The 111023-nt window shown below is 72.3% G+C and carries 114 protein-coding genes and 2 pseudogenes (2 of these 116 running past the window's edge); 59 read left to right on the top strand and 57 right to left on the bottom strand.

What is annotated here, in order from left to right; all coding sequences use genetic code 11:
- On the bottom strand, positions 1-256 hold the start of the coding sequence (locus OG392_RS22590; protein ID WP_329282218.1) for a Clp protease N-terminal domain-containing protein. Its footprint begins 488 nt before the window's first position; 256 of the gene's 744 nt are visible here — the first part of the coding sequence; the start codon lies at positions 254-256; its stop codon lies off the left edge, out of view.
- Between the two features lie 385 nt (positions 257-641).
- On the opposite strand from OG392_RS22590, the gene OG392_RS22595 reads away from it, so the two are divergent.
- Both OG392_RS22595 and OG392_RS22600 read left to right on the top strand, forming a co-directional pair.
- Positions 642-1331 (top strand): RNA polymerase sigma factor, encoded by a 690-nt coding sequence (locus tag OG392_RS22595; protein ID WP_329282220.1) that lies wholly within the window; start codon positions 642-644, stop codon positions 1329-1331.
- Positions 1331-2458, top strand: a complete 1128-nt coding sequence (locus OG392_RS22600; protein ID WP_329282221.1) for a hypothetical protein — start codon at positions 1331-1333, stop codon at positions 2456-2458. The genes OG392_RS22595 and OG392_RS22600 overlap by 1 nt, the downstream gene beginning before the upstream one ends.
- A gap of 179 nt (positions 2459-2637) precedes the next feature.
- Here OG392_RS22600 and OG392_RS22605 read toward each other — a convergent pair whose 3' ends face one another.
- Positions 2638-3537 carry a L,D-transpeptidase family protein gene (locus tag OG392_RS22605; RefSeq protein ID WP_329282224.1) on the bottom strand — a complete coding sequence of 300 codons (900 nt, stop codon included), beginning with the start codon at positions 3535-3537 and terminating at the stop codon, positions 2638-2640.
- Between the two features lie 124 nt (positions 3538-3661).
- Between OG392_RS22605 and OG392_RS22610 the strand changes: the two genes are divergently transcribed.
- The 3 genes from OG392_RS22610 to OG392_RS22620 are packed head-to-tail and all read left to right on the top strand — an operon-like array spanning position 3662 to position 6826.
- A complete protein-coding gene (locus OG392_RS22610; RefSeq protein WP_329282226.1) occupies positions 3662-5242 on the top strand; it encodes an acyl-CoA mutase large subunit family protein in 1581 nt (526 codons plus the stop codon).
- A 59-nt stretch (positions 5243-5301) separates the two neighbouring features.
- Positions 5302-5967 (top strand): leucine efflux protein LeuE, encoded by a 666-nt coding sequence (gene leuE / locus OG392_RS22615; protein WP_329282228.1) that lies wholly within the window; start codon positions 5302-5304, stop codon positions 5965-5967.
- 37 nt (positions 5968-6004) lie between these two features.
- Complete coding sequence (locus OG392_RS22620; RefSeq protein ID WP_329282231.1) at positions 6005-6826, top strand: MerR family transcriptional regulator; 822 nt, start codon at positions 6005-6007, stop codon at positions 6824-6826.
- 148 nt (positions 6827-6974) lie between these two features.
- Here the strand turns inward: OG392_RS22620 and OG392_RS22625 are convergent, their stop codons facing one another.
- Both OG392_RS22625 and OG392_RS22630 read right to left on the bottom strand, forming a co-directional pair.
- On the bottom strand, positions 6975-8297 hold the full coding sequence (locus tag OG392_RS22625) for a polysialyltransferase family glycosyltransferase (protein ID WP_329282233.1): 1323 nt from the start codon (positions 8295-8297) through the stop codon (positions 6975-6977).
- A complete protein-coding gene (locus OG392_RS22630; protein ID WP_329282235.1) occupies positions 8294-9322 on the bottom strand; it encodes a glycosyltransferase family 2 protein in 1029 nt (342 codons plus the stop codon). Before OG392_RS22630 ends, OG392_RS22625 begins: the two co-directional genes overlap by 4 nt.
- 219 nt (positions 9323-9541) lie before the next feature.
- Between OG392_RS22630 and OG392_RS22635 the strand changes: the two genes are divergently transcribed.
- The 12 genes from OG392_RS22635 (at position 9542) to OG392_RS22690 (ending at position 22988) form a co-directional block, all read left to right on the top strand.
- Complete coding sequence (locus tag OG392_RS22635; protein ID WP_329282237.1) at positions 9542-10831, top strand: DUF6716 putative glycosyltransferase; 1290 nt, start codon at positions 9542-9544, stop codon at positions 10829-10831.
- On the top strand, positions 10831-12015 hold the full coding sequence (locus tag OG392_RS22640; RefSeq protein WP_329282239.1) for an acylneuraminate cytidylyltransferase: 1185 nt from the start codon (positions 10831-10833) through the stop codon (positions 12013-12015). The genes OG392_RS22635 and OG392_RS22640 overlap by 1 nt, the downstream gene beginning before the upstream one ends.
- 11 nt (positions 12016-12026) lie before the next feature.
- Positions 12027-12920 carry an N-acetylneuraminate synthase family protein gene (locus OG392_RS22645; protein WP_030318398.1) on the top strand — a complete coding sequence of 298 codons (894 nt, stop codon included), beginning with the start codon at positions 12027-12029 and terminating at the stop codon, positions 12918-12920.
- Positions 12917-14137, top strand: coding sequence for a hypothetical protein (locus OG392_RS22650; RefSeq protein WP_329282241.1), 1221 nt, complete (start codon positions 12917-12919; stop codon positions 14135-14137). The genes OG392_RS22645 and OG392_RS22650 overlap by 4 nt, the downstream gene beginning before the upstream one ends.
- 116 nt (positions 14138-14253) lie before the next feature.
- Positions 14254-15474: an amidohydrolase gene (locus OG392_RS22655; protein WP_329282244.1), complete on the top strand. Its 1221-nt coding sequence runs from the start codon at positions 14254-14256 to the stop codon at positions 15472-15474.
- 304 nt (positions 15475-15778) lie between these two features.
- A complete protein-coding gene (locus OG392_RS22660) occupies positions 15779-16837 on the top strand; it encodes a BMP family lipoprotein (protein WP_329282246.1) in 1059 nt (352 codons plus the stop codon).
- Positions 16838-16943: 106 nt separating this feature from the next.
- A complete protein-coding gene (locus OG392_RS22665) occupies positions 16944-18656 on the top strand; it encodes an ABC transporter ATP-binding protein (RefSeq protein ID WP_329282248.1) in 1713 nt (570 codons plus the stop codon).
- Positions 18653-19771: an ABC transporter permease gene (locus OG392_RS22670; RefSeq protein ID WP_329282250.1), complete on the top strand. Its 1119-nt coding sequence runs from the start codon at positions 18653-18655 to the stop codon at positions 19769-19771. The genes OG392_RS22665 and OG392_RS22670 overlap by 4 nt, the downstream gene beginning before the upstream one ends.
- Positions 19768-21030, top strand: coding sequence for an ABC transporter permease (locus OG392_RS22675; RefSeq protein ID WP_329282252.1), 1263 nt, complete (start codon positions 19768-19770; stop codon positions 21028-21030). Before OG392_RS22670 ends, OG392_RS22675 begins: the two co-directional genes overlap by 4 nt.
- A complete protein-coding gene (locus OG392_RS22680) occupies positions 21027-21431 on the top strand; it encodes a cytidine deaminase (protein WP_329282254.1) in 405 nt (134 codons plus the stop codon). The genes OG392_RS22675 and OG392_RS22680 overlap by 4 nt, the downstream gene beginning before the upstream one ends.
- A gap of 80 nt (positions 21432-21511) precedes the next feature.
- Complete coding sequence (locus tag OG392_RS22685) at positions 21512-22789, top strand: thymidine phosphorylase (RefSeq protein ID WP_329282256.1); 1278 nt, start codon at positions 21512-21514, stop codon at positions 22787-22789.
- Between the two features lie 40 nt (positions 22790-22829).
- Positions 22830-22988, top strand: a complete 159-nt coding sequence (locus OG392_RS22690; RefSeq protein ID WP_329282258.1) for a hypothetical protein — start codon at positions 22830-22832, stop codon at positions 22986-22988.
- Here the strand turns inward: OG392_RS22690 and OG392_RS22695 are convergent.
- Positions 22981-23628, bottom strand: a complete 648-nt coding sequence (locus OG392_RS22695; protein WP_329282260.1) for an HAD family hydrolase — start codon at positions 23626-23628, stop codon at positions 22981-22983. The genes OG392_RS22690 and OG392_RS22695 overlap by 8 nt on opposite strands.
- A 65-nt stretch (positions 23629-23693) precedes the next feature.
- On the opposite strand from OG392_RS22695, the gene OG392_RS22700 reads away from it, so the two are divergent.
- Entirely contained in the window at positions 23694-23972 is a 279-nt protein-coding gene (locus OG392_RS22700) for an STAS domain-containing protein (RefSeq protein ID WP_329282261.1), read from the top strand.
- 9 nt (positions 23973-23981) lie between these two features.
- Here OG392_RS22700 and OG392_RS22705 read toward each other — a convergent pair whose 3' ends face one another.
- The 3 genes from OG392_RS22705 to OG392_RS22715 form a co-directional block, all read right to left on the bottom strand.
- Positions 23982-24956 (bottom strand): sigma-70 family RNA polymerase sigma factor, encoded by a 975-nt coding sequence (locus tag OG392_RS22705; RefSeq protein WP_329282263.1) that lies wholly within the window; start codon positions 24954-24956, stop codon positions 23982-23984.
- A gap of 84 nt (positions 24957-25040) precedes the next feature.
- Positions 25041-25748: a L,D-transpeptidase family protein gene (locus OG392_RS22710; protein ID WP_329282266.1), complete on the bottom strand. Its 708-nt coding sequence runs from the start codon at positions 25746-25748 to the stop codon at positions 25041-25043.
- 77 nt (positions 25749-25825) lie between these two features.
- Complete coding sequence (locus OG392_RS22715; RefSeq protein WP_329282268.1) at positions 25826-27109, bottom strand: MFS transporter; 1284 nt, start codon at positions 27107-27109, stop codon at positions 25826-25828.
- Positions 27110-27171: 62 nt separating this feature from the next.
- Here OG392_RS22715 and OG392_RS22720 point away from each other — a divergent pair, with 62 nt between their 5' ends.
- Positions 27172-28167, top strand: a complete 996-nt coding sequence (locus OG392_RS22720; RefSeq protein WP_329282270.1) for a LysR family transcriptional regulator — start codon at positions 27172-27174, stop codon at positions 28165-28167.
- Here OG392_RS22720 and OG392_RS22725 read toward each other — a convergent pair.
- The 3 genes from OG392_RS22725 to OG392_RS22735 form a co-directional block, all read right to left on the bottom strand.
- Positions 28156-28932, bottom strand: a complete 777-nt coding sequence (locus tag OG392_RS22725) for an alpha/beta hydrolase (RefSeq protein WP_329282272.1) — start codon at positions 28930-28932, stop codon at positions 28156-28158. The two genes, OG392_RS22720 and OG392_RS22725, sit on opposite strands and share 12 nt — an antisense overlap.
- A gap of 91 nt (positions 28933-29023) precedes the next feature.
- Positions 29024-30064, bottom strand: coding sequence for a S66 family peptidase (locus OG392_RS22730; RefSeq protein WP_329282274.1), 1041 nt, complete (start codon positions 30062-30064; stop codon positions 29024-29026).
- 4 nt (positions 30065-30068) lie between these two features.
- A complete protein-coding gene (locus OG392_RS22735; protein WP_329282276.1) occupies positions 30069-30842 on the bottom strand; it encodes a GNAT family N-acetyltransferase in 774 nt (257 codons plus the stop codon).
- Between the two features lie 105 nt (positions 30843-30947).
- Between OG392_RS22735 and OG392_RS22740 the strand changes: the two genes are divergently transcribed.
- Both OG392_RS22740 and OG392_RS22745 read left to right on the top strand, forming a co-directional pair.
- Positions 30948-32102 carry an adenosine deaminase gene (locus tag OG392_RS22740; RefSeq protein WP_329282278.1) on the top strand — a complete coding sequence of 385 codons (1155 nt, stop codon included), beginning with the start codon at positions 30948-30950 and terminating at the stop codon, positions 32100-32102.
- A 173-nt stretch (positions 32103-32275) separates the two neighbouring features.
- Positions 32276-32647 carry a hypothetical protein gene (locus tag OG392_RS22745; RefSeq protein ID WP_329282280.1) on the top strand — a complete coding sequence of 124 codons (372 nt, stop codon included), beginning with the start codon at positions 32276-32278 and terminating at the stop codon, positions 32645-32647.
- An 85-nt stretch (positions 32648-32732) separates the two neighbouring features.
- Here the strand turns inward: OG392_RS22745 and OG392_RS22750 are convergent, their stop codons facing one another.
- The 5 genes from OG392_RS22750 to afsQ1 form a co-directional block, all read right to left on the bottom strand.
- Positions 32733-32933 carry a PspC domain-containing protein gene (locus OG392_RS22750; protein ID WP_329282283.1) on the bottom strand — a complete coding sequence of 67 codons (201 nt, stop codon included), beginning with the start codon at positions 32931-32933 and terminating at the stop codon, positions 32733-32735.
- 90 nt (positions 32934-33023) lie between these two features.
- Positions 33024-33605 (bottom strand): VanZ family protein, encoded by a 582-nt coding sequence (locus OG392_RS22755; protein WP_329282284.1) that lies wholly within the window; start codon positions 33603-33605, stop codon positions 33024-33026.
- 113 nt (positions 33606-33718) lie between these two features.
- The gene (locus OG392_RS22760) at positions 33719-34327 is read right to left on the bottom strand and encodes a hypothetical protein (protein ID WP_329282286.1); all 609 of its coding nucleotides are present in this window, start codon (positions 34325-34327) and stop codon (positions 33719-33721) included.
- A complete protein-coding gene (locus OG392_RS22765; protein ID WP_329282289.1) occupies positions 34324-35853 on the bottom strand; it encodes a HAMP domain-containing sensor histidine kinase in 1530 nt (509 codons plus the stop codon). The genes OG392_RS22760 and OG392_RS22765 overlap by 4 nt, the downstream gene beginning before the upstream one ends.
- Positions 35850-36527 carry a two-component system response regulator AfsQ1 gene (afsQ1, locus tag OG392_RS22770; protein ID WP_017239746.1) on the bottom strand — a complete coding sequence of 226 codons (678 nt, stop codon included), beginning with the start codon at positions 36525-36527 and terminating at the stop codon, positions 35850-35852. The genes OG392_RS22765 and afsQ1 overlap by 4 nt, the downstream gene beginning before the upstream one ends.
- 171 nt (positions 36528-36698) lie before the next feature.
- On the opposite strand from afsQ1, the gene OG392_RS22775 reads away from it, so the two are divergent.
- The gene (locus OG392_RS22775) at positions 36699-37418 is read left to right on the top strand and encodes a SigE family RNA polymerase sigma factor (RefSeq protein WP_329282291.1); all 720 of its coding nucleotides are present in this window, start codon (positions 36699-36701) and stop codon (positions 37416-37418) included.
- 144 nt (positions 37419-37562) lie between these two features.
- Here OG392_RS22775 and OG392_RS22780 read toward each other — a convergent pair whose 3' ends face one another.
- Entirely contained in the window at positions 37563-38258 is a 696-nt protein-coding gene (locus OG392_RS22780) for a uridine kinase family protein (protein ID WP_329282293.1), read from the bottom strand.
- A gap of 61 nt (positions 38259-38319) precedes the next feature.
- On the opposite strand from OG392_RS22780, the gene OG392_RS22785 reads away from it, so the two are divergent.
- On the top strand, positions 38320-38718 hold the full coding sequence (locus OG392_RS22785) for a hypothetical protein (RefSeq protein WP_329282295.1): 399 nt from the start codon (positions 38320-38322) through the stop codon (positions 38716-38718).
- Here OG392_RS22785 and OG392_RS22790 read toward each other — a convergent pair.
- On the bottom strand, positions 38651-40183 hold the full coding sequence (locus OG392_RS22790) for an MDR family MFS transporter (protein WP_329282297.1): 1533 nt from the start codon (positions 40181-40183) through the stop codon (positions 38651-38653). The genes OG392_RS22785 and OG392_RS22790 overlap by 68 nt on opposite strands.
- A gap of 3 nt (positions 40184-40186) precedes the next feature.
- Positions 40187-40777, bottom strand: coding sequence for an NADPH-dependent FMN reductase (locus OG392_RS22795; RefSeq protein ID WP_329282299.1), 591 nt, complete (start codon positions 40775-40777; stop codon positions 40187-40189).
- 114 nt (positions 40778-40891) lie between these two features.
- Between OG392_RS22795 and OG392_RS22800 the strand changes: the two genes are divergently transcribed.
- The gene (locus OG392_RS22800; RefSeq protein WP_329282301.1) at positions 40892-41635 is read left to right on the top strand and encodes a TetR/AcrR family transcriptional regulator; all 744 of its coding nucleotides are present in this window, start codon (positions 40892-40894) and stop codon (positions 41633-41635) included.
- A 42-nt stretch (positions 41636-41677) separates the two neighbouring features.
- Here the strand turns inward: OG392_RS22800 and OG392_RS22805 are convergent, their stop codons facing one another.
- The 3 genes from OG392_RS22805 to deoC are packed head-to-tail and all read right to left on the bottom strand — an operon-like array spanning position 41678 to position 44965.
- Complete coding sequence (locus tag OG392_RS22805) at positions 41678-42571, bottom strand: aldehyde dehydrogenase family protein (protein ID WP_329282303.1); 894 nt, start codon at positions 42569-42571, stop codon at positions 41678-41680.
- On the bottom strand, positions 42564-44000 hold the full coding sequence (locus OG392_RS22810; protein ID WP_329282305.1) for an aldehyde dehydrogenase family protein: 1437 nt from the start codon (positions 43998-44000) through the stop codon (positions 42564-42566). The genes OG392_RS22805 and OG392_RS22810 overlap by 8 nt, the downstream gene beginning before the upstream one ends.
- A gap of 5 nt (positions 44001-44005) precedes the next feature.
- A complete protein-coding gene (gene deoC, locus OG392_RS22815) occupies positions 44006-44965 on the bottom strand; it encodes a deoxyribose-phosphate aldolase (protein WP_189832824.1) in 960 nt (319 codons plus the stop codon).
- Positions 44966-45239: 274 nt separating this feature from the next.
- Between deoC and OG392_RS22820 the strand changes: the two genes are divergently transcribed.
- The 5 genes and pseudogenes from OG392_RS22820 to OG392_RS22840 form a co-directional block, all read left to right on the top strand.
- Entirely contained in the window at positions 45240-46625 is a 1386-nt protein-coding gene (locus OG392_RS22820) for a hypothetical protein (protein WP_329282308.1), read from the top strand.
- A 226-nt stretch (positions 46626-46851) separates the two neighbouring features.
- Positions 46852-47496: a class F sortase gene (locus tag OG392_RS22825; RefSeq protein ID WP_329282310.1), complete on the top strand. Its 645-nt coding sequence runs from the start codon at positions 46852-46854 to the stop codon at positions 47494-47496.
- A 34-nt stretch (positions 47497-47530) separates the two neighbouring features.
- On the top strand, positions 47531-48277 hold the full coding sequence (locus OG392_RS22830; RefSeq protein WP_329282312.1) for a PH domain-containing protein: 747 nt from the start codon (positions 47531-47533) through the stop codon (positions 48275-48277).
- Positions 48278-48578: 301 nt separating this feature from the next.
- Positions 48579-48791: a hypothetical protein gene (locus OG392_RS22835; protein ID WP_329282314.1), complete on the top strand. Its 213-nt coding sequence runs from the start codon at positions 48579-48581 to the stop codon at positions 48789-48791.
- A gap of 51 nt (positions 48792-48842) precedes the next feature.
- Positions 48843-49163, top strand: a pseudogene (locus tag OG392_RS22840) (ATP-binding cassette domain-containing protein); the annotation flags it as partial.
- Positions 49164-49352: 189 nt separating this feature from the next.
- On the opposite strand, the gene OG392_RS22845 reads toward OG392_RS22840, so the two are convergent.
- The 3 genes from OG392_RS22845 to OG392_RS22855 form a co-directional block, all read right to left on the bottom strand.
- Positions 49353-51008 carry a phospho-sugar mutase gene (locus OG392_RS22845; protein ID WP_329282316.1) on the bottom strand — a complete coding sequence of 552 codons (1656 nt, stop codon included), beginning with the start codon at positions 51006-51008 and terminating at the stop codon, positions 49353-49355.
- A gap of 283 nt (positions 51009-51291) precedes the next feature.
- Positions 51292-52095 carry a purine-nucleoside phosphorylase gene (locus tag OG392_RS22850; protein WP_030323930.1) on the bottom strand — a complete coding sequence of 268 codons (804 nt, stop codon included), beginning with the start codon at positions 52093-52095 and terminating at the stop codon, positions 51292-51294.
- A 209-nt stretch (positions 52096-52304) separates the two neighbouring features.
- Positions 52305-52742, bottom strand: a complete 438-nt coding sequence (locus OG392_RS22855) for a gamma-glutamylcyclotransferase (protein ID WP_329282320.1) — start codon at positions 52740-52742, stop codon at positions 52305-52307.
- Positions 52743-52968: 226 nt separating this feature from the next.
- Between OG392_RS22855 and OG392_RS22860 the strand changes: the two genes are divergently transcribed.
- Together OG392_RS22860 and OG392_RS22865 are read left to right on the top strand one after the other, a co-directional pair.
- Positions 52969-54408, top strand: coding sequence for an NAD(P)H-quinone dehydrogenase (locus OG392_RS22860; protein ID WP_329282322.1), 1440 nt, complete (start codon positions 52969-52971; stop codon positions 54406-54408).
- 249 nt (positions 54409-54657) lie between these two features.
- Positions 54658-55584, top strand: coding sequence for a DeoR/GlpR family DNA-binding transcription regulator (locus OG392_RS22865; RefSeq protein WP_383591490.1), 927 nt, complete (start codon positions 54658-54660; stop codon positions 55582-55584).
- A 69-nt stretch (positions 55585-55653) separates the two neighbouring features.
- Here OG392_RS22865 and OG392_RS22870 read toward each other — a convergent pair whose 3' ends face one another.
- The gene (locus tag OG392_RS22870; protein WP_329282327.1) at positions 55654-56199 is read right to left on the bottom strand and encodes a TetR/AcrR family transcriptional regulator; all 546 of its coding nucleotides are present in this window, start codon (positions 56197-56199) and stop codon (positions 55654-55656) included.
- A gap of 101 nt (positions 56200-56300) precedes the next feature.
- Entirely contained in the window at positions 56301-58055 is a 1755-nt protein-coding gene (locus OG392_RS22875) for an acetyl/propionyl/methylcrotonyl-CoA carboxylase subunit alpha (RefSeq protein WP_329282329.1), read from the bottom strand.
- A gap of 373 nt (positions 58056-58428) precedes the next feature.
- On the opposite strand from OG392_RS22875, the gene OG392_RS22880 reads away from it, so the two are divergent.
- A complete protein-coding gene (locus tag OG392_RS22880; RefSeq protein WP_329282331.1) occupies positions 58429-58866 on the top strand; it encodes a hypothetical protein in 438 nt (145 codons plus the stop codon).
- Positions 58867-58958: 92 nt separating this feature from the next.
- Here the strand turns inward: OG392_RS22880 and OG392_RS22885 are convergent, their stop codons facing one another.
- The 3 genes from OG392_RS22885 to OG392_RS22895 all read right to left on the bottom strand — a co-directional run bounded on the left by OG392_RS22885 (position 58959) and on the right by OG392_RS22895 (position 60491).
- Complete coding sequence (locus OG392_RS22885) at positions 58959-59564, bottom strand: nucleoside triphosphate pyrophosphatase (RefSeq protein ID WP_329282333.1); 606 nt, start codon at positions 59562-59564, stop codon at positions 58959-58961.
- A 25-nt stretch (positions 59565-59589) separates the two neighbouring features.
- Positions 59590-59718 (bottom strand): morphogenic membrane protein MmpB, encoded by a 129-nt coding sequence (mmpB, locus tag OG392_RS22890; RefSeq protein WP_268257194.1) that lies wholly within the window; start codon positions 59716-59718, stop codon positions 59590-59592.
- A 104-nt stretch (positions 59719-59822) separates the two neighbouring features.
- Entirely contained in the window at positions 59823-60491 is a 669-nt protein-coding gene (locus tag OG392_RS22895; RefSeq protein ID WP_443054839.1) for a TetR/AcrR family transcriptional regulator, read from the bottom strand.
- A gap of 37 nt (positions 60492-60528) precedes the next feature.
- Here OG392_RS22895 and OG392_RS22900 point away from each other — a divergent pair, with 37 nt between their 5' ends.
- Positions 60529-61947: an MFS transporter gene (locus OG392_RS22900; protein ID WP_443054840.1), complete on the top strand. Its 1419-nt coding sequence runs from the start codon at positions 60529-60531 to the stop codon at positions 61945-61947.
- A gap of 87 nt (positions 61948-62034) precedes the next feature.
- Here the strand turns inward: OG392_RS22900 and OG392_RS22905 are convergent, their stop codons facing one another.
- Positions 62035-62247, bottom strand: a complete 213-nt coding sequence (locus tag OG392_RS22905; RefSeq protein ID WP_329282336.1) for an acyl-CoA carboxylase subunit epsilon — start codon at positions 62245-62247, stop codon at positions 62035-62037.
- Between the two features lie 32 nt (positions 62248-62279).
- Positions 62280-63878: an acyl-CoA carboxylase subunit beta gene (locus tag OG392_RS22910; protein WP_329282338.1), complete on the bottom strand. Its 1599-nt coding sequence runs from the start codon at positions 63876-63878 to the stop codon at positions 62280-62282.
- A 134-nt stretch (positions 63879-64012) separates the two neighbouring features.
- On the opposite strand from OG392_RS22910, the gene OG392_RS22915 reads away from it, so the two are divergent.
- The 4 genes from OG392_RS22915 (at position 64013) to OG392_RS22930 (ending at position 68301) form a co-directional block, all read left to right on the top strand.
- The gene (locus OG392_RS22915) at positions 64013-64864 is read left to right on the top strand and encodes a biotin--[acetyl-CoA-carboxylase] ligase (protein WP_329282340.1); all 852 of its coding nucleotides are present in this window, start codon (positions 64013-64015) and stop codon (positions 64862-64864) included.
- Positions 64865-65080: 216 nt separating this feature from the next.
- A complete protein-coding gene (locus tag OG392_RS22920; protein WP_329282342.1) occupies positions 65081-66223 on the top strand; it encodes an adenylate/guanylate cyclase domain-containing protein in 1143 nt (380 codons plus the stop codon).
- A gap of 60 nt (positions 66224-66283) precedes the next feature.
- Positions 66284-67078 carry an enoyl-CoA hydratase/isomerase family protein gene (locus OG392_RS22925; protein WP_329282344.1) on the top strand — a complete coding sequence of 265 codons (795 nt, stop codon included), beginning with the start codon at positions 66284-66286 and terminating at the stop codon, positions 67076-67078.
- Between the two features lie 80 nt (positions 67079-67158).
- The gene (locus tag OG392_RS22930; RefSeq protein ID WP_329282345.1) at positions 67159-68301 is read left to right on the top strand and encodes a GGDEF domain-containing protein; all 1143 of its coding nucleotides are present in this window, start codon (positions 67159-67161) and stop codon (positions 68299-68301) included.
- A gap of 890 nt (positions 68302-69191) precedes the next feature.
- On the opposite strand, the gene OG392_RS22935 is transcribed toward OG392_RS22930, so the two are convergent.
- The gene (locus OG392_RS22935) at positions 69192-70280 is read right to left on the bottom strand and encodes a hypothetical protein (protein WP_329282347.1); all 1089 of its coding nucleotides are present in this window, start codon (positions 70278-70280) and stop codon (positions 69192-69194) included.
- A gap of 392 nt (positions 70281-70672) precedes the next feature.
- On the opposite strand from OG392_RS22935, the gene OG392_RS22940 reads away from it, so the two are divergent.
- Positions 70673-70972 carry a DUF6342 family protein gene (locus OG392_RS22940; RefSeq protein WP_327162597.1) on the top strand — a complete coding sequence of 100 codons (300 nt, stop codon included), beginning with the start codon at positions 70673-70675 and terminating at the stop codon, positions 70970-70972.
- 24 nt (positions 70973-70996) lie between these two features.
- Here OG392_RS22940 and OG392_RS22945 read toward each other — a convergent pair whose 3' ends face one another.
- Both OG392_RS22945 and OG392_RS22950 read right to left on the bottom strand, forming a co-directional pair.
- Positions 70997-71203 (bottom strand): hypothetical protein, encoded by a 207-nt coding sequence (locus OG392_RS22945; protein ID WP_329282352.1) that lies wholly within the window; start codon positions 71201-71203, stop codon positions 70997-70999.
- Positions 71204-71223: 20 nt separating this feature from the next.
- Positions 71224-71463 (bottom strand): hypothetical protein, encoded by a 240-nt coding sequence (locus OG392_RS22950; protein ID WP_329282354.1) that lies wholly within the window; start codon positions 71461-71463, stop codon positions 71224-71226.
- Positions 71464-71573: 110 nt separating this feature from the next.
- Between OG392_RS22950 and OG392_RS22955 the strand changes: the two genes are divergently transcribed.
- Together OG392_RS22955 and OG392_RS22960 are read left to right on the top strand one after the other, a co-directional pair.
- The gene (locus OG392_RS22955; RefSeq protein ID WP_329282357.1) at positions 71574-72395 is read left to right on the top strand and encodes a helix-turn-helix domain-containing protein; all 822 of its coding nucleotides are present in this window, start codon (positions 71574-71576) and stop codon (positions 72393-72395) included.
- Entirely contained in the window at positions 72388-72582 is a 195-nt protein-coding gene (locus OG392_RS22960) for a DUF397 domain-containing protein (protein ID WP_329282359.1), read from the top strand. The genes OG392_RS22955 and OG392_RS22960 overlap by 8 nt, the downstream gene beginning before the upstream one ends.
- Before the next feature lies 1 nt (position 72583).
- Here OG392_RS22960 and OG392_RS22965 read toward each other — a convergent pair whose 3' ends face one another.
- Both OG392_RS22965 and OG392_RS22970 read right to left on the bottom strand, forming a co-directional pair.
- Positions 72584-73609 carry a hypothetical protein gene (locus OG392_RS22965; protein ID WP_329282362.1) on the bottom strand — a complete coding sequence of 342 codons (1026 nt, stop codon included), beginning with the start codon at positions 73607-73609 and terminating at the stop codon, positions 72584-72586.
- Between the two features lie 84 nt (positions 73610-73693).
- Complete coding sequence (locus OG392_RS22970) at positions 73694-74161, bottom strand: MarR family winged helix-turn-helix transcriptional regulator (RefSeq protein ID WP_329282365.1); 468 nt, start codon at positions 74159-74161, stop codon at positions 73694-73696.
- A gap of 67 nt (positions 74162-74228) precedes the next feature.
- On the opposite strand from OG392_RS22970, the gene OG392_RS22975 reads away from it, so the two are divergent.
- The 4 genes from OG392_RS22975 to hutH all read left to right on the top strand — a co-directional run bounded on the left by OG392_RS22975 (position 74229) and on the right by hutH (position 77351).
- Complete coding sequence (locus OG392_RS22975; RefSeq protein ID WP_329282369.1) at positions 74229-74864, top strand: TIGR03086 family metal-binding protein; 636 nt, start codon at positions 74229-74231, stop codon at positions 74862-74864.
- Positions 74865-74914: 50 nt separating this feature from the next.
- On the top strand, positions 74915-75262 hold the full coding sequence (locus OG392_RS22980) for a hypothetical protein (protein WP_329282371.1): 348 nt from the start codon (positions 74915-74917) through the stop codon (positions 75260-75262).
- A 60-nt stretch (positions 75263-75322) separates the two neighbouring features.
- On the top strand, positions 75323-75604 hold the full coding sequence (locus OG392_RS22985) for a hypothetical protein (RefSeq protein ID WP_329282373.1): 282 nt from the start codon (positions 75323-75325) through the stop codon (positions 75602-75604).
- 205 nt (positions 75605-75809) lie between these two features.
- A complete protein-coding gene (gene hutH, locus OG392_RS22990) occupies positions 75810-77351 on the top strand; it encodes a histidine ammonia-lyase (protein ID WP_329287405.1) in 1542 nt (513 codons plus the stop codon).
- Between the two features lie 69 nt (positions 77352-77420).
- Here hutH and OG392_RS22995 read toward each other — a convergent pair whose 3' ends face one another.
- Entirely contained in the window at positions 77421-77690 is a 270-nt protein-coding gene (locus tag OG392_RS22995) for a hypothetical protein (RefSeq protein ID WP_329282375.1), read from the bottom strand.
- A gap of 111 nt (positions 77691-77801) precedes the next feature.
- On the opposite strand from OG392_RS22995, the gene OG392_RS23000 reads away from it, so the two are divergent.
- Together OG392_RS23000 and OG392_RS23005 are read left to right on the top strand one after the other, a co-directional pair.
- A complete protein-coding gene (locus OG392_RS23000; RefSeq protein ID WP_329282378.1) occupies positions 77802-78143 on the top strand; it encodes a hypothetical protein in 342 nt (113 codons plus the stop codon).
- A gap of 217 nt (positions 78144-78360) precedes the next feature.
- Positions 78361-79632, top strand: a complete 1272-nt coding sequence (locus tag OG392_RS23005; protein ID WP_329282380.1) for a L,D-transpeptidase — start codon at positions 78361-78363, stop codon at positions 79630-79632.
- Positions 79633-79696: 64 nt separating this feature from the next.
- Here OG392_RS23005 and OG392_RS23010 read toward each other — a convergent pair whose 3' ends face one another.
- Positions 79697-80557 (bottom strand): helix-turn-helix domain-containing protein, encoded by an 861-nt coding sequence (locus tag OG392_RS23010; RefSeq protein WP_329282382.1) that lies wholly within the window; start codon positions 80555-80557, stop codon positions 79697-79699.
- A 128-nt stretch (positions 80558-80685) separates the two neighbouring features.
- Between OG392_RS23010 and OG392_RS23015 the strand changes: the two genes are divergently transcribed.
- Together OG392_RS23015 and OG392_RS23020 are read left to right on the top strand one after the other, a co-directional pair.
- Positions 80686-81738: an NAD(P)-dependent alcohol dehydrogenase gene (locus OG392_RS23015; protein WP_329282384.1), complete on the top strand. Its 1053-nt coding sequence runs from the start codon at positions 80686-80688 to the stop codon at positions 81736-81738.
- Positions 81739-81826: 88 nt separating this feature from the next.
- Positions 81827-82186, top strand: coding sequence for a DUF1330 domain-containing protein (locus OG392_RS23020; RefSeq protein WP_329282386.1), 360 nt, complete (start codon positions 81827-81829; stop codon positions 82184-82186).
- On the opposite strand, the gene abc-f is transcribed toward OG392_RS23020, so the two are convergent.
- The 3 genes from abc-f to OG392_RS23035 all read right to left on the bottom strand — a co-directional run bounded on the left by abc-f (position 82169) and on the right by OG392_RS23035 (position 85997).
- A complete protein-coding gene (gene abc-f, locus OG392_RS23025) occupies positions 82169-83806 on the bottom strand; it encodes a ribosomal protection-like ABC-F family protein (RefSeq protein WP_329282388.1) in 1638 nt (545 codons plus the stop codon). The two genes, OG392_RS23020 and abc-f, sit on opposite strands and share 18 nt — an antisense overlap.
- Before the next feature lie 287 nt (positions 83807-84093).
- A complete protein-coding gene (gene msrA / locus OG392_RS23030; protein ID WP_329282390.1) occupies positions 84094-84756 on the bottom strand; it encodes a peptide-methionine (S)-S-oxide reductase MsrA in 663 nt (220 codons plus the stop codon).
- Between the two features lie 134 nt (positions 84757-84890).
- Complete coding sequence (locus OG392_RS23035; RefSeq protein WP_329282392.1) at positions 84891-85997, bottom strand: hypothetical protein; 1107 nt, start codon at positions 85995-85997, stop codon at positions 84891-84893.
- Positions 85998-86069: 72 nt separating this feature from the next.
- Between OG392_RS23035 and OG392_RS23040 the strand changes: the two genes are divergently transcribed.
- Entirely contained in the window at positions 86070-87227 is a 1158-nt protein-coding gene (locus OG392_RS23040) for a cystathionine gamma-synthase (protein WP_329282394.1), read from the top strand.
- Positions 87228-87317: 90 nt separating this feature from the next.
- Here the strand turns inward: OG392_RS23040 and OG392_RS23045 are convergent, their stop codons facing one another.
- The 4 genes from OG392_RS23045 to OG392_RS23060 are packed head-to-tail and all read right to left on the bottom strand — an operon-like array spanning position 87318 to position 88938.
- Positions 87318-87509: a DUF1059 domain-containing protein gene (locus tag OG392_RS23045; RefSeq protein ID WP_329282396.1), complete on the bottom strand. Its 192-nt coding sequence runs from the start codon at positions 87507-87509 to the stop codon at positions 87318-87320.
- A 55-nt stretch (positions 87510-87564) separates the two neighbouring features.
- Positions 87565-87816: a hypothetical protein gene (locus OG392_RS23050; protein WP_329282398.1), complete on the bottom strand. Its 252-nt coding sequence runs from the start codon at positions 87814-87816 to the stop codon at positions 87565-87567.
- Positions 87813-88295, bottom strand: a complete 483-nt coding sequence (locus tag OG392_RS23055) for a sigma factor-like helix-turn-helix DNA-binding protein (protein WP_329282401.1) — start codon at positions 88293-88295, stop codon at positions 87813-87815. Before OG392_RS23055 ends, OG392_RS23050 begins: the two co-directional genes overlap by 4 nt.
- Before the next feature lie 31 nt (positions 88296-88326).
- Entirely contained in the window at positions 88327-88938 is a 612-nt protein-coding gene (locus OG392_RS23060; protein WP_329282404.1) for a MarR family winged helix-turn-helix transcriptional regulator, read from the bottom strand.
- 146 nt (positions 88939-89084) lie between these two features.
- On the opposite strand from OG392_RS23060, the gene ilvA reads away from it, so the two are divergent.
- From ilvA to OG392_RS23075, 3 genes are all read left to right on the top strand, one after another.
- Entirely contained in the window at positions 89085-90314 is a 1230-nt protein-coding gene (gene ilvA, locus OG392_RS23065) for a threonine ammonia-lyase (RefSeq protein WP_329282406.1), read from the top strand.
- A gap of 125 nt (positions 90315-90439) precedes the next feature.
- Positions 90440-91483, top strand: coding sequence for an ATP-binding cassette domain-containing protein (locus OG392_RS23070; RefSeq protein ID WP_329282408.1), 1044 nt, complete (start codon positions 90440-90442; stop codon positions 91481-91483).
- 5 nt (positions 91484-91488) lie between these two features.
- Positions 91489-92286 (top strand): ABC transporter permease, encoded by a 798-nt coding sequence (locus tag OG392_RS23075; RefSeq protein ID WP_266973726.1) that lies wholly within the window; start codon positions 91489-91491, stop codon positions 92284-92286.
- Positions 92287-92367: 81 nt separating this feature from the next.
- Here OG392_RS23075 and greA read toward each other — a convergent pair whose 3' ends face one another.
- Positions 92368-92865, bottom strand: coding sequence for a transcription elongation factor GreA (gene greA, locus OG392_RS23080; protein ID WP_329282410.1), 498 nt, complete (start codon positions 92863-92865; stop codon positions 92368-92370).
- Between the two features lie 190 nt (positions 92866-93055).
- A complete protein-coding gene (locus OG392_RS23085) occupies positions 93056-93457 on the bottom strand; it encodes a DUF4307 domain-containing protein (RefSeq protein ID WP_329282412.1) in 402 nt (133 codons plus the stop codon).
- 98 nt (positions 93458-93555) lie between these two features.
- Here OG392_RS23085 and mca point away from each other — a divergent pair, with 98 nt between their 5' ends.
- Both mca and OG392_RS23095 read left to right on the top strand, forming a co-directional pair.
- A complete protein-coding gene (gene mca, locus OG392_RS23090) occupies positions 93556-94437 on the top strand; it encodes a mycothiol conjugate amidase Mca (RefSeq protein WP_329282413.1) in 882 nt (293 codons plus the stop codon).
- A complete protein-coding gene (locus OG392_RS23095; RefSeq protein WP_329282415.1) occupies positions 94430-94675 on the top strand; it encodes a hypothetical protein in 246 nt (81 codons plus the stop codon). Before mca ends, OG392_RS23095 begins: the two co-directional genes overlap by 8 nt.
- Before the next feature lie 64 nt (positions 94676-94739).
- Here the strand turns inward: OG392_RS23095 and OG392_RS23100 are convergent, their stop codons facing one another.
- Entirely contained in the window at positions 94740-98063 is a 3324-nt protein-coding gene (locus tag OG392_RS23100; protein ID WP_329282417.1) for a tetratricopeptide repeat protein, read from the bottom strand.
- A gap of 109 nt (positions 98064-98172) precedes the next feature.
- Between OG392_RS23100 and OG392_RS23105 the strand changes: the two genes are divergently transcribed.
- Complete coding sequence (locus OG392_RS23105; protein ID WP_329282419.1) at positions 98173-98454, top strand: hypothetical protein; 282 nt, start codon at positions 98173-98175, stop codon at positions 98452-98454.
- A gap of 83 nt (positions 98455-98537) precedes the next feature.
- Positions 98538-100559, top strand: coding sequence for a thioredoxin domain-containing protein (locus tag OG392_RS23110; RefSeq protein WP_329282421.1), 2022 nt, complete (start codon positions 98538-98540; stop codon positions 100557-100559).
- A gap of 74 nt (positions 100560-100633) precedes the next feature.
- On the opposite strand, the gene OG392_RS23115 is transcribed toward OG392_RS23110, so the two are convergent.
- The 3 genes from OG392_RS23115 to OG392_RS23125 all read right to left on the bottom strand — a co-directional run bounded on the left by OG392_RS23115 (position 100634) and on the right by OG392_RS23125 (position 103003).
- Positions 100634-101041, bottom strand: a complete 408-nt coding sequence (locus OG392_RS23115; RefSeq protein ID WP_329282424.1) for a rodlin — start codon at positions 101039-101041, stop codon at positions 100634-100636.
- A 94-nt stretch (positions 101042-101135) separates the two neighbouring features.
- Entirely contained in the window at positions 101136-102176 is a 1041-nt protein-coding gene (locus OG392_RS23120; protein WP_329282426.1) for an LCP family protein, read from the bottom strand.
- Positions 102177-102592: 416 nt separating this feature from the next.
- A complete protein-coding gene (locus OG392_RS23125; protein WP_329282428.1) occupies positions 102593-103003 on the bottom strand; it encodes a rodlin in 411 nt (136 codons plus the stop codon).
- Positions 103004-103221: 218 nt separating this feature from the next.
- On the opposite strand from OG392_RS23125, the gene OG392_RS23130 reads away from it, so the two are divergent.
- Both OG392_RS23130 and OG392_RS23135 read left to right on the top strand, forming a co-directional pair.
- Positions 103222-103635 carry a rodlin gene (locus tag OG392_RS23130; RefSeq protein ID WP_329282430.1) on the top strand — a complete coding sequence of 138 codons (414 nt, stop codon included), beginning with the start codon at positions 103222-103224 and terminating at the stop codon, positions 103633-103635.
- A 171-nt stretch (positions 103636-103806) separates the two neighbouring features.
- A complete protein-coding gene (locus tag OG392_RS23135) occupies positions 103807-104040 on the top strand; it encodes a chaplin (protein WP_329282432.1) in 234 nt (77 codons plus the stop codon).
- 70 nt (positions 104041-104110) lie between these two features.
- Here the strand turns inward: OG392_RS23135 and OG392_RS23140 are convergent, their stop codons facing one another.
- Positions 104111-105367 (bottom strand): FAD-dependent oxidoreductase, encoded by a 1257-nt coding sequence (locus OG392_RS23140; protein ID WP_329287409.1) that lies wholly within the window; start codon positions 105365-105367, stop codon positions 104111-104113.
- Positions 105368-105390: 23 nt separating this feature from the next.
- Positions 105391-106737, bottom strand: coding sequence for a carboxylate--amine ligase (locus OG392_RS23145; RefSeq protein WP_329282434.1), 1347 nt, complete (start codon positions 106735-106737; stop codon positions 105391-105393).
- A gap of 158 nt (positions 106738-106895) precedes the next feature.
- Here OG392_RS23145 and OG392_RS23150 point away from each other — a divergent pair.
- Positions 106896-108026: pseudogene (locus OG392_RS23150) on the top strand (glycoside hydrolase family 26 protein); the annotation flags it as partial.
- 583 nt (positions 108027-108609) lie between these two features.
- On the opposite strand, the gene OG392_RS23155 reads toward OG392_RS23150, so the two are convergent.
- The 3 genes in view from OG392_RS23155 to OG392_RS23165 are tightly spaced (at most 13 nt apart) and all read right to left on the bottom strand, a layout consistent with a single transcriptional unit that may run on beyond the window.
- A complete protein-coding gene (locus OG392_RS23155) occupies positions 108610-109770 on the bottom strand; it encodes a GNAT family N-acetyltransferase (protein WP_329282436.1) in 1161 nt (386 codons plus the stop codon).
- Entirely contained in the window at positions 109767-110456 is a 690-nt protein-coding gene (locus tag OG392_RS23160; protein ID WP_329282438.1) for a lipopolysaccharide biosynthesis protein, read from the bottom strand. Before OG392_RS23160 ends, OG392_RS23155 begins: the two co-directional genes overlap by 4 nt.
- Positions 110457-110469: 13 nt before the next feature.
- A protein-coding gene (locus OG392_RS23165) for a glycosyltransferase (RefSeq protein ID WP_329282440.1) crosses the window boundary here: on the bottom strand, positions 110470-111023 show its 3' end. 580 nt of this gene lie beyond the right edge of the window; 554 of the gene's 1134 nt are visible here — the last part of the coding sequence; its start codon lies beyond the right edge, outside the window; its stop codon occupies positions 110470-110472.

A 111023-nucleotide genomic window follows, 5' to 3' on the forward strand; every position in this document is an offset into this window, starting at 1 on the left:
GGTCCTTGGGGACGAATCGCTTCTGGGCCGCCTGGCGGGTGACGCCCATGCTGCGGCCGATATCGGTCCAGGAGGCGCCGGAGCGCCGGGCCTGGTCCACGAAGTGGCCGATGAGGTGGTCGGCGACCTCGCCGAGGTGGTCCGCCGCGATGACCGCGTCGGAGAGCTGGTCCAGCGCGTCGGGGTGGACCTTCTTGATCGCTTCGATGAGTTCGTCGAGGCGGACAGGGACATTCATGCCGACTGGATGCGTCATGAGGCAACCCTAGGTTGACAGTTGAGGACTGTCAACCTTCGGTTGACACTCGGGTGAAGGGTGAGCGGCCCGAGGGGTCCGAGGGGAGAAAAAGGGAGACGGCCGGGGTCGCCACCCCCCACAGGAGAGACCCCGGCCGTCGTCCACGGAGCCGCAGCACGGCTCCGTACTCCATTCAGCGCCGGGAGTGCGCTTTGTGTCACACCGCGGCCGCGGCGGAGGCGTGCCGCGCACCACCGCCCGAAGGTTGCAAGTTGTACAAAGAGCCCGGACCGCGTGGACGTGGCGCCGCGACACGACGTAGCGTGCAGATGCGCGAGACGGCGCGGCGGCGGTGACCAGCCGCGATGAGGCGACGACGCGACCGACGAACAGGGTTTGGGGAGTGCTGGGGGACGACGCGGAGCTGACGGCCGCGGTGCTCGCTGCGCAGGACGGGGACGAGGACGCGTTCCGTACTGTGTATCGCGCCGTGCATCCACGGTTGCTCGGCTACATACGCACACTGGTCGGCGACACCGAGGCGGAGGACGTCGCCTCGGAGGCCTGGCTCCAGATAGCCCGCGACCTCGACCGCTTCGACGGCGACGCGGACCGCTTCCGCGGCTGGGCCGCCCGGATCGCCCGCAACCGGGCCCTCGACCACGTCCGCATGCGCGGCAGGCGCCCCGCGGTCGGCGCCGACGAGACCGAACTCACCGACAAGCCCGCCGCGTCCGACACCGCGGGCGAGGCCCTGGAGGCACTGGCCACCGGCCACACCATGCAGCTGATCGCCCAGCTCCCGCAGGACCAGGCCGAGGCGGTCGTCCTGCGCGTCGTCGTCGGCCTCGACGCCAAGACCGCCGCCGACACCCTGGGGAAACGCCCCGGAGCCGTCCGTACCGCGGCCCATCGCGGCCTCAAGAAGCTGGCCGAACTCCTCGGCGTCGACGGCGAGCCGGCCGGCCCCGACGGCGCCGGTGAGGCCGTCGTACCGCTGGACGGTGTCCCTCCGCAACGCGGGCGCGTGCCGGGGTCCGTGGCCCCGGGCGGTGTGACGCAATCGCGTCCGCGTACGCAGAAGGACATGTGATGGCCGACGAGCGGTACCAGTGGCTCGACCAGGAGGCCGCGGAGCGGCTGCTCCGCGGCGAGCCGGTCGAAGCCGTCGACGACCACGCGCGCTCCCGGGCCGAGCGCCTGGCCGGAGCCCTCGACGCGGCCCGCCTCCCGGCCGTCCCTCCGGCCGCACGCACCGAACTCCCGGGCGAGGCCGCCGCACTCGCGGCCTTCCGCGCGGCGCACGCGGAGCGCGCCGCCGCCCGAGCGGCCGCCCCCGTCGCCGCGGCCACCGTGAACCGCGCCGAACACGCCGAACTCGGCCGGGTGCGGCTCGCCCCCGTGCCCGCCCGGCGGCCCCGCTGGGGACGCTCCCTGCGGTACGGACTCGCCGCCGCGGTCGCCGCCGTCACCGTGGGAGGGGTCGCCGTCGCCGCGGGAACGGGTGTGCTGCCCATGGTGGGTCCCGCGCCCGCCAGCTCCGTCACGGCGGGGGAGAACGCCGACCCCCTCGTCTCGGAGGACCCCGGCATACGCCAGGACCCCGAGGCACCCTCGACGGAGCCGGGCGGCGGCGGTGACGGCACACCCGGCGCGTCCCCCTCGGCCACCACCCCGCCGTCCACCGGATCCCCCGACGGGAACGGCACGGACACCCAGGGCCCGGGCAGCCCGAGGCCGGACAGGGGCACACCGGGCACCGGCACGGGAACGGGCACCGCCCCGACCGGACCGGGCAAGGAGACCGGCGGCACCGGCACGAACGACGGCACGGGCGGCGACCCGAGCATGGCGAAGTCCCGCGAACGGGTCCTCAAGGCCTGCCGGGCGTTCCGCTCGGGGCAGCTCGACGCCACCGGCCGCAAGGGGCTCACGAGCATCCTGCGCGACGGCGAGACCCTGCGCCGCTACTGCGACCGGATCCTGGGCGGCGGCACTGCCGCGCCCGAGGACGGCGGCAGCGACGGCGGCAGCGACAAGGACGCCACGAAGGACGGGTCCGACGACGACCCCAAGGGCGACGGGAGCGACGGCCGGAACGGCGACAGCGGCCGGGACCGCCGCGACACGGCCCGTTCCCCGGCCCCCGGCAGCGCCGGACTCACCGCCGTACTGCCCCTCGGAATCGGCGTCGGAGCACGCGTCCCGCTCCCGGTGTAACACTTCCGGACCCGCCGGCGCAGTACTGAGTGTGCCGACTGGTCATCGGCCGCGCAGTGAGCCGGGGTTCCCCCCGTACCTACGGCTCCGCGCACATGGCGCGGGTGGGACACGTTCCCCCGGTCCCACCCGCGCCCTCTCCCTTCCCCTCCCGGCTCACCGGTGGACGGGGCCCCCGGTCACCAGTGGACGACGACCTTGTCGCCGACCTTCACCTGGTCGAAGAGGGTCGTGAGCTTGGCCCGGTCCCGGACGTTGACGCAGCCGTGCGAGGCGCCGTTGTAGCCGCGCGCCGCGAAGTCCGCCGAGTAGTGCACCGCCTGGCCGCGGCTGAAGTACATCGAGAGCGGCATGGGCGTGTGGTAGAGCCGCGACCAGTCCTGCCGGACCTTGCGCTCCACGGTGAAGATGCCCTCGCGGGTCGGGGTGTTCTCCGAGCCGAAGCGGACGTCCATCGACGAGACGACCTTGCCGTCGATCATCCAGGCGAGCGTCCGGCTCTCCTTGCTGACGCACAGCACCCGGCCGGTCATGCACCGCGCGTCGGGAGTGTCCAGCTGGTTGGTCGTCGACGGCTTCAGCTCGTCAGCGGTCGGCTTCCGGCTCGCGTCGAGCAGCCGCTGCCAGGTCGTGCCGTCGACCGAACCCGTCCGGGGCAGCCCCTCCTTCTTCTGGAAGGCCTTGACCGAGCCGGCCGTCATCGTCCCGTAGAAACCGGTGGGCGCGCGGTCGAAGTGCTTGAGCTGCCGCAGCCGCGCCTGGAGCTCACGGACCTGCTCGTTCTCGTCGCCGTCGTCCAGCAGGACCTTCGCCGCCCCGGAAGGAGAACCGGAGGGAGTCCCGGAAGGGGTCCCGGAGGGCGACTCCGTGGGCGCCGCGGTGGTGGCCGACGGGGACGGGGGCTTGCCGTCCTCCGTAGGGGCGTCGGTCGGGGCGCTCGCGGTCGGCCGGGAGGCCGAGGGCGTCGGGCTCCCGGAGCCGCCTCCGGAGCCGGCGGCCTGGGCCGTACAGCCGGCGGCGAGAGTCACCGAGGCCGCTGCCAGAACCACTCTGCGTATGACGGAAGAAGACCGCTTCATTGTTGCCCCCCGGGACGATTCGTATGTACCTAGGGATGCTTCCCGCGCGCGCGTGGTTGCGCGCGCTCAGGTCACGATCCGCGCATGCTGGGGGAGGGGCCCATCTCTTCGGGAGGCACAGTCAATGGCGCGCGAGTCGGAGTCGGGACAGCCCATCGAGCCGGTCTACGGACCGGAGTCGCTGGCGGGCTGGGATCCGGCGGAGAAACTGGGCGAGCCGGGCGCGTACCCCTTCACCCGCGGGGTGTACCCGTCGATGTACACCGGCCGGCCGTGGACGATGCGCCAGTACGCGGGCTTCGGCACCGCGGTCGAGTCCAACGCCCGGTACAAGCAGCTGATCGCCAACGGCACCATGGGCCTCTCCGTCGCCTTCGACCTGCCGACGCAGATGGGCCACGACTCGGACGCGCCGATCGCCTCGGGCGAGGTCGGCAAGGTCGGGGTGGCGATCGACTCGGTCGAGGACATGCGGATCCTGTTCGACGGCATCCCGCTGGACAAGGTCTCCACCTCGATGACGATCAACGCCCCCGCCGCCCTGCTGCTCCTCATGTACCAGCTGGTCGGCGAGGAGCAGGGGGTCCCGGCGGACCGGCTGACCGGCACGATCCAGAACGACGTGCTGAAGGAGTACATCGCCCGCGGCACGTACATCTTCCCGCCCAAGCCCTCCCTCCGGCTGATCGCGGACATCTTCCAGTACTGCCGGGCCGAGATCCCGAAGTGGAACACGATCTCGATCTCCGGCTATCACATGGCGGAGGCGGGCGCCTCGCCCGCGCAGGAGATCGCGTTCACCCTGGCCGACGGCATCGAGTACGTACGGACCGCCGTCGCCGCCGGGATGGACGTGGACGACTTCGCCCCCCGGCTCTCCTTCTTCTTCGTGGCCCGCACGACGATCCTGGAGGAGGTCGCGAAGTTCCGGGCGGCCCGCAGGATCTGGGCCCGGGTCATGAAGGACGAGTTCGGCGCGGAGAACCCCAAGTCGCTGATGCTCCGCTTCCACACCCAGACCGCGGGGGTGCAGCTGACCGCCCAGCAGCCCGAGGTCAATCTCGTCCGCGTCGCCGTCCAGGGCCTCGCCGCCGTGCTCGGCGGGACGCAGTCGCTGCACACCAACTCCTTCGACGAGGCCATCGCCCTGCCGACGGACAAGTCCGCCCGCCTGGCCCTGCGCACCCAGCAGGTCCTCGCGTACGAGACGGACGTGACCGCGACCGTGGACCCCTTCGCGGGCTCGTACGTCGTGGAGAGCATGACCGACGACGTCGAGGCCGCCGCGCTGGAGCTGATGGGCCGGGTCGAGGACATGGGCGGCGCGGTCAGCGCCATCGAGCGGGGCTTCCAGAAGGGCGAGATCGAGCGCTCGGCGTACCGGATCGCGCAGGAGACCGACAGCGGCGAACGGGTCGTCGTCGGCGTCAACCGCTTCACGGCCGACATCGAGGAGCCGTACGAGCCACTGCGCGTCGACCCGGCGATCGAGGCCCAGCAGGCCGAACGCCTCGCCGCCCTGCGGGCAGGCCGCGACCAGGAGGCGGTGGACGAGGCCCTCGCGGACCTGAGGAGGGCGGCCGCGGGGACGGAGAACGTCCTCCCGCCGATGAAGGAGGCCCTCAGGGCCCGCGCCACCGTCGGCGAGGTCTGCCACGCACTGCGGGAGGTCTGGGGCACCTACGTCCCGACCGACGCCTTCTGATCTTCCGCGATACGAAACACGCAGGCGGAGTGTCGTACTGACATGCGACACTCCGCTTCATGCTGGGTGTCACCGATCTTCCGACCTATCTCGTGGGTCTCGTCCTCATCATCCTCCTGCCGGGGCCGAACTCGCTGTACGTGCTGTCCGTCGCCGCCCGCAAGGGCACGCGGACCGGCTACCGGGCCGCCGCCGGAGTCTTCACCGGCGACGCCGTCCTCATGACGCTGGCCGCCCTCGGCGCCGCGTCCCTCCTCCAGACCACCCCCCTGCTCTTCATGATCGTGAAGTACGCGGGCGCGGGCTATCTGGCCTGGATGGCGTACGGGATGCTGCGCTCGGCCCGGGAGATGTGGCGCTCGCGCGGCGAGGTGGAGCGGACGGCGGACGACGGGACCGAGGAGGCCACGGCCGGGCCGGGGGAGAACCCGTACCGCAGGGCGCTCGTCATCAGCCTCTTCAACCCGAAGGCGATCCTCTTCCTCATCTCCTTCTTCGTGCAGTTCGTGGACCCGGCGTACGCCTACCCGGCCCTCTCCTTCCTGGTGCTCGGCACGCTCCTGGAGATCGGCAGCTTCCTCTATCTGACGATGCTGATATTCGGCGGCACCCGGCTGGCCGCCGCGTTCCGCCGCCGCCGTCGGCTCTCGGCGGGAGCCACCTCCGCCGCCGGCGCCCTCTTCCTCGGCTTCGCCGCGAAGCTCTCCCTCAGCAGTGCCGCTTGACCCTCACACCGTGTGAGGCCGTTCCGTAGGGGTCGTCATGTTCACCATCGGAGACTTCGCCCGGCACGGGCGGGTGTCGGTCCGGATGCTGCGCCACTACGACGCCATCGGACTGCTGCGCCCGGCCCGGGTCGACCCGCACACGGGCTACCGCTTCTACACGGCGGACCAGCTCGCCCTGCTCAACCGCGTCATTGCGCTCAAGGACCTCGGCTTCACCCTGGAACAGGTCGGCGCGATCCTCGACGAGAAGATCGACGCGGACGAACTGCGGGGCATGCTGCGTCTGCGCCAGGCCGAGCTCGAAGCGGCCCTGGCGGAGGCACGGGCACGGCTCGCCCAGGTCGGCGCGCGGCTCCAGGCCATCGAGAGCGAGGGACGCATGTCCACCCAGGACGTCGTCGTCAAGAAGATCCCCGCCGTTCGGATCGCGGAACTGAGCGCGGTCGCCGCGAGCTTCGCCCCGCAGCACATCAGCCCGGTCATCGGGCCCCTGTACGACGAGCTGTGCGGTCGCCTGGAGGCCGCCGGGATCACCGGGTTCGGCCCCGGGATCGCGTACTACGAGGACGCCGGCAAGGGCGACGGCTCGGTGCTCGTGCACGCCGGGATGACCGTCCCGGAGGGGACGGCCGTGGAGGGCGCCGAGGTGCACGTCCTCCCCGGCATCGAGGAGGCGGCGACCGTCGTCCACCGGGGCTCGATGGACACCGTCCTGCCGACCGCGCAGACCCTGGCCCGCTGGATCGAGGCCAACGGCTACCAGACGCGGCACTACGCGCGGGAGCTGTACCTGGAATGCCCCGAGGACCCCTCCCGGTGGGTGACGGAGCTCCAGGAGGAGATCGTCCGCGCCTGACGCGCGCCCCCGGTTCGGCCCGCGGGCCCGGGTCCCCCGCACGGGGCCCGGGCCCGCGGCTCGTGGCGCGCCCGCCGCGCGGTGCCGCGGGTCGCGGAGGCGCCGCGGGCAGCGGAGGCGCCGCCGGTCGCGGAGGCGCCTCCGGCCGCTACCTCTTCAGCGCCTTGCGCAGCCGCAGTGCGCGCCGCGCCAGGCGGCGGACCCTCGGGTGCCGGGGGAGCGGGATGCCGCCGGGCAGGTCGAGGACGGTGAGGCGGCGCCGGGTGAAGTGGTGCCGGGTGCGCTCGGCGAACGGCCCGGACAGGTGCCGGACGGCCGGCTCCCGCAGCTCCGGCCGGATCTTCGGCTGCATCGCGAAGCCGACCGCCGCGACCAGGTCGTTCAGCTGGTCCGTGCCGATCGCGCCGCCGTCCTCCGCACCGGCCTCCAGCGGCGGTACGACCACGTCCACCACGGTGAGCGGGATGCGGTTGCTGTTCTGGAACGGGGTGAGCCGTTCGAGCAGGCCGCGCGTACCGACCCGGGCGACCGGCAGTCCGTAGAAGGTCCGCGCGGTGAGCAGCGCCGTGGAGAAGCAGCCGACGACGAGGGCGGGCCGCAGCTCGCGGTAGAGCACTTCGGCGAGCACCGGCCGGTCCTCGACGGTCAGCTCGGCGCCGAGCGCCCTCGCCTCCTGGACCAGCGCCTTCGACCAGGTGTCGGGGGCCGTCGGGTGCGGCTTGAAGACGAGCCGCCGGTGGCCCCGGGCGACCGCGCCCCGGACCATGCGCAGGTGCAGTTCCTCCTCCTCGGCGGCGGTGAGCAGGTCGAGCGCCGCGAGGTACTGGCCGAGGAGCAGCACGGGCCCGTCCTCGGAGGCGGCCGTGGCGGCGGGCCCGGCCAGCTCGTCGACGCACTTGGTGAACGCCTCCGTCGGTACGGCCTCCGGCACCGCCCCGAACTCGGCGAGCAGCAGCGGCGCGAGACCGGGCACGAGGTCCAGGTGGAGCAGCCGGCCGACGCGTCCGCCGATCAGCGGGTCGATCTTGTTGCGGGTCGGCCCGTAGCTCATCAGACCGTCCGCGTACACGGTGACGGGTGCGTCGGGCAGCAGCTGGGCGATGGCGAGCGCGGGCGTGACCTGGAGGGATTCCAGGGCGAGTTCGACGTGGTCGTCGCCGAGGTCCCAGATCCTGCGCAGATGGCGCTGGAGGAGCGGCAGGTCGCTCGGCCGGGGGGTCCAGCCGCCCGGGTGGAGCGGGGAGATCGTCTCGTTCCACGACAGGACGGAGTCGAAGCGGCCGCGGAGCCCCTCGAAGCCCTCGGCCAGGTCCAGCGGCGGGGTCGTCTCCGGCACGGCCGCGTTGTTGGTGACGAGCAGGATGCGGCGGTCGGCGGGGCCGAAGGCGCCGCTGTCCAGGGCGGCGGCGATCGTCACCGCGCCGTAGAGGGTCGAGGCGCAGAAGATCTGGGTGGTCCGGCGGGTGCTCACGCGGCCACCTCCGCGGCGGCCGGACCGGCACCGGCGCCCGGGCCCGTGCCCGGTGCCGGCGGCGGTGCCGGGCGGCGCCGCCGCAGTCTCCGCAGCATCGTCGCGCGGTCCCCGCCCATCGCCGTGAGGGCCTCGTCGAGGACGTCCTGCGGCATGCGCCGCAGCGCGCCCGCGCTCATCGCCTTCAACTGGCGGGCGACGTCGGGCTCGAAACGTTCGATGGAGCCGATGTGATGGGAAATCACCGCGCAATAGGTGCGCACGGCTTTCGGGAGAAGGAGGTCGGCATTCGCGTCCTTGGCCGTTTCCTCGATCACCTGGTCGAATGCGCGGATGAAATCCAATTGCCGTACGTCGCCGATCTGGGTGAGTGAGGTCGCCACGCCGCGCCGGTAGAAGACGCCGAGTTCGCCGATCGCGGCGAACGATTCCGCCTCGCGGTGCAGCCGCCAGATCCACGGCCGGTCCTCGGCGGTCCGCAGCCCGTGGGTGAAGTGCAGCAGACCGCGGTCGAGGAGTCGGCGGTGGTAGATCCCCGCCCAGGCGTACGGGTAGTCGACCGAGGTCGTCCGGTGCGCGGGCAGGATCGCCTCCCGCGGGTTGAGCACCTCGCCGCGCCGGGCGACGGGAGCCCGTCGGATGCCGCGGTTCCGGCCGGTGACGGAGACGTGGTCGGTGCGCACGAAGTCGCAGCCGAGCTCCTCCGCGGCGGTGACCAGGCGGGCGTAGTGGCCGGGGGCGAGCCAGTCGTCCCCGTCCAGGAAGGTGAGGTACTCGCCGCGGGCGGCGTCGAGGCCGGTGTTCCGGGCGGTGGCGAGGCCTCCGTTGTGCTCGTGCCTGATCAGGACGGCACCCGGGATGTCGCGCGCGGCCCGCTCGAGGATCTCCGGGGTCCCGTCCGACGAGCAGTCGTCGACGAGCAGGAACTCGAAGTCCTTCCGGGCGTTGGCCCGCAGGCTCGTGAGGGTGTCGGGGGCGTATGTCTGCACGTTGAAGAACGGCACGACGACGGAGAGCTTGACCACGCGGTTGACGCTAGGCGCCGTCCCGGCATTCCCACCGACCGTTGGGCATCCCTTCGGTGAACACGAAGCGGCGGGCCGATTAACCGCCTTTCCCGACAGGGAAATCCGGCCCCGATACGTCCGGTTCCCGACCCGCTTCAACAGGAGGAGAGGCTCTGTTCACCGTTTGTTGTGTCTCAGTTGGGCCGAAAAGCGGAATGCCCTTCTAGCGTCCTCGGCGTGCCAGCAAGTACCAGAGAAGCGGTACGGGTCGCCGTACTCGCCGACTCCGACACCCGGTGGAAATGGGGCGCCCTCACGGCGCGCCGCATCACCACGGCGACCGCCGAACCCACCGGATTCGTCCTGCGCGGACGGGCGACCCCCACCGAACGCCAGCTCGCCGAGACCGGGGTGTCCACCGCCACCCCGCGCGAGGTGACGGGTGCGGAGTTCCTGCGCGCGGTACGGGAGGCGGAGGCGCGCGGCGAGGGGTTCGACGTCGTCGTCCTCGCGCTCGTCGGCGGCACCGTACGGGCCGTCCTGCAGGGTCTCGCCGACCTGGGTCTCGAACGGCGTCCCGTGGTCGTCACCGGCTATGTCGGCGTCGTCTACGAGAAGCTGACCGACGGTCTGCTGCTGCGCCACGGAGCCGATGTCGTCCTCGCCAACTCCCTGCACGACGCGGAGCGTTTCCGTGCCGTGTACGAGGGAGTGGGCGCCGGGGCCGGCTCGGTCGTCGAGGCGGCCCTGCCCTTCCTGGGCGGCGCCCCGTACGCCCCGGAGGCCGGCCGCGACACCCTCGTCTTCGCCGCCCAGCCGTCCGTGCCGGTCACCCGGACCGAACGCGCCTACGTACTGAGGCGCCTGATCGAGCACGCCCGGCTCCACCCGGGCCGCGAGGTGCTCCTCAAGCTCCGCTCCAAGCCGGGCGAGCACACCACGCACCTGGAGGAGTTCCCGTTCCAGAAGCTGGTCCGCGAGCTCGACCCGCCGGCCAACTTCTCGCTGGTCTACGGGCACATGGGCGAGGTCCTCGACCGTACCGACCTGCTCGTGACCGTCTCCTCGACGGCCGCCCTCGAAGCGCTGCACCGCCGCATCCCCACCGCGATCCTCACCGACCTCGGGGTCCGCGAGGTGCTGGGCAACCACCACTTCGTCGGCTCCGGTCTGCTCGCCTCCTTCGACCGGCTCGACAAGGGGCTCGCCCCGGCACCCGACGAGACCTGGCTCGCCCGGCAGGGCGTCGCCTCCGACGGCTCGTACGACGCGGCCTTCGACGCGGCCCGCGACCGGGTCACCGAGCTCCTGGCGCTCCCCGCGCTCCCCCCGATCACCCCCTACTACACGACGGAGACGGCGCCCGGGTACCTGCCCGGGATCCTCGCCCGCCACCGCCTGGACGTCACCGCCCCGGAGCCCCGCGAGAGCGGCCTCCGCCGGGTCGTCCGGGAGGCCGCGCGGGGCGCGTACCGCCACGGCGTGCAACGCGTCGCCCCCGTCATCCGCCGTCTGGGAGAACTCTGATGACCACCACCGTGCTCGCCGTGATCCCCGCGAGGGGCGGTTCGAAGGGCGTGCCCGCCAAGAACCTCGCCCCGGTGGCCGGAGTACCCCTGGTCGCCCGCGCCGTCCGGGCCTGCCTCGGCGCCCGGACCGTCACCCACGTCGTGGTCTCCACCGACGACGCCGGCATCGCGGCCGCCGCCCGGACCGCGGGGGCCGAGGCCGTGCGGCGCCCCGCCGAGATCGCCGGCGACACCGCCACCAGCGAGGCCGCGGTCCTGCACGCCATGGACGCCTTCGAGGCCACCCACGGCCGCCCGGCCGACGTGGTCCTCCTCGTCCAGTGCACCAGCCCCTTCCTCAGCTCCGCCGAGGTCGCCGAGACCGTCGAGCGCATCACCTCCGGTGCCGCCGACACGGCCTTCACGGCCGCCCCGTCGCACGGCTTCCTCTGGCGCGAGACGGTCGAGGACGGTGCCACCGGCGTCAACCACGACAAGGCGCACCGCCCCCGCCGCCAGGACCGCGAGCCCGAGTACCTGGAGACCGGCGCCGTCTACGCGATGGACGGGGCCGGCTTCCGCACCCACCGGCACCGCTTCTTCGGCCGTACGGCGCTCGTCGTCACCGACCCCGCCCGGGTCCTGGAGATCGACGACCCGCACGACCTGGCCCGCGCCCGTGTCCTCGCGCCGCTCCTCGACACCCCGGCCACCCCCGGCTTCGCGGACGTCGACGCCGTCGTCCTCGACTTCGACGGCACGCAGACCGACGACCGGGTCCACCTGGACGCGGAGGGACGCGAGTTCGTCTCCGCGCACCGCGGCGACGGCCTCGGCATCGCCGCCCTGCGCCGCGCGGGACTGCCCGTCCTCATCCTCTCCACCGAGCAGAACGCCGTCGTCGCCGCCCGCGCCCGCAAGCTCAAGATCCCCGTCCTGCACGGCATCGACCGCAAGGACCGGGCCCTCAAGGAGTGGTGCGAGGCGGAGGGCATCGACCCGCAGCGCGTGCTCTACGCCGGAAACGACGTCAACGACCTTCCGTGCTTCCACCTCGTCGGCTGGCCCGTCGCGGTGAGCAGCGCACACGACTCCGTACGGGCCGCGGCCCGCGCGGTCACCGTCACCCCGGGTGGCTCGGGGGCGATCCGCGAGATCGCCGCCTGGCTCCTCGGACCCGAGCTCGACACCCCCAACTCCTAAGGACCGGCACCATGAACACCCGTATCCGCACCCTCGGCGACAAGACCGCAGGCCCGGGCCACTCCGTCTACATCACCGGCGAGATCGGCATCAACCACAACGGTGACCTCGACAACGCGTTCGCGCTGATCGACGTGGCCGCCGAGGCCGGCTGCGACGCCGTCAAGTTCCAGAAGCGCACCCCCGAGATCTGCACCCCGCGCGACCAGTGGGACATCGAGCGGGACACCCCCTGGGGCCGGATGACGTACATCGACTACCGTCACCGCGTCGAGTTCGACGAGACCCAGTACCGCGCCATCGACGAGCACTGCAAGAAGCGCGGCATCGACTGGTTCGCCTCCCCGTGGGACACCGAGGCCGTCGCCTTCCTCGAGAAGTTCGACGTCCCGGCCCACAAGGTCGCCTCGGCCTCCCTCACCGACGACGAGCTGCTCCGCTCGCTGCGCGCCACCGGCCGTACGGTCATCCTCTCCACCGGCATGTCGACGCCGGCGCAGATCCGTCACGCCGTCGAGGTCCTCGGCAGCGCGAACATCCTGCTCTGCCACGCCACCTCGACCTACCCGGCCAAGGCCGAGGAGCTCAACCTGCGCGTCATCCAGACGCTGCAGGAGGAGTACCCGAACGTCCCGATCGGCTACTCCGGCCACGAGACCGGCCTCCAGACCACGCTGGCCGCCGTCGCCCTCGGCGCCACCTTCGTCGAGCGCCACATCACCCTCGACCGCGCCATGTGGGGCTCCGACCAGGCCGCCTCCGTCGAGCCCCAGGGCCTGCAGCGCCTGGTCCGCGACATCCGCACCATCGAGGCCGCCCTCGGCGACGGCGTCAAGAAGGTCTACGAGTCGGAGCTCGGCCCGATGAAGAAGCTCCGCCGGGTCCAGGGGCTCGTCGCCGCATGACCGGGCAGCTGGCGTTCGTCGAGAGCCCGGTCCAGCTCCTCAACGTCCTGGAATGGGCGCACACCCAGGCTCCCGCCACGGGCGCGCCCTCCGCGGCAGCCGCCGGCCCGCACGGTCCGGCGGACGCCGTGCCCGCCGGCGCGGTCACCGCGGCGCCCGACGCCCCGGACGCCGGCGCGTCCGTGCGGGCGCCCCGCTCGACGGACGCCACCCAGGGTGCGGCACGGCCCGCACCCGCCCTGACGGTCGTCGTCCTCTCGCCGACCGACCCCATGTCGCGGGGCCAGCTGCGCCGGATGGCCCAGCTGGCCCGCGACGAGGGCCTCACCGTCCACTGGCAGGAGGCCCGCGGCGGCCGGGGCGCGCTCGTCCGCACCCTGCGGGAGCTCGCCCGGCCGCTGCGCTCGGCGGAGCGGGTGATCATCGGCGATCCGTTCTCCCGGTACGTCCAGCTCCTTCTCACCCTCTTCGCCCCCCGGCATCTGACCGTGGTCGACGACGGCACCGCCACCATGGAGTACGCCGCCCAGATCGGCCGTGGCGAGCGCCTGGTGCGCTGGCACCGGAGGAGCAGCGGTCTCGACCCGCGCGAGCTGGTGCTCGCCCCGGTGACCCTGCTCGCCAAGAAGCGCCTCGCCCCGGCCTCCGGCCGCACGGTGGAGATCTTCACCTCGCTGCCCGTCGAGGCCCCCGAGGGCATCACGGTCACCGAGAACTCCTACGCCTGGACCCGGTCGCGCTTCGGCCCGCCGCTGCTCACCCGCGGCGCGGACCTGGTGGGGACCTCGTTGGTGGAGACGGGGGTGGTCGACGCCGACCACTACGACCGGGTGGTGGCGGAACTCGCCCGTACCCACGGTGCCACCCGCTACTTCGCGCACCGCAGGGAGAGCGCCGAGAAGCTGCACCGGATCGCGGTCGAGACGGGCCTGCAGGTGGTCCGCCCGGAGCTTCCCCTGGAGCTGATCGCCCGCCGCGGCCCGATCGGGCGCACGGTCGTCAGCTTCCCCTCGACGGTCGTGCACACCCTGCCGCTGGCCCTCGCCGGCACCGGGGTGAAGGTCGCGGTCTGCGAGATCTCGCCCGAGTGGCTGCGGGCCACCGCCTCGCCGCGGGCCCAGGGCTTCCTGTCCGGGGTGACGGGCACGGCGGCCCACGAGGTAGACCGGCTGACCTCGCGGGCGGCGACCCCGACCGATCGGCTCGAATTCGGCTGAGCGTACCCATATGGAACGGGCTTCATGCCTGTCGAACCGAGATTCTTTCCCCTAACGGGCTGAACTTTTCGTGATCAACGGGCAGTTGACCTCTCCGGAGGCCTACCCTTCAAAGGGTGAACCAGTTGAAGTCCCGTGAGCCAGGCTCCGTCACCCTGCCCGGAACGCTGTCCGAACCCCTGCGCGTCGAACTGATCGCCTTCCGCAGGGACTTGCACATGCACCCCGAGCTCGGGAACCAGGAGTTCCGTACGACCGCCGCGCTCAAGGCCCGCCTGGAGGCGGCCGGCCTCGCGCCGAAGGTCCTGCCGGGCGGCACCGGGCTCATCTGTGACGTCGGCACCCCGGACCCCGCGCGGCCGATGCTCGCGATCCGGGCCGATCTCGACGCGCTGCCCATCCCCGACGTCAAGACGGTCGCCTACCACTCCACCGTGGCCAACCGCGCGCACGCCTGCGGACACGACGTCCACACCACCACCGTCCTCGGCGCCGGGCTCGTCCTCGCCGAGCTGGACCGGCAGGGCCTCCTCCCCGCCGCCGTGCGGCTGCTCTTCCAGCCCGCCGAGGAGGTCCTCCCCGGCGGCGCGGCCGATGCCATCGAGGCCGGCGTCCTGGACGGCGTCGGCCGGATCATCGCCGTCCACTGCGACCCCAGGGTGGACGCCGGGAAGATCGGGCTCCGCACCGGCGCCATCACCTCCGCCTGCGACCGGCTGGAGATCACGCTCGACGGCCCCGGCGGCCACACCGCCCGCCCGCACCTGACCACCGACCTGGTCACCGCGGCCGCCCGGGTCGCCGTCGACGTCCCCGCCGTCCTGTCCCGCCGCGTCGACGCCCGCTCGGGGCTCTCGGTCACCTGGGGCCGTATCGAGTCCGGCCACGCCTGCAACGTCATCCCGCAGCACGCCGAGCTCTCCGGCACCGTCCGCTGCCTCGACCTGCCCACCTGGCGGGAGGCGCCCGACCTGGTGCACGCGGCCGTCGACGAGATCGCGACCCTGCACCGGGCCAAGTCGACCGTGACCTATGTGCGCGGTGTCCCCCCGGTCGTCAACGACCCGGCCGTCACCGAGCTGATCCAGGCCGCGATGACCGCCCGCCGCGGGCCGTACGCGATCGAGGACACCGAGCAGAGCCTCGGCGGCGAGGACTTCTCCTGGTACCTGGAGCATGTGCCCGGCGCCATGGCCCGCCTCGGTGTCCGCACCCCCGGTGACACCCGGGTCCGTGACCTCCACGCCGGCGACTTCGACGTGGACGAGCGCTGCATCGAGGCCGCGGTGGAGCTGTTCACGGCGGCGGCACTGCTCGACGCGGCGCCAAAGCACTGATTTCAGGCCAAACGGCATCCTCGATTCCGGCCGGACGGACCCTTCATCCGTCCGGTCGAGCGATGTCCCCCCTTCGGTCCAACAGCCCGGCGTGGCGCCCCGGAACCCTCGTTCCGGCGCCCGGACCCGCAGATATAACCGGCGGTACCGGGCCGAACGCCCCCGGTCGCCTCGACTGGCCGGTTCGCGACGATCCGATAACGACTCATGAACGGGTCTTTAACTGACATCTACGCGCGTTACGATCGCCGCGAAACCAGCGCCGGAAGAGGCGCTTTCGGTCAGTCTTGAAGGGACCCTCCTCTTGCGCCGGATCACCAGGATCACGACCGTGGGCATCGCCTCCGCGGCGCTCGCCCTCTCCGCCACCGCGTGTGGCAAGTCTTCGACGGACTCCGGCTCCAGCCCGAGCTCGGACTCGAAGGCGACGAAGGCCGCCATCGCGTACGACATCGGTGGCCGCGGCGACCAGTCGTTCAACGACGCCGCCTACGCCGGCCTCAAGAAGGCCGAGGACGAGCTCGGCGTCAAGGGTGCCGAGGCCGAGCCCTCCGAGGGCGAGGGCGACGCCGACAAGGTGCAGCGCCTGACCGCTCTCGCCCGCGCCGGGAACAACCCGGTCATCGGCGTCGGCTTCGCCTACGCCCCGGCCATCGAGAAGGTCGCCAAGGCCTACCCGAAGACCACCTTCGGCCTCATCGACGACACGTCGAAGACCGGCCCGAACATCGCCAACCTCGTCTTCAACGAGGAGCAGGGCTCCTACCTGGCCGGCGTCGCCGCCGCCAAGGCGTCCAAGAGCGGCACGGTCGGCTTCATCGGCGGTGTCGAGGTTCCGCTGATCAAGAAGTTCGAGGCGGGCTTCGCGCAGGGCGTCAAGGACACCAACCCCAACGCCAAGGTGCTCGTCCAGTACCTGACCCAGCCGCCGAACTTCGACGGCTTCTCGAAGCCCGACCTCGGCAAGGCCGCCGCGGAGGGCCAGCTCGACAAGGGCGCCGACGTGATCTACGCCGCCGCCGGTCTGGCCGGCTCCGGTGCGATCGAGGCCGCCCACGCCGCCGGCAAGTGGGCGATCGGTGTCGACTCCGACCAGTACAACCAGCCGGGTCTGGCCTCGTACAAGGACAGCATCCTGACCTCGGTCACCAAGGACGTCTCGGACTCCGTCTTCAACGTGATCAAGTCGGTCAAGGACGGCAAGCCGCAGTCCGGTGAGGTCCGCTACGGTCTCGCCACGGACGGCGTCGCCCTCGCCGACTCCAACCCGAAGTACAAGGAGATGAAGGACCTCATCGCCGCGGTGGACAAGGCGAAGAAGGACATCATCGACGGCAAGATCACGGTCAAGACCGCTCCGTAAGGACGTACTGGTCAACGACCCAAGGCCCGGCAGCGGTGGCAGCCCCATCGTTGCCGGGCCCCATTCCCGTACGGGTTTTCATTTTTCGGCAGCGCTACGCGTGTAGATGTCTCCCTGGCACGATAACTTCACCCCGCCCTGCCCTCCCGCTCCCACTCCTTCCGGCCAAGGAGAGTGCGTCATCAACGCGTCCAGCCCCCCTGCCGTAGAACTGCACGGCATCACCAAGCGATTTCCCGGCGTCGTCGCCAACAAGGACATCGCGATCACAGTCCGCAAGGGCACTGTGCACGCCCTCATCGGCGAGAACGGTGCCGGCAAGTCGACCCTCATGAAGATCCTCTACGGCATGCAGAAGCCGGACGAGGGCACCATCGCGGTCGACGGCCAGCAGGTCACCTTCTCCAGCCCCGGTGACGCCATCGCGCGCGGCATCGGCATGGTGCACCAGCACTTCATGCTCGCCGACAACCTCACCGTCCTGGAGAACGTCGTCCTGGGCGGCGAGAAGCTCTACGGCATCGGCGCCAAGGCGCGGAAGAAGATCCAGGAGATCTCCGACGCGTACGGCCTCGGGGTCCGCCCCGACGCCCTCGTCGAGGACCTCGGCGTCGCCGACCGCCAGCGCGTGGAGATCCTCAAGGTCCTCTACCGCGGAGCCAAGATCCTCATCCTCGACGAGCCGACCGCGGTGCTCGTCCCGCAGGAGGTCGACGCACTCTTCGACAACCTGCGCGAGCTCAAGTCCGAGGGCCTGACCGTCATCTTCATCTCGCACAAGCTGGGCGAGGTCCTGAAGGTCGCCGACGACATCACCGTCATCCGCCGGGGCACCACCGTCGGCACCGCCGACCCGAAGACCGCCACCACCAAGCAGCTCGCCGAGCTGATGGTCGGCAGCGAGCTGCCCTCGCCGGAGACCCGCGAGTCGACGGTCACCACCGTCCCGATGCTCCAGGTCCGGAACCTGACGCTGACCGAGGCCGGCGCCGTCGCCGCAACCCCGCTGACCAGCGCCGCACCGCCGGACCCGGCCAGGACCGTCGTCGTGCTCGAAGAGACGGCCGAGGGCCGCAAGCTCCTCGACGACATCTCGCTCACGATCCACAAGGGCGAGATCCTCGGCATCGCGGGTGTCGAGGGCAACGGCCAGACCGAACTCATCGAGACCCTCATGGGCATGGCGACCCCCGACTCGGGCGTCATCACCCTCGACGGCGCGGACATCTCCAAGGTCTCGGTGCGCAAGCGCCGCGAGGGCGGCATCGGCTACATCCCCGAGGACCGCCACCGCCACGGACTGCTCCTGGAGGCGCCCCTCTGGGAGAACCGCATCCTCGGCCACGTCTCCGAGGCGCCCAACTCCAAGCGCGGCATCCTCGACCCGAAGGCCGCCCGCAAGGACACCGAGCGGATCGTGCGCGAGTACGACGTGCGCACCCCCGGCATCGACGTCACCGCGGCCTCCCTGTCCGGCGGCAATCAGCAGAAGCTGATCGTCGGCCGCGAGATGAGCCACGCGCCCAAGTTCCTGATCGCCGCCCACCCCACCCGCGGTGTGGACGTCGGCGCGCAGGCGCAGATCTGGGACGCGATCCGGGACGCCCGCCGCGAGGGTCTCGCGGTGCTGCTGATCTCCGCCGACCTGGACGAGCTGATCGGCCTCTCCGACACCCTCCGGGTCATGTACCGCGGCAAGCTCGTCGCGGACGCCGACCCCGCCACCATCACGCCCGAGCAGCTGGGCTCCGCCATGACCGGCGCGGCCAGCGGCCAGCTCGAAGGCGCAGAGCAGCCCGAAGACGGTGACGCCCGATGATGAAGTTCGACAAGGACAAGTTGATCCTGGGCGCGGCGGGACCGGTGCTCGCCCTGGTCAGCTCGTTCCTGCTCACTGTCCTGGTGCTGCTCGCGACGGGTCTCGACCCGATCGAGCCGATCACGCTGATGATCGACAACGCCGGGTTCGCCGACATCCAGGTCCTGATCGTCAACCAGACGGGGATCTACTACCTGGCGGCCCTCGCCGTGGCCGTCGGTTTCCGGATGAACCTGTTCAACATCGGTGTCGACGGCCAGTACCGGCTCGCCGCGATGGTCTCGGCCCTCGTCGGCGCCTCGATCGAGCTGCCCGGCCCGCTGCACATCCTGGTGATCGTGCTCGTCGCGATGTTCACCGGTGCCTTCTGGGCCGGCATCGCCGGCATCCTCAAGACGACCCGCGGTGTCTCCGAGGTCGTCTCGACGATCATGCTGAACGCCATCGCGACCTCGCTGGTGGCCTGGCTGATCCTGCCGAAGAACTTCGGCGTCCAGCCGGAGGGCTCGAACAACCTCACCACCGGTGAGATCTCCGAGTCCGGCTGGTTCCCCGGCATCGACATGGGCGAGGGCAACGGAGTCATCTACGGCTTCACGTTCGTCGCGCTCGCGCTCGGCGTCGTCTACTGGTTCGTCCTCAACCGCACCCGGTTCGGCTTCGACCTGCGCGCCACCGGTGCCAGCGAGTCCGCCGCCCAGGCCAGCGGCGTCGACGCCAAGAAGATGATCCTCACCTCGATGCTGCTCTCGGGCGCGCTGGCCGGCCTCGCGGGCATGCCGACGCTGCTCGGCGAGTCCCACACGTACAGCCTCGACTTCCCCGTCGGCGTCGGCTTCACCGCCATCACCATCGCGCTGCTCGGCCGGAACCACCCGGTCGGCATCTTCTTCGCGGCCCTGCTCTTCGCGTTCCTCGACAAGGCCTCCTCGTCGCTGGACACCGAGGGCTACCCGAAGGAGATCACCAAGATCATGCAGGGCATCATCGTGATCGCGGTCGTCGTCTCGTACGAGCTCGTCCGCCGTTACGGCCTCCGCCGCCAGCAGCAGAAGGTCGGCGAGGAACTCGCCGCCGGCGGCGCCATCAAGACCGACAAGGAGGTCTCGGCATGAGCACCGGCACTGTCACCAAGCCGAGCGCCGCGCCCAAGGGCGGCGGACGCCGCAAGCTCACCCTGCCGTGGATCATGCTGATCGTCGCGGCCGGTCTCCTGCTCTTCTCCTTCGTCCGGGCGGTCTCCGGGGCCAACGACCTCACCTCGGTGGGTCAGGTCTCGGGTGCGCTCAAGCTCGCCGTGCCGATCGGCCTCGCCGGTCTCGGCGGTCTGTGGGCCGAGCGCGCGGGCGTCGTCAACATCGGTCTCGAAGGCATGATGGTGCTCGGCACCTGGTTCGGCGCCTGGGCCGGATACCAGTGGGGCCCGTGGACGGGTGTCCTCGTCGGTCTCCTCGGCGGTGCGCTGGGCGGTCTGCTGCACGCGGTCATCACCATCACGTTCAACGTGAACCACATCGTCTCCGGTGTGGCGGTCAACATCCTCGCGGTCGGCTTCACCCAGTACCTGTCGAACTTCACGTTCGCCGAGGCCGAGGGCGGCTCCTCCAAGCAGTCCCCGCGCATCGACCAGATCTACGAGATCACGGTGCCGGGTCTCTCGGACTGGCTGACGGATCTCCAGGGCAAGCACTGGTTCTTCATCTCCGACCTGGCCGGCATCCTCGGCGGTCTCGTGACGAACCTGTCGCTCCTGACGATCGTCGCCCTGCTGCTGGTCCCGGCCACCTGGTGGCTGCTCTGGCGCACCGCCTTCGGCCTGCGCCTGCGCTCCTGCGGTGAGAACCCGGTCGCCGCCGAGTCCCTCGGTGTGAACGTCTACAAGTACAAGTACATCGCCGTCGTCGTCTCCGGCGCCCTCGCGGGCCTCGGCGGCGCGTTCCTCGCGATCGTCTCCACCGGCATCTACCAGGAGGGCCAGACCGGCGGCCGCGGCTACATCGGTCTCGCCGCGATGATCTTCGGCAACTGGATGCCCGGCGGCATGGCGCTCGGTGCGGGCCTCTTCGGCTTCACCGACAGCCTCAAGCTCCGCGGCGGCGCCGAGAACGTCCACGCGCTGCTGCTGCTGGTCGCCGTGCTCCTGCTGATCGCCGCCCTGTGGCAGCTGTACAAGAAGAAGTACGTGGTCGGCGTGATCTCCGCGGCCTTCTCCGGCGGCTTCTTCCTCTGGTACGCGCTGACCGACGAGGTCCCGAGCCAGTTCGTCGACGCGGCCCCGTACATCACCACCCTGCTCGTGCTCGCCCTGTCGGCGCAGCGCCTGCGCATGCCGAAGGCGGACGGCCTGCCGTACCGCAAGGGCCAGGGCAAGTGACGACCGCCCTCCCCGAGGCCGACTGGGAGGCGCTGCGGGTCACGGCGCGCGAGGCCATGGCCCGCGCGTACGCCCCGTACTCGGGCTTCCCGGTCGGTGCGGCGGCCCGCGTCGAGGACGGGCGGACGGTCTCCGGCTGCAACGTGGAGAACGCCTCGTACGGCCTCAGCCTGTGCGCCGAGTGCGGGCTCGTCTCGGAGCTCCAGGCGACCGGCGGCGGGCGCCTCACGCACTTCGTGTGCGTGGACGGCCGGGGCGAGTGCCTGGTGCCGTGCGGCCGCTGCCGGCAGCTGCTGTACGAGTTCGGTGGGCCCGAGCTCGTCCTGGAGACACCCGCCGGGTTCCTGACGCTCGCCGAGATGCTGCCGCAGGCGTTCGGCCCGGACCACCTCGCGAAGTGAACCTCGGAGCGGCCCTTCCGGCACGATGGGAAGGGCCGCTCCTCCTTTCCCCCTCTATGCGCGTAGAAAGAGGCACCACCATGGACGTCATCTCCGTCATCCGCACGAAGCGGGACAAGGGCGAGCTGAGCCCGGAGCAGATCGACTGGGTCATCGACGCCTACACCCGCGGTGCGGTCGCCGACGAGCAGATGTCCGCCCTGGCCATGGCCATCCTGCTGAACGGCATGAACCGCGCGGAGATCGCCCGCTGGACGGCGGCCATGATCGCCTCCGGCGAGCGCATGAACTTCGACTCGCTCTCCCGCCCCACCGCCGACAAGCACTCCACCGGCGGCGTCGGCGACAAGATCACCCTCCCGCTCGCCCCGCTCGTCGCCGCCTGCGGCGCGGCCGTACCGCAGCTCTCCGGCCGCGGCCTCGGCCACACCGGTGGCACGCTCGACAAGCTGGAGTCCATCCCGGGCTGGCGCGCGCTGCTCTCCAACGAGGAGATGCTGCACGTCCTCGACACCACCGGCGCGGTCATCTGCGCGGCGGGCGACGGTCTGGCGCCGGCGGACAAGAAGCTGTACGCGCTCCGCGACGTCACGGGCACCGTGGAGGCCATCCCGCTGATCGCCTCCTCGATCATGTCGAAGAAGATCGCCGAGGGCACCGGCTCCCTGGTCCTCGACGTCAAGGTCGGCACCGGCGCCTTCATGAAGAACATCGAGGACGCCCGTGAGCTGGCCTCCACGATGGTCGGTCTCGGCACCGACAGCGGGGTGAAGACGGTCGCGCTGCTCACCGACATGTCCACGCCGCTCGGCCTCACCGCGGGCAACGCCCTGGAGGTCCGCGAGTCGGTCGAGGTCCTCGCCGGCGGCGGCCCGGCGGACGTCGTCGAGCTGACGATCGCACTGGCCCGCGAGATGCTCGAAGCGGCCGGCATCAAGGACGCGGACCCGGCGAAGGCGCTGGCCGACGGCTCGGCGATGGACCACTGGCGCCGGATGATCGCGGCCCAGGGCGGCGACCCGGACGCGGCCCTGCCGGTGGCCCGCGAGCAGCACGTCGTCACGGCCCCGTCCTCCGGCGTCCTGACCCGTCTCGACGCCTACGACATCGGCATCGCCGCCTGGCGTCTGGGCGCGGGCCGCGCCCGCAAGGAGGACCCGGTGCAGGCCGGCGCCGGCGTCGAGCTGCACGCGAAGCCGGGCGACACGGTGACGGCTGGCCAGCCCCTCGTCACCCTCCACACGGACACCCCGGAGAAGTTCGACTACGCGCTGCAGTCGCTGGGCTCGGCCTGGGACATCGCGGCCGCGGGCACGGAGTTCACCCCGAACCCGATCGTCCTGGACCGCATCGCGTAGTGGCCTGATCGACGCTGGCATGTGCCAGTGACACCTTCGGGTGAACGGGACCGGCGGACCTCCGCCGGTCCCGTCCGTCTGGGGGGAGCCGAAGGGAGACGTCTACCGCGTCCTCCGCGCCGTGCCGTTCGGCGAGGACATCCACCTCCCCGCCCCCTTCGGCCTCGCCCTCGACACCGCCGAGTTCCCCGTCAGCTGAGCAGCCCCGTCAGCTCCCGCATGTGCTCGAAGACCACCGTGCCCGGGCCCGTCAGCCGGGCCGCCGGGGTCAGGCCGCCGGTGTAGCCGAAGGCGCGCATCCCGGCCGCCCGGGCCGCCCGCACGCCGTACGGGCTGTCCTCGACCACCGCGCAGCGCTCCGGCGGGACGCCCATCGCGGCCGCCGCGTGCAGGAAGAGGTCCGGGGCCGGCTTGCCCCGGGCGACGTCGCGGGCGCTGAACATCCGGCCCTCGAAACGGTCCAGGAGGCCGGTGCGGCCGAGGTTCTTCCGGATGGAGGCGTGGCTGCCGTTGGAGGCGAGACAGTACGGCACGGCCAGCGCGTCCAGAAGATCCGTGACGCCTTCCACGGCCGTCAGTTCCGCGTCCAGGGCGTCCTCGTACCGCTGCGTGAAGGGCGCCTGCCAGCCGGGCCGCAGCGGGCGGCCCCGGCGCTCCTCCACGATCGTGGTGAGCATGTCGTGCGGGGAGCCGACGAAGTACTCGATCATCTCCGCCTCGGTGAACTCCGCCCCGAGGCTCGCGAACACCTCGCGGTCCACGCGGCAGTAGATCCGCTCGCTGTCCACCAGGACACCGTCGCAGTCGAAGATCACCAGTTCGGCGGGCTCAGGATTCATGGTCCCGACCCTAAGGCCGAAGCGATCACCGATGAGTTCCGGTCCGGGAGCCGGTCTCAAGCCGTGTGGACACCAGTCGACCGCTCGTCGTGACCCTGCCCGCCCGCCCCACGAGGGACGAGGTGGTGCGTCTCTGTGCCGAGCTCGGGGCCGCGCCGCCCGGGGACGTGGTCTGCGAGGTCGGCGCGCTCGCGCCCGCCGACCTCGCCGCCGTCGACGCCCTCGCCCGGCTGAAACTCGCCGCCGGACGCAGCGGTCACCGGATCCGGTTCCACGGAGCGGGGCCCGACCTGCGGGCCCTGCTCCTGCTCACCGGTCTCGACGGGACCCTGGGTCCCGTCTGACGACAGGCCCTAGGCCTCCAGCCGGGCCGGCAGGTCGAAGAGCGGGAACCAGCGCTCGGTGTCCAGGAAGAAGTCCATGCCGGCGACCTTGCCGTCGCGGAGCTCCAGGACGATCAGCGCCCACGGGCTGAAACCGCCCGTCGACGGGTCCGGGTGGTACTGCGCGAAGGCCGGGGAGCCGTTCGCCACGGTCGGCACCAGCTTCGAGCCGGCGCACACCTCGCCGACGCCCAGCATCCAGCCGACGATGTCGTCGTGCCCCTGGAGCCAGAGGTCGTACGGCGGCATGGACATGGTCGCGTCCTCGTGGAGGAGCGCGGTCAGCGCCTTCATGTCGTAGCCCTCGAACGCGGCGACATAGCGCTCCAGGAGCGCCTTCTGCTCCTCGTCGAGGGGGTTCGCGGTGTCGGAGGCGGCCGGCGCCTGCTCGGCCAGCGTCGCGCGGGCCCGCTGGAGGGCGCTGTTGACCGAGGCGACGGAGGTGTCGAGGAGCTCGGCGACCTCGCTCGCCTTCCAGGCCAGCACCTCGCGCAGGATGAGCACCGCCCGCTGCTTGGGCGGCAGATGCTGGAGCGCGGCCACGAACGCGAGCCGTACGGTCTCCCGGGAGACGGCCGTCTCCGCCGGGTCGGCGACCGAGGGCAGCACCCGCCCGTCGGGAACGGGCTCCAGCCAGGTGATCTCCGGCTGCTTGACGAGCTGCGCCTGCGCGACCGGCGTCGGAGAGGTCAGGTCCATGGGGCGCGCCCTCCGGTTGCCCGCGTTCAGCGCGTCCAGGCAGACGTTGGTGGCGATCCGGTAGAGCCAGGACCGCAGGGAGGAGCGTCCCTCGAAGGAGTCGATGGCCTTCCAGGCCCGCACCATGGTGTCCTGCACCGCGTCCTCCGCCTCGAAGGAGGATCCGAGCATCCGGTAGCAGTAACCGGTCAGCTCCCTGCGGTACTTGTCGAGTTCGTCGGTCGTCGCGGTCGCGGCGTCACTCATCGGGTCCACACCCCACTCACCCCTCACCGGCACCCGTTCGGTGCCGGTGAGAGGGAAGCTACCGCAGCGGACTGACAGCCGGGGTCAGGTTCCCGGCTTGCGCCCGTAGATGAAGACGTCGTCGCCGTTCCGGAGCAGGCTCCAGTACACCTTGGCGTCTCTCGACGTCATGTTGACGCAGCCGCCGGAGCCCGGCGGGTTCCACATGGACTTGGTCGTCGAGTGGAAGGCCTGCCCGCCGTCGAAGAACTGCGAGTACGGCATGGAGACGTGGTAGAGCGTCGACCAGTGGTTGATGTTCCGCCAGTAGATCTTCTTCGACCCGGTCCGGGTCTCGGTGCCGTCCTTGCCCGTACGGACCGGCACGGGGCCGTACTTGAGGCGGGCGCCGTCCTGGATCCAGGTCAGCTGGCGGGTCAGGTCGACGCAGGCGATCCGGCCCCGGTTGGTCGGACACGAGCCCGCGCGGTTGGGATTGGTGCCCGCCGCCCTCTGCTGGAGCATCGTGTTCATCGTGCGCCAGGTGACCGTCCCGGCGTACCCCACGGTCGGGGTGATGCCGTGCTTCGCCTGGAAGGACTGGATCGCCTTGCAGTCGGCGAGCGACTGGCGTCCGTCGACCGGACGGCCGAGGAACTTCTCCACCTGCTTCTGGTACGGGCCCGTCGTCACGTTGCAGGACGCCGCCTGCGCCGGAGCGGCGCCGAGCGCGATCGTCATCGGCAGCACCAGCGAGGTGAGGCCTGCCGCGATGCCGGCTCTTCCGGCTATCCGGCCCGTGATTCTCTTCATGATCGTCAACTCCCCCTAGAGTCCTATCTGTCAGGACGTCCGGGGGAGCGACTCAGTTGCAGCGGATCCGGCCGTAATCAGCAGGACGCCGCGAGCTGTCCCTGCCGGGCCTCCACGCGCGCGCTGTGGCTGCCGTACAGGGTCACCGAGACGACACCGAGGACCGCGACGAGGCCGATCAGGACGGTGCCGGCCCATCCGCCCGCGTGGAACGCGATCGCGCCGAGCGTGCCGCCCGCGCTGCTGCCCAGGTAGTAGGCGGACTGGTAGAGCGCGGAGGCCTGCGCGCGGCCCGTGGTGGCCGTACGGCTGACCGAGGAGGAGGCGACCGCATGGCCCGCGAAGAAGCCGGCGGTGATCAGGACGAGGCCCGCGAGGACCGCCGGCAGCGCGTCGGAGAGCGAGAGCAGCAGGCCCGCGGCGGTGGTGGAGACCGCCAGGTAGAGGGCCCCGCGCCGGCCGAGCCGGCCGACGAGCCGGCCCGCGGCGGCGGAGGAGACCGTACCGACCAGGTAGATCAGGAAGATCGACCCGATCACGCCCTGCGGCAGTGAGAACGGGGCCTCGACCAGCCGGTAGCCGATCACGGTGTACACCGCGCCGAACACCGTCATGAACAGGGCGCCGATCACGTAGAGACGCATCAGCAGCGGGTCGGCGAGGTGCGTCCGTACGGTCCGGGCGAGCGCCTTCGGGTTGAGCGTGCCGGGCGTGAAGTGCCGTGCCTTCGGCAGCAGCGCCCGGAAGGCCAGCGCGCACAGCAGCGACGTCAGGCCGACGGCGGCCAGACCCGCCCGCCAGCCCCACATCTGGGCCACCCAGCCGGTCACCAGGCGGCCGCTCATGCCGCCGATCGAGTTGCCCGCCACGAACAGGCCGATCGCGGCGATCAGCGCCCTGGGGCGGACCTCCTCGGCGAGGAAGGCCATCGCGGAGGCCGGAAGACCCGCGAGCGCGGCGCCCTGGATCGCGCGGAGGGCGATCAGGGACTCCAGGTTCGGGGCGAGCGGCACGAGGAGCGCGATGCCGACCGCGACCGACAGCGAGGCGATCATCATCGTGCGCCGGCCGAAGCGCTCCGAGAGGGCGCTGAGCGGGAGCACGCACAGGGCGAGGGCCGCGGTCGCGGCCGAGACCGTCCAGGAGGCGGCGGAAGCGCTGGCGCCGAACTCGGCCGAGATGGCCGGGAGGAGGGCCTGTGTGGAGTAGAGGAGCGCGAAGGCGGCGAGGCCGGCGGCGAAGAGCGCGAGGCTCATCCGGCGGTGACCGGGGGCGCCGGGGGCGAGGCGGGTGTCGGCAGGGGCGGGGCGGGTGTCGGCGGACGCGTGGGTGGCGGCCGCCGCGGTACTGGCGGAAGGCATGTCTCGAACGTAGGACGCCCCGTTTCATGCGTCCAATGCATGGAACTGCTGTAATCGTTCCCATGGTGCATGAGTACAGGTCACAGCTTCGCCTGTCACCGAACAGTAACGAAGAAGACATGGGACTGCTGCTCGCGCCGCGGCTCGCGTATTTCGCCGCGGTCGCCCGGCACGAGCATGTGACCAGGGCCGCTGCCGAGATGGGCGTCCCGCAGTCCACGCTCTCCCGGGCGATGGTCCGGCTCGAACAGGACCTCGGCGTGAGCCTCTTCGCCCGCCGCGGCCGGACGGTCTCCCTCACCCCCGCGGGGCGCCGCTTCCTGACCGCGGCCGAGCGGGCCCTCGCCGAGGTGGAGCGGGCGGCCGACACCGTACGGGCCGACGCCGACCCCACCGCGGGCCGCGTCGCCTTCGGCTTCCTCCACACCATGGGCTCCGAGACCGTCCCCGGTCTCATCCGCGCCTTCCGCGTCGACCACCCGGGGATCCGTTTCACCCTCGTCCAGAACTACGGCGAGGCCATGATCGAACGGCTCCGGGCCGGCGACCTCGACCTCTGTCTGACCTCGCCCGTGCCGGACGCGCCGGACCTGGTCGCGCGGCGCCTCGACGAGCAGCGGCTCCGGCTCGTCGTCCCCGACGACCACCGGCTCGCGGGCCGTAAGCGGGTCCGCCTCGCCGAGGCCGCCGACGAGACCTTCGTGACCCTGGAACCGGGGTACGGGCTCCGCCGCATCACCGACGACCTCTGTGCCGAGGCCGGCTTCAAGCCCCGGATCGCCTTCGAGGGAGAGGAGGCCGAGACCCTGCGCGGCCTGGTCGCCGCGGGCCTCGGCGTCGCCCTGCTGCCGCCGCCCGCGGTGCCGCGCCCCGGAGTCGTCGAACTCACCGTCACGGCGCCGCGCGCGGCCCGCGAGATCGGCGTCGCCTGGCTGGACGGCCACCCGGACACGGCCCCGGTGGCCGCCTTCAAGAAGTTCCTGCTCGGCAGGCGCGGCCATCTGCTCCCGAAGGAGCCCGCCGCGCCGCTGTTCCCGGAGGACCTCTCACCTCCGTAGTGAGCCCCCGAACCCCGCCGCGAGCGGCATCCGCAGGCCCAGCGGCGGGGGAGCGGCCATCGCGTCGGTCACCGGCCGGGCGACCGGCCGCGCGAAGAGCGCGCCGAGGACGAAGTCGGCGGCGAGCGCCCGCACCTCGTCCGCGTACTGCCGCAGCGCGTGACCGTCCGAGTGCACCTCGAACCGGCAGGTGTCGCGGTTCGCCTTCTTCGCCCGCTCCGCGTACCGGAACGACAACTCCGGGTCCGTACGCGCGTCGTTCGTGCCGTGCACGAGCAGGACCCGGCGCCCGACCAGCTGCCGTACGGCCTCCGGCTCCGCCGCCACGTCGTCCTCCGGCAGCCACGGGGCGAGCGCGAGGACCGCGCCGACCGCTCCGTGTCCGGCGGCCCGCAGCGCGGCCCGCCCGCCGAGGCCGTGGCCGACGAGACAGACCGGGACGTCGCCGTAGCGCCGTACGGCCTCCGCGACGGCCCAGGAGGCGTCCGCCGCGAGGTTCGCGTCGGAGCCGTTCCAGCCGCGCCCCCGGTAGCGCACCACATGGGCGACGAGCCCTTCGGACCGGCCCGCCCGGACCAGCGCGCGTCCGAGCGGCAGCATCGCCGCGTGCGTCAGCGTGGAGGCCCGCCTCCCCGACGTCGGCTCGCCGTCCGGGAGGAGCAGCACCACGCCGCCCACCGCCGCCGGGGTGCGGGAACCTCCAACAGGCCGACCGAGCCGGGGTCTCCGGGCGTCGGGCGGCCCCACGAGTGCGAAGTGCGCCATGACAGAACAGTCTCAGAAGGAGAGGTGTACGCCAGTGGTACGCGCGGTCTCTGTTACGTATCGCCCGGCGGGGCGTTCGTCCGGCCGGATGTCAGTACGTGACGGTGATCCGCCGCGCGGGGCCGTCGACGCGGATCGGGCCACCGCACGGGAGCACCAGCTGTGGGTCGGTGTGCCCGAAGCCGACGTCGAAGACCGCCATGGTCTCGGGCGCGTACTCGCCCAACGCCCTCAGCACCGCCTCGCGTTGGGCCTTCCGGTACGCGGCTCGGGCCGGCGCGTCGAGGGGCTGCTCGAAGCTCCAGCTCTTGGCCCGGGCCATCAGCACGGCCGGGAACCGCCGCAGCAGCCCGCGCTCTCCCATGTTCCGCAGGATCCGGTACACCTCGTCGGCGCCCGGCATCTCCTCGGAGGTCTCCAGGAAGAGCACCTGCCCGGCGTACTCCTCGACCGGCCGGATCTCCCGGTCGGCCATCAGCATCCAGGCCAGGATCTCCAGGCAGCCGCCCCAGCCGGTCCCGGTGACGACCCGGTCGGCGTTGTGCCAGAACCAGCCCTCGTCCGGCTCCATCACCGGTTCGCGCGCGAAGGTCTCCGGTGTCTCCCACCGTCCGTTGACGTCGCCGACGTCCGCCGACGGCGTCAGCTCGTACGGGCCGGAGCCGAACAGCGCGGCCCGCAGGGAGTCCGCCGTCCGCGGGTGGAGCGCCCCGGGTCTGCCGAGCTCCACCATCACCGAGCCGCCGTGGTAGCTCACGATGCCGAGGTTGCGCAGGAAGAGCAGCAGATTGGTGTTGTCGCTGTACCCGAAGAACGGCTTCGGGTGGGCGCGGATCAACTCCCGGTCCAGGTAAGGAAGCACGGTGATCTGGTCCTCGCCGCCGATGGTCGCGATGACGGCCCTGATCTCCGGGTCGGCGAACGCGGCGTTCAGATCGGCGGCGCGCTCCCGGGGCGTCGAGCCCCAGGCGCGCGTGGTCGGGTACTCGACCGGGACCAGGCCGAACTCCCGCCGCAGCCGGTCGAGACCCAGCTCGTAGGGCATCGGGAGGAGGCCCGGCAGGCCGCTCGACGGGGAGACGATCGCGACCTTGTCGCCGGGCCGCGGCTTGGGCGGGTGCACGGGTGGCATGCCGCTACCCCCTCTCGAAGCAGTGGAGGGTGTCGACGACGGCGAAGCCCTTCCGCCCGTACCAGCGGTGCGGCCAGTTCTCCGCGTCCGCGCTCAGGAAGCGGAGGTCGCAGCCCGCCTCGGTCGCCAGGCGCAGTGCCGTGTCGAGGACCCGTCCGGCGTGGCCCTGCCCGAGGTGCGCCTCGGCGGTGACCAGGTCCTCGATCCGGGCGATCCCGGCCGCCGGGTCGAGATACAGGTCGGCCCAGGACGCCACCTCGCCGTCCTCGGTGTACGCGGCGAGGAACCGTACGTCGTCGGCTGCCCCGAGGCGGGCGAGCCGCCGTTCCACCAGGTGGTGGACCTCCTCGTCGGACACCCCCGGCGCGAACCGGTGCCAGGCCTCCGTGGCAGGCGCGCGCAGCTCCTCCAGATCCACTTGCCGGGCCCCGCCGTGCGCCGGGACCGGACCGGTGTGCCGCATGAGGTACGTGGCCTTGTGGGTGTAACCGACCCCCTCCAGCGGCCCCCGGCAGGCGGCCGCGACCTCGTCGTCGACGACGAACACGAGCCGGTGCCGGAGGTGACCGAGCAGCTCCTCGGCCCGCGCGGGCAGCGCTCCGGGGTCGGTCGAGCCGTCGACCAGCACGTGGTTGTTGCCCCGGGAGTGCGTGTACCGGTCGTCGAGCGCGGCGAAGCCGCCGGGGAATTCGACGACCCGGTCCGCCTGACGTCGGTGGAAGCCGGACAGGGAGTCGCGTATGCGCCGTAGTTCGGCGTCTGGGGTGGCGGAAGTCATGGGCCCACGCTAGGTGTTCACGATTCCGGACCGCACCCGAAAATCCCCGGGACGGACGCGGCGCCACAGGGCGCGCTCTACGCGCGTAGGGGCTAGCATGCGGAAATGACGAGCCAGACTCCCAGCGTCCCCACCGCGGACCAGATCCGTCGTGCCCCGAAGGTGCTGCTCCACGACCACCTCGACGGCGGACTGCGTCCCGGCACGATCATCGAACTCGCCCGGGAGCAGGGCTACCAGCAGCTCCCCGAGACGGAGCCCGACAAGCTCGGCATCTGGTTCCGCGAAGCCGCCGACTCCGGGTCCCTGGAGCGGTACCTGGAGACCTTCGCGCACACCTGCGCCGTCATGCAGACCCGTGACGCCCTCTTCCGGGTCGCCGCCGAGTGCGCCGTCGACCTCGCCGAGGACGGCGTGGTGTACGCCGAGGTGCGCTACGCCCCCGAGCAGCACCTGGAGGCCGGCCTCACCCTGGAGCAGGTCGTCGAGGCCGTCAACGAGGGCTTCCGCGAGGGCGAGCGGCAGGCCAGGGCCAACGGGCACCGCATCAGGGTCGGCGCCCTGCTCACCGCGATGCGGCACGCCGCCCGCGCCCTGGAGATCGCGGAGCTCGCCAACCGCTACCGCGACACGGGAGTCGTCGGCTTCGACATCGCGGGCGCCGAGGCGGGCTACCCGCCCACCCGCCACCTCGACGCCTTCGAGTACCTCAAGCGCGAGAACAACCACTTCACGATCCACGCCGGCGAGGCCTTCGGACTGCCCTCGATCTGGCAGGCGCTCCAGTGGTGCGGGGCCGACCGGCTCGGGCACGGGGTCCGGATCATCGATGACATCGAGGTCGCCGACGACGGCTCGGTGACCCTCGGGCGGCTCGCGGCCTACGTCCGTGACAAGCGGATCCCGCTGGAGATGTGCCCCTCCTCCAACCTCCAGACCGGTGCCGCGGCCTCGTTCGCCGAGCACCCCATCGGGCTGCTCCGCACGCTGCACTTCCGGGCCACGGTCAACACCGACAACCGGCTCATGAGCGGGACCAGCATGAGCCGCGAATTCGAGCTGCTGACCGAGGCATTCGATTACACGCTCGACGACATGCAGTGGTTCACGGTCAATGCGATGAAATCAGCGTTCATTCCTTTCGATGAACGCCTCGCCATGATCAACGAGGTCATCAAGCCCGGATATGCCGAGCTGAGGTCCGAATGGCTGTTCCAGCAGACCGCCACGACCAGCGAGTCTTCCCGCACAGTGGGCTGAACACCGCCCTGTCAAGGGGAACCGGGCGGCCGGGGAAAGCGCGACACCCGGCCGCTTTCCGGTGTTTGCGGACGGGTCGATCACTGGTTAGGTTGCAGAGCCGCTCTGCATTCCCAGGATTTCCCCGTCCGGCTTTCCCGGAAGCCCCCGGATTCCCCAAGGAAGATTTTCAGATGAAGCAGTCTGCCGCCAAGAAGCTCGGTGTCGCCGCTCTCGGTGCCGCTTTCGCCGCTGCCGCCGCCGGCACGGCCTCCGCCGCCCCGGTCGCGCCCGCCGCCCCCGACGCGCTCGGCCTGGTGACCCAGACCGTGCCCGTGGGTGACGACCTCACCAAGCTCCCCGACGGCGCCGCCGAGTCCCTCGGTGCCGGCCAGGGCGCTCTCGGCCAGGGCCTCGACCAGGGTGTGAAGACCCTTCCGGCCGCCGCCGGGCAGGCCACCCAGAGCCTCCCGCTCGACGCCGCCGCCGGTGGCCTCGGCGCTACCCCGCTGGGCGGCCTCCTCGGCGGCCTGCCGCTGGGCGCCGGCGGCCTGCCGATCGGCTGACCCCCCGGAGCCGTACCCGGCTCTCCGTACGCCGAAGGGGCGCGCACCCGGTCTCCCGGGCACGCGCCCCTTCGGCGTGCTCGACTCACCAGGCCGTGGTGGCCTTCCGCTCGTCCGGCAGGAAGACCCACAGGGCGATGTAGATCAGGAACTGCGGTCCGGGCAGCAGGCACGAGACCAGGAAGATGAGACGCATCGTGTTCGCGGAGATGCCGAAGCGCCGGGCCAGGCCCGCGCACACTCCGCCGATCACGCGTCCGTCACGGGGGCGGGTCAGTGCGGCCATGGTGGGCTCCTTCGGAGTCGTTCCGGGAGCCGCTCCGTCGGGCTCCCGATGACTCCATGGTGCCTCCGGAGCACGGTCCGGGGCGTCGGTCTACCGGGCGATCGGGACCCTGGGAATCGTCGGGGTCGCACCCTGAGACCCCTCGTTCCGCAGCAGGGCGGAACCCCGACCCTGCATGGTCCCCGCGGAGGAGTCCGCCCGCCCCTCGTCCGACCGGCGGCGCAGCCAGGTACGGCCGGCCGGGACGAAGAGGAGATGCGCGAGCGCCACCCCGGCGGTGTTCAGGAGGACCGAGTCCACGTCCACGACCTGGCCCGGCACGGCGGTCTGGAGCAGCTCCACGGCGAGGGAGACCAGCGCGCCGGCGGCGGTCGTCCGGGTCAGGGAGGCCCATCCGGAGACACGGAGCCGTCCGTCGGCCATCGGGAGCAGGATCCCGAGCGGGGCGAGGAGCAGCAGGCCCTCGCCGATCAGCCGGGCGGCCTCGGCGGTACCGAGGGCGAGGTCGGCACGGAGGCCGTCGAGCGGCACGATGTTCGGCGCGGTCACCCAGGCGACGTCCCGTGGGCGCAGGCTGATCCAGGCGACGAGCAGCAGATGCGCGAGGACCAGGGCGAACCCTGCCACGCGGACGACCACGGCGGCACTGCCGCCCGAACCTTGACGCTGCACGCCCCCCAAGACGCCCCCGGCGGCGGAATCGGTTCCGCCGAGGGCGACGGACCCCCTTCGGGAGAGCTGCCCGTCCCTCCCCGGAGGAGTGGAAAACCGCCACGGGTGGGGTGTCAGTTCGCCGCCGGGGCCGTCGGCGGGGTGGATTCCGGGCGTTCCCTGAGCTCGGTCGTGCAGCGGTAGCGCTTCGGGGCGTAGCCGCCCGGCCCGCCGAGCAGGACCGTCTGTTCCCCCGCCCCCGCCGAACTCGCCGCGAACGTGCAGACCAGCTGCGACAGGGCCGTCGGCGCCAGGTCCTCCGGCTGGCGGCTGAGCCGCAGCGTGCCCACCGGGTCGCCCCGGTGACCGCCGCCCACCACCAGCGGGCCGCGGACCGCCGTCGTGAACCCGGCCCGCTGCTCGCTCTCCGAGGGCTCGGCCAGCAGCTGCGCGAGCAGCCCCGACGCCGTACGGACCGTGTCGGCGCCCGCCTTCTCCTCCGGCAGCGAGCGCCGGTCCACCGCCTCCAGCTGCGAACCGCAGACCAGGAACACCCGGACCGGCACGCCCTGCACCGCCGAGCCCGTCGTCCCCTCCTGGGTCACGCTGCACGGGACCCGGGACGGGGCCGCGCCCGCGTCCACCGGGACCGACGTGGTCCTGATCCCGCAGCCGCCGGCCAGCGCGGCGAGCGCGACGAGCCCGGCCGTCGTGGCAGTACGCCCCACAGTGCGGCGTCTCACGCTTCCTCCACCTCGCCCTGGCTGCTGCGGGTCTGCACCTCGCGGGTGATCCCCGACGCGTCGAGCGGCAGCCGCAGCACGAACACCGCGCCGTCCACCGCGCCGTCCTCGCCGACCGAGTTGGCGGCGGTGATCGAACCGCCGTGGATCAGCGCGTTCTCCATGGCGATCGACAGGCCGAGCCCGCTGCCCTCGGACCGGGGCCGGGACGCGCTCGCCTTGTAGAAGCGGTCGAAGACGTGCGGCAGCACCTCTTCGGGGATGCCGGGGCCGTGGTCGCGTACGGCGATGACCAGTTCGCCGTCCTCGGTGCGCACCGAGACCCGGACCGGCGAACCGCCGTGCTTGAGCGCGTTCCCGATCAGGTTGGCCAGGATCACGTCGAGCCGGCGCGGATCGAGCGGCGCCACGATGCCGCGCTCGGCGTCGAGATCGACCGCGTCGAGCCACGCGCGCGCGTCGATGCACGCGGTGATCTGGTCGGCGATGTCCACCTCGTCGAGGACGAGCCGCGCGGTGCCCGCGTCGAAGCGGGTCACCTCCATCAGGTTCTCCACCAGGGTGTTGAGGCGGTGGGTCTCGCTGACCACGAGCGCCACCGCCGGGGCGATCATCGGGTCGAGGGAGTCCTGCTCGTCCTCCAGGACCTCCGTGACGGCGGTGAGCGCGGTCAGCGGGGTCCGCAGCTCGTGCGACATGTCGGCGACGAACCGCCGGGAGGACTCCTCGCGGGCGCTCATGTCCGCGACCTTCTTCTGCAGGGACTCGGCCGCGCTGTTGAACGTCCGTGTGAGGTCGGCCAGTTCGTCGGCACCGGTGACCCGGAGCCGGGTGTCGAGCTTGCCCTCGCCGAGCTGCTTGGCGGCCTCGCCGAGCCGGTGCACCGGGCGCAGCACGGTCGTCGCCGCGACCTGCGCGAGCAGCACGGAACCGGCCACGGCGAGCGCGGTCGCGATTCCGAGGGACCAGGCGAGCGAGTTCAGGTCGGCCTTCTCGGCGGCCAGCGACTTGAACATGTAGCCGGCGGGCCCGCCGCCGTCGATCCGCGTCCCGCCGACCAGGTACGGCGTCCCGTTCCGCTCCGTCCGCTGCCAGAACAGGTGGTACGGGTACGGGTTGGCCTCCGTCACCGGCCGTTCGGTGTCCACGGCCTCGCGCAGCGAGCGCGGCACGTCGGCCAGGGTGAAGTCGTCCGGGTCCGAGGCGCCGACGATCGGCTTGCCCGCGTCCCGTTCGCCGAGCAGCAGCACCTGGTAGTTCGCGCTGCCCGTCGCCATCAGCTCGGCCGTCCGCCGCAGGTCCTCCTGCGTGGGCCGCAGCGGCAGCGTCGCCGCCCGGTTCTGCATCTCCTGCCGGAAGTCGTTGAGCGCCCCGTCCTGGGTACGCGTCAGTACCGCCTCACGGTTCAGCCAGTAGGCGATGCCGGAGGCGGCGACGGCCGCGGTGAGGGCGACCAGGGCGAAGACGACGACAAGACGCAGCCGCAGGCTGGAGAGACGCAGCCGCGTGACGATCCCCTTGCTCACGCAGGAACGTCCAGCCGGTAGCCGACCCCGCGCACGGTGCGGATGAGCGTCGGCGAGGACGGCACGTCCTCCACCTTGGCGCGCAGCCGCTGCACACAGGCGTCGACGAGCCGCGAGTCGCCCAGGTAGTCGTGCTCCCACACGAGCCGCAGCAACTGCTGCCGGGAGAGCGCCTGTCCGGGCCGGCGGCTCAGCTCCAGGAGCAGCCGCAGCTCGGTCGGGGTGAGCTGGAGGTCCTCGCCGTTCTTGGTGACCGTCATCGCGGAGCGGTCGATCACCAGCGAGCCGTAGGTCGCCGAGTCCGTCGACTCCCGCTCCCCGCGCCGCAGTACGGCGCGGATCCGGGCGTCGAGGACGCGGCCCTGCACCGGCTTGACGACGTAGTCGTCGGCTCCGGACTCCAGGCCCACGACCACGTCGATGTCGTCGCTGCGCGCGGTCAGCAGGATGATCGGCAACTGGTCCGTGCGGCGGATGCGCCGGCAGACCTCGAAGCCGTCGATGCCGGGCAGCATGACGTCGAGCACGACCAGGTCCGGCCGCTGCTCGCGCAGCAGCTGGAGGCCGTCCTCACCGGTCGCGGCAGTGGCCACCCGGTGGCCCTGCCGTGACAGGGAGAGTTCGAGGGCCGTGCGGATGGCGTCGTCGTCCTCGATCAGCAACAGAAAAGGCACGGGCAACATTCTGTCGCATTCGGCCGTCCGAGTTCGACCGCTGGGAGGCGCGCTTCTGGCCGGGGGGCCTGTGACACGCCTGTGACAGTCGGCGGACAACGCCATGAAGTCCGATGGGCAAGCTTCTTGGCACACGGACCGAAACACACTCCAACCGACGGGGGGCGCCGGATGAACACACTGCACAGCACCACCACAAGCGCAGTAGTCACGCGTCTCCACGACGTCGTACGGAGCACGGAGAAGTCCGGCGCGGTGAACGGGCGGGGGTGCGTTCGCAGCGTCGGGCGTCAGCGCAAGGCGCCGTACATGGTGGCCATTGCTGACGGGGGAGCGGCGTACGGGGAGGTCACGGGGGAGCGCAACTGTTCGGAAGCCGAGTTCACGGCTTACGTCCAGGAGCGTCGTGCCTCCCTGTACGCCACCGCCTACCACCTCACCGGTGACCGGTTCGAGGCCGAGGACCTGCTCCAGAGCGCGCTGTTCTCCACGTACCGCGCCTGGGAGCGGATCAGCGACAAGGCCGCCGTCGGCGGATACCTCCGCCGCACCATGACCAATCTGCACATCAGCGCCTGGCGCCGGCGCAAGCTCAACGAGTACCCGACCGAGGAGCTCCCGGAGACGGTGGGCGAGACGGACGCGATGCGCGGCACGGAGCTGCGCGCGGTGCTGTGGCAGGCACTGGCCCGGCTGCCCGAGCTCCAGCGCACGATGCTGGTGCTGCGCTACTACGAGGGCCGTACCGATCCGGAGATCGCGGAGATCCTGGACATCAGTGTCGGCACGGTGAAGTCGAGCATCTGGCGGTCGCTGCGGCGGCTGCGTGAGGACGAGGTGCTCAGCTTCGGCCGTGACGAGGAGGAGTCCTTCGGCGAGCTGGTGGCCTGAAGGCTGGGGGGAAAGACCCACGGGGGCTACGGGGGAAACGGAGCCGTCGGGGGAGCACGGGGGAACCGTACGGGGGTACGGGGAACGGCGACGCGGGTCGTACGAGCTGGGGGGCTCGTACGGCCCGCGTCGTGTTGTCCGCTCTCAGCTCGCGGCGGGCGTGCGGTGGCGGCCCGCCGCAGCGGCCGCCAGGCGGCCCAGGGCCTCCGGCTTGGCGCAGGGGTGGGCGCCCAGTGCGGACTGGCGGGCGACGATCGCCCGCTCCGCGCGCATCAGCCGCCAGCCGCGACGCAGCAGGAACGGGACCGACTTGCGGCCCTCGCGCAGGTCGCGGGCGAGCCGGCGGCGGAAGGTCGTCGAGGGGCGGCCGCGCAGGCAGAGCGCGTCGGCGAGGACGCCGAGCTCCCGGCAGCGGGCCACGATCTCGGCCGCGAAGATCCCCTCCGCCACGAACAGCGGCGTCCGCCCGATGTCCAGCCGCTCGCGGTCCACCCGGGAGCTGGTGGCGAGGTCGTACACGGGGACGTCGGTCCGGCCGGTCCGGCACAGTTCGACGATCGCGGCGACGGCCACGTCCGCGTCCCAGGACGCCGGGGAGTCCCAGTCGATGTCCGCACTGCCCTGGACGAGAGGGAGGGTCGGGTCGTCGGCCTCCTTGTAGAAGTCGTCGAGGCGCAGCACCGGGAGACCGGTGACGGCGGCGAGGGACGACTTGCCGGAGCCTGAGGGGCCCGCGAGCAGGACGACACGGGTCGGGATCGCTTGGGAACTCACGGGACACCAGTGTGAAGCATTCCCCCGTGCAGGGGACCCCCGAGGAAGCCCGTTGGTATCGAGCATCACACCTCAACTACTGTCGGTGCCCGATCGGCTACCCCGTGAAAAGCTCGGAAGGATCGTCATGGCGCGTCACGCAGAACCCCGGAGCCCCCGTCGCAACGCCCTGCTCGCCGCAGGTCTCACCGTCACGGCGGCGGGTGCGGCGGTGCTCGGCGCCGGTGCGGCGGCGCAGGCCGCGGCCCCCGTGCCGCTGCCCGTCGACTCGCTGACCAGGACGGACACCACCGCGGCCGGTGCGGGTGCGCTGTCCGGCGTCACGCACGGGATCGGCCCGCTGACCCGGCTCCAGCTCGACCCGCTGGCCAACACCGGCGTCGACCCGCTCGACAACGGCCTCGGCACCCAGGTCGCCGACTTCAAGCCGGTGGGCACGAACCTGGTGACCGACCACATCACGAAGGGCGGGGCCGTGGCCGATCTGCCGGTGGCCGGTCCGCTGACGCGGGGGCTGCTTCCGTAGCGGAGCCGGCGTCGGGCCGCAGCGGCGTGTCCCGTACGAGCCAGGCCGCGGCGAAGGCCAGCGCGGCGAGCAGCGCCGTGCCGAGCAGCACCCCGTGCACCCCGCTCGTCACCGCCACCCCCAGGCCCTCCCGTACCGGCTCCGGCAGCCGCAGGGCCTGGGCCGGGGTCAGCCGGGTGTCGGCTCCGTCCAGGCGCGCGGTGAACACCGCGCCGAGGACGGCCACGCCGAGCGAGCCGCCGAGGGTCCGCACGAGGGTGACGGTGCCGCTCGCCGCGCCCATGTCGCGCGGCTCCGCGCCGTACATCGTGACGAGCATCGTGGCCTGCATGAGGAGGCCCATGCCCGCGCCGATGACCACCGTGAGACCGGAGGCGACGGCGACGGGGGTGTCCCCGCCGAGCGGCAGCAGGGCGAGCGCGCCCGCCGTCATCAGCGCGCCTCCGAGGATCGTGTACACCCGGTAGCGGCCGGTACGGGCGATGATCCGTCCCGAGGCGAGCTGTGCGGCGACCATGGCGAGCATCAGCGGGATCAGCAGCAGTCCGCTCGCCGTGGACGACTGCCCGCGGGCGAACTGCAGGTACTGCGGAAGATGGTTCAGGGCGGCGATCATGCCCGCGCCGACGAGGAAGCTCAGGATCTGCGCCAGGGTGAAGTTGCGGGTGCGGAAGAGCCGGGGAGGGATCACGGGCTCCTCGGCCCGCCGCTCGACCCGGACGAACCAGGCGAGCGCCACGACCGCGAGCGCGCCCAGGGCCAGGATCCTGGGTGAGGTCCAGGCGTGCGCGGTGCCCGCCAGGCCGGCGAGCAGGGTCAGCGCGAGCACCCCGGTGGTCAGCAGCAGGGCTCCGGCCCAGTCGACGCGGGCCCGGACGCGCGGGGTCCGTACGCGCAGGGTGAGGGAGACGATCAGGAGGGCGGCGATGCCGACGGGCAGATTGACGTAGAAGGCCCAGCGCCAGTTCAGGTGGTCGGTGAGGAGGCCGCCGAGGAGCGGGCCGCCGGCGAAGGCCACCGGCAGCATCGCCCCGGTGATCGCCTGGACCCGGGGGGCGTCCTTGGGCGACACCAGGGTGCCGATGAGCGCGAAGGCGCCGACCATCAGGCCGCCGGCGCCGATGCCCTGGAGGGCGCGGAAGGCGATGAGCTGGCCCATGCTCTGCGCCAGGCCGGAGAGGACCGACCCGGCGAGGAAGACGCCGACGGCGGAGAGATAGCCGCCCTTGCGGCCGTGGAGGTCGCCGAGCTTGCCCCAGAGCGGGGTGGTGACGGCGGCGGTGAGGAGATAGGCGGTGACGACCCAGGACAGCCGGTCGAGGCCGCCCAGTTCGCCCGCGATGGTGGGGAGCGCGGTGCCGACGATCGTGCCGTCGAGGGTCGCGAGGACGATGCCGAGCATGAGTCCGGTGATGCCCAGGTAGGGGATGCGGGTCTCCCGCGGAGGTGTCTGAGCGGTCGTCATGGCTCAGGCCTCGTAGGGCTTGTGCGCGCGGGCGGCGCGCAGTGCCTCGCCCCACCAGGTGAGCCGGTCGAGCAGGGTCTTGGCGGCGGCGTCGACCGAGGGGTCGACGGCGCGGCCCTCCGCGTCGAACTGGGCCCAGACGCCCTGGAGTCCGATGGCCTCGCGGACGGTGACCGCGTGCAGCTCGGCGAAGACGCCGCGCAGGTGCTCGACGGCGCGCAGGCCGCCGGAGAAGCCGCCGTAGGAGACGAACCCGACGGGCTTGGCGTGCCATTCGGGGTTGTGCCAGTCGATCGCGTTCTTCAGGGAGGCGGGGTAGCTGTGGTTGTACTCGGGGGTCACCACGACGAAGGCGTCGGCGGCGGCCAGGCGGGGGGACATGGCGGCGAGCGCGGCACGGTCCTCCGCGCGGCCGGGGGCCTGGCCGAGCTGCGGGAAGACCGTGGGCAGCGGGGTCTCGGCGAGGTCGATCAGGTCGGTGGTGAACTCCGGGCGCGCGGCGGCGTGGGTGAGGAGCCAGTTCGCGACGGTGGGGCCGAGGCGGCCGTCGCGGGTCGAGCCCTGGATCACGGCGAGGTGGAGCGGAGCGGTCATGGGTTCCCCCTGGAACGGTGATGTGTACGACGTATACCGACGGGTGTACAACGTACACGTCGGTGTGTACGGCGTCCACAAGGCATACGCTGTACGCGAGAGAAGGAGGCCCCAGTGGCGAAGAAGGAAGAGACCGACGACGTCTCGCTGTGGGAGCGGCTGGACCGGCCCGCGGCCGCACCACGGGCGTCCCTCACCCCGGGACGGATCGCCGAGGTCGCGATCGGCATCGCCGACCGCGAGGGCTTCGCCGCCGTGACCATGCGGAAGGTCGCCGCCGAACTGGGCGTCGCGCCGATGGCCGCGTACCGGCACGTCGACGGCAAGGACGAGCTCTGGGCGCTCATGATCGACCGGGTGTCCGGCGAGCTGGAGCCGGCGGCCGAGGTGTCGGGCTGGCGCGAGACGCTCAGCGCGTACGCGCTGCGGACCCGGGAGATGATGCTGCGCCACCCCTGGCTGGCCCACATGCCGGCCCCGCTCTTCGCCCTCACCCCGAACCGGATGGCGGCGGCCGAACGCCAGCTGGCCTCCCTCGACGGGCTCGGCCTCGACGTCGACACGATGATGGCCGCGTTCCGGGCGGTCAACGCGTACGTCCACGGGGCCACCCAGTCGGAGGCCGCACTGCGCCAGTACATGGCGGAACAGGGCTGGCAGAGCGCCGACGAGACCCGGCGGGGGCTCGCGCCGCAGATGTCGTACCTGATGGAGACCGGGCGCTACCCGACCTACCGGCGCTACACGCGAGGCGCGGCCCGCAAGGACGACGCGGCCTGGCAGTTCGAGACGGGGCTCGACTGCGTCCTCGACGGCGTCGCCGGGCTGGTGGAGCGGGGCACCTCCGGCCGGGCATGAGAAACGGCCCCCGGGATCACCCGGGGGCCGTCCGTCCCGCCGCTAGTACGAGGAACCCGAGGCGCCCAGCGAACCCGTCGGGTGCCAGACCGTCTTCGTCTCCAGGAACGCGGTCATGCGGTCCGTGCCCGGCGACTCGTGGAAGTCCTCGGTACGGGGGCGCAGCACGCGCTTCAGGTTGTCCGCCGCCGCGATCTCCAGGTCGCGGGCCAGGTCGCCCTCGGTCGCGCCCGTCAGGTCGATCGCGTTGACGTCCTGGTGGGCCGCCAGGTGCGGGCCCATCTCGGAGGCCTTGCCCGAGAGGATGTTGACCACACCGCCCGGGAGGTCGGAGGTGGCCAGGACCTCGCCCAGGGAGAGTGCCGGGAGCGGGGACGTCTCCGAGGCGATGACGACCGCCGTGTTGCCCGTGGCGATCACCGGGGCGATCACCGAGACCAGGCCCAGGAACGAGGAGTCCTGGGGCGCGAGGACCGTGACGACACCGGTCGGCTCGGGCGTGGAGAGGTTGAAGTACGGGCCCGCGACCGGGTTCGCACCGCCCACGACCTGGGCGATCTTGTCCGTCCAGCCCGCGTACCAGACCCAGCGGTCGATCGCCGCGTCGACGACCACGGCCGCCTTCGACTTCGACAGGCCCTCCGCCTCCGCGACCTCGCGGACGAACTGGTCCCGGCGCCCCTCCAGCATCTCGGCGACGCGGTAGAGGATCTGGCCGCGGTTGTACGCGGTCGCGCCCGCCCAGCCGCCGAACGCCTTGCGGGCGGCGACGACCGCGTCACGCGCGTCCTTGCGGGAGGAGAGCGGGGCGTTCGCCAGCCACTTGCCCTTCGAGTCCGTCACCTCGTACACCCGGCCGCTCTCGGAGCGGGGGAACTTGCCCCCGACGTACAGCTTGTAGGTCTTGAAGACGCCAAGACGGGTCACGTCAGACATCGAGGTAGGCCTCCAGACCGTGACGGCCGCCCTCGCGGCCGAAGCCCGACTCCTTGTAACCGCCGAACGGCGAGGTCGGGTCGAACTTGTTGAACGTGTTGGCCCAGACGACACCGGCGCGGAGCTTGCCGGCGACCGCCAGGATGCGGGAGCCCTTCTCCGACCAGATGCCGGCGGACAGGCCGTACTGGCTGTTGTTGGCCTTCGCGACGGCCTCGTCGGGCGTACGGAAGGTCAGTACCGACAGGACCGGGCCGAAGATCTCGTCGCGGGCGACCGTGTGCGCCTGCGTGACGTTCGTGAAGAGCGTCGGGGCGAACCAGTAGCCGGCCTCGGGGATGTCGCAGGCCGCGGTCCAGCGCTCGGCGCCCTCCGCCTCGCCCTGCTCCACCAGCGAGGTGATCCGCGCCAGCTGCTCCGAGGAGTTGATGGCGCCGATGTCGGTGTTCTTGTCCAGCGGGTCGCCCAGGCGGAGCGTGCTCAGACGGCGCTTCAGGCTGTCCAGCAGCTCGTCCTGGACCGACTCCTGGACGAGGAGGCGCGAGCCCGCGCAGCAGACCTGGCCCTGGTTGAAGAAGATGCCGTTGACGATGCCCTCGACGGCCTGGTCGATGGGGGCGTCGTCGAAGACGATGTTCGCGCCCTTGCCGCCCAGCTCCAGCGTGACCTTCTTGTCCGTGCCCGCGATCGACCGGGCGATGGCCTTGCCGACCGCGGTCGAACCGGTGAACGCCACCTTGTTCACGTCCGGGTGCGCGACCAGCGCGGCACCCGTCTCCCCGTACCCGGGAAGGATGTTGACGACGCCCTTCGGCAGCCCGGCCTGGCGGCAGATGTCCGCGAAGAACAGGGCGGTCAGCGGGGTCGTCTCGGCCGGCTTCAGGACGACCGTGTTGCCGGTCGCGAGCGCCGGGGCGATCTTCCACGCCAGCATGAGCAGCGGGAAGTTCCACGGGATGACCTGACCGGCGACGCCCAGCGGCTTCGGGTTCGCCCCGTAGCCCGCGTGGTCGAGCTTGTCGGCCCAGCCCGCGTAGTAGAAGAAGTGCGCGGCGACCAGCGGGAGGTCCGCGTCGCGCGTCTCCTTGATCGGCTTGCCGTTGTCCAGGGTCTCCAGGACGGCCAGCTCACGGCTGCGCTCCTGGATGATCCGGGCGATGCGGAAGAGGTACTTGGCGCGCTCGGAGCCGGGCAGCGCCGACCACTTCTCGAACGCCTTGCGGGCCGCCTTCACCGCGCGGTCGACGTCCTCGGCGCCCGCCTGGGCGATCTCGGAGAGGACCTCCTCGGTGGCCGGGGAGACGGTCTTGAAGACCTTGCCGTCGGCCGCCTCGACGAACTCGCCGTCGATGAAGAGGCCGTAGTTCGGGGCGATGTCGACGACGGACCGGGACTCGGGCGCCGGTGCGTACTCGAATGCAGATGCCATGTTGATCAGTCCACCGTCACGTAATCGGGGCCGGAGTAACGGCCGGTCGCCAGCTTCTGGCGCTGCATCAGCAGGTCGTTGAGCAGGCTGGAGGCGCCGAAGCGGAACCAGTGGTTGTCCAGCCAGTCCTCACCCACGGTCTCGTTGACGAGAACCAGGAACTTGATCGCTTCCTTGGTGTTGCGGATGCCGCCGGCCGGCTTCACACCGATCTGCACGCCGGTCTGGGCGCGGAAGTCGCGCACGGCCTCCAGCATGAGCAGGGTGTTGGCCGGGGTGGCGTTGACCGCGACCTTGCCGGTCGAGGTCTTGATGAAGTCCGCGCCGGCCATCATGCCGAGCCAGGAGGCACGGCGGATGTTGTCGTACGTGGACAGCTCGCCGGTCTCGAAGATCACCTTGAGGCGGGCGCGGTCGCCGCACTCCGCCTTGATCGCGGCGATCTGCTCGAAGACCTGGAGGTAGTGGCCTGCGAGGAAGGCGCCACGGTCGATGACCATGTCGATCTCGTCGGCGCCCGCGGCGATGGCGTCCGCCGTGTCGGCGAGCTTCACGGGGAGCGCGGCGCGGCCGGCCGGGAAGGCCGTGGCGACCGAGGCGACCTTGACGCCCGAGCCCGCGAGGGTGGCCTTGGCGGTGGCCACCATGTCCGGATAGACGCAGACGGCGGCGGTCGTCGGGGTCGTGCGGTCGGTCGGATCGGGACGGACGGCCTTGGCGGCGAGCGCCCGGACCTTGCCCGGGGTGTCCGCGCCTTCGAGTGTCGTCAGGTCGATCATGGAAATGGCCAGGTCGATGGCGTACGCCTTGGACGTGGTCTTGATCGAGCGGGTGCCGAGGGACGCGGCGCGCGCCTCCAGGCCGACGGCGTCGACGCCGGGCAGCCCGTGGAGGAAGCGGCGCAGCGCACCGTCGGACGCGGTCACGTCGGCGAATGCGGATGCTGCGGATGCAGTGGTGGGCATGGTCACCAGTCGAGCATATCTACGCGCGTAGCGACCTGTACAGGGGACAGGCTCCGCAGAGCCCGAGGTCACAGGCGGGCGGTCGGCGTGGTGGCGGGCGCCGGGCGGGGGAGTGAGGCCCGTCACAGGCCCGTGACATGGAGCGGACGAGTCCTGAATACAAGATCAATAGATTCTTGTTCAGCAGCCGGCCGGACCTCACCGGACATCAGTCGGACCGAGAAAAAGCGGCATGCGGCTCTCCCATCCACCTGCCTGATCTCCAGGAGTCGTTATGCGCACCGCCCTTCGCACCGCCATCGCCACCGCCCTCGCCGCGGGCGTCGCGATCACCGCCCCGGCGCTCACCGCCGGAGCCGCTTTCGCGGCCGACGCGACCCCGGCGCCGAAGGCCACCGCAGCCGCGGCCCCGGCGGACGCTCCGCTGCGCACCGTCCAGCTGGCCGGCGGACTGACGGCCGAGGTGTACGCCAAGGGTGACCAGCACCCGTACTACACCGCGACCGTCACCAAGGGCGGCCGGACGCTCGGTGAGCTGAAGGCCGGTGCCGGCTACGGAGGGAAGGACACCGGGGTCTTCGCCGGTTACACGGTGACCCTCGACGCCGAGGGCAAGGTGACCGCGACCGCGGTCGACGCCCCGAAGGGCACCCTCGTCCGCACCGAGACCCTCATGACCGGAACGATCGCCAAGATCTACAAGGTCAAGGACCAGAACTACCGCGCAGAGCTGTTCCGCGAGGGCCACCCGGTCGGTGTCCTGGAGGCGATCACCCGCTCCGCGGCCGGCCAGGACAACGGCGAGTTCTTCGTCCTCAACCCGGACGGCACCACCCACAACTGGGCCGGCAACATCGCGGGCCCCAAGCCCGGCACCTACCGGCTCGCCGACGGGACCGTCCTCCAGCTCGACAAGAAGGACGGCCGCTTCGGCCTCCAGCTGATCGAGAACGGCGAGGGCCGCGGCTACACCTACGTGACCGGTGTCCGCTCCGTCTGGACCTTCGGCAGGGCCGTCGTCGTCCTGGAGCAGGACGGCCGGTTCGCCGCGTACATCCCCGGAGCGTCGAAGCAGGGCGCGCCGCGTCTCGTGGACACCGCCCCGGCCCCCGCGCCCACCACCGGCCCCGTCGTCACCATCGGCGAGTGCGCGGTCCGGCAGGACGTCCCCTCCGTCTTCGCGCTGCTGACCGTGACCCTCACCAACGACCTGGAGAAGGGCCCGAAGGCCGTCCTCAAGGACGAGGCCGGCAAGCCGATCCTGACCGTCGACCGCGCCCACTCCGCCGACACGGGGGCGGGCATCATGATCAAGGGCGCGAACACCTCCACCCCGCAGCTCGGCCAGCGGACACAGGGCGGCGACACCCCGTACCTCTGGACCGCGTTCCCGAAACTGCCCAAGGGCTGCGAGAAGGAGTCCGGCACGTCCACCCCGGCGCCGTCGGCCACCACCCCGGCCCCCGCGGGCAACACCGGCACCACCACGAACACGGGCCAGACCACCGTCGTCCCGAAGGGCGGCGTCGCCGCGGGTGCCGAGCTCGGCACCGAGGGCGCGGACACCGCGCTGCTCGCGGCCGGTGCCGGTGCGGCCTCGCTCGCCGCGGCCGGACTCGGCTTCGTCGTCCTGCGCCGCCGCTCCGCCGCCCACGTCTGATCCGCGTCCGGACGGGATCGCCCTACCCGCACGATCCGCCCTGCCCGCACTAATGGCGTCACCCGCACGACCCGCATCACCCGCACCATCGGCACTGTCAGCACCACCCCGTCTCCCCGCCCCTTGACCCGAGCGGGAGTCACACCCCACCCCCGGCCGGTCGCCGCGTCCCGCGCGGCGGCCGGCCGGACCCGTCCGCCGCCTCCCGTCCGCCCGGAGCCCGCCCGTGAACCGCCGCCCCCGCCCCGCCCGTACCGCCGCCCCGGTCCTCCTCCTCGCCGTCCTCGCCGCGCTCACCGGCTGCTCGGCCGGGGGCGGCCCGCAGGCCGTGACCCCGCCCGCCCGGATCTCCGGGGCCACCGCCGCCCCCACGCCTGCCGCGCCGCCCGTGAAGCCGCTCGCCCGTTCCCTGCCCGTCCGGGTCCAGGTCCCCGCCGCCGGCGTCGACACCGGCCCCACCGGGCCCGTCCTGGAGCTCGGGCTGGGCGCGGACGGCACCGTCGAGGTGCCCTCGGTCGCCGATGCCGAGCGGATCGGCTGCTACGACAAGGGCGTCACGCCCGGCCAGACCGGCCCCGCCGTCCTCATCGGGCACTTCGACACCGCCCGCGGCCCCGCCGTGCTCAAGAACGTCTCCAAGGTCCGCGTCGGCGACGAGATCACCGTGACCCGCGCCGACGGCACCACCGCGGTCTTCCGGGTCAGGGAGCTGGAGCAGGTAGACAAGGACACGTTCCCGACGGCCAAGGTGTACGGCGACACCGACCGCCCCGAGCTGCGCCTCATCACCTGCGGCGGCGAGCTGGCCGACGGCCACCGCCCCGACAACATCATTCTGTACGCGGATCTCGCGGCCACGCGGGCCGCCTGAGCCCCCACCGGCCCACTGAGGCACAATCGGCCCCATGACGACCCCCGAGCCGACCCCCGAGCCCAGCCACGAGCCGAGCCGCGAGTCGACCCCCGAGCAGCCGTCCGCCGGGAAGCAGCCCGCCGGGAAGAAGCCCGCGGGGCGGAAGCCCGCCGGGCAGGAGTCCGCGGCGCAGGAGTCCCCCGACCGTGTCTTCCGGTCGCCGCTCGGGATCGCGAGCGGGGTGTTCCTGCTCGTCCTCGCGGCGCTGTTCGCCGGTGACGTGCTGTTCCGCGGCGAGGGCCGGTCGCCCTGGCTCGCGCTCGCGGGCCTCCTCCTCGCCGTGCCGATGATCGTCGCGTTCACGATCCGGCCCGCCGTGTACGCCAACGACGACCGGCTGCGGATCCGCAACCCGTTCCGGTCGATCACACTGCCCTGGTCGACGGTCGCCGACGTCCGGGCCGGCTACTCCAGCGAGGTCTTCACCCAGGACGGCGCCAAGTACCAGCTGTGGGCCGTCCCCGTCTCGCTGCGCCAGCGCAAGAAGGCGGCCCGCCGCGCCTCCCGCGCCTCCCAGGACGACCCGCACGGCCGTACCTCGGTCACCGCCGACGTACGGGACAGCGCGTCGCGCACCGCGCCCACCGACCAGACCGTCGCCGATCTGCGCGAGCTCGCCGAGCGCCGTGCGGGCACGCCGGGCGCGCGGGGCGAGGCGCGGGTGCGCTGGGCGTACGAGATCGTCGGCCCCGCGGTGGCCGGACTGCTGCTCCTGGTGATCCTGCTCGCCACGGGCTGACCGCCGACGAGCGGGACTCCGGCGAAGGCGTCGTCGCGTACGTCCTCTTCGTCGTCGCCTTCACGCTCTGGGAGGGCCGCAGGGCCCTCGTCCACCTCAACTTCTTCGCCGAGGACATGAGCCTGGCGGGACCCTGAGCGGCGGCGCCTTCACCCGGCCCGTCGACACGGGGGCCGACGCGCTGTCGCTCCAGGAGGGTCTCCGGCGGTTCCTCCCCGAAGGCCCGCTGGACGGCCGCTACGAGCTGCGCCTCTACTGCCGCACCGCGGTCGGCGCCGAAGCGGAGGACTACTTCTCCACGATGGTCCAGGTCACCGGTGACACCTGGGCCCCGGTCGCGCAGAAGGCGACGCTGATGGAGGTCGTGTCCGACCCCGGCACCGCCGTCGCCGGCCGGCCGGCCCGGATCATCGCCGACCTCCAGCCCAAGGTCCGCCGAGGCCGCTGCGCCCCGGCTGGATCACCGCCGTGCCGGTCCTCGTCGCCCTCGGTGTCCTCGTCTCCGGCGAGCTGACCCGGCTCCTGCCCAACCTCCTCTGACCGCTGTGGAGTTCACACCGTGACCGATCTCGCCGACACCGTCACCCTGCAGCCCGTGCCGGAGGGCGGCACGACGATCGGCATGGTCTTCCAGAAGCCCAACCCGTTCCCCGCGATGTCCCTGTACGAGAACGTCCTCGCCGGACTGAAGCTCGGCGGCATCCGGGCCGGCAAGGAGGCCAAGGACGACCTCGTCGGGGAGTGCCTGACCCGGGCCGGCCTCTGGAACGAGGTCAGGGACCGGCTGCGGCAGCCCGGCGGCGCGCTCTCCGGCGGCCAGCAGCAGCGCCTCTGCATCGCGCGCTCGCTCGCCGTCCGCCCCCGCGTCCTGCTGATCGGCTCCCCGGCGGACCCGCGCACCGCCGACTACGTCAACGGCCGCTTCGGCTGACGGGCCCGGAGACCCGCTCCGGGCGCACGCCCCCGGCGTGCGGGACTCGTGAGGCGTCAGGTGCCGCACGGGTTTCACCCGGACGGCCGAAGGGCCGGTACGGAATCTCCGTACCGGCCCTTCGCGCGTGTCCGTCGCGGTGGATCAGAGACCGGCCGCCGCCGACAGGTCCCGCTTGATCGCCACCAGCACCTCGTTGGCGGTGGTCCGCGCCGGGGCGAGGTCGACCGCCGCGGCGACCGGCACCACGACCTCCAGGTAGCACTTGAGCTTGGGCTCCGTGCCGCTCGGGCGGACGATCACCCGGGCCTTGTAGTCGCCCTCCAGGTGGTAGCGCAGCCCGTCCGTCGGGGGCAGCGACTCGGTGCCCTTCGTCAGGTCCTCCGCCGACACCACCGTCAGACCGGCGAGCGAGACCGGCGGCCGTTCGCGCAGCGCCGCCATGGCGTTCGCGATGACGCTCAGGTCCTCGACCCGCACCGACAGCTGGTCCGTGGCGTGCAGCCCGTGCGCGACCGCCAGGTCGTCGAGGAGGTCGGTCAGCGTCCGGCCCTGCTCCTTGAGGACCGAGGCCAGCTCGGTCACGAGCAGCGCCGCCGTGATGCCGTCCTTGTCGCGGACGCCCTCGGGGTCGACGCAGTAGCCGAGCGCCTCCTCGTAGCCGTACCGCAGGCCCTCGACGCGGGCGATCCACTTGAAGCCGGTCAGCGTCTCCTCGTAGCCGACGCCCGCGGCTTCCGCGATCCGGCCGAGCAGCGAGGACGACACGATCGACTCGGCGAACACGCCCGTGGCGCCCTTGGCCACCAGGTGCGCGGCGAGCAGCGCGCCCACCTCGTCGCCGCGCAGCATCCGCCAGCCGCCCACGACGGTCGCGTCGGGCACGGCCACGGCGCAGCGGTCGGCGTCCGGGTCGTTGGCGATGATCAGGTCGGGGTCCACGGCCCGGGCCGCCTCGAAGGCGAGGTCCATGGCACCCGGCTCCTCCGGGTTCGGGAACGCGACCGTCGGGAACGCCGGGTCGGGCTCGGCCTGCGCGGCGACGAGAGCGGGCGGCGGGAAGCCGGCCCGGGCGAAGGCGGCCGTCAGGACGTCCTTGCCGACGCCGTGCATGGCCGTGTAGACGGTCCGCGCGGTGCGGGGGGACCCGGAGGTCAGGACGGCGTCCGTACGCTCCAGGTAGGCGTTCAGGACCTCGTCGCCGAGGGTCTCCCAGCCGGTCTCCGGGCGGGGCACGTCGTGCAGCGAGCGGATCGCGTCGATCTCGGCGGCGATCTCCGCGTCGGCGGGCGGCACGATCTGCGAGCCGTCGCCCAGGTAGACCTTGTAGCCGTTGTCGCGCGGCGGGTTGTGGCTCGCGGTCACCTCGACACCGGCGACGGCGCCCAGATGCCTTATGGCGTACGCGAGCACGGGCGTGGGCAGCGGGCGGGGGAGGAGCGCGGCGCGCAGCCCGGCGCCGGTCATCACGGCGGCGGTGTCGCGCGCGAAGTCGGCCGACTTGTAGCGGGCGTCGTAGCCGATGACGACGAGACCGCCTTCCTGGCCCTTCGCCCTGAGGTACGCGGCGAGGCCGGCGGCGGCGCGGACGACGACCGAGCGGTTCATCCGCATGGGCCCGGCGCCCAGCTCACCGCGGAGGCCTGCGGTGCCGAACTGGAGGGTGCCGGCGAAACGGGCGGCGAGCTCGTCGGTCGTGCCGGCGTCGATGAGCTTCGCGAGTTCCTCGCGGGTCTCACTGTCGGGGTCCTCGGCGAGCCAGGCCTTGGCCCGGGCGAGGAGGTCGTCGTCCTGCGTCACGGTGTGCCTTTCGGAGGGCGGGGGCGGGGCGGGTGGTGCGGGGCGGGGTGGCGGTGGGGCCGCTGCGCGGAGCCTTCCCCCACCCCGCCCCTTCCCGAAACCGGGGCTCCGACCCGGACGCCGCGCCTCACACGCCGGTGGGGCTGGATTCTCGGCCGGTCCGGCGTCTGGGGACGCGCCCGGAGGGCGTACCGGGGTCCGGGGGCCTGCCCCCGGTCTCGGGAAGGGGCGGGGTGGGGAAGAAGCCCCGCGCGGCGGCCCGCCCCCACCCCGCTGCAAGGGGTCAGATCCGGTCGAGGACCCGCGTCAGCAGCTCGCCCATCCGCGCCGCCGAGTCACGCCCCGCCTGCAGCACTTCCTCGTGGTTCAGCGGCTCGCCCGAGAGCCCCGCCGCCAGGTTGGTGACCAGGGAGATGCCGAGGACCTCCGCACCCGCCTCGCGGGCGGCGATGGCCTCGAGGACGGTGGACATGCCGACCAGGTCGCCGCCGAGCACCCGGACCATGTTGATCTCGGCCGGGGTCTCGTAGTGCGGGCCGGGGAACTGCACGTAGACGCCCTCTTCGAGGGTCTCGTCGACCTCCTTGCACAGCGCGCGCAGCCGCGGCGAGTACAGGTCGGTGAGGTCGACGAAGTTCGCGCCGACGATCGGGGAGGCGGCCGTCAGGTTGAGGTGGTCGCTGATGAGGACGGGCTGGCCGGGGCGCATGCCCTCGCGCAGGCCGCCGCAGCCGTTGGTCAGGATGACCGTCTTGCAGCCGGCGGCGACCGCGGTGCGGACGCCGTGGGCGACGGAGGCGACGCCGCGGCCCTCGTAGAAGTGGGTGCGGCCGAGGAAGACCAGGGCGCGCTTCTCGCCGATCTTGTACGAGCGGACCTTTCCGCCGTGGCCCTCGACGGCGGGCGGCGGGAAGCCGGGCAGGTCGGTCACCGGGAACTCGGCCTCGGGGGCACCGAGGGCGTCGACGGCGGGCGCCCAGCCCGAGCCCATGACCAGGGCGACGTCGTGGTTCTCGACTCCGGTCAGCTCGCGAAGACGTGCGGCAGCGGCCTCGGCGGCCTCGTACGGGGTGGCAGTTGCGTTCACTGACTCTCTCGCCTCGGGGAGGGGGGTCCGAGGCTGGCCCCGGACGGATTTGATACGCGCAGAAGCGTAGCCGGAGTTTGCCTACGCGCGTAGATGACGATGCCGACGGACATGCGATCGTTGTCTTGTCGTTTCCGACGAATGGACTGGGGAGGAGTCACCTTCGCCTCTCGGTGGTTCCCACACCCCCGGCCGGCTCCGCCCGGCCTTCAGCAGGGGCGCTTGCGCAACTCCATCACGTAGTCGTGCGGCGCGCCCGCCGACTCGGCCGCGTCGGCCACCTCGCCCAGGTACCGCGCCGAGGGCAGCCCGCCCTCGTAGGCGTTGAGCACGTAGACCCAGGCCGGCTCCTCGCCGTCCAGGGTGTGCACCCGGACCCGCATCCGGCGGTAGATGTCGAGGCCGACGCCCTCCCAGCGGTCCATCGACTCCTCGTCCATCGGCGCGATGTCGTACAGCGCCACGAAGACCTGGGAGCGCGGGGCCTCCACGATCGTCGCCAGAGCGCCGTCCCAGCCCATCTGCTCGCCGCCGAAGGTGAGCCGCCAGCCGCTGAGCCAGCCGGTGCCGCGCAGGGGGGAGTGCGGTGCGCGGCGGCTCATCAGCCGCGCGTCGAGGTTGCCGGCGAAAGCGGCGTAGAGCGACATGGGACCGAGGGTACGGGAGGGGGCGGGGTGTCCGGAGAACGCCGAGGTGGGGACAGCGGGGTACGTCCTGGGGGCGCGCGCACCCCTTCGGAGGCCCCGGCGTGAGGCCGCGCCGGGCGTGCGGGAGAATGGGGTACGCACTTGAAGCGTGCGGGACAATGGCGTACGCACTGCATCCCAGCGGGGGGACCCCCCGGCAGAACGAGAGCGCGAGGCGTAGATCCCAGTGACCCGGATCGTGATCATCGGCGGCGGACCCGGCGGATACGAGGCGGCCCTGGTGGGCGCCCAACTCGGCGCGGAGGTGACCGTCGTCGACTGCGACGGCCTCGGCGGCGCGTCCGTCCTGACCGACTGCGTCCCCTCCAAGACCCTGATCGCCACCGCCGAGGTGATGACCACCTTCGACTCCTCGTACGAGGAGCTGGGCATCATCGTCGCGGACGACACCCCGCACGTGGAGCAGGCCGCCCGCGTCGTGGGCGTGGACCTCGGCAAGGTCAACCGACGGGTCAAGCGCCTCGCGCTCGCCCAGTCGCACGACATCACCGCCTCCGTCACCCGGGCCGGGGCCCGGGTGCTGCGCGGCCGCGGCCGGCTCTCCGGCCGGCAGGCGATGGACGGATCGCGCCAGGTGATCGTCACGGCCGCGGACGGCACGGAGGAGACGCTGACCGCGGACGCCGTGCTGATCGCGACCGGCGGCCACCCGCGCGAGGTCCCGGACGCCAAGCCCGACGGCGAGCGCATCCTGAACTGGACGCAGGTCTACGACCTCAAGGAGCTTCCCGAAGAGCTCATCGTGGTCGGTTCCGGTGTGACGGGTGCCGAGTTCGCCGGCGCCTACCAGGCCCTCGGCTCCCGGGTCACCCTGGTCTCCTCCCGCGACCGCGTGCTGCCGGGCGAGGACCCGGACGCCGCCGCCGTCCTGGAGGACGTGTTCCGCCGCCGCGGCATGAACGTCATGGCCCGCTCCCGTGCCGAGTCCGCCAAGCGGGTCGGCGACCGGGTCGAGGTCACCCTCGCGGACGGCCGGGTCATCTCCGGCACGCACTGTCTGATGGCGGTCGGCGCGATCCCTAACTCGGCCGGAATGGGGCTGGAGGAGGCGGGGGTCAAACTGAAGGACTCCGGTCACATCTGGACCGACAAGGTCTCCCGTACGACCGCCCCCGGCGTGTACGCGGCGGGCGACGTGACCGGTGTCTTCGCGCTCGCCTCGGTGGCCGCGATGCAGGGCCGTATCGCGATGTACCACTTCCTCGGCGACGCGGTGGCCCCGCTCAACCTGAAGACGGTCTCCTCGAACGTCTTCACCGACCCCGAGATCGCCACCGTCGGCTACACGCAGGCCGACGTGGACGCGGGCAAGATCGACGCCAAGGTCGTCAAGCTGCCGCTGCTGCGCAACCCGCGCGCGAAGATGCAGGGCATCCGGGACGGCTTCGTGAAGATCTTCTGCCGTCCGGGCACCGGCATCGTGGTCGGCGGCTGTGTCGTCGCGCCGAAGGCGAGCGAGCTGATCCATCCGATCTCGATCGCGGTCGACAACAATCTGACGGTCGAACAGATCGCAAATGCTTTCACCGTGTACCCCTCCCTGTCGGGTTCGATCGCGGAAGTGGCACGGCAGTTGCACACCCGTAAGTCCGCGGGCGAGGTCTGACATCTCTCCGGGCGGCCCTCCGGTGAACCGCTCCCGCCTGCGGGAACGGTTCACCGACTCGGACAACCCCCGGCAAGGAGGGGCATAGCCCTGGCGCACGGCGGATCAACGGCGGGGTCTCCCATACCACTTGGAGGCCCCGTCTGTGTGCATCTTCTGCAATTCGGCGCATAGTGCTGAAAACTATCGGCCGGTCACGTTACTGTCAGTTTCGTGTTCGCTGCAGAACGTCGCCAGTTGATCCTCGAAATGGTGCGAGCCAATGGGGCCGTGTCGCTCCGCGAGCTCGCCCGCGTCGTCCAGACCTCTGAGGTGACCGTACGGAGAGACGTACGGGCCCTTGAGGCAGAAGGACTCCTCGACCGCCGGCACGGCGGTGCGGTGTTGCCGGGCGGATTCACGCGAGAATCCGGCTTCCCGCAGAAATCCCATCTCGCGACCGCGGAGAAGACGGCCATCGCCGACGTCGCCGCGAGCCTCGTCGAAGAAGGCGAGGCCATCGTCGTCGGCGCCGGGACGACCACGCAGGAGCTGGCCCGCCGGCTCGCCCGCGTGCCCGGTCTGACCGTGGTCACCAACTCGCTCCTGGTCGCCCAGGCCCTCGCCCACGCCAACCGGGTCGAGGTCGTCATGACCGGCGGCACCCTGCGCGGCTCCAACTACGCCCTGGTGGGCAGTGGTGCCGAGCAGTCCCTCCAGGGGCTCCGGGTCTCCCGTGCCTTCCTCTCCGGAAGCGGGCTCACCGCCGAGCGCGGCCTCTCCACGTCCAACATGCTCTCCGCGAGCGTGGACCGGGCGCTCGTCCAGGCGGCGGCCGAGGTCGTGGTCCTCGCCGACCACACCAAGCTCGGCTCCGACACCATGTTCCAGACGGTGCCCACGGACGTCATCACCCGTCTGGTGACCGACGAGCCGCCCGCCCACGACGACCGGGCCGCCACCGAGCTCCAGGCCCTCGCCGACCAGGGTGTGCAGATCGCCGTCGCCGGTACGGGAGCCGCCGGTGGCCCCGCCGGCGGTGACCAGGTCCCCCCGGGCGCCCGGCCCCGCCGTGACATGCCCCTCCCGGTGCAGCGCGGCCGGATGGCGGCGGGCCAGTTCCGGGGCCCGGGCGGAGGGATGGCCGCCGAGACGCTGGAGCGCACCGCGCGCGTCGCGGACATGCGGCGCCGCTGAGCCGGGGGACCCTCCCCCAGGGGTCCCGCGCTCCGCCGAACCTTCCCCGCCGCGACGGCGGCCTTCATCTCAGCCCTTGATGCCCCGAAGCGTCAGCGCGAGCAGGCGGTCCGCCAATTCCGCGTCCTCCGGGCACTGTTCCGCCGCCAGCGCGATCGCGTTGGTCAGCTGCATCAGGTCGCCGATCGACACGTCGGCACGCACCTGACCCGCCTCCCTGGCGCGCCCGAGCAGCCGCTCACCCGCCGCCCGCAGCGGCTCGCTGCACTGGGCGAGCGCCGAACTCCGGTCGTACGAGGCGGACATCAGCGCGTGCGCGAGACCCCGGTACTCGCCGGCGTGGGCGATCAGCGCCCGCAGCCACTCCACGAGCGCCCGGCAGGGCTCCTCGGCCTCGGCCAGTTCTCCCGAGCGGTGCAGCAGTTCCGCGAGTGCCTCCTGGAAGACCGCGCTGAGCAGCTCGGCCCGGGTGGGGAAGTGGCGGTAGAGGGTGCCGATGCCCACGCCCGCGCGCCGCGCTATCTCCTCGAGGGGCGCGTCGGCGCCCTGTTCGGCGAAGGTGGCGCGGGCCTCGGTGAGCAGCCGCTCGTGATTGCGTCGTGCGTCGGCTCGCATGGCTGGTGGATCGCCCTCCCCTCGACGAAGGGCCCGCAGGCGGCTGCCTGCGGGCCCTTCGTACCGTACTCGGTGACCGTGGCCGGTCCCGGAGCCGTCGGTCAGTCCTTGATGTCGCAGATCGCGGCGCCGGAGGTGATCGACGCGCCGACCTCGGCGGTCAGGCCCTTGACGGTGCCGGAGCGGTGCGCGTTGAGCGGCTGCTCCATCTTCATGGCCTCCAGGACGACGATCAGGTCGCCCTCCTTGACCTCCTGGCCCTCCTCGACCGCGATCTTCACGATCGTGCCCTGCATCGGGGAGGCGAGGGTGTCGCCGGAGGCGGCGGGGCCGGACTTCTTGGCCGCGCGGCGCTTCGGCTTCGCGCCGGCCGCGAGGCCCGTGCGGGCCAGCGTCATGCCGAGCGAGGAGGGCAGCGAGACCTCGAGACGCTTGCCGCCGACCTCGACCACGATCGTCTCGCGGCCGGACTCGTCCTCGTCGGCGTCGGCGCCGGCCGGGGCGAAGGGCTTGATCTCGTTGACGAACTCCGTCTCGATCCACCGGGTGTGGACGCGGAACGGGTCGGCGGTGAACGCCGGGTCGACCACGACGGCCTGGTGGAACGGGATGGCCGTGGCCATGCCCTCCACCTTGAACTCGGCGAGCGCACGCGCGGCGCGCTGCAGGGCCTGCTCACGGGTGGCGCCGGTGACGATCAGCTTGGCCAGGAGCGAGTCCCAGGCCGGGCCGATGACACTGCCGGACTCCACGCCCGCGTCCAGGCGGACACCGGGGCCGGTCGGCGCGTCGAAGCGGGTGACGGTGCCGGGCGCGGGCAGGAAGCCGCGGCCCGGGTCCTCGCCGTTGATGCGGAACTCGAAGGAGTGACCCCTTATGGCCGGGTCGTCGTAGCCCAGCTCCTCGCCGTCGGCGATCCGGAACATCTCCCGCACCAGGTCGATGCCCGCGACCTCCTCGGTCACCGGGTGCTCGACCTGCAGACGGGTGTTGACCTCCAGGAAGGAGATCGTGCCGTCCGCGGCGACCAGGAACTCGACCGTGCCGGCGCCGACGTAGCCGGCCTCCTTCAGGATCGCCTTCGACGCCGCGTACAGCTCGGCGTTCTGCGCCTCGGTGAGGAACGGCGCGGGGGCCTCCTCGACGAGCTTCTGGTGCCGGCGCTGGAGCGAGCAGTCGCGCGTGGAGACCACGACCACGTTGCCGTGGGAGTCGGCCAGGCACTGCGTCTCGACGTGCCGGGGCTTGTCCAGGTAGCGCTCCACGAAGCACTCGCCCCGGCCGAACGCGGCGACGGCCTCGCGCACCGCGGAGTCGTACAGCTCGGGGACCTCTTCCAGCGTCCGCGCGACCTTCAGACCACGACCGCCACCACCGAAGGCGGCCTTGATCGCGATCGGCAGCCCGTGCTGCTCGGCGAAGGCGACGACCTCGTCGGCGCCGGAGACCGGGTCGGGCGTACCGGCGACGAGCGGGGCGCCGGCGCGCTGCGCGATGTGACGCGCCGCCACCTTGTCGCCCAGGTCGCGGATCGCCTGCGGCGGCGGGCCGATCCACGTCAGACCGGCGTCGAGGACGGCCTGCGCGAACTCCGCGTTCTCGGAGAGGAAGCCGTAGCCGGGGTGGATCGCGTCCGCGTCCGAGTCCTTCGCGGCCTGCAACACCTTCGCCATGTCCAGATAGCTGGTCGCGGGAGTGTCACCGCCCAGAGCGAACGCCTCGTCGGCCGCCCGGACATGCAGAGCGTCCCGGTCCGGCTCGGCGTACACGGCTACGCTGCCGATACCCGCGTCCCGGCACGCCCGGGCCACACGGACAGCGATTTCGCCACGGTTGGCGATGAGCACCTTGCGCACGATGGCTCCCTCCTTGAAACAAGCTGAGTTTAGGGACTGCCGACACGGCCTTTCGACCCGTCCCCAGTGGTGAGCTTGCCCACACGGAGCGTGACCCCGGGCCTGCTCGGGTCGTGAATTCCCTTGTCGCACCACGGTACGCAGGGTTCCTTTACGGCACAGTAGCTCCGAGGTGTGGCGCAGGTCTCTGTTCGTGGAGCCAGTTGCCGTTCGGGTTTCTTTGTCGAGTCCCTACGAATGGCCCAATGATTCTTTGCCCTGCCGTCCGCCGTCGCGGGTCGTGCGCGCACTCTTGTCCAGGGGTTTACCGGCCAGTAGCCTTCGCGCTGTCGATCGTACTGTCGGTAACAGTCGTTTCCAGGGGGTGGCCGAGGTGGCCCGCAGACCGATAGCTCTCGTGACGGCGGCGGTGCTGTTCCTCGAAGCGCCCGGGATCGTCGCGATCAACGCCGTGATGGCACGCTTCGTCAAGGTCCAGACGATGTCCCTCGACGGCATGGACCCCGACGCGATGTACACCGGCACCTGGGCGCTCGGCATCGCCTCCGGCGTCGCGCTCGCCCTGTGCGGCCTCGTCGCCCTGCTCGCCGGCCTCCGCGACCGCCGGCCCGGACGCTTCGGCCGGGGGCTGCTCATCGGCTGCGCGATCGTGCACGGCATCCTCGGGGCGGTCACCGTCGGCCTGATCGGCTGGGGCGCGTTCGCCTTCATGATGCTCGTACTCGGCCTGATCGTGCTCACCCTGGTGGCGTACGGCAAGGGGTACGAGAAGGGCGCCGGGCCCCGCGAGGGAGCCCCGGCGCCCGCGTAGGCGCGAACCGTCACCCCTGGGCGCCCCCGTAGGCGCGCCGGCGCCCCCGCAGGCGCCGCCGGGCGTGTGCCGCCCGACCGCGCGACGGCCCGTCAGGTCCAGAGGTCGGTGATCCGCACGTCCAGCTTCCCGAGCAGCCTGCGCAGCAGCGGCAGCGACAGGCCGATCACGTTGCCCGGGTCGCCGTCGATGCCGTCGATGAACGGTGCCGAGCGCCCGTCCAGGGTGAACGCGCCCGCCACGTGCAGCGGTTCGCCGCTCGCCACGTACGCCGCGATCTCGGCGTCCGTCGGCTCGCCGAAGCGGACCACGGTGGAGGCCGTCGCCGACTCGTAGCGCTTGGCGGTCGTGTCGTACACGCAGTGACCCGTCTGGAGGATGCCGACCCGGCCGCGCATCGCCTTCCAGCGCGCGGTGGCCTCCTCCGCGTCGGCCGGCTTGCCGAGGGCCTGCTTGTCGAGCTCCAGGACCGAGTCGCAGCCGATGACCAGCGCGCCGAACGCCTCGGGGCGGGCGGCGACATGGGCGGCCTTCGCCTCCGCGAGGGCGAGCGCGAGTTCGGCGGGCGTCGGGGCCTGCATCGCGTCCTCGTCGACACCGCTCACGATCACCTCGGGGGCGAGCCCGGCCTGGCGGAGCAGGTTGAGGCGGGCGGGGGAGGCGGAGGCGAGCACGACACGGCGCGGGTCAGCAGTCATGGGGGCAGCGTAGCCAGTCCGGGGCTCAGCGGGCGCTGACCACGAACATCGCCACCACCATCGCCAGCGCCAGCAGCACGCCCGCGCGGCGGAGCATCGCCTGCATGTCGCGCATGAACTTCGGCGGCTGATTCTTCGGGTCGGACCACAGCATGCCTCCGATCCTGAGGGCGGGGCGGGCGGGGCGCCTGAGTACGGATACTCAGGCACCCCGGTGCCGAGGGACTATTCGCGGACGAACGGAGGGCCGCCGGACGGCTACGCCCGGATGAACACCCCGTCCCGCGCCGCCGCGAGCGCCGCCGTGACCGCGCGTTCCGCCACGTCCGCGGTGACCTCCTCGCGGGTGACCGCGAAGCGGTAGTAGAGCGGCGCGGAGACGGCGCGGAGCAGCTCGGTCGGGTCGGTCTCGGCGGGGATCTCGCCGCGGGCCGCGCCCTTGGCGACGACGGGGGCCCATTCGCCGAGCCGGGTCCGGTAGAAGTCCGCGAGCGCGCGGGCGCAGTCCTCGTCGCAGGCGGCCGCCGCGATGACCGCGCGGAAGACGGCGCCCATCCGCGCGTCGGTGAGGGTGGCGCGGACGAGTGCGGCGTTGGTCCGCAGGTCGCCCGCGAGGCTGCCGGTGTCGGAGGCGGGCAGGGACTGCTCGGCCATGTCGTGCAGGAGGTCGGTGACCAGGCCGACGGGGGAGCCCCAGCGGCGGTAGACGGTGGTCTTGCCGACGCCCGCGGTCGCGGCGATCCGGTCCATGTTGAGGGCGTGGAAGCCGGCGTCGGCGAGCGCGTCCTGGGTGGCGTCGAGGACGGCCCTGCGGACCTTCGCGGTACGGCCGCCGGGGCGCAGGGTGCCGGGCGAGGCCGGCTGGCTCTCAGTCAAATGGGTCTCCTGTTCCATTAACGCCATCGACTCTGCTACGGTACGGGACATCTTAACGGAACCAGTCTCCCATTAAGGAGTCGTACGCATGGTTGCCCTGGATCACCCCACGCCCGTCGAACCGCCCGTGGACCGGACCGCCGGGCCGGCGGACGCCCGTATGACCGGACGGATGCGGCTCGTCCTCGTCGTCCTCCTCCTCGCCCAGTTCATGCTCGCCGTCGACTTCTCGATCCTGAACGTCGCCCTGCCCGTCATCGGTCAGGGACTCGGCTTCAGTCTCGGCGGCCTCCAGTGGATCGCCACCGCCTTCGCCCTCGCGGCGGCCGGATTCACCCTGCTCTTCGGGCGCGTCGCCGACCTCGTCGGCCGCCGCCGGCTCTTCCTCGGCGGCATGGCGCTCCTCGGCGTCTCCTCCCTCGTCGGCGGCCTCGCCACCGGCCCCGAGATGCTGATGGCCGCCCGCGTCGCCCAGGGCCTCGCCACCGCCGCCGTCACCCCCGCGGGGCTCTCCCTGCTCACCGCCTCCTTCCCCGAGGGCCCGCTCCGAGCCCGCGCGCTCGGACTCAACGGCGCCCTCATGTCCGCGGGCTTCACCACCGGCGCGATCCTCGGCGGCGTCCTCACCGACCTGCTCTCCTGGCGCTGGGCGTTCCTCGTCAACGTGCCGGTGGCCCTCGCCGTCCTCCTCGTCGCCCCCGCCGTCCTCACCGAGAGCCGCCCGGCCGTCCGCCCCCGCCTCGACGTACCCGGCGCGATCACCGTCACCGGCGGACTGCTCGCCCTCGTCTACGGCCTGACCGTCAGCGGCGAACACGGCTGGACCGACCCGACCGCACTCGTCGCCCTCGCCGCCGGCGCCGCGCTCCTGGTCGCCTTCGTCCTCGTCGAACGCCGGGCCGCCGCCCCCCTCGTCCCGATCCACATCCTCAAGCGCCGCACCGTCGTCTGGGGCAACCTCGCCGGGCTCGTCGCCTTCGTCACCGAGACCTCGCTGGTCTTCCTGATGACGCTCTACCTCCAGGACGTCCTCGACTTCTCCCCGCTCGCCGCCGGCCTCTCCTTCGGCGTCCTCGGCGCGGGCACCGTCCTCGGCGGGGTGTTCGCCTCCCGCTTCATCGGCCGCTTCGGCGCCCGCACGGCCCTGGTCTCCGGCGGTCTCCTCCAGGCCGTCGCGACCCTCGCCCTGTACGGACTCGGCGAGGGCCCGGGAAGCCTCTGGCTGCTCCTCGCGGCGACCTTCGCGGGCGGCGTCGGCAACATGCTCGCGATCGTCGGCTTCATGGTCACCGCCACCTCCGGGATCCCCGACCACGAGCAGGGCACGGCGACCGGGCTCGCGACCATGACCCAGCAGATCGGCATCACCATGGGCACCCCGATCATGAGCGCCGTCGTCGTCACCTCACCCGTGCTCCTCGACGGCATCGGCCTCGCGGTCCTGGTGAACGCCGCGATCGTCGCCGCCGGAGCCGTCCTGGCCGGCCTCTTCCTGCGCCGCACGTGACGGGTGGCGGGACAGCACCCGAGCAGGACACGGGAAGGGCCGGACCCCCACGGGGGGAGTCCGGCCCTTCCCGGTGTTCTACGGGCGCTACACCGGCCAGTACGACCGCGCCCAGGCCCGCGGACCCGGCCGGGGGCGTACCGACCGCGCGATCCGGGACGGGTCCGACCAGCCCTCCGGCACCGCCGGGCCGCCGCCCTCGGCGGACGCCGCCGCCGTCGCGGCGGCCCGCGCCTGAACCACCGCCAGTGCGGCGGCCAACTCCTCCGGGGTCGGGTTTCCTCGTACGACCTTGATCATGTCGACTCCTTGAAGGTCAGGTCCGGGGAGGCCTAGAGCGGGATGTTGCCGTGCTTCTTCGGAGGCAGGGATTCCCGCTTCGTACGCAGCTGACGCAGCCCCTTCACGATCTGCGGGCGCGTGTCCGACGGCATGACCACACCGTCGATGTACCCGCGCTCGGCCGCCGTGTACGGGTTGAGCAGCGCGTCCTCGTACTCCCGGATCAGCCGCGCCCGCACCGCCTCGACGTCCTCGCCGTCCGCCTCCGCGATCGTGCGCCGGTGCAGGATGTTGACCGCGCCCTGCGCGCCCATGACCGCGATCTGCGCCGTCGGCCACGCCAGGTTCAGGTCCGCGCCCAGGTGCTTGGAGCCCATGACGTCGTACGCGCCGCCGAAGGCCTTCCGCGTGATGACCGTGATCAGCGGGACCGTGGCCTCCGCGTACGCGTAGATCAGCTTCGCGCCGCGCCGGATGATGCCGCCGTACTCCTGGTCCACACCCGGCAGGAAGCCCGGCACGTCCACGAAGGTGAGGACCGGGATGTTGAACGCGTCGCAGGTGCGGACGAACCGCGCGGCCTTCTCGGACGCGTCGATGTCGAGGCAGCCCGCGAACTGCATCGGCTGGTTGGCGACCACACCGACCGGGAAACCCTCCACGCGGCCGAAGCCGGTCAGGATGTTCGGCGCGAACAGCGACTGGGTCTCCAGGAACTCGCCGTCGTCGAGGACGTGCTCGATGACCTTGTGCATGTCGTACGGCTGGTTCGCCGAGTCCGGGATCAGCGTGTCCAGCTCGCGGTCCTCGTCCGACACCTCGGTCTCCGCGACCTCCGGGAAGGTCGGCGGCTCGGAGAGGTTGTTCGACGGCAGGTACGACAGCAGGGACTTCACGTACTCGATGGCGTCCTTCTCGTCCCCCGCCATGTGGTGCGCCACGCCCGAGGTCGCGTTGTGCGTCCGCGCGCCGCCCAGCTCCTCGAAGCCCACGTCCTCACCGGTCACCGTCTTGATGACGTCGGGACCCGTGATGAACATGTGCGACGTCTGGTCCACCATCACCGTGAAGTCGGTGATCGCGGGGGAGTACACCGCGCCACCCGCGCACGGGCCGACGACCAGCGAGATCTGCGGGATCACCCCGGACGCGTGGGTGTTGCGGCGGAAGATCTCGCCGTACATGCCGAGCGCGCTCACACCCTCCTGGATACGGGCGCCGCCGGAGTCGTTGATGCCGATGACGGGGCAGCCCGTCTTCAGCGCGAAGTCCATCACCTTGATGATCTTCTGGCCGTACGTCTCACCGAGCGCCCCGCCGAAGACCGTGAAGTCCTGCGAGAAGACGGCCACCGGACGCCCGTCGACCGTGCCGTAGCCCGTGACGACACCGTCTCCGTACGGCCGGTTCTTCTCCAGGCCGAAGTTGGTCGACCGGTGCCGGGCCAACTCGTCCAGCTCGACGAACGAGCCCTCGTCGAGCAGCAGCGCGATCCGTTCGCGCGCGGTCAGTTTGCCCTTCGCGTGCTGCTTCTCCACCGCACGCTCCGAGCCGGCATGGGTGGCCTCGTCGATACGGCGCTTGAGGTCCGCGATCTTGCCTGCGGTCGTGTGAATGTCGATCTCGTACTGCTCTGCCGGCTCGGACATCGGGATGCGGCTCCCTGCCTGGTCACGGGGGGTTCGTTGACTACGAATGGGCTACTGCTCAGCTACTGAGCCGTAGCGTATCGACGCCGATACGGTTCGGCACTGCGGTCTTTGCCACACCTAGTCTGGCTTGCATGACGTCCTCCCAAGGCTCCGGCGGACCCTGGTCCGACCTCGACCGGCCCCCGCTGAACGCCCCCGCACTGCGCCGCGCCCTCGTCCTTCCCGACGGCCTGTGGACCTCGCTCGACGTGGTCACGAGCACCGGATCCACCAACAGCGACCTCGCCGCCCGCGCCGACGAGCTGCCCGAGGGCGCCGTGCTCGTCGCCGAGGAACAGACTTCGGGCCGCGGCCGCCTCGACCGCAGCTGGACGGCACCCGCCCGCTCCGGACTCTTCCTCTCCGTGCTCCTCAAGCCCGAGGTGCCGGTCCACCGCTGGGGCTGGCTCCCGCTGCTCACCGGTGTCGCCGCCGCGACCGGCCTCGCGAAGGCCGCCGGGGTCGACATGTCCCTCAAGTGGCCCAACGACCTGCTGGTTTCCGTCGGAGGCGAGGAACGCAAGACCGGCGGCATCCTCGCCGAGCGGGCCGGCGCGGACGGCATCGTCGTCGGCCTCGGCATCAACGTCAGCCTCCGTGAGGAGGAGCTCCCCGTGCCCGCGGCCGGTTCGCTGCTCCTCGCGAGCGCGGTCTCCACCGACCGCGACACCCTCCTGCGGGCCGTCCTGCGCTCCCTCGCCGAGTGGTACGGCGACTGGGTACGGGCCGACGGCGACCCCGACCGGTCCGGCCTCCAGGCGGCCTACGCGGCCGGCTGCGCGACCCTCGGCCGCCGCGTCAGGGCCGAGCTGCCGGGCGAGCGCATGCTGGAGGGCGAGGCGGTGGCCCTGGACGGCGACGGCCGCCTGGTGGTCGCCACGGAGGGCGGCGGCACGGAAGCGGTGGGCGCGGGCGACATCGTCCACCTCCGATCGGCCACCTGACATTCCCGCCCGCGGCGCGCGGCGCCCTCCCGGCCGTCCGCCCCGAGGGCCCGTGCGCCCCGGGGCCGCACGACAGGAGGGCCCGCACGACAGGCCCCGGAACACAGGCGGCAGCGTTCAAGGCGTGAGCCAAGCCACAGCTGTCGTATCGTGGACCGCGATCCAGGGCGACAGATCGGCAGGGCAAGTGGGCAGGGAACGGGCAGGAGGCGGCCGGTGACCGTCGACGACGAGAACGAGGGCGGCGCGCCCGAGCCTCCCACGTACCCCACCCCCCATCACGAGGTCGACCACACGGCCGAGCCGAGCGACGATCCGCTCGCCATCCGGCTCGAACAGCTCATCCTCGGCGCGGACCGCCGCTACACCCCGTTCCAGGCCGCCCGCACGGCGGGCGTCTCCATGGAACTCGCCTCCCGTTTCTGGCGCGCCATGGGCTTCGCCGACATCGGCCAGGCCAAGGCCCTCACCGAGGCAGACGTCCTCGCGCTGCGCCGGCTGGCCGGTCTCGTCGAGGCCGGGCTGCTCAGCGAGCCGATGGCCGTACAGGTGGCCCGCTCCACCGGACAGACCACCGCCCGGCTCGCCGAGTGGCAGATCGACTCCTTCCTGGAAGGCCTCACCGAGCCGCCCGAGCCCGGAATGACCCGCACCGAGGTCACGTATCCGCTGGTCGAGCTGCTCCTGCCCGAGCTGGAGGAGTTCCTCATCTACGTCTGGCGGCGGCAGCTCGCCGCCGCCACCGGCCGGGTGCTCGTGCAGGCCGCCGACGACGAGGAGATGGTCGACCGGCGGCTCGCGGTCGGCTTCGCGGACCTGGTCGGCTTCACCCGGCTGACCCGCCGCCTGGAGGAGGAGGAGCTCGGCGAACTCGTCGAGGCCTTCGAGACGACCTGCGCCGACCTGGTCGCCGCGCACGGCGGCCGCCTCATCAAGACCCTCGGCGACGAAGTGCTCTACGCGGCGGACGACGCCGGCACGGCCGCCGAGATCGCGCTGCGGCTGATCGAGACCCTCAGCCACGACGACACGATGCCCGCCCTGCGCGTCGGCATCGCCTTCGGCACGGTGACGACCCGGATGGGCGACGTCTTCGGCACGACCGTGAACCTGGCGAGCCGGCTCACCTCGATAGCGCCGAAGGACGCCGTCCTCGTCGACGGCGCGCTCGCGGAGGAGCTGTCCAGGACGGGCGAGGCGCCCGTCTCGGAGACGGAGGCCGCCGAGGAGGCCGCCCGCGCGGAGAAGGAGGGCCGCCAGGCCGCCACGTACCGCTTCGCGCTCCAGCCGATGTGGCAGCGGCCCGTCCGCGGTCTCGGCGTCGTCGAACCCTGGCTCCTGACCCGCCGCCCCACCTAGGATCTCCCGTGAACGTCTGTTAACAGCCGTTAACAGGCTCTGGATCGGGAGGGTGCGGTCATGTCCGAGCAGCGCTTCGGTGAGTTCGTGGTGGTCCGGAAGGACGGGAGCGGGCACGTCGCCGAGCTGGTCCTCGACCGGCCCAAGGCGATGAACGCCGTCTCCTCCGAGATGGCCCGCTCCCTCGGCGCCGCCTGCGACGCGCTCGCCGCCGACCCCGCGGTCCGCGTCACCGTGCTGACCTCGTCGAACGACCGCGCCTTCTGCGTCGGCGCCGACCTCAAGGAGCGCAACTCCTTCACCGACGCCGAGCTGGTCCGCCAGCGGCCGACGGCCCGCGCCGCCTACACCGGCGTCCTGGAGCTGCCCATGCCGACCGTCGCCGCCGTGCATGGCTTCGCCCTCGGCGGCGGCTTCGAGCTGGCCCTCGCCTGCGACGTGATCGTGGCCGACGCGACCGCCGTGGTCGGTCTCCCCGAGGTGTCCGTGGGCGTCATCCCGGGCGGCGGCGGTACGCAGCTGCTGCCCCGTCGGGTGGGTGCGGCGCGCGCCGCCGAGCTGGTCTTCACGGCCCGCCGGGTGGAGGCCGCGGAGGCCCGTGAGCTGGGTCTGGTCGACCTCCTGGAGGAGGACGCGCGGACGGCGGCCCTGGAGCTGGCCGGCCGGATCGCGGCGAACTCGCCGGTCGGCCTGCGGGCCGCGAAGAAGGCCATGCGGCTGGGCCAGGGCCTGGACCTGCGGGCGGGCCTGGAGGTCGAGGACGCGGCCTGGCGTTCGGTGGCGTTCTCGGGGGACCGTGCGGAGGGCGTGGCGGCCTTCAACGAGAAGCGGAAGCCGAACTGGCCGGGCGAGTAGGTACTCCCGGTCTGTACTGAACGTCACTGACGGTGACGTCTCAAAAGGGAAAACAGGTCGAACCTCCCTAAGCTGGAGGAATGGGTGAGGACGGACGGCTGCGGGCCGTAGTGGCGCTGGCGCAGGGGATGGCGGCGGCGCACACTCCACGCGAGTTCTGGCGGGCGGCGGCGCTCGGGTCCTGCGACGGGCTCGACGGCACCTTCGCCGCCCTCTCCGTCTGGCAGCGGGACCATGGACGCCTCAAGGTCCTGGTGAACGCCGGGGCGCGGGCCCTGGGCGAGGAGGAGTTCCCGGACTCGGAGACGTATCCGGTGCACCAGTTCCCCGAGATCACCGAGTTCCTGCACGAGCAGTGGGCGGGCGGCGGCGAGCCGGACGCCTGGGTGGAGACCGCCGACGACCCGGTCACGACGGGCCGGGTGGCCGGTCTGCGGAGGCGGGGTCGGGGCTGCTGCGTGGTCGCCCCGATCGTGCTGCACGGGCGCGCGTGGGGCGAGCTGTACGTGGCCCGCCCGCCGGAGGAGAAACCTTTCACCCGCGCGGACGCCGACTTCGCCACCGTGCTCGCGGCGGTGGTCGCGGCGGGCATCGCCCAGGCCGAACGACTGGAGGAGGTCCGCAAGCTCGCCTTCACCGACCCCCTGACGGGACTGGCCAACAGGCGGGCCGTCGACACCCGCCTGGACGAGGCCATCGAGCGCTACCGGGTGGACGGCTCCGTGGTCAGCCTGATGGTCTGCGACCTGAACGGCCTCAAGCGGGTCAACGACACCCACGGCCACGCGGTCGGCGACCGGCTCCTCGAACGCTTCGGATCCGTCCTCTCCCGCTGTGGAGCGATGCTCCCGGGCGCCTTGGCGGCGCGCCTCGGCGGCGACGAGTTCTGCCTCCTGACGGTCGGCCCGACGGCGGACGAGGTGGTGGCGGTCGCGGAGGAGCTCTGCGTACGGGCGGCGGAGCTGGAGCTGGGGGAGGGCGTGGCCTGCGGGGTGGCGTCCACGGGCGACCCGATCGGCCCGCTGAGGTCGGCGCGCCGCCTCTTCCGCCTCGCGGACGCGGCCCAGTACCAGGCCAAGGCGGCGCGCTCGGTGAAGCCGGTGGTGGCGGGCCGTGACGGCACGGTCGTCCGGCTGGCCGACGCCCCGCCGGGGGCGCGGGACAGGCGAAGGTTCAGGGACGCACCACCGGTGGAACCGCCGGAGTCGGAGGGCGGCGGGTGAGGTCTCTGGGGTGGGCCGGGTTCGTGGGTCTCGGGTGCGGCCGCCCTCTTTCCGAGTGTGGCGTCCTGCACCACCGCGTCAAGGGCGCTCCTTCGTCGCGTCGCTGCGCGATGGGCTGCGCCCACCCTTGACCCGGCGGCGCAGGCCGCCTTTTCCCACTCGGAGGGCGGCCGGGGGCGGGGCCGCGCGGGGGTCCGGGCAGGGGCCGGGTCGGCGTGGGCGCCTTGCGGGCCGGTGGGGTGGGGCTGGGTTCGCGGCCGGGGCGGGGTGGGCCGCTTTCTCTTGTTTCGGGGTGCGCGGTTGTTGGATGGGGCGGCCGGGCGGCGCTTAGCGGCGGACTGTCGTCGTCGGGTGGGGATTCAGGCCCCGCTGGTTGCTGTCCGGTGGGTGGTGGGAGCGGTGGGCGAGAGTTTCCTGCACTTTCATCGCCCGATAAGGGTGATTGGTCCTCTTCGCCCGTCTCTCCCTGGTGGGTTACTCGGAGTAATGTCGAGTTACTCACGCCCCGACCCACCGGGAGTGACCAGCGGGGCCTGGAGCCCCGCCATCAACCGGCCTTCCGCCGCTGAGCGCCGCCCGGCCGCCCCATTCAACAACCGCGCACCCCGCACGAGTCGACGGATCCCCACCGGCCCCGGCCGCGAACCCAGCCCCACCCCACCGGCCCGCAAGGCGCCCACGCCACCCCGGCCACTGCCCGAGGCCCGGCGTGGACCCCGCCCCCGGACCGCCCTCCGAGAGTGTCTTCGCTCCTGGAGGTGGTGGGTCAAGGGTGGCCGAAGGCCATCGCGCAGCGACGCGACCGCAGGGAGCGCCCTTGACGCACCGCCGGAAGGAGCGACTCTCGGAAAGAGGGCGGTCTCACCAGAAGCCCCCACCCCCGGCCCGCCCTACGAGGCCTGCCCGAGGCAGTCGGCGCAGAGGCTCTCGTCGGCGACCGGCCGGAAGAGCATGGGTTGGGTGTGCGTGCCGCTCGCGCACTCCCGCGCCCCCCGGAGGCGAGGCGAGAGGCGAGGGCCCGACCCGAGCGGGGGCGGTTCGGCCCGGGGGAGGGCGCGGGGCGGGACCTCGCGCAGCAGGTACCGCACGAGCCCGCCGGGCCGCTGTACGGGCGTTCCCGCGCCGGGCAGGCCGCGCAGGACGTGCTCGTGCACGTCGGCCGAGGTGTGCCCGGCGGCGAGCCAGCGGGCGGCGAGCCGGGTGAGTTCCTCGCGCATGCCGGGCGGGATGTGCCGGAGGGCGGGCGAGAGGAGGGGCAGGGCGCCGACGAGCGCGCGTGCCTCGTCGAGTTGCGCGTCGGGGCCTGTCGACCCCGGGACGTCGTCGACGGGCTCGGACGGCTCCTGCTGCGGTGCGCTCCCGGGCTTCCGCTCCGGCGCCGGCCGGAACTCGGCACGACGCCCCGGCCCCATCCCGGACTCGCGCCCCATCCCGGACTCGCACCCCGCCCCAGCCGCGTCGCCCGCCCCGGACCCGTCCCCCGGTGGTTCCGGCTCCGAATCGGCCTCCGGTGGAAGGTCGGAGGTGTTCTCCCTGCGGTCTTTCTCTGGATGACCGTCGGTCGACGGGGTCGCCGGATGACCGACGGCCGGGCCCCGGGTACCCGGTGCCACCTGCGAGTACACCCGCTCGACGCCGCTGTGGGCGGGCGTGCGGGCGAAGATCTTGGCCGCTTCCTCGGGGCGTAACGGGGTGCTGGAGACGAGCTGTTGGGTGACCCAGAGCCCGCCGCCCACCTGTACCCGCCGCTCGTGCACGTACCCCTCGGCCTTGAGCTGGCGTTTGGCGGAGATGAAGGAAGTCGCCCCGATCCGGGCGCGTTTGGCGGTCTCCGACAGGGTTTCCCGTGCGTGTGCGGGGAGGGAGAGTTGCCAGGTGAGGAGGCGCGCGGCGTGGGAGTCGAGGCGCGGGTGCCGGATGATCTCGTGCGAGAACTGGCTGAAGGCGCGCGAGGGCGCGATAAAGTTGCGATAGATCATGGGTGGACTCGTGGTTTCCACTAGTGGTTCAGGCCCTCGTCGATGGTTCCCGCCGTCAACGGGGGCCGTTTTGCTGCGAACGTACCGCACGGGCATATGCCCGGACCGACACGCGGAGCGAAGACCGCTCGTACGAGTGACCCGGCGGTCAGGTCTCTTCCGAGAGGTTCGCTGTAGTCGTCTTCCCCGGTGGTTGTCACGGCCTATTCCGGTCTTTTCCGGAGGCTCTGGCCCCTTGGTGACAGTTCACGACGTAGCGGGGCGAAAATCGGTCATAGTCTCGTGATGCGATGCCCTCATGTGAACGAACTGCGTAGTTTCTGTGTTCGGTTCGGGACGTCCAATGACGCCCGGCCGCAGAGTTCGTCCACTGGAACCGGAGGGGAAATCGCATGGCTGACATCGACCTCGGCGTGGCGTCCGACTGGGACGAGGGTGACACTCACGGGCGCGTCAAGTTGCGGCAGAACCAGGTCTATCCGACCTCGCCGAAGAAGGACGTGCTCATCAGCTCCCCGGTGAGCATCGAGTTGTCCGTGAACACGAACCACTCCTCCTCGCAGGAGGCGGACAAGATCTACTTCACCACCCACCACGGCTCGACGAAGAAGATCATCGCCGTGCTCGACTCCGACGGCAACCTGCACATCGCCGGCCGTCTGATCACCGAGCAGAAGGACCTCGGCTACTAGGCGGTCCTAGCCGGCGGCGCCGCCTCAGGAGCCGCCGCCCCGCGCGGGAGCCGACGTGCTGATGACGCGGACGGCTCCGCGCGGGGTCAGGCTCGCGCGTTCCTGCGGGCTCGCCGTCCAGCACTCGTCCGTCGCCGCTTCCCAGAGGTATCCGCTGGGGCGGACCAGTGTCAGCAGCTTGCCGTGCACGTACCGGACTTGCCCGGTGAGCGCGCGCTGCGCGTCGGTCACGACGTCCCCGACGCGGTACCTCACGGCGTGGCCCGTCGTGCGTCGCGCAGGAGGGTGGTGAGCCGCTTGGCGCCGCTCACGCCGACGACCCCGAGGCCGTACCGGTGGACGTCGCCGCCGGGCGAGCGCGTCACGTCCCGGTAGAGGCCGCTGGTGGAGAGTCCCACCGTGTCCATGGCGGCCTTGAGATCCCGGAAGACCTGAGCGGCCTCGGGTTCGGAGACGGGGCGGACGGGGGGCGGGGTGGGGGGTGTGCGCATGGAGGGCTCACTTTCTGATGGATCTCCTCGGGACCGCCTCCACGATGGCGCGCACCGCCCTACGCTCACCAGGAGTTGGGCTCCCGACGTGCAGGTGAGGAACGAGGCATATGCCAGGGGCGAAGGATCTGGACCCCGGGGACAGCGTCGAGCAGTACCTCGGAAACGTGGTGCGCGAGGCGCGGCTGGCCCTGGGGCGCGACTGGACGCAGGCGCACGTCGGGTCGAAGGTCTTCAGCAGCGGGAGCCGGATCTCCGCGATCGAGCTGGGTGAGGATCCCCCGGACCGCGACCTGGCGAAGAAACTGGAGGTGGTCCTCCGGCTTCCGCCCGGCACCCTCGTGAACCTCGTGAAGATCCTCACCGAGCAGAACGTCCGCGACTACGCGAAGACCTACATGCGGCGGCAGCTCGAAGCCACCGCCATGCACGAGTTCTCCATCGTCGTGCCGGGTCTGCTCCAGACCGACGGCTACGCGCGAGCGGTGATGGGCGCGGGCCTCGCGGGCGATCCGGCCCAGATCGGCGACTACGTGCGCCGGAGGCTGGAGCGGCAGGCCGTCCTCGACCGGCCGGACCCGCCGTGGATGATGATCGTCCTCGACGAGGCCTGTCTGCGCCGTGACATGGGAGGCAGCCGGGTGATGCGCGAGCAGATCGACCACCTCCTGGCCTCGTGCGAACGCCCCCACGTGAACGTCCAGGTGCTCCCCATGAAGGGGGAACCCGTGGCCGGTTCGCTTGCGCTCCTCACGCTGCCCAAGGGGGAAAGAGGGGCGTATACGGAGGGGTTCAGTACGGGCAACTACACAGAGGAACCAGCTGAGGTGATGCGTTTCCAACGTGTCTATGATCTGCTGCAACAGGGTGCCCTGGGCGTCCGGGCATCCCTTGAACTGATGCGCGCGATCGCGAAGGAACACGATGACTGAGACCTCGCCGAACTGGCACACGAGCACGTACAGCGGCAACGACAACGACGCCTGCATCGAGGTCGCCGACAACGCTCCCAGCGTCATCCGCGTCCGCGACACCAAAGACCGCACCAAGGGCGAACTCACCGCCACCCCCGCCGCCTGGGCCGCCTTCACCGCCTTCGCGTGGACCCGCGCGCTCTGACCTACTGCACGCTCCACCCCACCGGGTGTCCCGGATCGGCCGGGCACGTGAAGACGTTCAGCTCGCCGTGGTTGCCGACGACGACCCCGGTCGGCAGCGCCGCCGAGCTGGGGTGGAGGCCCTGCTCCTCCAGCGGGGTCCAACTCCCGCTTCCGCCGTCCCACTCGGACGAGTCGACGGTCAGCAGCAGGTCCATCGGCGTCGCGCAGGTCTCGCAGTCCATCGCGTACGGGTCCGTCTTGTGCCAGGACGCGTACCCGCCCGCCCGCCAGCCCGGCGGGATCGACAGGTCGTACTGGTAGGCCACCGGGTCGGCCTCGTCCTCGTGTTCCTCCGCCTCCTCCTCCAGCGCCTCCTCCCAGGTGTCGATCCGCGCGCACAGCTCCTCGGGCAGCAGCCCCGCGAAGGGGTACGTGACCACCCGCTCCGGGTGCAGCACGCAGGGCTCCGGTACGTACCCCTCGTAGCCGACGACCTCCGGAGCCGGCGGCGCCGTCCGTACGTCGGTCACCTCCGCCGCCCTCCGCCAGCGCACGTCGAGCGACATCCCGTACCCGGTGGGGCCGTGGGCGTCGAACGGGCACCAGAAGACCTGGAGCAGGTCGGCGCCGTCCGGCCCCGCAGGAAGGTCCGGGACGTCCCTCGCGTACAGCTGCGCCAGGCCGATCATCGGCACCGGGTCGTCGTCGCCCGCCCCCGGCACCCGGTGCTCGCGCTCCAGTTCCCCGACGAGGCGCAGCTCCTCCTCCGTCAGGCCCTCGTACGGCTCCCGCGCGTACGCGGCGGCCCTGACCTCGCGGCTGCGGCGGATGTCCCCGGGACGCCTCCCGCGCCCGCGTCCGTGGACCTCGGTGCACACCGGCCACGGCTCGTCCGCGGGCCACCGCATCGGCCCGCCGGCGGAGCTGTCCGACACGCCGGGACGTCCGGGCCGTGGATGCAGGCGGGTGGTCGTGCCCCGGTGGGCGGCCAGTTCGGGGAAGAGCGCTTCGACATCGAGGGGACGCGGCGGGGTGGTTCTCCTCATGGGAGGACCCTAAGGGGTGTCTTGTCGGTCAGGCCGGGCTCGCGGGGTCGTCCGTTCCTGGCCGCCCGCTCCGGCCCCCGGGCCTCAGGGCCGGTTGCGCTCGTGCAGGGCGCGCAGGCTTCTGAGGAACGGCTCGCGGTCGGCAGCCGGGAGGGTGTCGAGCAGGCGGTTCTCGCCCTCCTGGATCGCGGTCTGCGCGGTGTCCCGCAGCCTGCGGCCCTCAGGGGTGAGGGAGAGCAGCCTGGCCCGCCGGTCCGCCGGGTCGGGCTGCCGGCGCAGCAGCTCCCGCGCCTCCAGGTCGTCCAGGACGGGGATGATCCGGGTCTTGTCCGCCCGGATCGCCTCGGCCAGCGCCGCCTGGGTGCGGAGGGGCCGCTCGTCGAGGTGGAGGAGGACCGCGTACGCCCACATCGTCAGGCCGTGCGCGTCGAGAACCGGCTGCTCGGCGGCCATCAGGGCGCGGCCGAGCGGGACGACCATCGCGGCGAGGTCGGGGCGGGGCGGGCGGCCCGGGCTCGCGCCGTCGGTGCTCGCTGCGGTGTTCTCGGCCATGGCCACGAAAATACCGGCTGCCGAAACGCCCGTTGACAATTGATAGGCATACGCACATCGTAAGCGCATGCCTACGAATATGAAGGGGCTCACGCACCCCGCGGACTTCGACCGGCTCCGGCAGCTCCACGCGCGCGTGATCCGGGACAGCGCGACCCTGGTGCACCGCGTCGACCCCGCAGACCTGGCCCGGCCCACCCCGTGCGCAGCCTGGAGCCTGGCGGACCTGCTCGCCCATATGACGGCCCAGCACCACGGCTTCGCGGCCGCCGCACGCGGCGACGGCCGGAATCCGGCGCACTGGGAGGTCCACCCGGCGGGCAGGGACGCGCCCGCGCGGTACGGCGAGGCGGCCGAGCGGATCGTCGACGCCTTCGCGGCCGTGGACGGCCCGGAGGTGCCCCTCGCCCTGCCCGAGTTCGGCCGGGACCGGACGTTCCGCGCCGAACGGGCCCTGGGTTTCCACCTCCTCGACTACGTCGTGCACGGCTGGGACGTCGCCCGCAGCCTGGGCCTCCCGTACGCCCCGGGGGCCGATGTCCTCGCCGTTGCGCTGCCGATCGCCGAGGCCGTGCCGACCGGCGAGGCCCGGACGGTCCCTGGCGGCCCCTTCGGGCCCGAACGGGAGCCGGCCGCCGGGGCGGACACGCTCGACCGCATCCTCGCGACCCTCGGCCGCCCGGCGGCCTGGCGCCCGTGCTGAGGTCGTCCTGGACGCCGGGCCCGGTCGGCGGGCGCGGCGGGGGCGGGCCGGTGCTGGTCAGCCTGACCGACCTCCGGCTCGACCGGCGAGGCGACCTGCTCGGTGTGCACCGCGCGGCCCGACGGCTCGCGGCGGAGTGGCCGGACCTCGAAGGGGCGTACGGGATGTGGCTGTGGGCGCGGCCCCTGGCGGGCCGCTGCGGCGCGGTGGCGGTCTGGCGCGACGCGGCCGCCCTCCATGCCTTCGTCACCCGGCCGACGCATCTCGCGATCGTGCGGGAGTACCGGGGGAGGGGTGCCGTGACGGCGAGGACCTGGGAGACCCCGGAGTTCTCCCCGGCGGCGACCTGGGCCCGGGCGCGGGAGCTGATCGACGCGGGGGTGCGGAGCACCTCCTAGTGGCCGTCAGTTCACCTTCCCGTCCACCGCGTCGGCCGTACACGGCCCTACATTCTGGACATGGACCTTCCTGAGATACCGGGCGTGTTCCGCTGGGTGGCGTTCGCCGTCGTCGCTCTCCATCTCCTCTCCCTCGTCCCCCTGTTGCGGAGGGTGCGCCGGTCCGAGCCCGGAGCCCGGACCGGGCGGGTGCTGGACCTCGTGGACTCCGCCACGGGCCTGACGCTGCTCGTCGGGCTTCTGCTCGGCAGCGGTGTGCTCCTGTTCGTCGGCCTTGCCGCCATGGGGGCGGTCATCCTGGCGAAGGGGGTCCGGCGGTTCCGGATCCAGCGGGAGGCCTGAGCCCGGCCCCCGCCCGGGCTCGCCGCCCGAGCCCGGACGGGGCTCCCCGGTGGAGGTCCGGACGGGGCTCCCCGGCGTTGCCGGGCGGCGGAGCCGGGCCCGACCGGCGATCATCGGAACGGTAAGGGTCCGCCCCCCGCCCGGACAGTGACGAAGTCACCTAGTGACATGGCGGTCTTCAATCCGTAGGGTGCTGAATATGGATATGCAGACAGTCGTCCTCGGCACGTCCGGCACGACCCCGCAGGACGTCATCGACGTCGCCCGCCACGGCGCCCGCGTCGAGCTGTCGCCCGAGGCCGTGGAGGCCCTGGCCACCGCCCGCAACATCGTCGACGCGCTCGCCGCCAAGCCCGAGCCCGTCTACGGGGTCTCCACCGGCTTCGGCGCGCTCGCCACCCGGCACATCGGCCATGAACTCCGCGCCCAGCTCCAGCGCAACATCGTCCGCTCGCACGCCGCCGGCATGGGCCCGCGCGTCGAGCGCGAGGTCGTCCGCGCCCTGATGTTCCTGCGGCTCAAGACCGTCGCCTCCGGCCGCACCGGCGTCCGCCCCGAGGTCGCCCAGACCATGGCCGACGTCCTCAACGCCGGCATCACCCCGGTCGTGCACGAGTACGGCTCCCTCGGCTGCTCCGGCGACCTCGCCCCGCTCTCCCACTGCGCCCTCGCGCTCATGGGCGAGGGCGACGCCGAGGGCCCCGACGGTGAGCTCCGGCCCGCCGGCGAGCTGCTCGCCGCCCACGGCATCGCCCCCGTCGAGCTCAAGGAGAAGGAGGGCCTCGCCCTCCTCAACGGCACCGACGGCATGCTCGGCATGCTGATCATGGCCCTCGCCGACCTCGACACCCTCTACAAGTCGGCCGACATCACCGCCGCGCTCTCCCTCGAAGCCCTCCTCGGCACCGAGAAGGTCCTCGAACCCGAGCTGCACGACATCCGCCCGCACCCCGGCCAGAGCGCCTCCGCCGCCAACATGCTGGCCGTGCTCAAGGGCTCCGAGCTCACCGGTCACTTCCAGAGCGGCGAGGCCCCCCGCGTCCAGGACGCCTACTCGATCCGCTGCGCCCCGCAGGTCGCCGGCGCCGGCCGCGACACCATGGCCCACGCCCTGCTCGTCGCCGAGCGCGAGCTGGCCGCCGCCGTCGACAACCCGGTGATCCTCGCCGACGGCCAGGTCCGCTCCAACGGCAACTTCCACGGCGCCCCCGTCGCGTACGTCCTCGACTTCCTCGCCATCGCCGCCGCCGACCTCGGGTCCATCGCCGAGCGCCGCACCGACCGGCTCCTGGACAAGAACCGCTCGCACGGCCTGCCGCCCTTCCTCGCCGACGACGCCGGCGTCGACTCGGGCCTGATGATCGCCCAGTACACGCAGGCCGCCCTGGTCAGCGAGATGAAGCGGCTCGCCGTCCCGGCCTCCGCCGACTCCATCCCGTCCTCGGCGATGCAGGAGGACCACGTCTCCATGGGCTGGTCCGCCGCCCGCAAGCTGCGCACCGCGATCGGCAACCTCAACCGGATCATCGCCGTCGAGCTGTACGCCGCCACCCGCGGCATCGAGCTCCGCCACGGCCTGTCCCCGGCGCCCGCCTCCGCCGCCGCCATCGAGGCGCTGCGCGCGGCCGGCGTCCAGGGCCCCGGCCCGGACCGCTTCCTCGCCCCCGACCTGGCGGCCGCCGACACCTTCGTCCGCGAAGGGAAGCTGCTCGCCGCGGTGGAGCCGGTCACCGGCCCGCTGGCGTAACCCGGAACGCAACGGAGGCCCGTCCCGGACACCCCCGGGCGGGCCTCACGCACATACGGGCAGCGCCGCTCAGGACGTCCGGTCGCGCCGCCGCATCGCCAGCGCCACGAACCCGGCTCCGACCCCCAGGAAACCCGTCCCGCCGAGCAGATACGGCAGCGTGTCCCGGCCGCCGGTCTCCGCCAGGCGCCCGTCGTCCGAGGCGGGGCCGTCCTGGATCACTCCGATCCGTACCCCGCCCCGCTCGTCGGTGGCATTGGCGGACGGTACGAACCACAGGGCGCACAGCAGGGTGCCCGCGGCGGTCGCGGTCAGCAGTGGGCGTCGGGCGGCGGACACGGAAATTTCGATCCCCCTTGCGGAAACCGCGAATTGGTCGGTGCGCCGATGCTAATGAACACAGCGGGTCGTGGGAAAGCCGGGAGCCCCGGGACGCCTACGCTCCGACCCATGAGTACTTCTGACACACCGCGCTATGTACGCCTTCGGGTCGATGTGGTCCTGGAGATCGACGGAGCGGCCGAGCTGGCCGCGGCGGCCGAGGCCCGGATCGACGCCGACGAGTTCATGCCCGAGGAGGAGCGGGTGCCCGCCCGCGCCGCCGCGCACGAGGACAGCGCCGAGGCCCTCGCGTACCTCGTCGAGCCCTTCGACCTGATCCGCGACGTCCCCGGCATCGAAATGGTCCAGGCCTCCTGGAGCAGTGAGGAGATCGAGTACGACCCCGATGCGCTGGAGTGGGATCTCGGCGAGGAAGATGGGCAGGAGGAAGACGACGACGACCGGTCGTAGGACCGGTATCCGACCTGTTCGCAGGCCCCGGGACGGCGTCCCGGGGCCTGCGTCGTGCCGGCGTGCGACGGGTGACGGGGGCCACTGCGGCCCTGGGAACCGGACGGGACCGTACGAGCGTGTCGATCAGTGGCGTTTCCCACAAACGCTCCGCTTCCGGAACCGGACGGGGTGTCATGGGCGTTCTCAAGAAGAAGTTGGCAGGGAATCGGCGACGATGGAGAAGCGTGTGATGACGGACGGCAAGCGCCGCCGCAGGAGCCTGGCCGCCGCGGCCGCCGTGCTCAGCGGTGTGCTGGTGCTTTCGGCGTGCAGCGACGAGGACAAGGGCGCGGGCGCCTCAGGTTCCGCGACGCCGCAGTCACAGGCTCAGGTCGACGAGGCGGCCGCGCAGAAGACCTCCAAGGCGAAGATCACCATCTCGCCGAAGAACGGTGCGCAGAACGCCTCGATCAACAAGGACGCCAAGGTCTCCGTCACCGAGGGCAAGCTCACCGAGGTCGTCATGACCTCCGCCGAGGGCGAGGCCGTCAAGGGTGAGATAGCCGCCGACGGCCTGAGCTGGCAGCCGACCGGCCAGCTCGAGCGCGCCACGGTCTACAAGATCGCCGCCACGGCCACGGACGCGGAGGGCCTGGAGGCGCACGAGAACTCCTCGTTCACCACGGTCTCCAAGGCCAACAGCTTCATCGGCAACTTCACGCCGGAGGACGGCTCGACCGTCGGCGTCGGCATGCCGGTCTCGATCAACTTCAACAAGGCCATCACCGACAAGAAGGCCGTCCAGGCCGGCATCACGGTCACCTCCACCAGCGGCCAGGAGGTCGTCGGACACTGGTTCGACGGCACCCGACTCGACTTCCGTCCGGACGACTACTGGACCGAGGGCTCGACCGTCACCCTCAAGCTCGACCTCGACGGCGTCGAGGGCGCCGACGGTGTCTTCGGCGTCCAGCAGAAGACCGTCACCTTCAAGATCGGCCGCAACCAGGTCTCCACCGTCGACGTCGCCACCAAGACCATGACGGTCACCCAGGACGGCAAGACGATCAAGACCATCCCCGTCTCCGCCGGCTCCCCGGACAACCCGACCTACAACGGTCAGATGGTGATCTCCGAGAAGTTCAAGGAGACCCGGATGAACGGCGCGACCGTCGGCTTCACCGACGACGACGGCAAGGGCGAGTACGACATCAAGGACGTGCCGCACGCCATGCGCCTGTCCACCTCGGGCACCTTCATCCACGGCAACTACTGGGGCCCCGACTCGATCTTCGGCTCGGCCAACACCAGCCACGGCTGCGTCGGCCTGAACGACGTCAAGGGCGCCGGCGACCCGAACCAGCAGGCCGCCTGGCTCTACGACCACTCGATCGTCGGCGACGTCGTGATCGTCAAGCACTCCAAGGACAAGACGATCGCCCCCAGCAACGGCCTCAACGGCTGGAACATGAGCTGGGCCGACTGGAAGGCCGGCTCCGCGGCCTGATCCCCGGCACACGGCGTACGCGAACGGCGGCCCCCTCCAGGACGGAGAGGGCCGCCGTTCCGCGTCACCGTACGACTTCCTCCACACCCCACTGCGCCAGCAGCCGCAGCGCGTCCGCCGACGCCGTCCCCGGCTCCGCCTGGTACGTGATGAGCACCAGGTCCGGATCCCCGCCCGCCACCTGCATGCTCTCGTACGCCAGCGTCATCTCGCCCACCAGCGGATGCCGCAGCACCTTCGTCCCGTGCCCCTTGTCCGCGACCGTGTGCGCCGCCCACAGCGAGCGGAACTCCTCACTGCGCACCGACAGCTCACCGACCAGCGCGAGCAGCGCCGGATCCTCCGGGTAGCAGCCCGCGTACAGCCGCAGCACGCTCACCACCTCGGTCGCCTTGCACTCCCAGTCCCGGTAGAGATCGCGCGCATTGGGCCCGAGGAAGACCATCCTGGCCACATTGCGCTCGGCCGGCTCCATCGTCTCGAAATCACCCATGAGGGCCCGCGCCATCCGGTTCCACGCGAGCACGTCGAGCCGCCGCCCCACGACGAACGCCGGGACACCCTCCATCGCGTCCAGCAGATGCCGCAGACCCGGCCGCACCGGCTGGGGACGGACGATCGCCGCCCGGTGCTGCCTCTTCTTCGCCGTCGGCTTGGCCAGATGCGTCAGATGCGCCCGCTCCGTGTCGCTCAGCCGCAGGGCCCGCGCGATCGAGTCGAGCACCTCCATGGACACGTTGCGCCCGTTGCCCTGCTCAAGCCGGGTGTAGTACGCCACCGACACCCCGGCCAGCTGCGCCAGCTCCTCCCGGCGCAGCCCGGGCACCCGGCGGTGCCGCCCGAACTCCGGCAGACCCACGTCCTCCGGCTTCAGCCGGGCCCGGCGCGACCGCAGGAATTCGCTGAGTTCGGCACTGAGATCCATGCGTCCCGATTATCCCAGGTCGTACGTCCGGGCGGACGGCTGTTCCTGTCCCTGCCAGTGGTAGGCACGCTGGACGTAGGCAGAACAGGGGGCTGGGTGATGTCGGCGCCACCCCGCAGGCTGGATGCATGACCACGAACGTGACCACCGTCCCCGCGTACGCCGCACCCGCCGCCAACGCCCCGCTGGAGCGCACCACCGTGCCGCGCCGGCCCGTCGGCGAGCACGACGTCCTCATCGAGATCAAGTACTCCGGCATCTGCCACTCCGACATCCACCAGGCCCGCGACGGCTGGGGCGAGGGCATCTTCCCGATGGTCCCGGGCCACGAGATCGCCGGAATCGTCGCCGAGGTCGGCCCCGGGGTCAGCAGGTTCCAGGTGGGCGACCGGGTCGGCGTCGGCTGCTTCGTCGACTCCTGCCGGGAGTGCGAGTACTGCGTCCAGGGCCTGGAGCAGTACTGCACGGGCGGCATGACCGGCACGTACAACGCCCTCGACAAGAACGGCGAGCCCACCTACGGCGGCTACTCGCGCCACATCGTCGTCGACGAGAACTACACCCTGCGCATCCCCGAGGGCATCGGCCTCGACGAGGCCGCCCCGCTCCTCTGCGCCGGCATCACCCTCTACTCGCCGCTCGCCCACTGGCAGGCCGGCCCCGGCAAGAAGGTCGCGATCGTCGGCCTCGGCGGCCTCGGCCACATGGGCGTCAAGATCGCCCACGCGCTCGGCGCCGAGGTGACCGTCCTCAGCCAGTCGCTCAAGAAGCAGGAGGACGGCCTCAAGCTCGGCGCCGACCACTACTACGCCACCAGCGACCCCGCGACCTTCACCGAGCTGGCCGGCACCTTCGACCTGGTGATCTCCACGGTCTCCGCACCGCTGGACTTCGACGCCTACCTGAGCCTCGTCAAGACCGACGGCGCCCTGGTGAACGTCGGCGCCCCCGAGGAGCCCGTCTCCATCGGCCTGTTCTCCCTCATCGGCGGCCGCAAGACCCTCGCGGGCTCGATGATCGGCGGCATCGCCGAGACACAGCAGATGCTCGACTTCTGCGCCGAGCACGGCCTCGGCGCGGAGATCGAGCTCATCCGCGCCGAGCAGATCAACGAGGCGTACGAGCGGGTGCTCGCCAGCGACGTCCGCTACCGCTTCGTGATCGACGCGTCGACGATCTGACGCCCGCGCACGACGCGCCGCCGCGGATGCCGGGGCATGACCCGCGGGGTAATCGACCCCGTGCGGCATGCCCCGGCACTCTTCTCCCATGACCGCATACGCCATCGGAAACCTGCACCCGAAGCCCGTCCTCGACGAGGAGGTCTTCACCTACATGGAGCGCGTCCAGAGCACCCTGGACCCCTTCCACGGCCGCTTCCTCGTCCACGGCGCCCAGACCCGCGAGGTCACCGAGGGCCACTGGCCGGCCGCCGTCGTGATCATCGCCTTCCCGTCCTACGAGAACGCCCGCGCCTGGTACGACTCCGCCGCCTACCAGGCCCTGATCCCCCTCCGCACCCGCCACATGGCCGGCGACATCCTCCTGGTCGACGGCGTCGCCGACGGGTACGACCCGGCGGCGACGGCCGCGACCCTGCGGGCCGCCGCGTCAGGCGACCCGGCCTGACCGGAGCTCCAGACGCCGGCCTCCGAAGCCCTCCCGGAAGCGCTCGTCGTGGGAGACCGCGACCACCGCGCCCGGGAAGGCGGCGAGGGCCGCCTCCAGGTCCTCCACCAGGGAGAGCGCCACATGGTTGGTCGGCTCGTCCAGGACGAGCAGATCGGCCGGCCGGGTCACCAGCCGGGCCAGCTCCAGACGACGCTGCTGCCCCACCGAGAGCCGGGCCACCGGCACGGACAGGTCCTCCTCCCGGAACAGCCCGAGAGCGAGCAGCTCCGCCGCGTACTCCTCGGGCGGACCGGGGCGCCCCGCCGCGTACTCCGTGAGCAGCGGCTTCGGGGACGGCACGGCGGGCAGCTCCTGGCGCAGCCGCCCGACCCGTCCCGAACGGCCGACGCGCCCGCTGTCGGGGCGCAGGTCCCCGGCGAGGACCCGCAGCAGGGTCGTCTTGCCGGCGCCGTTGGGCCCGGAGACGAGCAGCCGGTCCCCGGCGGAGATCCGCAGCTCGTCGATCACCAGCCGCCGGCCGACCACGACGTCGACGAGCTCGGCGAGAGGCCCGCCGCCGGGGATTCCCCCGTCGGCGGGGGCCGCCGTCGCGATCCGGGCCGTGAAGCGCAGCGGTTCCGGCGGTGCCGGCACCGGTGACCTGCGCAGCTGCTCCAGCCGGACCCGGGCCGCCCTCACCTGTCCCGACAGCTTGTTCTCGTGCGAACGGCGGTGCTTGCCGAAGCCCTGCCGGGGATCCTTTCCCGACCCCGCCAGCCGCTGCCCGGCCGCCGCCACCAGCTCCTCGGTACGGGCCAGCTCCTCCCGCCACTCCTCGTGCTCCTGCGCCCGCCTCCGGCGGGCCGCGGCCCTGGCCGCGCGGTAGCCGGACCAGCCGTCGCCGTACCGGGTCACCGCGCGGGTGTCCCGGTCGACCTCCAGGATCCTGGTCGCCATGCCCTCCAGGAACGCCCGGTCGTGGGTGACCGCGACCACGGTGCCGCGGTGGGCGCGCAGCCGTTCCCCCAGCCAGCCGGCGGCGGCCCGGTCGAGGTGGTTCGTCGGTTCGTCGAGGAGCAGCAGCTCGGCGCCCGAGGCGAGGACGCAGGCGAGGGCGAGCCGGGACTGCTCGCCGCCGGAGAGCGTGCCGACGCGCCGCTCGTACGGGACACGGCCGAGGCCGAGTCCGTGGAGCGAGGCGTCCACCCGGGCGTCGGCCCGGTAGCCGCCCCGCTCCTCGTAGCGCGCGGCGAGTTCCCCGTACGCGGCGAGTTCCTCGGGGGTCGCGGAGCCGAGCGTCTCCTCGGCGGCCCGCATCTGCCGTTCCATCGAGCGGAGTTCGGCGAGCGCCGCGTCGACGGCGTCCCGCACGGTGTGCTCGGGCCCGAGGCCGAGGGTCTCGGCGAGCGTCTGGGCGAGACGCGCGACGCCACCGGGGAAGCGGACGGTCGCCTCACCGGTGGCGGGCGCCTCGGCGCCGGCCAGGAGCCGGAGCAGGGTGGATTTGCCGGAGCCGTTCTCACCGATGACGGCGGCCTTCTCACCGGGCCGGACGGTGAGCGTGAGCTGGTCGAGGACGGAGCGGTCCCCGTAGGACTTGGAGACGTCTTTGAGGGTCAACTGGGCGCGGTCGCGCATGGGATCTTTCCCTGGGTACTGGAGGGCGTTCGGGCCGGGGAGAGGACACCGGGACCACCACTGCCGCGCCCCGGGGGCGACGGATCAGCGGGTCGGACCGGGTCGGCGGCCGGAATCAGAGAAAGAAGTAGAACGAACCCATGCGGTCGAGTGTAGCCAGCGGGGGTGCGGTCCCGCCGGGGTTTTCACGGCGCGGCAGGGCGGGCCCTCCCGCCGGGGGTCCGGCGGGAGGGCCCGTCCCGGCGGGACGGGCCCGGGGCCCGGAACCCACGCGAGGGGGCGGACCGTCAGCCGTCGGCCTTCGCGACACCGATCGGGCAGGAGACGCCCGTGCCGCCGATGCCGCAGTAGCCCGCCGGGTTCTTGTCCAGGTACTGCTGGTGGTATCCCTCCGCCGGGTAGAAGGCGCGGCCCTCCGCCGGGAGGATCTCCGTGCTGATCGTGCCGTAGCCGGAGCCCGTCAGGACCTTCTGGTAGGCCTCGCGGGAGGCGTCGGCCGTGGCCGCCTGGGCGGGGGAGTGGGTGTAGACGGCCGAGCGGTACTGGGTGCCCACGTCGTTGCCCTGGCGGAAGCCCTGGGTCGGGTCGTGGGACTCCCAGAAGAGCTTCAGGAGCGACTCGTACGAGACCTTCGACGGGTCGTAGACGACCCGGACGGCCTCGGTGTGCCCGGTCAGGCCCGAGCAGACCTCCTCGTAGGCCGGGTTCGGCGTGTAGCCGCCCTGGTAGCCGACGAGAGTGGTCCAGACGCCGTCGGTCTGCCAGAACTTGCGCTCGGCGCCCCAGAAACAGCCGAGGGCGAAGTCGGCGACCTCCAGGCCCTCCGGGTACGGGCCGAGGAGCGCGTTGCCGAGGACCGTGTGGCGCTCGGGGACGGCGAACTCCGGCTCGGGGCGGCCGCGCAGGGCCTGCTCGGGAGTGGGGAGGACGGGGGTGCGGGACAGGAACATGCTGCATCTCTCCTCGACGGTCGGCAGTGGTCACAACGCCGGCGGGCGGGGAGGGATTCCCCGGGAGACTCTCCGAGAGGATCCCTCCCCGCCCGCCGGGGAAGCCGGGGGCGGGAGCACCGCCCGCCGTGAGGTCAGCGCGGCAGCGCCGCCGGATTGCCGCCGTTCGCCTCGTACCCCGCCACCGCCAGGTTCCGGAAGACCGTGAACTCCGCCGCCGGGTCACCGCTCAGCGTCCACGGCACCGCGCCCACGTGCCCGTCGACCTTCACCAGCTGGTGCATGGCCTCCGCCCAGCGCTCGCCGCGCACCAGGAACCAGACGAGCAGATGACGCACGTGCGCCAGCATCGGGTCGTCGGACCGGGCCGAGTGCACCGCGTACAGCGCGCCGTCCATCGCCTTCGACACCACGGCCGTACGGAAGAAGTCCTGCACCAGCACCACGTCCGGCACGTGCTCGTACACCGCGAACAGCGGGAGCGCCGCGAGCAGCGAACCCCGCGGGGCGCGCGCCGCGGCCGTCGTCGCGAAGTGGTCGGCCTCCTCGCGGGAGCCGTGCCACTTCTCGCACCAGTAGTGCAGTGCCGCGAGATGGGCGCCCATGTGCTGCGGCGCCCGGTCGATGACCCGCGCCCACACCTGGTCGAACTCCTCGTGGCTGTAGCCGAGACCGCGGGCCACGGCCAGCTGCGTGATGTACGGGACCGGGTCGCCCGGGGCGAGCAGCGCCGCCTCGTCGGTGACCTTCCGTGCCTCCTCCAGGATGATCCGGAAGTCGTCGGTCCCCGCCGCTGAGGAACGCCAGGCCTGCTGCACCAGGAACTCGCCGTGCACCGCGGCGCCGCCCGCGTCCTTCGGGGCCTCCGCCCGCCAGGTCCGCAGCCACGCGCCGCCGACGCCCGGCCGCTGCTGGAGCTCCAGGGAAGCGGCGCCGGCGAAGGCCTGGACACGCTGCCAGCGCACCTCGCCCTCCTTGTCGGTGGCGGCGAGCAGCCGCGACGCGGCCCGCCAGTCCTGGGTGGCCTGGACGACGTCGAGGACGTGCAGGAGCTCGTCGTCCGCGCCCGGGAGCCGTACGTCCTGGTCCTCCTGACGCACGAATCCGTACGCCTCCGGATCCGCCGCGTCCGGGGCGCCCGGCGCGACCTGCCGGATGCCACCACCGCGGCGGCGCAGCAGGTAAGGGCCGAGGACGCCGAACAACAGGCCCAGCGCGATCAGGAACCAGAGAATCTCCATGTGTCCATTGTCCAGGACGCACGGTGAGACGATCGCGGCGCCGGGGCCCGCTCGGGACTACGCTCCTGACACATGAGCGACCAGCACTCTCACCAGAGCTTCGAGACCCGCGCGATCCACGCGGGCAACACCGCAGACCCGCTGACCGGCGCGGTCGTCCCGCCCATCTACCAGGTGTCCACCTACAAGCAGGACGGCGTGGGCGGGCTGCGCGGCGGTTATGAGTACAGCCGCAGTGCCAACCCCACCCGTACCGCGCTCGAGGAGAACCTGGCGGCCCTGGAGGGTGGTCGGCGTGGTCTGGCCTTCGCCTCGGGTCTGGCCGCCGAGGACTGCCTGCTGCGGGCGCTCCTCGCCCCCGGCGACCACGTGGTCATCCCGAACGACGCCTACGGCGGCACGTTCCGGCTCTTCGCCAAGGTCGTGCAGCGCTGGGGCGTCGACTTCTCGGTCGCGAACACCTCCGACGTCGAAGCGGTGCGTGCCGCCGTCAACGACCGGACGAAGCTGATCTGGGTCGAGACCCCGTCGAACCCGCTGCTCGGCATCACCGACATCGAGGCGATCGCGGGCGTCGCCCGCCAGGCCGGCGTGAAGCTCGTCGTCGACAACACCTTCGCCTCGCCGTACCTGCAGCAGCCGCTGGCGCTCGGTGCGGACGTCGTCGTGCACTCCCTCACCAAGTACATGGGCGGCCACTCGGACGTCGTCGGCGGCGCGCTGGTGACGGCCGACGAGGCGCTCGGCGAGGAGCTCGCGTACCACCAGAACGCGATGGGCGCGGTCGCCGGTCCCTTCGACTCGTGGATCGTGCTGCGCGGCATCAAGACCCTCGCGGTCCGCATGGACCGGCACAGCGAGAACGCCGAGAAGATCGTCGAGATGCTGACCCAGCACCCGAAGGTCACCCAGGTCCTCTACCCGGGGCTCCCGGAGCACCCGGGGCACGAGGTCGCCGCCAAGCAGATGCGTTCCTTCGGCGGCATGATCTCGTTCCGTGTGGAGGGCGGCGAGGAGGCGGCCGTCGAGGTCTGCAACCGTGCGCAGCTCTTCACCCTCGGTGAGTCCCTCGGTGGCGTCGAGTCGCTGATCGAGCACCCGGGCCGGATGACCCACGCGAGCGTCGCGGGCTCCGCCCTGGAGGTGCCGGCCGACCTCGTGCGTCTCTCGGTGGGCATCGAGAACGTCGACGACCTGCTCGCCGATCTGCGGCAGGCGCTGGGCCAGTAGCCGTCGGGGGCCGGGCGGGTGCTCCTTCGCGCGGAGCGGCCGCCCGGCCCGCCGTGTGCGGTGCGGCGTCGGTTCCGGTGCGCCGTTCGTTCAGGTGCCGGGCAGCGGCTCCTTCAGCGAGGTCCGGATCTCTTCGCGGAGTTCGGGACTGTCCGTGTGCTCGTGGACGTCGACGACGTGCATGACGGCCGCCCGTACGAGTTCCTCCTCCTCGCCCGACATGTAGAGCGAACAGCCGGAGACACTCGGAGTGTCCCGGCAGTCGGTTGCCTTCCTGGCCATGACGACCTCCTGACGGGCCTGCGGGCAGGCCTCTCCTTCCAGGCTAGGTCCGTCCTCACAGGCCGTCGAACGGCGGCGTGGTCTCCGCCGCCGGGGCCTCCCAGGGCTGTGCGACCGAGGCCCAGACGACGAAGGCGAGCACGGCGAGCGCGAACAGGGTCCACGCCACTCGCCGGACCGCTCGGTTCCGTCGCAGCAGGCGGGCGCCGCGCTCGGCGGCCTCCCCGGCGAGGTCGCCGGGGACCGGCGGGTGCGGGGTGTCGAGCAGCCGCCGGACGGCCGCCTCCTTGTCCTCGTGGCGGCTCACGCGGCGGTCCTCCCGGCCGGTTCTCCCGTGCCGCGCCGGGCCGCCCGCAGGGTGGCCACGGCCCGGGCGTGGACCGCCCTGACGCGGGTTTCCGGCAGTCCCAGCAGTGCCGCGACCTGTTCCTCGGCGACCCCTTCGTACAGCCGGAGGACGAGGACGAGGCGTTCGTGCGGGTGGAGTGCGGAGAGCACCCCGCCCCGGCCTCCGTGGTGCCGCCAGGCGGTGCGTGCGAAGCGGGCGGCGAGATCGCGCCGGGTGAGCTCGTACGGGTCCTCGTCCCGCAGCCGTTCCCACGCCGCGTAGGTGTGCGCCAGGGCGGCGGTCAGCAGGGCCCGGGCGTACGGGTTGCGGGTGCGGGTCTCGGCGGTGAGCAGGGTCGCGGTGTGCAGGAGCCGGCCTGCCGCCCCGGCTACGAACGCGTCGAACTCCCGGGTGCGGTAGGCGCGTTCGTCGCGGTGTCCGTTCCGCTGCTCTGCCACGTCCTCATCTGAGGACAGCGCGGGGGCGGGGTCAAGAGGTCTGCGCGGACTCGCTCGGCTCCTCGGCCGGTCCGTCGCCCGGTTCCCCGGCCGGGGAGGCGGTCCCGGACGGGGCCGCCGGTGCGGGTGCCGTCGTCGCCGGGGACTCGGCGGCCGGTCCGCCGGTGTGCGCCGACTGCCGTGCGGACAGGGCGGTGTTGAAGCGGGTGAGCAGGGTGCAGAAGGACTCCCGCTCGTCAGGTGTCCAGCCGTCCGTGACCTCGACCATCAGCTGGCGGCGCGAGGATCGGACCTCTTCCAGGCGGGCGAGTCCGCGGGGGGACAGCTGGAGCACGACCGCGCGCCCGTCCTCCGGGTGCGAGGTGCGCTTGACCAGGCCGGTGTCGACGAGCGGGGCGACCTGGCGGGTCACGGTCGACGAGTCGATGCCCATGCCCGCCGCCAGGGCCTTCACGCCCATCGGGCCTTCCTGGTCAAGCCGGTTGAGGAGCAGGTAGGCGGCGCGGTCCATGGAGTTGCGGAGCTGCCCGGTGCCGCCGAGGCGCGTCTGCTCGGCCCGGCGGGCGAAGACGGCCACCTGGTGCTGGAGGGCGTCGAGGAGACCGGGTTCGAGCTCAGTCGTCATGTCCTGAGATGTGGGCATGGCTGTGGGTCTCTCTCGTGCGGGGGCCGGTTGGTGGGGGACAGAGTACGCGGCCCCGGGGAGGTCCGTACCGGGCCTGCGCAAACCCGCTGGGGCACCCGGTCGCCGGGCGGCCACCAGGGCCGTGAGCTGCGAGACTTGCTGTCATGAGCTTCCGTACGCCAGACCCCTTGCACCGGCTGATGCTCGACGACGTGCGGGGGGCGCAGAAGATGCTGTCCGGGGTGGCCCGGACGACCGCCATGGAGGGCAGCCGGTATCTGTCGTCGCTGGTGGGGGCGCCGGTGCACTTCAAGTGCGAGAACCTCCAGCGGACCGGTTCGTTCAAGTTGCGCGGGGCGTACGTGCGGATCGCGGGGCTGCGGCCCGAGGAGCGGGCGGCCGGGGTCGTCGCCGCCTCGGCCGGCAACCACGCGCAGGGTGTGGCGCTCGCCTCGCGTCTGCTCGGGGTGCGCGCGACGGTCTTCATGCCGGTGGGGGCGCCGCTGCCGAAGGTCGCGGCGACGCGGGAGTACGGCGCGGACGTCCGGCTGCACGGTCATGTCGTGGACGAGACGCTGGCGGCGGCGGAGCGGTACGCGCGGGAGACCGGGGCCGTCTTCATCCATCCCTTCGACCATCCGGACATCATCGTCGGGCAGGGCACGGTGGGCCTGGAGATCCTGGAGCAGTGCCCGGAGGTCCGGACGATCCTGGTGGGCGTCGGCGGTGGTGGTCTGGCCGCCGGTATCGGGCTCGCGGTGAAGTCGGTCCGCCCGGACGTGAAGGTGATCGGCGTGCAGGCGGAGGGTGCGGCCGCGTATCCGCCCTCGCTGGCCGCCGGGCACCCGGTGGTGGTCGATTCGCCGGTGACGATGGCGGACGGGATCAAGGTGGGGCGGCCGGGTGACGTGCCGTTCGCGCTGGTCCAGGAGTACGTCGACGAGGTCCGTACGGTCTCCGAGGACGCGCTCTCCTCGGCGCTGCTGCTCTGTCTGGAGCGGGCGAAGCTGGTCGTCGAGCCGGCCGGTGCCAGTCCGGTCGCGGCGCTGCTCGGCGATCCGGGGTCGTTCGAGGGTCCGGTGGTGGCGGTGCTGTCCGGTGGGAACGTCGACCCGCTGCTGCTCCAGCGCATCCTGCGGCACGGCATGGCCGCCGGGGGCCGCTATCTGAGTCTGCGGCTGCGGGTCACGGACCGGCCGGGGGCCCTGGCGACCCTGCTCGCGGTGCTCACGGTCGCCGACGCGAACGTCCTGGACGTCAGCCATGTGCGGACCGATCCGCGCCTCGGCCTGACCGAGGCGGAGGTCGAGCTGCACCTGGAGACGAAGGGGCCGGAGCACTGCCGCGAGGTGGCGGACGCGCTGCGGGACGCGGGGTACACGGTGCTGGGCTGAGCCCCGCCCCTCGCATGATCATGTGTCCCGGATCACATATTCACTGGGCGGGGAGCCCTGGGCGAACCTAGGATCGGTGGGAAACGCCCCGATTTCAACGTCCGTATCTCCCTGGGAGTACCCACATGCCAGGCGCGATCTACGCCGAGGGTCTGGTGAAGACCTTCGGTGACGTACGAGCCCTGGACGGCGTGGACCTCGACGTCCCCGAGGGCACCGTCCTGGGTCTGCTCGGTCCGAACGGCGCGGGGAAGACGACCGCCGTGCGCGTGCTGACCACCCTCCTCCAGCCCGACAGCGGCCGGGCCGTCGTCGCCGGGATCGACGTCCTGAAGGACCCCGACGAGGTGCGCCGGAGAATCGGACTCTCCGGCCAGTTCGCGGCCGTCGACGAGTACCTCACCGGTCGCGAGAACCTCCAGATGGTCGGGCAGCTCTACCAGATGAGGGCGAAGGACGCGAAGGTGCGGGCCGGCGAGCTCCTGGAGCGCTTCAACCTGGCGGACGCCGCCGACCGCACCGCGAAGACGTACTCCGGGGGCATGCGCCGCCGTCTCGACCTCGCGGCCGCCCTCGTCGTGTCCCCGCCGGTCATGTTCATGGACGAGCCGACCACCGGCCTCGACCCCCGCAACCGGCAGGGCCTGTGGGAGGTCATCAAGGAACTCGTCGCGGGCGGTACGACCCTGCTGCTCACCACGCAGTACCTGGAGGAGGCCGATCACCTCGCGCACGACATCTGCGTGGTCGACCGGGGCAAGGTCATCGCGCGCGGCACCTCCGACCAGCTCAAGGCGCAGACGGGCGGCGAGCGCGTCGAGGTCGTCGTCCACACCTCGGGGATGATCGCTGACGCCCGGGACGTCCTCGCCCGCTACGGCATCGCGGGCATCGGCCATGGAGAGGTGTCCGTCGAGGACCACACCCGCAAGCTGACGGTGCCCGTCGCCGGCGGCGCGAAGCTGCTCGCCGAGGTCATCCGTGAGCTGGACACCGTGGGGGTGGAGATCGACGACATCGGTCTGCGCCGCCCCACCCTCGACGACGTCTTCCTCTCCCTCACCGGCCATGTGGCCGAGCGGGAGGCGGAGGAGAACGGCGGGTCGGGCGGGGAGTCCCGGCCGGGCGGCGGCCGCGACGGCGAGCGCGTGAAGGAGGCGGCCGAGTGAGCACCATGAACGACTCCCTGGTGATCGCCCGCAGGAACCTGATCAGGATGTCCCGGATTCCCGAGATGATCCTGTTCGGGCTGATCCAGCCGGTGATGTTCGTGATCCTCTTCACGTACGTCTTCGGCGGCTCGATGAGCGTCGGCGGCAGCACCGACCCGGACGTCTACAAGAACTTCCTGATGGCCGGCATCTTCGCGCAGACCGTCACCTTCGCGACGGCGGGCGCGGGCGCGGGCATCGCCGACGACATGCACAAGGGCCTCATCGACCGCTTCCGGTCCCTGCCGATGGCGCGCGGCGCGGTCCTCACCGGCCGTACCCTGGCGGACCTGGTGCAGACCGCGCTGACGCTCTTCGTGCTCGCGATCGTCGCGCTGATCATCGGCTGGCGGCCCGGGTACGCGGCGCCGACCAACTTCGGGAAGGTCATGGCCGGCTTCGCCCTGCTCCTTCTCCTCGGCTATGCCTTCACCTGGATCGGCGCCCTGATCGGCCTCTCGGTCCGCACCCCGGAGGCGGCCACGTCGGGCGGTCTGATCTGGCTGTTCCCGGTCACCTTCATCTCGAACGCCTTCGTGGACTCCAGCAATCTCCCGGGCTGGCTCCAGCCCGTCGCGGAGTGGAATCCGTTCAGCGCCACCGTCCAGGCCTGCCGCAAGCTCTTCGGCGATCCGGGCCTCTCGCCGTCCGACGCGTGGCCGATGCAGTACCCGGTGTGGGCGTCGCTGATCTACTCGGTCCTGATCGTCGCCATCTTCCGGACGCTGTCCGTCCGCAAGTACCGGCGCGCGAACGGCTGACGGCGCGGCCCCGTGCGGGGCGGCCTGTCAGCACGAAGGGCCGGCCCCCGTGGGGGCCGGCCCTTCGTGGAGAGCGGTGTCTCAGCCGGTGTACGGCTTCGCGCTGAGGATCTTCACCGTGGCCTTCTTGCCGTTCGGCAGCTCGTACTGGGCGTCGTCACCGGCCTTCTTGCCGTTGACACCGACGCCGAGCGGCGACTGCGGCGAGTAGGTCTCGATGTCGCCGCTCGCGTACTCGCGGGAGGCGAGCAGGAAGGTCATCGTGTCGTTCTCGTCGCCGTCGAAGGCGATCGTGACGACCATGCCCGGCTCGACGACACCGTCGTCCGCCGGAGCCTCGCCGACCTTGGCGTGCTCGAGGAGCTGGGTCAGCTGCCGGATGCGGAGCTCCTGCTTGCCCTGCTCCTCCTTGGCCGCGTGGTACCCGCCGTTCTCGCGCAGGTCCCCCTCTTCGCGGGCAGCGGCGATCTTGATGGTGATCTCCGTGCGCGCGGGACCAGACAGGTACTCAAGCTCGTCCTTGAGCTTGTTGTACGCCTCCTGGGTGAGCCAGGTGACGTTGTCGCTGGTCTGGGTCACAGGTGCTCCTCGTAGGTACTGGGAATACAAAGCATCGCCCTACACGGGAAAGCTCTGCTGTCCCGGGTGGGCGAAACCACGAGCCTAACAATGAGTGGCGAAAAGCGGGAGGACATAACCAATCGGGATGGCGTCACCCCAGGTCACCGGGGTGACTCGCCGGGACTCGTCACCCGGTCCCTACCCACCGCTACCGAGCCGTACACCCCATGAGCTCCGCGCTGGTCGCGCGGGCGGTCGTACGCAGCGAGTAGACCTGGTCGACCCGGCTGGCCGGGTCGTCGACCCGGACGTCCTTGCGGGCCACCTCGACGCCGTCCTCGGAGCGGGAGCGCAGGGTGCAGACGCCCTCGGTGCCCTCGTCCTTGCGGATCTCCAGGTGCACCTGGACCTCGGTGGAGCTCACCACGTCGAACTTGATCAACTCGGCACTGATCTTGTTGTCGACGACGTAGTACCAGCCGAACCAGCCCATCAGGCCGAGGAAGAGGACGCCGAGCACGGCGCCCGCGATCTTGAGCTTGCGGTCGGCCGCCTCGTCCGCGGAGCGTCCGTAACGCCCCTCGGGCAGCTGCTCTCGCACCGCGCTCATGATCGATCCTCTCGAAGCCGGGGGTGGCGGAATTTTCACTCCCCCGATTCCGTCACTATAGAGACCACCCTCCGCGTCGAATCACTGAGGATCGAGTCTTGACTGAGCAGCTGCGACTGATGGCCGTTCACGCCCACCCCGACGACGAGTCGAGCAAGGGTGCGGCCACGATGGCCAAGTACGTGTCCGAGGGGGTGGACGTCATGGTCGTGACGTGCACGGGCGGCGAGCGCGGCTCGGTCCTGAACCCCCAGCTCCAGGGTGACGCCTACGTGGAGGCGAACATCCACGAGGTGCGCCGCAAGGAGATGGACGAGGCCCGCGAGATCCTCGGCGTCTCCCAGGAATGGCTGGGCTTCGTCGACTCGGGCCTGCCCGAGGGCGACCCGCTGCCGCCGCTCCCCGAGGGCTGCTTCGCCCTGGAGGACGTCGACACCGCGGCCGGGGAACTGGTCCGCAAGATCCGCTCCTTCCGCCCGCAGGTCGTCACGACCTACGACGAGAACGGCGGATACCCGCACCCCGACCACATCATGACCCACAAGATCACGATGGTGGCCTTCGACGGCGCGAGCGACACCGAGGCGTTCCCCGAGGCCGAGTTCGGCCCCGCCTGGCAGCCCCTGAAGCTCTACTACAACCAGGGCTTCAACCGTCCCCGCACGGTCGCCCTGCACGAGGCGCTCCTCGCCCGCGGCCTGGAGTCCCCCTACGGCGAGTGGCTGGAGCGCTGGAAGGAGTTCTCGGCCAAGGAGCGCACGCTGACCACCTTCGTGCCCTGCGCGGAGTTCTTCGAGATCCGCGACAAGGCCCTGATCGCCCACCGCACCCAGATCGACCCCGACGGCGGCTGGTTCCGGGTCCCGATGGACATCCAGAAGGAGGTCTGGCCCACGGAGGAGTACGAGCTCAGCAAGGCGCTGGTGCCGACCTCCCTCCCCGAGGAAGATCTCTTCGCGGGCATCCGCGACAATGCCTGACATGAGCGCACACCTGGCACTGACCCAGCTCGTCCCCTTCGCCGCCGAAGAGCTGGACGAGAACAAGGTGACCCCCGGCGTCCTCGGCTTCGTCGTCTTCGCGGTGCTGGCCCTCGCGGTCTGGCAGCTGATGAAGTCGATGAACCGCCACATGGGCAAGGTCTCCTTCGAGGAGGCCCCGGACCCGGCCGCCACCCCGGAGACCCCGGCCTCCTCGGCCGGCCCCGCCGGCAAGTAGCCGACCCGCCCCCGGGCCCGTACCCCAGCGGTACGGGCCCGGGGCACCGTCGTACCCGGGCGGGCTACCCCACCGGCACCCCCAGCACCTCCCCGGCGTGCCGGTTCGGCACCATGCCCAGATCCCAGGCCTGCCAGGGCGCCGACGGGTGGATGCCCCGGCCCAGGATCACCGCGTACGCCTCGGCGCAGTCGTCGAGCCGCGGGTCGCGCGCCGGATGGCGGTCCGCGACCAGCGCCGCGAGCTCCTCGCGCGCCGTGACCGTCCCCGGCTCCGGGCTCCCCGGGACCGCGTGCGGGAGCAGCGTGCAGCGCAGGAAGCGGGCCCAGTCCGCGCCCCGCCGGTCGCCGTACGTGTCGAACAGCGCACGCGCCTCGTCGCACAGCCCGAGCGCCTGCGGCACCCGGGCGTTGCCGGCGTCGATGATCGCCAGCTCCAGGGACGTCCAGGCCTCCCCGTGCGGCACCCCGATCCGGTGGAAGTCCGCCCGCGCGTCCACGAGCAGCTGCCGGGCGAAGCCCGAATTGCGCAGACCGCCCGTGCGGGCCGCGAGCTGGTCGCGGGTGACCCGCCCCGAATGGTGCCGGGCACTGGCGAGCCCGTACATGTCCCGCATCCGCGAGAACATCGTCCGCGCCCGGCCCAGCTCCCGCACCGCGTCGTCCCGGTCGCCGCGCTCCTCCAGCGCGTGCGCCAGATGGAACAGCGTCCACGCCTCCCCGCGCGCGTCCTCCTGCTCCCGGTGCCGCGCGAGCGCCCCGCGCAGCCCCTCTACGGCCGGCTCGGCGTCCCCGGCGGCGAGCCGGGCCCTGGCCAGCTGGGTCAGCGCCCAGGCCTCGCCGCGCCCGTCGTGGATCCGCCCGTAGCCGTCGAGCGCGTCCCGCAGCCCGGCCTCCGCGCCCGGTACGTCACCCCGCAGCAACAGCACCTGGCCCCGCTGGAAGTGCGCCCATGCCTGGCCGTGCGGGGACTCGTGCTCCCGGTGCAGCGCCAGCGACCGGTCGAGCAGAGCCGTCGCCTCCGCCAGGTTCCCCCGGTCCCGTTCCACGGCCGCGAGCGCGTGCAGCGTCCAGCCCCGGTCGGCGGCGAGCGCCTCCGGCTCCTGGAGCGCGAGCGCCTCCCGCAGCCGGGCCGCCGCGTCGGTGAGCCGGCCCTGGTGGTGCAGGGTGATCCCGAGCGAGCAGAGCGCGAGCGCCGCCCCCGGCTCCTGACGGGCCTCCTGGTAGAGGGAGACCACGGACGTCAGGGTCGTCCGCGCCTTGTCGAGGTCGCCGATCTGCCGGGCCGCGATGCCGGTCCGCCACTGCACCGAGCGGGACAGCTGCCCCTGCCCGACGGCCTCGGCCAGTTCGTTGATCTCGCCGAGCCGGTAGAGGTCGCCGCGCAGCAGGCAGTAGTCGCAGAGCGCGCCCAGCAGATCGAGCACGGTCTGCTGGTCCACGCCCTCGGTGTGCCGCAGGGCCGCCGTGATGAAGCTGGACTCCTCGTCGAGCCAGCTCAGGGCCGCCTCCAGGGAACCGAAGCCGTGCCCGCCGAAACGGTCGGCGCGGGTCGACATCTTGCCGTCGACCATGCGGATCACCGCGTCCGCGAGCTCCGCGTAATTCCGTATCAACCGCTCCTGCGCCGCCGAGATCTCCGCCGCGTCCTCCTCGTCGAGGAGCCGGAGCGCCGCGAAGCCGCGCACCGCGTCGTGCAGCCGGTACCGCTCCCCGCGCACCGGGGCGAGCAGCCCCGCGCCGGCCAGTTCCCGCAGCAGCCGGGCGCCCTCGGCGCCGCTCCCGTCGAGCAGGGCGGCGGCGGCCGCAGCACCCAGCGAGGCCCGTCCGGCGAGCGACAGCCGCCGGAGCAGCCGCCGCGCCTCGTCGTCGAGATCGACGAAGTACCGTGCCCGCAGGGCGCGTTCGACCGGGTCGACGCCCCGGTCCGGCCGGGCCAGCGTCTCCGCCAGCTCGTTCAGGGACCGCCGCGCCAGCAGGGAACCCGCCGCCCGCAGCGCCAGCGGCAGCCCGCCGCACAGCTCCCGGATCCGGTCGAGCGCCTCCGCGTCGTACGGACCGTGGTCCGGCGCCCCGCCCGCCGCCCGCAACAGCTCCTCCGCCCCGCCCGCGTCCAGCGCCGCCACCGGCAGGACGTGCGCGGCCACGTCCCCGAGGTCCAGCGGCTCCCGGCAGGTCACCAGGACCAGACTCTCGGAGCGCTCCGGCAGCAGCGCCCGCACCTGGGCGGCGTCCACGGCGTCGTCCAGGATCACCGTCACCGGCACCCCGGTCAGCTGCCGCTGGTACAACTCGGTGAGCCGCGCCACCTGCTGGTCCGCCGTGGCGCCCTCCCGGAAGAGGAGCCGCTCGCGCGGGGCGCCGAGCCGGTTGAGCAGATGGAGCAGCGCCTCCCGGGTCGCGAGGGGCCGTTCGCCGCTCGCGCCGCCCCGCAGGTCGACCACGCACGCGCCGCGGAACTGGTCGCGGAGCGCGTGCGCCGCGCGCACCGCGAGCGTCGTCCGTCCGGAGCCGGGCTCGCCGTGCAGCAGGACCACCGTCGGCCGGGTCTCCGCCGAAGCGCGTCCCGTCTGCACCCACCGGGTGATCCGCGCCAGCTCCTCCCGCCGTCCGGCGAAGTCCCCGCCGGGGTCGGGCAGATGGCCGAAGGACCGCTCCAGCACGGCCCGTCGCCTGGCCGCCGCGCTCCGGTCGGCCCCGCGCAGCCGCTCGGGCCGCGGGACCACCGCCGGCCGGTCCCGGCCGTCCGCCAGCGGGCCCCGCCCGCTGCCGCCGGAGCCGTCGGGCGAACCCGGGTCACGGGACCCGCCTGAGCCGTGGGACCCGCCGGACCCGCCTTCTCCCGTCCCCGTCAGGGGCACGTCCCCGTTCCCGCCCCCGGACGCCACCCGCTCCCGCTCCAGGAACGGGCGTACACCCCGTACCTCCAGAGCGGTCAGCCAGCGCACCCGCGCCGCCTCGACGGCACCGTCCGCCGCCTGTGCGGGTGCCACGGGTCCGGTCCGTCCCGACGTCGCCTTCAGCACCGTCGCCGCCGCGCCCGCCACGGCCACCACCGCGCCCGCGCCGAGCGCCGTCCCCGCCGTCGTCCCGAGCGCCAGGTCCGCGCCGAACGCGGCGACGGCCGCGACTCCGGCGACGAGCGCGGGAGCGCCGAACGGCGGACCGGACGAGCGGCCCGCCGCGGTCCGGGCGCCGGCGTCCTCCTTCTCCACCGCCCGTACGTAGGCCGCGTACTCCTCGCCCGCGCCCGCCGCCATGGAGTCCAGCGCGGCCCGCCCCCGGGCGAGCAGCGCCTCCGCCCCCGCCCGGCTCCCGGAGTTCCGCAGCTCCTCCTCCACCGCCCGTTCCCACAGCCGCTCAGCCTCGGCCCGATGGCTCTCCCGCATGTGCGTCCCCCTCCGCGCGTGCCCGCCCGTCCCGTCCCTGAGGCCCTGTCAGCCCCCGGACCGTGCGCGTCCAGTGTGCTGCGCGGGGCGCGAAGGCGCGAGAGCGGAGATGAGGAGGCGGCTGCGGCGGGTCCTGGACGGCGGGCACGGCCGGCGTGTACCTGGGGTCCGCATCACACCGCTGGGCGACCTCTCCGCCCTCCGTGTCTTCGTCTGGCAGTTCGACGGCCTCGTCGTCGTCCTGGCCGGCGTCCTCATGATGAACGCGATGCCGACGGCGTCCGGCGCCGCCCTGCTCGCGACGGGCGCGGCCGCCTGCTGCGTCCGGGCGGGCCTGCGCCGCACCGGATGGTCCCTCCGGCCCTTCGCCACCCGCCTCGGCCGGGTGTAGGGACGCCCGGCGGGAGCGGCCCCCGGTCCGCCGGGGGCAGGGGGTCCCGCGGGACTCCGGGGCGGCAGGGCAGGATGGACACCATGGCGAACCGACTGGCCCATGAGACCTCCCCCTACCTCCTTCAACACGCCGACAACCCGGTCGACTGGTGGCCGTGGTCGGCCGAGGCCTTCGAGGAGGCCCGCCGCCGCGACGTCCCCGTGCTGCTCAGCGTCGGATACAGCTCCTGCCACTGGTGCCACGTCATGGCGCACGAGTCCTTCGAGGACGACGCGACCGCGTCCCTGGTCAACGAGAACTTCGTCGCCGTCAAGGTCGACCGCGAGGAGCGCCCCGACGTCGACGCCGTCTACATGGAGGCCGTCCAGGCCGCGACTGGCCAGGGCGGCTGGCCGATGACCGTCTTCCTCACCCCGGACGCCGCCCCCTTCTACTTCGGTACGTACTTCCCGCCCGAGCCCCGCCACGGCATGCCCTCCTTCCCCGAGGTCCTGGAGGGCGTCAAGGGCGCCTGGGCCGACCGGCGCGGCGAGGTCGGCGAGGTCGCGGAGCGCATCGTGAAGGACCTCGCGGGCCGCTCCCTCGCGTACGGCGGCGACGGCGTCCCCGGCGAGGAGGAGCTCGCCCAGGCCCTCCTCGGTCTCACCCGCGAGTACGACGCGACCCACGGCGGCTTCGGCGGCGCACCCAAGTTCCCGCCGTCCATGGCCCTGGAGTTCCTGCTCCGCCACCACGCCCGTACGGGCTCCGAGGGTGCCCTCCAGATGGCCTCCGACACCTGCGAGGCGATGGCCCGCGGCGGTATCTACGACCAGCTCGGCGGCGGCTTCGCGCGGTACGCCGTCGACCGTGCCTGGGTCGTGCCCCACTTCGAGAAGATGCTGTACGACAACGCCCTGCTCTGCCGGGCCTACGCGCATCTGTGGAAGGCCACGGGCAGCGACCTGGCCCGCCGGGTCGCCCTGGAGACGGCCGACTTCCTGGTCCGCGAACTGCGCACCCCCGAGGGCGGTTTCGCCTCCGCGCTCGACGCGGACAGCGCCGACGGTACGGGCAGGCACGTCGAGGGCGCCTACTACGTGTGGACGCCCGCGCAGCTCACCGAGGTCCTCGGCGCGGAGGACGCCGCCCTCGCCGCCGCCCACTACGGCGTCACCGAGGACGGCACCTTCGAGCACGGCAGCTCCGTGCTGCAGCTTCCGCAGGAGGCCGGTCCGGCCGACGCCGGCCGGATCGCCTCGATCGCCGCCCGGCTCCTCGCCGCCCGCGAGGAGCGCGAGCGTCCTGGCCGCGACGACAAGGTCGTCGCGGCCTGGAACGGCCTCGCGATCGCCGCCCTCGCCGAGACCGGTGCCCTCTTCGGCCGCCCCGATCTCGTCGAGCGCGCCACCGAGGCCGCCGACCTCCTCGTCCGGGTCCACATGGACGAGTCCGCCCGCCTCACCCGTACGTCCAAGGACGGCCGGGCCGGCACGAACGACGGCGTCCTGGAGGACTACGCCGACGTCGCCGAGGGTTTCCTCGCCCTCGCCGCCGTCACCGGCGAGGGTGCCTGGCTCGACTTCGCCGGCTTCCTCCTGGACCTCGTCATCGACCGCTTCACCGCCGAGGGCGGCGCCCTCTACGACACGGCCCACGACGCCGAGGCCCTGATCCGCCGCCCGCAGGACCCCACGGACAACGCCGCCCCGTCCGGCTGGACGGCCGCGGCCGGCGCGCTGCTCTCGTACGCCGCGCACACCGGCTCCGTCACCCACCGCGCCGCCGCCGAGGGCGCCCTCGGCGTCGTCAAGGCCCTCGGCCCCCGCGCGCCCCGCTTCATCGGCTGGGGCCTGGCCGTCTCCGAGGCCCTCCTCGACGGGCCCCGGGAGATCGCCGTGGTGGGCGCCCCCGACGACGAGGCCTTCCAGGAGCTGCGCCGTACCGCGCTCCTGGCGACCGCCCCCGGCGCGGTCCTCGCCTTCGGAGCCCCCGACAGCGAGGAGTTCCCGCTGCTGAGGGACCGTCCGCTGGTCGCCGGTGGTCCCGCCGCGTACGTGTGCCGTCACTTCACCTGCGACGCGCCCGTCACCGACCCGGACGCCCTCCGCCGGAAGCTCTGAGGCCCCCGGAACGGGGACGGCCCCGCGACCCCTCCGAGGAGGGGCGGCGGGGCCGCCGTGCCGAGCGTCGTCGCTCAGCTGTTGCCGGCGCCGTTGCCGGAGAGCACGGGGATGTCGCTGAGGATGTGCGACAGCGGCTCGTCACCCTTGGCCTGGGTGGAGTTCTCCGTGCACTGCTGGTTCTGCGGGGAGGACAGGACGTTGATGTCCTGAACGGCGATCGGGATGGCGCCGACCAGCGAACCGGCGTTGACCTTGGCCGGCAGGCCGATGCACGGCTTGTTCAGGGAGCCCTGGACGAGCGCGAACTGCGGGCTCATGTTGCCGTGGGTGGCCGAGTTGCCGAACTCCTGGTGGGCACCGTTGCCGCTGAGCGAGGTGGTGCCACCGTCGTCGGCGATCGCGAGCGCCTGTCCGGCACCCGCCGCCGTCGCGCCGAGCACCGACGCGGCCACAGCAGCCGTAGCCAACAGCTTCTTCATTGTTCAGGCCTTTCGGATTGTGGCTCGCTGAGTGCCGAGCCGTGCTGATCAACTGGTCAGCGGTGCGGAGGTTCCGCGAAGTCCACCGGACGGACTACGGGCAGATGAGCGAAGCCCCGGGATCCGGCCGGTAGGCGGCCGCGGAGATCCGGCTGGGAGCGACCTCGTCGGCCGCCGGCAGCGGCCGGTCCTCGCGCAGCCGCCGGAAGACCTCGGCCGCGCCCTCCTCGTCCCAGGCGAGGGTGGACCCGACGCCGGCGATGTCCGGGTTGAAGCCGCGTACGGGCACGGTGGCGAACTCCGTACGGTCCGGGGGCAGGTCCCGCAGCCGCGCGGCGAGGGTGAGCAGCTCCCTCACGGAGATCCCCCGTTCGGCCGCGCCCGTCCCGCGCAGGGTCTCCGCGAGGTCCTTCAGCCGGCCGGGACGGCCGAGGACGCCGTCGCGGATCCGCTGCAGGGTGTTGACGACGAACTTCTGCTGCTTCTTGATGCGGCCGAAGTCCATCTGCCCGTCGGCCTTCCGCGACCGCACGTACTGGAGTGCCTCGCCGCCGCCGACCGGCCGGGTCCCGGGCTGCAGGTCGATGCCGGTGGACGGGTCCTTGAGGGCCTTCTCCGTGCAGATGGGGACGCCGCCGTCGACGCGGTCCACGGTGTCCATGAAGCGCCGGAAGTCGATCTCCAGGTAGCGGTGGACGGGCAGCCCCGTCATCGATTCGACGGTCTCCACGGCGAAGGCGGGACCGCCCTCCGCCCAGGCGCCGTTGATCTTCGCCTGGTGGGCCGCGTGGAGCTTTCCGGTGCGCCGGTCGCGGTGCTGGTCGGGGAAGGAGGTGAGCGAGTCACGGGGGAGGCTCACCACGTCGACCCGGTCGTTCTCGGCCGAGACGTGCACGAGCATCATCACGTCCGTGCAGTCGCACTCCTTCCCGCCCAGCCGGAAACGTTCCTTCTCCTCCGCGGTGACTCCCTTGCGGCTGTCGATGCCGACCACGAGGAGGTTCAGTCCCTGTCCGGGGCGGGGGAGGTCGGAGGGGACGGCGGCGAGGGCGGCGGGAGCGAGGGCGGCGAGGGCGGCGAGCGCCGCGGGGACGAGCAGCGGACGTCGGGGGCGCCGTGATCGCGGGAATTTCATGCCCGCACGGTAATTCGATCACTCTCGCACACAGATACACGACGCGACATGAACAGGACGAATCACTCTCCTGCGGCGCCTGTGGAATGATGCGGGAATCGCAGCGGGAAGGAGCGAAGATGGCGCCGGATCCCGGGAAATGGGAACGGATGGCCTTCATTCCGAAGAGCCGATATGTGAGCGACCCACCCCCAGCCGACCGCACACCATTTCCCCTCTATTCCTCACTCGTGGCCCAATGGGCGCAGGCGGGCCGGACGGTGCCGGGGATGCCCGACCGCGAGTGGGAACGTCTGATGGCCGCCCCGGTCTGGCCGACCTGGTAGCGAGGGTCCCGGGCCGTACGGCAGATGCGAAAGGGGCCGCCCCGGAGGGCGGCCCCTGACGTGTGAACGTCGTCGCGCGGAGGCGGAACGTCAGTTGTTGCCGACGCCGTTGCCCGACAGGACCGGGATGTCGTCCAGGATGTGCGAGAGCGCCTCGTCACCCTTGGCCTGGGTGGAGTTCTCGGTGCACTGCTGGTTCTGCGGGGAGGACAGGACGTTGACGTCCTGGACCGAGATCGGCACGAGGCCGATGAGGGAGCCGGCGTTGAGCTTGGCCGGCAGGCCCACGCACGGCTTGTTCAGCGAGCCCTGGACCAGCGCGAACTGGGGGCTCATGTGGCCGTAGGTGGCCGAGTTGCCGTACTCCTGGTGCGCGCCGTTGCCGCTGAGCGAGGTCGTGCCGCCGTCGTTGCCGATGGCGAACGCGGGGGCGGCGACGGCGGCGGTGGCGCCGACGATGGAGACGGCCGCGGCCGCAGTGGCCATAACCTTCTTGATCACGGGAGTTCCCTTCTAGAACCGGCTCCGTGCAGGGAGCGACCTGATCAACTGCCCATGGACGCAGGGGTTCCGCTGTGTCACTCCCTTGGCGGAGCGCACTCGGCAGCGCAAAGCGGGGCGCCAGTCGAACGGGTGAAGAGCCGGAACCTCAGCCCCCGCGCGCAGTTGATCCGGTCGCATCAATCACGTCGATTGGTGGGAACAGGAACGGAATCACCGTGATCAAGAAGATTATGGCGGCTGCGGCTGTTACGGCCTCTGTTGTCGGCGCTTCCGCTGCGGCGGCCTCCCCGGCGCTCGCCATCGCCGACGACGGCGGCACGACCTCGCTCAGCGGCAACGCCGCGAGCCAGTCGTTCGGCAACTCCACGACCGCGGGTGACATGAGCCCCCAGTTCTCGGCCGTCCAGGGCTCGCTGAACAAGCTCTGCCTCGGCGCCCCGGTCAAGGGCAACGTCGGCTCGCTCGTCGGCATCCTCGTCCCGGTCGCGGTCCAGGACGTCAACGTCCTGTCCTCCCCGCAGAACCAGCAGTGCGCCGAGAACTCCACCCAGGCCAAGGGTGACGAGCCGCTGTCGCACATCGTGGAGGACATCCCGGTCCTCTCCGGGAACGGCGCCTACAACGGCTGATCCGTCCCGCGCACTTCAGGGCCGGAGGGAACGTACCTGTTCCCTCCGGCCCTGCTGTGTGCGGGCAATGGAGTGAAAGAACGAACGTCGTCGTTTTCGCGGTTTCCTTTGTGCGGCATGTTCGTTGTGTTGCGTGAAAAGTGTTCCGCCACCGAAAGGATGCAGACGAAAATGAACTGTAAGAAGGCTGCTGCCGTCGTCGCCGGAATCATCATGGCCATGGGTGCGGCGACCCCCGCCTTCGCGGACGCGGGCGCCGAGGGTCTCGCGGTCGGTTCGCCGGGCGTCCTCTCCGGCAACGTCGTGCAGATCCCGATCCACGTGCCGATCAACGCCTGCGGCAACAGCGTGAACGTCATCGGCCTGCTCAACCCGGCCGCGTTCAACACCTGCGTCAACGCCTGAGTCCCCAGCGACCCGCAGGCACAGGGGCCGGCCCCCGGGGAGCGGACGCTCCCCGGGGGCCGGCCCTCCCTCATGCCGAGACCGGCGTCCTCCCGCCCGTCCGCGGCCGGCCCACCGCCCCGCCCCGGACCCCCGCCCGCAGCCGCCGCCGCACCCCTCGCACCAGCCTCCCCGCCGTGTACTCGGCGCCGAGGACGAACCGCATCGAGGGACCGTACGAAGGAGCGGTGAGCAGCCCGGCGAGGAACAGGCCCGGCCACGAGGACTCGAAGAGACCGCCGACCTCCGGGGCGCCGCCCGCGCCGACCCTCCGCAACGCGCCGCGCAGCTCCGGGGCGAGCACACCCGCCCGGTCCAGGCTCGGGGTGAAACCGGTGGCCGCGATGACATGGTCGGTCTCCAGGACGGCCGTCCCCTCCGGCCCGGTCACGTCGAGCCGCAGCCGCTCGTCCCCGGTCACGGCCGCCGCGGTGATCCACTGCCCGAGGCGTACGTCGCCGACCGAGGCGAACCGCTCGCGCAGCCACCAGGCCCCCGCCGGGCCGAGCGCCGAGCCGAAGATCCGCTCACGGGTCGCGGCCGGCAGCCGCCGGAAGACGCCCGGCGTGTCCGCGTACAGCTTGTTCCGCCAGCCGCAGCCCAGCCCCGTGTGCGGCACCCGCACCCTCGGCCACGGCCCCCGGTCGAGGGGCGGGGGCACGGTGTTCCACTGCAGCCGGTCCGCGCGGGCGAGGATCCGTACGGTCGCGGCGCCCCCCTCGACGAGGAGCGAGGCCGTCTCCAGGGCGGCCTGCCCGGCCCCGACGACCGTCACGTCCCGGCCGGTGAAGCGGTCCAGCTCGCCGTGGTGGCTGGAGTGGGTGACGTACCGCCGGGGCAGCCCCCGCAGCGGTCCCGGGATCTCCATGAACGGCAGGACGCCGACCGCGAGCGCCACCGTCCTGGCCCGCAGCGCCTCGCCGTCCTCGGTCCGCAGCTCGAAGGCGTCCCTGCCGGGTGCGACCGAGCCGATCAGACGCTCGTCGAGCGCGGGCACCGCCTGCCGGGCGAACCAGTCGCCGTACCCGGCGAAGAGGTCCACCGGCAGCGGCACCCCGTGCGTGGCCCGCACACCCCGCGTGGCGGCGTAGGCGTCGAGCCCGTACGCCCGCTCCGGGTCGGAGAGATGGGAGGCCCAGGGTTCCGACTTCAGGAACATGCCCGAGGGCATCGCGTGCCAGGACTCCATCGAGCGGCCGAAGGTCCGCAGACGCAGTCCGTGGACGGCCGCGTGCGCGGCGACGGACAGACCGTACGGTCCGGCCCCGACGACCACCAGGTCGTACATCGGCTTCATCGTGCCTTCCGCCTTCATCGTGGGGTGAGCTGGTGGGAGGAGCTGCGGGCCTGCGGCGCCTTCGGAGACGGCTGCGGACGCGCCCGCCGGGAGGCCAGGAACCGGCGCGCCGAGGCCACCGCCCGCCGCAGCAGGTGCCCGAGCCAGGCGAGCCCCATCGCGAACGCCGGGGCCGGGTCGTCCGCCGCGCACCAGGCGTACTCGGTCCGCCCCCGGACACCCTCGGAACCGGTTCCGTCCTCCGTCCCGTCCGCGCGGCGGCGCGGGGAGACGAGGAGCGACAGCGCCGCGTAGTTCTCGACGACGAACCGGCGGCCGTACGCGGGGGACTGCGGGGGCACGGGCCGGCCGGTGAGGTCAAGATGGAGGGCCCGGACCACGTCCAGCTCCTCCGCGTCGGCGAAGAGCCGGAACTGCGCGCCGGGCCGGGGGTTGAAGTCGAGCAGGTGGTACGCGCCCGTCGCCCGGTTCCGCCGGAAGTCCAGGTCGCACACGCCCCGGTAGCCGAGCGCTGCTAACAGCTCGCGGGCCGTTCGGTCCACGGCCGGGTTCGGCGTCCAGCGGCCCACGGCGGTGAGCCCGGCCCCGTCCGGCCACGACCGCTCCTTGCGGCCCGTCGCCCCCGTCGTACAGCCGCCGCCGGCGTCCACGTAGCCGTGGAAGAACCAGTCCAGGTCGCGGCCCGCCGGGAGGAGTTCCTGGAGCAGCAGCCTGCTGCCGGCCTCCGGGGTCCGGGCGTACAGCTCCCGCACCTCGGCGAGGGACCGCACGATCGAGGTGCTGCGCAGCCCGCCGCCGGACGGGAGAAGCCAGGGGCGGCTCCACTTGGCGACCACCGGCAGACCGAGCGACCAGGCCATGGCGGCGGCCTCGTCGGTGCCGTCGGGGAGTTCGGTACGGGGATGAGGCAGGCCCAGGGACGCGCAGGTCTCGGCGAGCGCCGCCTTGTCCGCGACCCGCAGCAGCTGCTCCTCCGTCTGCTCGGGAAACAGGAAGCGCGGGGAGAGCGTGTCGCGGCGGCGGGCCAGGCCGAGGGCGCTCACATCGTCCAGGGGAAGGACGAGGAGACGATTTGACGCTCCGTCGGGTACCGGGTCCGCGCCGTCCTCGATCTCGTCCGCGTACCGGTGGAGGAGCGCGGGCAGCTCGTCCGCGGAGGTGCCCCCCGGGCTCGCGCGGGCCGACCGGAGAAAGCGGGAACGGGCGACCGGACTGGTGCTCGATTCGATGACCGCGTGGACCGGAATTCCCGCCCTTCCGAGCGAACGCGCGGCTCCGAGCGTGCCGTGATGGAAGGGGTTCCGGTCGAGCCGTACGAGGACGGTGGGAACGCTGATGTCGAAACTCTGACGACGCAGCACGGCATGCCCTTTCATCTCGGGTGCCCCAACTGGGCGATGAAATCCTCTAATGGACTACTGATCAGAGGGAAGCCGAGTTCACGGTCGGCTCATTAGGAATACTTTCGGAGCATCGGATTGACGGATCATCAAAACGCGTACGACGCGAAGGAGCGGCCATGGCGGCTACACATCGGCGAACTTCGAGAGTGTGGCTGGGGGTGTTCACCGCCGGTCTCCTCGCCTCGGGCTCAGTCGTGCTCGCGTCCCCCGTGCACGCCTCCGAATCCGTAACGACGAAAGACCCCGGACCGACTCTCTCCAGCGCCATGGGAGCCTTCCTCGACTCGGGCGCGCTCGGGGTCGCCCGCATCGAGCAGCTGGAGCAGTGGCTCGGCGGCCGCGAACTCCGGGTCGGCCACACCTACCTCCCCGGCGACCTCTGGAAGAACATCGAGGGCCCGCCCGGCTTCCTCGACGCCTGGGCGGACTGGCGCAACGAGAAGGCCGACCGCCTGTTCGTCCTCAACGTCCCCATGCTGGAGCGCAACGAGGCCGGCGTCTCCGACGCCGAGGTCCGCCGCCAGCTCCAGCTGGGCGCCGCCGGGTACTACGACCACCACTTCACCGCACTGGCCGAGCGGCTCGTCCGGCTGCGGGCGCTCGACACGGTCGTCGTCCTCGGCTGGGAGATGAACGGGACGACGTACACCCACCGCTGCGCGCCCGATCCGGCCGCGTGGAAGAAGTACTGGAACCGGATCGTCACCGCGATGCGTTCCGTCCCCGGCCAGAAGTTCCGTTTCGACTTCAACCCGAGCCGCGGCCGCGACGCCGTTCCGTGGACCGAGTGCTATCCGGGCGACGACGTCGTCGACATCATCGGGATGGATTCGTACGACCAGCCCCCGGGGTCGAGTTTCGACCAGCATGTCAGCGAACCGTACGGACTGCAGAAGCAGGTCGATTTCGCCGCCGAGCACGGAAAGCAGATCTCCTATCCCGAATGGGGGCTCTTCCGTAACGGCGACAACCCCGTGTACATGCGGCGCATGCTGGACTGGATGAAGCAGCACAAGCCGCTGTACCACACGATCACCGATTACTGTCCGCACGGCGTCTGGCAGTGCGACGACAATCCGCGGTCGTCGCAGACGTTCCGTCAGATGATGTACGGCACCGAGCCGGAACTCCCGACGCAGCCCACGGATCCGGTGGACCCGACGGACCCGACGGACCCGACGGACCCGACGGACCCCACGGAGCCGACGGACCCCACGGGCCCGGTGGACCCGACGGTTCCCGAGCCGAAGCCCGAGCCGAAGCCGGAGCCCAAGCCGGAACCGAAGCCCGAGCCCAAGCCGGAGCCCAAGCCGGAACCGAAGCCCGAGCCGAAGCCGGAGCCCAAGCCGGAGCCCAAGCCCGAGCCGAAGCCCGAGCCGAAGCCGGAACCGAAGCCGGAACCGAAGCCCGAGCCGAAGCCCGAGCCGAAGCCGGAACCGAAGCCGGAACCGAAGCCCGAGCCGAAGCCCGAGCCGAAGCCGGAACCGAAGCCGGAACCGAAGCCCGAGCCGAAGCCGGAACCGAAGCCCGAGCCCAAGCCGGAACCGAAGCCCGAGCCCAAGCCGGAGCCCAAGCCGGAACCGAAGCCCGAGCCCAAGCCCGAGCCCAAGCCGGAACCCAAGCCGGAGCCGAAGCCGGAACCGAAGCCCGAGCCGAAGCCCGACCCCGTGCCCGCCTGCTGGACCGTGAACCTCGCTTCATGGGTCGAGAGCTGGATCGGCGGTCCGGTCTGTGTCCCCAAGGACAACTGGAAGGACGAGGTCGACCTCGACTGGAAGGACGCGCTGAAGGGCGTCTGGCCCTTCTGACCCCTCGCGACGGCGGCGGAGATCATCCGCCGCCGTCGTGGCGCGTGCGCCCGGAGATCCGGCCGAGCGCACGGCCCACCCAGGCACGCTCCCGCGCCTGCCGGGCCGCCCAGCGGCGCGCCCCGGCGGCGCCCGCGCGGAGCCAGAGCAGCGGGGCCGTACCCCGTGCGGTGAGCATGAGCCGCTGGTTGCCGACGGTCTCGGGCCGCCAGTGGTGCTTGTACGCCTCGGTGCCCCGCAGCATGCTCAGGGTGGCCCGGCCGCCCGCGCTCGTCTCCCCGGCGCCGTGTCGGAGCAGCATCGTCGCGACGTCGACCTTGCGGGCTCGCAGGGCCGGGTCCGCGCCGTACAGATAGCCGCCGGCGAGCCGCGGCGACATCAGGGTCAGGTCGGCGGCCACCACGTCCCCGGCCAGCCGGAACTCGGTCACCATCGCGTCCCCGCGCTCCACCATCGGCCGCACGGCCCGGGTGAGGTGCTGGGCGAACCGCGTGCTGGTGTGCTCGGCGGTGACGCCCCGGCCCTGCCACTGCAGCTGATGGAGCCGCAGCAGCCGGTCGAGGGCGGCCGGCACCTCGGAACCGGTGACCACGCGCGTGTCGATGCCGAGGGCGTCGAGCTTGCGCAGCTTGGCGCGGACCCGCTGGGCCTTCCCGGACGGGATGCGGGCGAGGAGCCCCTCCATGGGGACGGCGGGAAGTTCGAGGCAGAGCGAGTCGGGCATCCGCCGGCAGGGACCCCGCCAGTGGACGAGGACCCGCTCGCTGGCCGCCCCCGGCCGTACCTCGCGCAGGTCGATCACCGCGCCACGGGCCGCCCGGCCGAGCGCCCCGGCCAGCGCGGGGGCCGCCTCCGGGCAGCCGTCGTCGAGGAGCACGTCCGTGAAGTCGGTGATCGAGCCGCCGAGCTGGGTGAGGACGGGCAGCGGTCCCCGGGCGCGCATCAGGGCCGCGGCGGCGACGAGTCCGCCGTCCTCCCGTCGTACGAGCACCAGCCGCAGCGCACCGGGCCTGCCGTACGAGAGCCACCAGGAGTGCAGCCAGGCATGGGACTGGAAGGGGGTGGCGGTGGAACAGCGTCCGTACAGCGCCGTCCACTCGGCCGCCAGCCGCCCGAAGCTCTCCTCGTCACGGCAGATCTCCGTCCGCAGGGCCGATGCGGCGCCGGTCGCTCTCGGACTCACACCGTCTCCGGCTGGTGCGCGGCGGCGGCCGGGGCGGGCACGGCGGCGGCGGAGGGCGCGGCTCCGGACGTGGCAGGCGTCTGCCGGGAGTGCCGGGCCTCGCCGCGCGCGGTGGCGCGCTTGGGCCGGACCAGGAGGGCGAGGCCGCCGAGGAGCCCGCCCGCACAGCCGCCGACGAGCGCGGAGAGCGGCGCGGAGGGCGAGACGGGCGCGACCGGCTTGGTGGCGCGGGAGAACTGCACGACCTTCACGCCGGTGCTGCCGGCGACATGGGTGCTGTCGAGGACGAGTGCGCGAGCCACGCCGTCGGCCATCGACACGGCCTTCGCGGGCTTGTCGGCCTTGGCGGTGATCGAGATCATCGGCGCGTCCGGGGAGGTCGCGGCCTGCACGTTCTTGCGCAGGGTGTCGGCGCTGACGCCCGCCCACACCTGGGCGTCGCCGGTCACCGCGATGTCGGTGGCGACCCGTCCGTAGGCCTGGGCGAAGCCGAGCGCGGCGGCCGGGTCGGACTTCTCGGCCGGGACGACGATGACGTAACTGGTCGCCGCGTACTGCGGGGTCTTGAGGGCCCCGTAACCGCCGCCGAGGGCGGCTCCGGCGAGGACGGCGGCGGGCAGGACCGCCCAGCGGCCCGGGGCGCGCAGGCCGGCGGGGAGGAGGGCGCGGCGTGGGGTGGTGTTCATGGGACGGGCTCTCTCACTTCGCGGGGGAGGGGGTGCCGTGGACGGCCTGGTCGTAGAGGGACATCAACTGCTGTGCGCTGTGGGCGATGTCGTAGCGGCGGGCGGCGGCCGGCAGCGGGAATCGGGGCGGCCGGGCGTCGTGGACGCCGTGCAGCGCGGAGATCAGCTCGGGTACGGACCCGCCGATCCGGCGGGCGCCAGGTGCCGCCTCCGGTGGCAGGTCTTCGATGGCCGGGCAGGCCACGTACAGGACGGGCAGCCCGGCGGCGAGGGCCTCGACGACGGCGAGCCCGAAGGTCTCGTCGGGGGAGGTGGACACGAAGACGTCCATGGCGGCGAGCAGTTCGGGCAGCGAGGGGCCGGGCCGGCCGGTGCTCGGCGGGTCCTCGCAGGCCCCGGCGAGCAGGACCCGGTCGGCGGCGCCGCACGCGCGGGCCACCCGGAGGAGTTCCGCGCGCTGTTCGCCCTCGCCGACGAGGAGCAGCCGGACGTCCGGGATCGACGCCACCGCCCGGACGAGCCGCTCGAACCGCTTCCCGGCCGTGAGCCGGCCCACCCCGCCGACGA

The organism is Streptomyces sp. NBC_00691 (assembly GCF_036226665.1).
Lineage (GTDB): Bacteria > Actinomycetota > Actinomycetes > Streptomycetales > Streptomycetaceae > Streptomyces.

Bases quoted from the DNA above. Each gene is read 5' to 3' on its own strand.
- OG392_RS22600 (WP_329282221.1), top strand. From the start codon at position 1,331: ATGGCCGACGAGCGGTACCAGTGGCTCGACCAGGAGGCCGCGGAGCGG.
- OG392_RS22605 (WP_329282224.1), bottom strand. From the start codon at position 3,537: ATGAAGCGGTCTTCTTCCGTCATACGCAGAGTGGTTCTGGCAGCGGCC.
- OG392_RS22610 (WP_329282226.1), top strand. From the start codon at position 3,662: ATGGCGCGCGAGTCGGAGTCGGGACAGCCCATCGAGCCGGTCTACGGA.
- leuE (WP_329282228.1), top strand. From the start codon at position 5,302: ATGCTGGGTGTCACCGATCTTCCGACCTATCTCGTGGGTCTCGTCCTC.
- OG392_RS22620 (WP_329282231.1), top strand. From the start codon at position 6,005: ATGTTCACCATCGGAGACTTCGCCCGGCACGGGCGGGTGTCGGTCCGG.
- OG392_RS22640 (WP_329282239.1), top strand. From the start codon at position 10,831: ATGACCACCACCGTGCTCGCCGTGATCCCCGCGAGGGGCGGTTCGAAG.
- OG392_RS22645 (WP_030318398.1), top strand. From the start codon at position 12,027: ATGAACACCCGTATCCGCACCCTCGGCGACAAGACCGCAGGCCCGGGC.
- OG392_RS22650 (WP_329282241.1), top strand. From the start codon at position 12,917: ATGACCGGGCAGCTGGCGTTCGTCGAGAGCCCGGTCCAGCTCCTCAAC.
- OG392_RS22665 (WP_329282248.1), top strand. From the start codon at position 16,944: ATGTCTCCCTGGCACGATAACTTCACCCCGCCCTGCCCTCCCGCTCCC.
- OG392_RS22670 (WP_329282250.1), top strand. From the start codon at position 18,653: ATGATGAAGTTCGACAAGGACAAGTTGATCCTGGGCGCGGCGGGACCG.
- OG392_RS22675 (WP_329282252.1), top strand. From the start codon at position 19,768: ATGAGCACCGGCACTGTCACCAAGCCGAGCGCCGCGCCCAAGGGCGGC.
- OG392_RS22685 (WP_329282256.1), top strand. From the start codon at position 21,512: ATGGACGTCATCTCCGTCATCCGCACGAAGCGGGACAAGGGCGAGCTG.
- OG392_RS22695 (WP_329282260.1), bottom strand. From the start codon at position 23,628: ATGAATCCTGAGCCCGCCGAACTGGTGATCTTCGACTGCGACGGTGTC.
- OG392_RS22705 (WP_329282263.1), bottom strand. From the start codon at position 24,956: ATGAGTGACGCCGCGACCGCGACGACCGACGAACTCGACAAGTACCGC.
- OG392_RS22710 (WP_329282266.1), bottom strand. From the start codon at position 25,748: ATGAAGAGAATCACGGGCCGGATAGCCGGAAGAGCCGGCATCGCGGCA.
- OG392_RS22715 (WP_329282268.1), bottom strand. From the start codon at position 27,109: ATGCCTTCCGCCAGTACCGCGGCGGCCGCCACCCACGCGTCCGCCGAC.
- OG392_RS22720 (WP_329282270.1), top strand. From the start codon at position 27,172: ATGGTGCATGAGTACAGGTCACAGCTTCGCCTGTCACCGAACAGTAAC.
- OG392_RS22725 (WP_329282272.1), bottom strand. From the start codon at position 28,932: ATGGCGCACTTCGCACTCGTGGGGCCGCCCGACGCCCGGAGACCCCGG.
- OG392_RS22730 (WP_329282274.1), bottom strand. From the start codon at position 30,064: ATGCCACCCGTGCACCCGCCCAAGCCGCGGCCCGGCGACAAGGTCGCG.
- OG392_RS22735 (WP_329282276.1), bottom strand. From the start codon at position 30,842: ATGACTTCCGCCACCCCAGACGCCGAACTACGGCGCATACGCGACTCC.
- OG392_RS22740 (WP_329282278.1), top strand. From the start codon at position 30,948: ATGACGAGCCAGACTCCCAGCGTCCCCACCGCGGACCAGATCCGTCGT.
- OG392_RS22745 (WP_329282280.1), top strand. From the start codon at position 32,276: ATGAAGCAGTCTGCCGCCAAGAAGCTCGGTGTCGCCGCTCTCGGTGCC.
- OG392_RS22750 (WP_329282283.1), bottom strand. From the start codon at position 32,933: ATGGCCGCACTGACCCGCCCCCGTGACGGACGCGTGATCGGCGGAGTG.
- OG392_RS22775 (WP_329282291.1), top strand. From the start codon at position 36,699: ATGAACACACTGCACAGCACCACCACAAGCGCAGTAGTCACGCGTCTC.
- OG392_RS22780 (WP_329282293.1), bottom strand. From the start codon at position 38,258: ATGCTCGATACCAACGGGCTTCCTCGGGGGTCCCCTGCACGGGGGAAT.
- OG392_RS22785 (WP_329282295.1), top strand. From the start codon at position 38,320: ATGGCGCGTCACGCAGAACCCCGGAGCCCCCGTCGCAACGCCCTGCTC.
- OG392_RS22790 (WP_329282297.1), bottom strand. From the start codon at position 40,183: ATGACGACCGCTCAGACACCTCCGCGGGAGACCCGCATCCCCTACCTG.
- OG392_RS22795 (WP_329282299.1), bottom strand. From the start codon at position 40,777: ATGACCGCTCCGCTCCACCTCGCCGTGATCCAGGGCTCGACCCGCGAC.
- OG392_RS22805 (WP_329282303.1), bottom strand. From the start codon at position 42,571: ATGTCTGACGTGACCCGTCTTGGCGTCTTCAAGACCTACAAGCTGTAC.
- OG392_RS22810 (WP_329282305.1), bottom strand. From the start codon at position 44,000: ATGGCATCTGCATTCGAGTACGCACCGGCGCCCGAGTCCCGGTCCGTC.
- deoC (WP_189832824.1), bottom strand. From the start codon at position 44,965: ATGCCCACCACTGCATCCGCAGCATCCGCATTCGCCGACGTGACCGCG.
- OG392_RS22820 (WP_329282308.1), top strand. From the start codon at position 45,240: ATGCGCACCGCCCTTCGCACCGCCATCGCCACCGCCCTCGCCGCGGGC.
- OG392_RS22830 (WP_329282312.1), top strand. From the start codon at position 47,531: ATGACGACCCCCGAGCCGACCCCCGAGCCCAGCCACGAGCCGAGCCGC.
- OG392_RS22835 (WP_329282314.1), top strand. From the start codon at position 48,579: ATGGTCCAGGTCACCGGTGACACCTGGGCCCCGGTCGCGCAGAAGGCG.
- OG392_RS22855 (WP_329282320.1), bottom strand. From the start codon at position 52,742: ATGTCGCTCTACGCCGCTTTCGCCGGCAACCTCGACGCGCGGCTGATG.
- OG392_RS22865 (WP_383591490.1), top strand. From the start codon at position 54,658: ATGGTGCGAGCCAATGGGGCCGTGTCGCTCCGCGAGCTCGCCCGCGTC.
- OG392_RS22870 (WP_329282327.1), bottom strand. From the start codon at position 56,199: ATGCGAGCCGACGCACGACGCAATCACGAGCGGCTGCTCACCGAGGCC.
- OG392_RS22885 (WP_329282333.1), bottom strand. From the start codon at position 59,564: ATGACTGCTGACCCGCGCCGTGTCGTGCTCGCCTCCGCCTCCCCCGCC.
- mmpB (WP_268257194.1), bottom strand. From the start codon at position 59,718: ATGCTGTGGTCCGACCCGAAGAATCAGCCGCCGAAGTTCATGCGCGAC.
- OG392_RS22895 (WP_443054839.1), bottom strand. From the start codon at position 60,491: ATGTCCCGTACCGTAGCAGAGTCGATGGCGTTAATGGAACAGGAGACC.
- OG392_RS22900 (WP_443054840.1), top strand. From the start codon at position 60,529: ATGGTTGCCCTGGATCACCCCACGCCCGTCGAACCGCCCGTGGACCGG.
- OG392_RS22905 (WP_329282336.1), bottom strand. From the start codon at position 62,247: ATGATCAAGGTCGTACGAGGAAACCCGACCCCGGAGGAGTTGGCCGCC.
- OG392_RS22910 (WP_329282338.1), bottom strand. From the start codon at position 63,878: ATGTCCGAGCCGGCAGAGCAGTACGAGATCGACATTCACACGACCGCA.
- OG392_RS22915 (WP_329282340.1), top strand. From the start codon at position 64,013: ATGACGTCCTCCCAAGGCTCCGGCGGACCCTGGTCCGACCTCGACCGG.
- OG392_RS22925 (WP_329282344.1), top strand. From the start codon at position 66,284: ATGTCCGAGCAGCGCTTCGGTGAGTTCGTGGTGGTCCGGAAGGACGGG.
- OG392_RS22930 (WP_329282345.1), top strand. From the start codon at position 67,159: ATGGGTGAGGACGGACGGCTGCGGGCCGTAGTGGCGCTGGCGCAGGGG.
- OG392_RS22935 (WP_329282347.1), bottom strand. From the start codon at position 70,280: ATGATCTATCGCAACTTTATCGCGCCCTCGCGCGCCTTCAGCCAGTTC.
- OG392_RS22940 (WP_327162597.1), top strand. From the start codon at position 70,673: ATGGCTGACATCGACCTCGGCGTGGCGTCCGACTGGGACGAGGGTGAC.
- OG392_RS22950 (WP_329282354.1), bottom strand. From the start codon at position 71,463: ATGCGCACACCCCCCACCCCGCCCCCCGTCCGCCCCGTCTCCGAACCC.
- OG392_RS22955 (WP_329282357.1), top strand. From the start codon at position 71,574: ATGCCAGGGGCGAAGGATCTGGACCCCGGGGACAGCGTCGAGCAGTAC.
- OG392_RS22960 (WP_329282359.1), top strand. From the start codon at position 72,388: ATGACTGAGACCTCGCCGAACTGGCACACGAGCACGTACAGCGGCAAC.
- OG392_RS22965 (WP_329282362.1), bottom strand. From the start codon at position 73,609: ATGAGGAGAACCACCCCGCCGCGTCCCCTCGATGTCGAAGCGCTCTTC.
- OG392_RS22970 (WP_329282365.1), bottom strand. From the start codon at position 74,161: ATGGCCGAGAACACCGCAGCGAGCACCGACGGCGCGAGCCCGGGCCGC.
- OG392_RS22975 (WP_329282369.1), top strand. From the start codon at position 74,229: ATGCCTACGAATATGAAGGGGCTCACGCACCCCGCGGACTTCGACCGG.
- OG392_RS22985 (WP_329282373.1), top strand. From the start codon at position 75,323: ATGGACCTTCCTGAGATACCGGGCGTGTTCCGCTGGGTGGCGTTCGCC.
- hutH (WP_329287405.1), top strand. From the start codon at position 75,810: ATGCAGACAGTCGTCCTCGGCACGTCCGGCACGACCCCGCAGGACGTC.
- OG392_RS23000 (WP_329282378.1), top strand. From the start codon at position 77,802: ATGAGTACTTCTGACACACCGCGCTATGTACGCCTTCGGGTCGATGTG.
- OG392_RS23005 (WP_329282380.1), top strand. From the start codon at position 78,361: ATGGAGAAGCGTGTGATGACGGACGGCAAGCGCCGCCGCAGGAGCCTG.
- OG392_RS23010 (WP_329282382.1), bottom strand. From the start codon at position 80,557: ATGGATCTCAGTGCCGAACTCAGCGAATTCCTGCGGTCGCGCCGGGCC.
- OG392_RS23015 (WP_329282384.1), top strand. From the start codon at position 80,686: ATGACCACGAACGTGACCACCGTCCCCGCGTACGCCGCACCCGCCGCC.
- OG392_RS23020 (WP_329282386.1), top strand. From the start codon at position 81,827: ATGACCGCATACGCCATCGGAAACCTGCACCCGAAGCCCGTCCTCGAC.
- abc-f (WP_329282388.1), bottom strand. From the start codon at position 83,806: ATGCGCGACCGCGCCCAGTTGACCCTCAAAGACGTCTCCAAGTCCTAC.
- msrA (WP_329282390.1), bottom strand. From the start codon at position 84,756: ATGTTCCTGTCCCGCACCCCCGTCCTCCCCACTCCCGAGCAGGCCCTG.
- OG392_RS23035 (WP_329282392.1), bottom strand. From the start codon at position 85,997: ATGGAGATTCTCTGGTTCCTGATCGCGCTGGGCCTGTTGTTCGGCGTC.
- OG392_RS23040 (WP_329282394.1), top strand. From the start codon at position 86,070: ATGAGCGACCAGCACTCTCACCAGAGCTTCGAGACCCGCGCGATCCAC.
- OG392_RS23045 (WP_329282396.1), bottom strand. From the start codon at position 87,509: ATGGCCAGGAAGGCAACCGACTGCCGGGACACTCCGAGTGTCTCCGGC.
- OG392_RS23060 (WP_329282404.1), bottom strand. From the start codon at position 88,938: ATGCCCACATCTCAGGACATGACGACTGAGCTCGAACCCGGTCTCCTC.
- ilvA (WP_329282406.1), top strand. From the start codon at position 89,085: ATGAGCTTCCGTACGCCAGACCCCTTGCACCGGCTGATGCTCGACGAC.
- OG392_RS23070 (WP_329282408.1), top strand. From the start codon at position 90,440: ATGCCAGGCGCGATCTACGCCGAGGGTCTGGTGAAGACCTTCGGTGAC.
- OG392_RS23075 (WP_266973726.1), top strand. From the start codon at position 91,489: ATGAACGACTCCCTGGTGATCGCCCGCAGGAACCTGATCAGGATGTCC.
- OG392_RS23085 (WP_329282412.1), bottom strand. From the start codon at position 93,457: ATGAGCGCGGTGCGAGAGCAGCTGCCCGAGGGGCGTTACGGACGCTCC.
- OG392_RS23095 (WP_329282415.1), top strand. From the start codon at position 94,430: ATGCCTGACATGAGCGCACACCTGGCACTGACCCAGCTCGTCCCCTTC.
- OG392_RS23100 (WP_329282417.1), bottom strand. From the start codon at position 98,063: ATGCGGGAGAGCCATCGGGCCGAGGCTGAGCGGCTGTGGGAACGGGCG.
- OG392_RS23105 (WP_329282419.1), top strand. From the start codon at position 98,173: ATGAGGAGGCGGCTGCGGCGGGTCCTGGACGGCGGGCACGGCCGGCGT.
- OG392_RS23110 (WP_329282421.1), top strand. From the start codon at position 98,538: ATGGCGAACCGACTGGCCCATGAGACCTCCCCCTACCTCCTTCAACAC.
- OG392_RS23115 (WP_329282424.1), bottom strand. From the start codon at position 101,041: ATGAAGAAGCTGTTGGCTACGGCTGCTGTGGCCGCGTCGGTGCTCGGC.
- OG392_RS23120 (WP_329282426.1), bottom strand. From the start codon at position 102,176: ATGAAATTCCCGCGATCACGGCGCCCCCGACGTCCGCTGCTCGTCCCC.
- OG392_RS23135 (WP_329282432.1), top strand. From the start codon at position 103,807: ATGAACTGTAAGAAGGCTGCTGCCGTCGTCGCCGGAATCATCATGGCC.
- OG392_RS23140 (WP_329287409.1), bottom strand. From the start codon at position 105,367: ATGTACGACCTGGTGGTCGTCGGGGCCGGACCGTACGGTCTGTCCGTC.
- OG392_RS23160 (WP_329282438.1), bottom strand. From the start codon at position 110,456: ATGAACACCACCCCACGCCGCGCCCTCCTCCCCGCCGGCCTGCGCGCC.